This window comes from Streptomyces sp. NPDC104226 (assembly GCF_055584085.1).
This window is the reverse complement of sequence record NZ_JBVJMS010000013.1, coordinates 166840-253836: the sequence shown is the minus strand read 5'-3', so window position 1 is coordinate 253836 and position 86997 is coordinate 166840. Positions and strand designations below refer to the sequence as shown.

71 protein-coding genes (1 of these 71 only partly in view) are annotated in these 86997 nt (G+C 73.2%); 44 read left to right on the top strand and 27 right to left on the bottom strand.

Annotation, left to right across the window (positions count from 1 at the left end):
• Positions 1-625: 625 nt before the first annotated feature.
• Both ACZ60J_RS34495 and ACZ60J_RS34490 read right to left on the bottom strand, forming a co-directional pair.
• A complete protein-coding gene (locus ACZ60J_RS34495) occupies positions 626-1822 on the bottom strand; it encodes a serine/threonine-protein kinase (protein ID WP_469688066.1) in 1197 nt (398 codons plus the stop codon).
• Between the two features lie 412 nt (positions 1823-2234).
• On the bottom strand, positions 2235-2636 hold the full coding sequence (locus tag ACZ60J_RS34490; protein WP_469688064.1) for a barstar family protein: 402 nt from the start codon (positions 2634-2636) through the stop codon (positions 2235-2237).
• 235 nt (positions 2637-2871) lie between these two features.
• Between ACZ60J_RS34490 and ACZ60J_RS34485 the strand changes: the two genes are divergently transcribed.
• A complete protein-coding gene (locus ACZ60J_RS34485; RefSeq protein WP_469688062.1) occupies positions 2872-3069 on the top strand; it encodes a hypothetical protein in 198 nt (65 codons plus the stop codon).
• Positions 3070-3536: 467 nt separating this feature from the next.
• Here ACZ60J_RS34485 and ACZ60J_RS34480 read toward each other — a convergent pair whose 3' ends face one another.
• The gene (locus ACZ60J_RS34480; RefSeq protein WP_469688060.1) at positions 3537-3956 is read right to left on the bottom strand and encodes a hypothetical protein; all 420 of its coding nucleotides are present in this window, start codon (positions 3954-3956) and stop codon (positions 3537-3539) included.
• Positions 3957-4319: 363 nt separating this feature from the next.
• Here ACZ60J_RS34480 and ACZ60J_RS34475 point away from each other — a divergent pair, with 363 nt between their 5' ends.
• The 26 genes from ACZ60J_RS34475 (at position 4320) to ACZ60J_RS34350 (ending at position 32866) form a co-directional block, all read left to right on the top strand.
• A complete protein-coding gene (locus tag ACZ60J_RS34475; protein WP_469688058.1) occupies positions 4320-4910 on the top strand; it encodes a flavodoxin family protein in 591 nt (196 codons plus the stop codon).
• 40 nt (positions 4911-4950) lie between these two features.
• Positions 4951-6120, top strand: coding sequence for a 3-deoxy-7-phosphoheptulonate synthase (locus ACZ60J_RS34470; protein WP_469688084.1), 1170 nt, complete (start codon positions 4951-4953; stop codon positions 6118-6120).
• 93 nt (positions 6121-6213) lie between these two features.
• Positions 6214-7017 carry a 2,3-dihydro-2,3-dihydroxybenzoate dehydrogenase gene (locus ACZ60J_RS34465; RefSeq protein WP_469688056.1) on the top strand — a complete coding sequence of 268 codons (804 nt, stop codon included), beginning with the start codon at positions 6214-6216 and terminating at the stop codon, positions 7015-7017.
• Positions 7018-7047: 30 nt separating this feature from the next.
• The gene (locus ACZ60J_RS34460; RefSeq protein ID WP_469688054.1) at positions 7048-7671 is read left to right on the top strand and encodes an isochorismatase family protein; all 624 of its coding nucleotides are present in this window, start codon (positions 7048-7050) and stop codon (positions 7669-7671) included.
• On the top strand, positions 7668-9587 hold the full coding sequence (locus ACZ60J_RS34455; protein ID WP_469688052.1) for an anthranilate synthase family protein: 1920 nt from the start codon (positions 7668-7670) through the stop codon (positions 9585-9587). Before ACZ60J_RS34460 ends, ACZ60J_RS34455 begins: the two co-directional genes overlap by 4 nt.
• Positions 9584-9919, top strand: a complete 336-nt coding sequence (locus ACZ60J_RS34450; RefSeq protein WP_469688050.1) for a hypothetical protein — start codon at positions 9584-9586, stop codon at positions 9917-9919. Before ACZ60J_RS34455 ends, ACZ60J_RS34450 begins: the two co-directional genes overlap by 4 nt.
• Before the next feature lie 28 nt (positions 9920-9947).
• A complete protein-coding gene (locus ACZ60J_RS34445; protein WP_469688048.1) occupies positions 9948-10901 on the top strand; it encodes an aspartyl/asparaginyl beta-hydroxylase domain-containing protein in 954 nt (317 codons plus the stop codon).
• A gap of 545 nt (positions 10902-11446) precedes the next feature.
• Positions 11447-12550, top strand: coding sequence for a thiamine pyrophosphate-dependent enzyme (locus ACZ60J_RS34440; RefSeq protein ID WP_469688082.1), 1104 nt, complete (start codon positions 11447-11449; stop codon positions 12548-12550).
• A gap of 2 nt (positions 12551-12552) precedes the next feature.
• Positions 12553-13596, top strand: coding sequence for an alpha-ketoacid dehydrogenase subunit beta (locus ACZ60J_RS34435; RefSeq protein ID WP_469688046.1), 1044 nt, complete (start codon positions 12553-12555; stop codon positions 13594-13596).
• A complete protein-coding gene (locus ACZ60J_RS34430) occupies positions 13593-15425 on the top strand; it encodes a dihydrolipoamide acetyltransferase family protein (RefSeq protein ID WP_469688045.1) in 1833 nt (610 codons plus the stop codon). Before ACZ60J_RS34435 ends, ACZ60J_RS34430 begins: the two co-directional genes overlap by 4 nt.
• On the top strand, positions 15422-16009 hold the full coding sequence (locus tag ACZ60J_RS34425; RefSeq protein WP_469688043.1) for a TetR/AcrR family transcriptional regulator: 588 nt from the start codon (positions 15422-15424) through the stop codon (positions 16007-16009). The genes ACZ60J_RS34430 and ACZ60J_RS34425 overlap by 4 nt, the downstream gene beginning before the upstream one ends.
• A 10-nt stretch (positions 16010-16019) precedes the next feature.
• Positions 16020-16352, top strand: coding sequence for a chorismate mutase (locus ACZ60J_RS34420; RefSeq protein WP_469688041.1), 333 nt, complete (start codon positions 16020-16022; stop codon positions 16350-16352).
• Between the two features lie 160 nt (positions 16353-16512).
• Positions 16513-17004 (top strand): transketolase-like TK C-terminal-containing protein, encoded by a 492-nt coding sequence (locus ACZ60J_RS34415; protein ID WP_469688040.1) that lies wholly within the window; start codon positions 16513-16515, stop codon positions 17002-17004.
• A complete protein-coding gene (aroA, locus tag ACZ60J_RS34410; protein ID WP_469688038.1) occupies positions 17001-18290 on the top strand; it encodes a 3-phosphoshikimate 1-carboxyvinyltransferase in 1290 nt (429 codons plus the stop codon). Before ACZ60J_RS34415 ends, aroA begins: the two co-directional genes overlap by 4 nt.
• Positions 18291-18299: 9 nt before the next feature.
• Positions 18300-19484 (top strand): chorismate synthase, encoded by a 1185-nt coding sequence (gene aroC, locus ACZ60J_RS34405; RefSeq protein ID WP_469688080.1) that lies wholly within the window; start codon positions 18300-18302, stop codon positions 19482-19484.
• Complete coding sequence (locus tag ACZ60J_RS34400; protein WP_469688036.1) at positions 19481-20026, top strand: shikimate kinase; 546 nt, start codon at positions 19481-19483, stop codon at positions 20024-20026. Before aroC ends, ACZ60J_RS34400 begins: the two co-directional genes overlap by 4 nt.
• Positions 20027-20431: 405 nt before the next feature.
• On the top strand, positions 20432-22057 hold the full coding sequence (aroB, locus tag ACZ60J_RS34395) for a 3-dehydroquinate synthase (protein ID WP_469688034.1): 1626 nt from the start codon (positions 20432-20434) through the stop codon (positions 22055-22057).
• Positions 22051-23067, top strand: a complete 1017-nt coding sequence (locus ACZ60J_RS34390) for a 3-oxoacyl-ACP synthase III family protein (RefSeq protein ID WP_469688033.1) — start codon at positions 22051-22053, stop codon at positions 23065-23067. Before aroB ends, ACZ60J_RS34390 begins: the two co-directional genes overlap by 7 nt.
• Positions 23068-23096: 29 nt before the next feature.
• Positions 23097-23927, top strand: a complete 831-nt coding sequence (locus tag ACZ60J_RS34385) for an arylamine N-acetyltransferase family protein (protein WP_469688031.1) — start codon at positions 23097-23099, stop codon at positions 23925-23927.
• Positions 23928-24028: 101 nt separating this feature from the next.
• On the top strand, positions 24029-25147 hold the full coding sequence (locus tag ACZ60J_RS34380) for a phenazine antibiotic biosynthesis protein (RefSeq protein ID WP_469688029.1): 1119 nt from the start codon (positions 24029-24031) through the stop codon (positions 25145-25147).
• 86 nt (positions 25148-25233) lie between these two features.
• A complete protein-coding gene (locus ACZ60J_RS34375; protein WP_469688078.1) occupies positions 25234-26628 on the top strand; it encodes an aldehyde dehydrogenase family protein in 1395 nt (464 codons plus the stop codon).
• Between the two features lie 147 nt (positions 26629-26775).
• Positions 26776-28029, top strand: a complete 1254-nt coding sequence (locus ACZ60J_RS34370; RefSeq protein ID WP_469688027.1) for an MFS transporter — start codon at positions 26776-26778, stop codon at positions 28027-28029.
• A 37-nt stretch (positions 28030-28066) separates the two neighbouring features.
• Positions 28067-28909: an arylamine N-acetyltransferase family protein gene (locus tag ACZ60J_RS34365; protein ID WP_469688025.1), complete on the top strand. Its 843-nt coding sequence runs from the start codon at positions 28067-28069 to the stop codon at positions 28907-28909.
• Positions 28910-29061: 152 nt separating this feature from the next.
• The gene (locus tag ACZ60J_RS34360; protein ID WP_469688023.1) at positions 29062-30645 is read left to right on the top strand and encodes a class I adenylate-forming enzyme family protein; all 1584 of its coding nucleotides are present in this window, start codon (positions 29062-29064) and stop codon (positions 30643-30645) included.
• The gene (locus ACZ60J_RS34355; protein ID WP_469688021.1) at positions 30642-32240 is read left to right on the top strand and encodes an FAD-dependent oxidoreductase; all 1599 of its coding nucleotides are present in this window, start codon (positions 30642-30644) and stop codon (positions 32238-32240) included. Before ACZ60J_RS34360 ends, ACZ60J_RS34355 begins: the two co-directional genes overlap by 4 nt.
• A complete protein-coding gene (locus ACZ60J_RS34350; protein WP_469688019.1) occupies positions 32240-32866 on the top strand; it encodes a flavodoxin family protein in 627 nt (208 codons plus the stop codon). Before ACZ60J_RS34355 ends, ACZ60J_RS34350 begins: the two co-directional genes overlap by 1 nt.
• Before the next feature lie 91 nt (positions 32867-32957).
• Here ACZ60J_RS34350 and ACZ60J_RS34345 read toward each other — a convergent pair whose 3' ends face one another.
• From ACZ60J_RS34345 to ACZ60J_RS34300, 10 genes are all read right to left on the bottom strand, one after another.
• Positions 32958-34169 carry an NAD(P)/FAD-dependent oxidoreductase gene (locus tag ACZ60J_RS34345; protein WP_469688017.1) on the bottom strand — a complete coding sequence of 404 codons (1212 nt, stop codon included), beginning with the start codon at positions 34167-34169 and terminating at the stop codon, positions 32958-32960.
• Positions 34166-35554: an FAD-dependent oxidoreductase gene (locus tag ACZ60J_RS34340; RefSeq protein WP_469688015.1), complete on the bottom strand. Its 1389-nt coding sequence runs from the start codon at positions 35552-35554 to the stop codon at positions 34166-34168. The genes ACZ60J_RS34345 and ACZ60J_RS34340 overlap by 4 nt, the downstream gene beginning before the upstream one ends.
• The gene (locus ACZ60J_RS34335; protein WP_469688013.1) at positions 35551-37677 is read right to left on the bottom strand and encodes a molybdopterin oxidoreductase family protein; all 2127 of its coding nucleotides are present in this window, start codon (positions 37675-37677) and stop codon (positions 35551-35553) included. The genes ACZ60J_RS34340 and ACZ60J_RS34335 overlap by 4 nt, the downstream gene beginning before the upstream one ends.
• Positions 37670-39043, bottom strand: coding sequence for an MFS transporter (locus tag ACZ60J_RS34330; protein WP_469688012.1), 1374 nt, complete (start codon positions 39041-39043; stop codon positions 37670-37672). Before ACZ60J_RS34330 ends, ACZ60J_RS34335 begins: the two co-directional genes overlap by 8 nt.
• The gene (locus tag ACZ60J_RS34325; RefSeq protein WP_469688010.1) at positions 39040-40515 is read right to left on the bottom strand and encodes a nitrosuccinate lyase; all 1476 of its coding nucleotides are present in this window, start codon (positions 40513-40515) and stop codon (positions 39040-39042) included. The genes ACZ60J_RS34330 and ACZ60J_RS34325 overlap by 4 nt, the downstream gene beginning before the upstream one ends.
• Positions 40512-42503 carry an FAD/NAD(P)-binding protein gene (locus ACZ60J_RS34320; RefSeq protein ID WP_469688009.1) on the bottom strand — a complete coding sequence of 664 codons (1992 nt, stop codon included), beginning with the start codon at positions 42501-42503 and terminating at the stop codon, positions 40512-40514. The genes ACZ60J_RS34325 and ACZ60J_RS34320 overlap by 4 nt, the downstream gene beginning before the upstream one ends.
• On the bottom strand, positions 42500-43714 hold the full coding sequence (locus tag ACZ60J_RS34315; RefSeq protein WP_469688007.1) for an FAD-dependent oxidoreductase: 1215 nt from the start codon (positions 43712-43714) through the stop codon (positions 42500-42502). Before ACZ60J_RS34315 ends, ACZ60J_RS34320 begins: the two co-directional genes overlap by 4 nt.
• Before the next feature lie 19 nt (positions 43715-43733).
• Entirely contained in the window at positions 43734-45311 is a 1578-nt protein-coding gene (locus tag ACZ60J_RS34310) for a class I adenylate-forming enzyme family protein (protein WP_469688005.1), read from the bottom strand.
• Between the two features lie 85 nt (positions 45312-45396).
• A complete protein-coding gene (locus ACZ60J_RS34305) occupies positions 45397-45942 on the bottom strand; it encodes an SRPBCC family protein (protein ID WP_469688004.1) in 546 nt (181 codons plus the stop codon).
• Between the two features lie 77 nt (positions 45943-46019).
• A complete protein-coding gene (locus ACZ60J_RS34300; protein WP_469688002.1) occupies positions 46020-46469 on the bottom strand; it encodes a GNAT family N-acetyltransferase in 450 nt (149 codons plus the stop codon).
• A 101-nt stretch (positions 46470-46570) separates the two neighbouring features.
• Between ACZ60J_RS34300 and ACZ60J_RS34295 the strand changes: the two genes are divergently transcribed.
• On the top strand, positions 46571-47557 hold the full coding sequence (locus ACZ60J_RS34295; protein WP_469688000.1) for an NADPH:quinone reductase: 987 nt from the start codon (positions 46571-46573) through the stop codon (positions 47555-47557).
• A gap of 95 nt (positions 47558-47652) precedes the next feature.
• On the opposite strand, the gene ACZ60J_RS34290 is transcribed toward ACZ60J_RS34295, so the two are convergent.
• The gene (locus ACZ60J_RS34290; RefSeq protein WP_469687999.1) at positions 47653-48471 is read right to left on the bottom strand and encodes a 50S ribosomal protein L11 methyltransferase; all 819 of its coding nucleotides are present in this window, start codon (positions 48469-48471) and stop codon (positions 47653-47655) included.
• A gap of 205 nt (positions 48472-48676) precedes the next feature.
• On the bottom strand, positions 48677-50050 hold the full coding sequence (locus ACZ60J_RS34285; RefSeq protein WP_469687997.1) for an IS701 family transposase: 1374 nt from the start codon (positions 50048-50050) through the stop codon (positions 48677-48679).
• Between the two features lie 294 nt (positions 50051-50344).
• On the opposite strand from ACZ60J_RS34285, the gene ACZ60J_RS34280 reads away from it, so the two are divergent.
• The 5 genes from ACZ60J_RS34280 (at position 50345) to trpC (ending at position 56712) form a co-directional block, all read left to right on the top strand.
• Positions 50345-51403 carry an arylamine N-acetyltransferase family protein gene (locus ACZ60J_RS34280; protein ID WP_469687995.1) on the top strand — a complete coding sequence of 353 codons (1059 nt, stop codon included), beginning with the start codon at positions 50345-50347 and terminating at the stop codon, positions 51401-51403.
• Positions 51404-51540: 137 nt separating this feature from the next.
• Complete coding sequence (locus ACZ60J_RS34275) at positions 51541-53049, top strand: FAD-dependent oxidoreductase (RefSeq protein WP_469687993.1); 1509 nt, start codon at positions 51541-51543, stop codon at positions 53047-53049.
• Positions 53046-54533 carry a pyridoxal phosphate-dependent decarboxylase family protein gene (locus ACZ60J_RS34270; RefSeq protein ID WP_469687991.1) on the top strand — a complete coding sequence of 496 codons (1488 nt, stop codon included), beginning with the start codon at positions 53046-53048 and terminating at the stop codon, positions 54531-54533. The genes ACZ60J_RS34275 and ACZ60J_RS34270 overlap by 4 nt, the downstream gene beginning before the upstream one ends.
• On the top strand, positions 54533-55900 hold the full coding sequence (locus ACZ60J_RS34265; protein WP_469687989.1) for a cytochrome P450: 1368 nt from the start codon (positions 54533-54535) through the stop codon (positions 55898-55900). The genes ACZ60J_RS34270 and ACZ60J_RS34265 overlap by 1 nt, the downstream gene beginning before the upstream one ends.
• Positions 55897-56712 (top strand): indole-3-glycerol phosphate synthase TrpC, encoded by an 816-nt coding sequence (trpC, locus tag ACZ60J_RS34260; protein ID WP_469687987.1) that lies wholly within the window; start codon positions 55897-55899, stop codon positions 56710-56712. Before ACZ60J_RS34265 ends, trpC begins: the two co-directional genes overlap by 4 nt.
• Positions 56713-56777: 65 nt before the next feature.
• Here the strand turns inward: trpC and trpD are convergent, their stop codons facing one another.
• Entirely contained in the window at positions 56778-57836 is a 1059-nt protein-coding gene (gene trpD / locus ACZ60J_RS34255) for an anthranilate phosphoribosyltransferase (RefSeq protein ID WP_469687985.1), read from the bottom strand.
• Between the two features lie 196 nt (positions 57837-58032).
• On the opposite strand from trpD, the gene pdxR reads away from it, so the two are divergent.
• Positions 58033-59424, top strand: coding sequence for a MocR-like pyridoxine biosynthesis transcription factor PdxR (gene pdxR, locus ACZ60J_RS34250; RefSeq protein ID WP_469687983.1), 1392 nt, complete (start codon positions 58033-58035; stop codon positions 59422-59424).
• 62 nt (positions 59425-59486) lie between these two features.
• Here pdxR and ACZ60J_RS34245 read toward each other — a convergent pair whose 3' ends face one another.
• Positions 59487-60884 (bottom strand): anthranilate synthase component I family protein, encoded by a 1398-nt coding sequence (locus tag ACZ60J_RS34245; protein ID WP_469687981.1) that lies wholly within the window; start codon positions 60882-60884, stop codon positions 59487-59489.
• Positions 60885-61153: 269 nt separating this feature from the next.
• Here ACZ60J_RS34245 and ACZ60J_RS34240 point away from each other — a divergent pair, with 269 nt between their 5' ends.
• From ACZ60J_RS34240 to wrbA, 3 genes are all read left to right on the top strand, one after another.
• On the top strand, positions 61154-62542 hold the full coding sequence (locus tag ACZ60J_RS34240) for a class II 3-deoxy-7-phosphoheptulonate synthase (protein ID WP_469687980.1): 1389 nt from the start codon (positions 61154-61156) through the stop codon (positions 62540-62542).
• A complete protein-coding gene (locus ACZ60J_RS34235) occupies positions 62539-63663 on the top strand; it encodes a DUF6081 family protein (RefSeq protein ID WP_469687978.1) in 1125 nt (374 codons plus the stop codon). The genes ACZ60J_RS34240 and ACZ60J_RS34235 overlap by 4 nt, the downstream gene beginning before the upstream one ends.
• 177 nt (positions 63664-63840) lie before the next feature.
• Positions 63841-64461, top strand: coding sequence for an NAD(P)H:quinone oxidoreductase (gene wrbA / locus ACZ60J_RS34230; RefSeq protein WP_469687976.1), 621 nt, complete (start codon positions 63841-63843; stop codon positions 64459-64461).
• Between the two features lie 390 nt (positions 64462-64851).
• Here the strand turns inward: wrbA and ACZ60J_RS34225 are convergent, their stop codons facing one another.
• The gene (locus ACZ60J_RS34225) at positions 64852-65337 is read right to left on the bottom strand and encodes a cupin domain-containing protein (protein ID WP_469687974.1); all 486 of its coding nucleotides are present in this window, start codon (positions 65335-65337) and stop codon (positions 64852-64854) included.
• A 139-nt stretch (positions 65338-65476) separates the two neighbouring features.
• Entirely contained in the window at positions 65477-66739 is a 1263-nt protein-coding gene (locus ACZ60J_RS34220) for an MFS transporter (RefSeq protein WP_469687973.1), read from the bottom strand.
• 409 nt (positions 66740-67148) lie between these two features.
• On the opposite strand from ACZ60J_RS34220, the gene ACZ60J_RS34215 reads away from it, so the two are divergent.
• Positions 67149-67991, top strand: coding sequence for an arylamine N-acetyltransferase family protein (locus ACZ60J_RS34215; RefSeq protein WP_469687971.1), 843 nt, complete (start codon positions 67149-67151; stop codon positions 67989-67991).
• A gap of 114 nt (positions 67992-68105) precedes the next feature.
• Here the strand turns inward: ACZ60J_RS34215 and tkt are convergent, their stop codons facing one another.
• Entirely contained in the window at positions 68106-70223 is a 2118-nt protein-coding gene (gene tkt, locus ACZ60J_RS34210; RefSeq protein WP_469687970.1) for a transketolase, read from the bottom strand.
• A gap of 245 nt (positions 70224-70468) precedes the next feature.
• Between tkt and ACZ60J_RS34205 the strand changes: the two genes are divergently transcribed.
• Positions 70469-71437, top strand: a complete 969-nt coding sequence (locus tag ACZ60J_RS34205) for a transaldolase family protein (protein WP_469687968.1) — start codon at positions 70469-70471, stop codon at positions 71435-71437.
• Between the two features lie 37 nt (positions 71438-71474).
• Here ACZ60J_RS34205 and ACZ60J_RS34200 read toward each other — a convergent pair whose 3' ends face one another.
• Positions 71475-73436, bottom strand: a complete 1962-nt coding sequence (locus ACZ60J_RS34200; RefSeq protein ID WP_469687966.1) for a helix-turn-helix domain-containing protein — start codon at positions 73434-73436, stop codon at positions 71475-71477.
• Positions 73437-74167: 731 nt separating this feature from the next.
• On the opposite strand from ACZ60J_RS34200, the gene ACZ60J_RS34195 reads away from it, so the two are divergent.
• A complete protein-coding gene (locus tag ACZ60J_RS34195) occupies positions 74168-74797 on the top strand; it encodes a ScbR family autoregulator-binding transcription factor (protein WP_469687964.1) in 630 nt (209 codons plus the stop codon).
• 632 nt (positions 74798-75429) lie between these two features.
• Positions 75430-76971: a hypothetical protein gene (locus ACZ60J_RS34190; RefSeq protein WP_469687962.1), complete on the top strand. Its 1542-nt coding sequence runs from the start codon at positions 75430-75432 to the stop codon at positions 76969-76971.
• Between the two features lie 46 nt (positions 76972-77017).
• On the opposite strand, the gene ACZ60J_RS34185 is transcribed toward ACZ60J_RS34190, so the two are convergent.
• Together ACZ60J_RS34185 and ACZ60J_RS34180 are read right to left on the bottom strand one after the other, a co-directional pair.
• Positions 77018-78247, bottom strand: a complete 1230-nt coding sequence (locus ACZ60J_RS34185; protein WP_469687961.1) for a cytochrome P450 family protein — start codon at positions 78245-78247, stop codon at positions 77018-77020.
• 124 nt (positions 78248-78371) lie between these two features.
• Positions 78372-79079, bottom strand: a complete 708-nt coding sequence (locus ACZ60J_RS34180) for a ScbR family autoregulator-binding transcription factor (protein ID WP_469687959.1) — start codon at positions 79077-79079, stop codon at positions 78372-78374.
• 265 nt (positions 79080-79344) lie between these two features.
• Between ACZ60J_RS34180 and ACZ60J_RS34175 the strand changes: the two genes are divergently transcribed.
• Positions 79345-81267 carry an acyl-CoA dehydrogenase family protein gene (locus tag ACZ60J_RS34175; RefSeq protein ID WP_469687957.1) on the top strand — a complete coding sequence of 641 codons (1923 nt, stop codon included), beginning with the start codon at positions 79345-79347 and terminating at the stop codon, positions 81265-81267.
• 60 nt (positions 81268-81327) lie between these two features.
• Here the strand turns inward: ACZ60J_RS34175 and ACZ60J_RS34170 are convergent, their stop codons facing one another.
• Both ACZ60J_RS34170 and ACZ60J_RS34165 read right to left on the bottom strand, forming a co-directional pair.
• The gene (locus ACZ60J_RS34170; RefSeq protein ID WP_469687956.1) at positions 81328-81636 is read right to left on the bottom strand and encodes a hypothetical protein; all 309 of its coding nucleotides are present in this window, start codon (positions 81634-81636) and stop codon (positions 81328-81330) included.
• Between the two features lie 68 nt (positions 81637-81704).
• The gene (locus tag ACZ60J_RS34165; RefSeq protein WP_469687954.1) at positions 81705-82916 is read right to left on the bottom strand and encodes an NAD(P)/FAD-dependent oxidoreductase; all 1212 of its coding nucleotides are present in this window, start codon (positions 82914-82916) and stop codon (positions 81705-81707) included.
• A gap of 465 nt (positions 82917-83381) precedes the next feature.
• On the opposite strand from ACZ60J_RS34165, the gene ACZ60J_RS34160 reads away from it, so the two are divergent.
• Positions 83382-83834 (top strand): DUF2871 domain-containing protein, encoded by a 453-nt coding sequence (locus tag ACZ60J_RS34160; RefSeq protein WP_469687952.1) that lies wholly within the window; start codon positions 83382-83384, stop codon positions 83832-83834.
• Between the two features lie 33 nt (positions 83835-83867).
• On the opposite strand, the gene ACZ60J_RS34155 is transcribed toward ACZ60J_RS34160, so the two are convergent.
• On the bottom strand, positions 83868-84449 hold the full coding sequence (locus ACZ60J_RS34155; protein WP_469687950.1) for a TetR/AcrR family transcriptional regulator: 582 nt from the start codon (positions 84447-84449) through the stop codon (positions 83868-83870).
• 163 nt (positions 84450-84612) lie between these two features.
• Here ACZ60J_RS34155 and ACZ60J_RS34150 point away from each other — a divergent pair, with 163 nt between their 5' ends.
• On the top strand, positions 84613-86295 hold the full coding sequence (locus ACZ60J_RS34150; RefSeq protein ID WP_469687949.1) for a condensation domain-containing protein: 1683 nt from the start codon (positions 84613-84615) through the stop codon (positions 86293-86295).
• A 624-nt stretch (positions 86296-86919) separates the two neighbouring features.
• Here the strand turns inward: ACZ60J_RS34150 and ACZ60J_RS34145 are convergent.
• Positions 86920-86997, bottom strand: the 3' end of a protein-coding gene (locus ACZ60J_RS34145; protein WP_469687947.1) for a glycosyltransferase. Its footprint extends 1095 nt past the window's final position; the window shows 78 of its 1173 coding nt (coding positions 1096-1173); its start codon lies beyond the right edge, outside the window; it ends in the stop codon at positions 86920-86922.

Here is an 86997-nt window from a genome sequence, read left to right as displayed (position 1 = left end):
CCCGCGGAGCGGGTGCCTAAGCGCTGCGCGCTTAGGAGAGGGACCCCCTCGCTGCGCTTGGGGGAGCTCCGCTTCGCGGAGCTAGGGCCCGCTCCCTTCGGGAGCGGGTACCTGAGCGCTACGCGCTCAGGACCGATCGGCCTCGCTACGCTCGGCCGGGCCCTTCGGGCCCAGCTCTCCGCTTCGCTCCGAGCTATAGCGGGCCCTTCGGGCCGGGGTCCTGCGCTTCGCTCCGGACCGTCCGGGGGCCTCGCTTCGCTCGGTCTCCAAACGGTTCACTCCGTGAACCTGGGTGACCCCGTTTCACGGGGTTCAGGCCTTCAACCCGTTGGGTGGGTCCGCTTCGCTCCCCCACCAGGGTCCTTCCGGCTCCGCCTCCAGGATCAGCCCGCTCCGCGGGCAGCTTGCAGCAGAGGGGCTGCTGCCGAGGTTCCTCGTATAGGCGGCAGCGGGCCTGTGAACAAGGCAGGCCCGTGGCAGCCATCTGTCCTCGTGCTAGGCGCCTGACGGCAAGCAGCTTGATCACCTCATGACGGCCATGATCACTAATGCTGGGCCCACAAACAGGGACAGCCCACCCGTCCTCGTTGACGCCCACCCGGTGCCACCGCCGCACTCATTCACACTAGAGGACGGTGAAGTCGGCCCATTGTGAGGCGCCGGCAACGGCCAGCAGCATGAGGGCACCACCGCCGTACCTCGCGAGTCCGAAGGCGGCCCGCTTCGGGATGATCGAGTCGCTCAGGGCTAAGAAACCGATCCAGTTGCAGCCCAAGACGAAGACAGACAACATGCCGATAGTGGGGAATCCGACCGTGGGATCGGCCAGGTCGGCGGCGTTCGGGAAGAACCCGAAGCCCACGGCCAGGGCGATGCTCATGCCGATGCAGACCACCCCGAAGACCGCGGCAACCACCCGCTGCGCCTGTGACGACTGGGACCCCGGCGGTTGCGGCGGATCAGCGGTGAAGAGGGGTTCGGTAACCGCAGTGGGCATCGGCACACGGGTGCGGAGCATACCCAGGGCGGCCTCGGCCGTGGGTCGGTTGGCCGGATCCTTCGCCAACAGCCTCATGACGAGCTGGGCCAGCGGTCCCGGGTGCGGCAAAGGTGCGGGATCATGGGCCAGGACCGCTCGCAGGGAGGCCGAGACGCTCGCCCGTTTGAAGGGAGAAAAGCCCTCCACCGCCTGATAGAGGGTGACACCGAGCGAGAAGAGGTCGCTCGCAGGTCCGCCCTCCTCGCCTTCAGCCCGTTCCGGGGCGATGTACTCCATCGAGCCTATGACCAACCCTGTGCCGGTCAGCTTCGTATCGCTGTCGCGGACCGCGATGCCGAAGTCGGCGAGCAGGACGCGTCCGTCACCGGCCAGGAGGATATTTGCCGGCTTCACGTCCCGGTGCACGATCCCCATCGCATGCGCCGCCCGCAGGGCTTCCAGTACGGCTTCCGCGATGCGTTCGGCGCGCTCCACGGATATCAGGCCCTCAGCCCGTATCGCCTGTTCCAGGGAACGTCCAGAGACCAGCTCCATGACCATCCACGGAATACCTTCCTCCACCACCACATCGTGGACCGCCACCACGTTCGGGTGCGTGCGTAACTGGGCGGCGTGCCGTGACTCACGCTCCGCGCGCATCAGCCGCTCAGCCCGTTCCACGGGCGTTCCGGCCTGCGCCAGCGAGACCACCTTCAACGCCACGTCCACGCGGAGGTTCTCGTCCCGAGCCTTCCACACCTCACCGAAACCGCCGGATCCCAGCTCGCTCACCAGCCGGTAGCGCCCCGCGATGACCCGTCCCTCGTAACCCTCGCCAGCCATGCGCCCCCCAGTGACTCGACCGCGAAACCCAGACTGGCACACGGCGCCTTCCCAGACCATCACTCCAGGATCGGCCGGACCGTCGTTGTCCGGCCGGGAAGACAGGTACCGACCCAGACCGTCCCCCGGAGCGAGTTCCTGAACGGCCTCGCTGCGCTCGGCCGGGGCCCTTCGGGCATGGCGCTCCGCTTCGCTCCGAGCGAGATGGCCGGCCTTCGGCCGGGGTCCTGCGCTTCGCTTCGGACCTGCTCCGGGTCCGCTTCGCTCCCCCGGAGCTGACCCCGTTTCACGGGGTCCGGGCCTACGGCCCGTTGGAGTGTCCGCTTCGCTCCCACCCCAAGTCCCTCCGGCTTCGCCTCCAGGACCAGGGACCGCTCCGCGGACCCCGCTGGCAGCAGCGAAGGGCAGCTGGTCAGTCGTTGCCGGCAAGCAGGACACGCAGCTCCGTCGGCCTGCCCATCGTCGCCTTCTCGTCTCCCAGCACCATCACCACGTCCTGAAGAATGTCCAGCACCGTCTGCACGCCCCCGTAGGGCTGCTTCGTCCAATGCTCTCCCCGCAGTGCGATCGCCACACGGGCCTCCTTCAGCTGGAAGATGCCTTCCCATAGCGAATCCTCGAAGGCATCCCAGCTCTGACCACGCGCCGGCGGCTCCGTCGGCAGCACCCTGGCGAGGGACTGGATGAGCTCGGCCTGCTCCACCACGTCACCGGTGTCCACGCTGAAGACCCGTACCCCGGAATCGGCCCAACCGCTCAGGAGCGACTCCACATCGGTGGCCCTGACCTGATAGATCCCGGCCTCAAACTCCACGAACACTCCCTCTTACCCAATCGGCCAATCGGCCAATCGGCCAGCGAAACCGCACGGCACTCATCCAACCCCGCTTCACGGGGTACGAGCCTTCGGTTTGTCATAGATCCGGGGAGGTTCGCGAAGGCATCGAACGTATGCCACGCGTGCGGCTGGCACCCACACCACTTCTTGACCCGACCGACCTACGGGAGGCGCCGTACACGCAGTCTTCCAGACCCGCGATCATGTAGCCATGCGCAACGAGAAGCACGACGAGCCACTATCGAACGACGAGATAGAACTCTTCATCCAATACCTCCATCGATACGCCATCCACGACCTCGATCAATGGCTCGCCCTACAAGTAGGGCCCGAGGAGTTCCCTATCTACGTCACCCTCAGCCGAAAACCAGAACCCGGCGTAGACCCGTCGTTCTACCGACGCCCCTGACTGCCAGGCAACACAGACGCCCTGTCGTTCCAACCTGGCCTGAGTTAAGGATCCCGAGGCTTTCCCTCAGCCTCTCCGTCCACTACCAGGGCCAAAACCATCGCCGCAGGCCAGCAGCAGGAACCTCGAGGGGTGCCGTGTGCTGATCCAGGAGCCTGACTGCCATGTCGTGGTTGTAGGAGACCGCCAACTCCCGCGGAGTCTCACCGTCAGGTGTTGCAGTGGGGTCGGCCCCGTAGGCCAGGAGGATCGCGGTGAGCGCCGAATCGAGCGGCTCACCGGACTGGAGAGCCCCGTCCCCTTCCACATCGATCGCGTGAAGCAGGAGCGTCATCCCGCAACAAACCTCTTCCGGATCCACCCCCGCGTCAAGGAGACGAGTCAGCTCCGCGTGATCACCCGACTCCACCGCCTGATGCGCAGGAGTCCACGGATTCTCAACAAACTCAGTCACTCAGACTCCCGGCTCAAGGTGCGAAGTACCAGCAGTACAAGGACTGGCCCAGATCCTCTGCTGTACGAGCCAGGCCAGCTACCTCTGTGAGGACCTCAACCGCCATCTCTGCCGGCGCCCCGTCCTTCGCCTCGGCAAGCTCGACCCACCGGGTCGCAACCTCGGCAAGCCGGCCCCTACTCGCCGCCGCCAACGCCGAACACAGTCTCCCTGGGACCTCGAACACCATAAAACCGCCACACGTCATCGGCACCACAACACGCGAGTCCGAGGCCACACCCCCGAGGAGGAGAATCTCCCAGTCCTCCACCGCCTCATCGGGAAAGAAATCCGCACACCCGAACGCCGGAAACCCATGACCCCGACGCCTCGGCCCCACGACAGCGGAAGCCCCGTCATCCGCAGCCACAAAGAACTCAACAACACGCAACATGCCCCGATCATGCCAGCCTCAACAGGCTGCTTCATTCTGGAGTCCGGATCGACTCTGGAACGCAGGCTCCCATGCGGACCTCAGGACTCCCCGTCGCAAGAACTGTCGGGGGTCAGCGGAGCTGCGCGGTATTCGGCGAGTGAGCACCGTCGTCGGGGTGTTCAGGGGAGCTGCGTAGACGTCAGGTCAGGGGGCTGGTGGTTGCGCAGGTCCGGTGGCAGGCGGCTTGTGGGGGGTGGGGCGAGGTGACGCACTGGGTGGGGTACTTGACGGATCGGTGTGGAGGGCATTGGACGGGGTTCGCGGTTTGGACACGATCGGGAGGACTTCATCGTTCGTGGATTTTGTTGAGGAGCTCTTGGGATGACCTCTGTCGCCGTCGTCTACTACTCGGCCACCGGTACGGTGCGTCGTCTGGCGGAAGAGGCGGCTTCCGCGGCGCTCGAGGCGGGGGCGGAGGTGCGGCTGCGGGCCGTGCCGGGGACGCCCGAGGGCGGGCGGGCGCCGGGGACTCCTGATGCCACGGCCGAGGACCTGGCCTGGGCCGACGGGATCCTCCTCGGCAGTCCTTGTCATTGGGGGGTTCCGGCCGCGCCTCTGATGGAGTTCGTGAACGGTACCCCCGACCTGTCGCACGACGGGGTCTTCGTGCACAAGGCGGCTTCCGCCTTCGTCGCCGGGTCCTCGCGCAACGGCGGGCTGGAGCACACCATCCAGTCGCTGCACGGCGTGTTCTGCCACTGGGGGGCGGCCGTGATCCCGATGGGCTCCGCGCACCCCGTGCTGTACCTGCCCGGCAACGGCAACCCCTACGGCACCCACGCCGCCTCCGGCGAGCGGCCCGGGAGCGTCGGCGAGGACAGCCTCGCCGCCGTGCGGTTCCAGGCGGCCCGTACCACCTGGTTCGCCGGAGCCCTCGCCGATGCGGCCTCCCGGATCCCCCGGGGAGTCTGACGTGAACGACACCACCAACGACACCACCAGGGAGAAACCCGTGGAGAACGCACTGCTCGACATCGGACTCAAGCCGGCTCGGCAGCAGCCCGACTGGGACGACGCGGCCCAGGTCGCGCGCGTGCGCCGGGAGCTGGCCGGCCGGCCGCCGCTGGTCCGTGCCGAGGACGTGCGCACCCTGCGCGCGGCCCTCGCCCAGGTCGCCCGCGGCGAGGCGCTGATCATCCAGTCCGGTGACTGCGCCGAGGACCCGGACGAGAGCACCGCGCGCGACGTGCACCGCAAGACGGCCGTCCTGGACCTGCTGGCGGGCGCGCTGAAGATGATCAGCCACAAGCCGGTGGTGCGCGTCGGGCGCATCGCGGGACAGTTCGCCAAGCCGCGCTCGAACGCGACGGAGACCGTCGACGGGGTCGAGCTGCCCGTGTACCGCGGGCACCTGGTCAACGCCCCGGAGGCGGACGAGGACTCGCGCCGGCCGGACCCGCTGCGGATGCTGACCGGTTACATGGCCGCCAGCGAGATCACCCGGCACCTGGGCTGGTCGGGCGCCCCGGAGCCGGCCCTGGAGCCCTCCGTGTGGACGAGCCACGAGGCGCTGCTGCTCGACTACGAGCTGCCGCAGCTGCGCGAGGACGGCGACGGCGGGACCTACCTCGCCTCGACGCACTTCCCGTGGATCGGCGAGCGGACCCGCCAGAGCGACGGCGCCCACGTCGCGCTGCTGGCCGAGGTCTCCAACCCGGTCGCCTGCAAGGTGGGGCCGTCCATGAGCGTGGAGGAGCTGCTGACGCTGTGCCGCACCCTCGACCCGGACCGCGAGCCCGGGCGGCTCACCCTGATCGCCCGGATGGGCGCCGAGGCCGTCGTGGACAAGCTGCCGCCGCTGGTGGACGCCGTACGGGCGGCCGGGCACCCGGTGATCTGGCTGACGGACCCGATGCACGGGAACACCGTGCCCACGCCCGAGGGCCACAAGACGCGCTTCGTGGCGACGCTGGAACGCGAGGTGCAGGCATTCCAGTTCGCCGTGGAGGCGGCCGGCGGCGTCGCGGGCGGACTGCACCTGGAGACCACTCCCGAGCACGTCACCGAATGCGTTTCGGAGGGGTACGAGGTGTGCGGCGCGGGCGCCGCGTCCACCACGCTCTGCGACCCGCGGCTCAATCCTTCGCAGGCCATCGGCGTCGTCACGGCCTGGCAGAAGTGACGCCCGGAGCCTGACAGCGCGGGCGCCGCGGCAACGGCCCTGCCGGGCCGGGACGTTCCCGGACGGCGGGAGCGATATCAATGGAGGGGCAGGATGCAGGACAAGGTCGCCGTCGTCACCGGCGCGGCAGGAGGCATCGGGCGCAGCGTCGTCCGCCGCCTGGCCCGGTCCGGGGCGCTCGTCGCCGCGGTGGACCGGGATCCGGAACACCTGAGCGTGAGCGTCAAGGAGCTCAACGAGGAACTCTACGAGGAGCTCGGACCACCGCCGGGCGACACCCTGCGGGTGACGGCGTACCCCGCCGACGTGACCTCGAGCCGGACCATCGACGAGGTCGTGGAACGCGTCGAGGAGGAGCTCGGTCCCATCGAGTACCTCGTCAACTCGGCCGGCGTGCTGCGGCTGGGCAGGGTCGTCGACTTCGAGGACGAGGACTGGCAGACCACCTTCCGGGTCAACGTGGACGGGGTCTTCCACCTGTCCCGTGCCGTGACCCGGCGCATGCTGCAGCGCAACCAGGGGTCGCTGGTCACGGTGGCCTCCAACGCGGCGGCGACGCCGCGCGCCGACATGGCCGCGTACGCCGCTTCCAAGGCGGCGGCGGCCATGTTCACGAAGTCGCTGGGCCTGGAGGTCGCCCGGCACGGGATCCGCTGCAACATCGTGGCCCCCGGCTCCACCGACACCCCGATGCTGCGGTCCATGTGGCCCGACGAGTCGGCATCGCGGGGCACCCTCGAGGGCAACCCCGAGACCTTCCGCAACGGCATCCCGCTGGGCCGCATCGCCCAGCCCGACAACATCGCCGACGCCGTTGCCTTCCTCCTGTCCGACGAGGCGGAGCAGATCACGCTGCACGTCCTCACCGTCGACGGCGGCGCCTCGCTCGGCGCCTGATCCGAGTCCGTACAGCCCTGAGAGGACGTCATGTCCGGGATCCCGACCATCACCTCCTATGCGTTGCCGACCACGGGTGACCTGCCCGAGAACACCGCCGACTGGTCGGTGGACCCGGACCGCGCCGTGCTGCTGATCCACGACATGCAGCGGTACTTCCTCAACCCGCTGCCCAGTCCGCTGCGCGAGCACGTCGTGGGCAACGCCGTGGAGGTGCGCGAGTGGTGTGCCGCCCGCGGCGTGCCGACGTACTACACGGCGCAGCCGGGAGGCATGTCCGACCAGGACCGCGGTCTGCTGCGCGACTTCTGGGGCCCCGGCATGCGCACCGACCCGGCCGACCGGGATGTCGTGGAGCCGATCGCTCCGCGCCCGGGCGACCAGGTGCTCACCAAATGGCGCTACAGCGCCTTCTTCCGTACCGACCTGCTCGACCGGATGCATGCGCAGGGCCGCGACCAGCTCATCATCGTCGGGGTCTACGCGCACGTGGGCGTACTGGCGAGCGCGCTGGACGCGTTCACCCACGACATCCAGCCCTTCCTCGTCGCCGACGCCATAGCCGACTTCTCCGAGGAGGAGCACTGGATGGCCCTGGGGTACGCGGCCCAGCGCTGCGCCGCGGTCACCACCGCCAAGGAGATCACCACATGACCGAAGTGCACGACTTCGCCGCCGGCCTGCTCGCCCGCCTCACGGGCGAGGACCCGCCGGCCTTCGCCCTGCTGCACCGCCCCGAAGCGGGCGGCCCCGACCGGCTGGAGGTGCTCACCGGCGAGGTGGTGGAGTCCGACAGCCTGGCCGGCATCCCGCTGGCCGAGGACGGTTCCGGGTCCGGCCCGGGCCACGAGGTCCTGACCCTCATCCCCTACCGGCAGCTCGCCGAGCGGGGTTTCCAGGCGCCCGACGACGGTGCCCCGCTGCTGTCGCTGCGCGTCACGGAGCAGGTGGACGTACCGCTGTCCACGGCGCTGAAGCTGCTGCCCGACCTGCCGCTGGAGGTGTCGGAGGGAGATTTCGACGTCAGCGACGAGGTGTACGCCGACACCGTGCGCCGGATCATCACGGACGAGATCGGGCGCGGCGAGGGCGCGAACTTCGTCATCCGCCGCTCGTTCGTGGCCGACATCTCCGACTACTCGACGCGCAGCGCGCTCTCCTTCTACCGCAAGCTGCTGCGTGCCGAGTCCGGGGCGTACTGGACCTTCATCGTCCACACGGGCGGGCGCACCCTGGTCGGCGCCAGCCCCGAGCGCCATGTGAGCCTCAGCGGCGGAACAGCCGTCATGAACCCCATCAGCGGCACCTACCGCTACCCGCCGCAGGGCCCCGCCCTGCCCGGGCTGCTCGACTTCCTCGCCGACCGCAAGGAGGCCGACGAGCTGTACATGGTGGTCGACGAGGAACTGAAGATGATGGCCCGCATCTGCGACGCGGGCGGGGTCATCACGGGGCCGCACCTGAAGGAGATGGCCCGCCTCGCGCACACCGAGTACTACATCTCGGGCCGCACCACCCGCGACCCGCGGGAGATCCTGCACGAGACGCTGTTCGCCCCGACCGTCACCGGCAGCCCGCTGGAGAGCGCGGCACGCGTCATCAACCGGTACGAGCCGCAGGGCCGCGGCTACTACAGCGGTGTGCTCGCGCTGATCGGCCGCGACGCCGGCGGCGAGCGGACCATGGACTCGGCGATCCTCATCCGCACCGCCGAGATCGACCCGGCCGGCCAGGTCCGGATCGGTGTCGGCGCCACGCTCGTGCGGCACTCCGACCCGGAGGGGGAGGTGGCCGAGACCCGCGCCAAGGCGGCCTCGCTGCTGGGCGCGCTCAAGGACCGCGGCAGCCGGAGCTTCGCGGAGCACCCGCAGATCCGGGCCGCGCTGGAGAGCCGCAACGTCGGCGTGGCGCGGTTCTGGTTCGACGACGCCGAGGCCCGGCTGCGCGACGGGCACGACCCGGTGCTGTCGGGCCGGCGGATCCTCGTCGTCGACGCCGAGGACACCTTCACCTCGATGATCGAGCAGCAGCTGCGGTCGCTGGGGATGCTGGTGACCGTACGCCGCTTCGACGAGCCCTACGACGTGGCCGAGTACGACCTCGTCGTGATGGGTCCGGGGCCGGGCGACCCGCGGGAGGCCGGGCACCCGAAGATCGCGCATCTGCGGGGCACCGTACGGCGGCTGCTCGACGAGAAGCGGCCGTTCTTCGCGGTGTGCCTGAGCCACCAGGTGCTCAGCACGCTGCTGGGTCTGGAGCTGGCCCGCCGCGACACGCCCAACCAGGGGGTGCAGAGGCCCGTGCAGCTCTTCGGGCAGCCCGAACTGGTGGGCTTCTACAACACGTTCGCGGCGCGCTCGGCCGAGGACAAGGTGGAGGTCGAGGACGTCGGCATCGTCGAGATCAGCCGCGACCCCGAGACGGACGAGGTGCACGCGCTGCGCGGTGCGCACTTCGCCTCGGTGCAGTTCCACGCCGAGTCGGTGCTCACCCGCAACGGGCCGGCCGTCGTGGGCGGCCTCATCCGGGAACTGCTCGTCGCGCAGGCGGCGGCCGAGGGCACGCTGTGAAGGCCGTCCTCGCGTGGTGGGACCTGGACGGGACCGGGCAGACCGCCGAGTCCCTGCGGGGGTTCCTGCAGGACGAGGCCGTGGCGCGCTGGTCGGCGTATCCCGGGCTGGTCCTCAAGGTGTGGCTCAGCGATCCCGGGCGCAACCGGTGGGGCGCCCTGCAGCTGTGGGAGTCCGCGGAGGCCGCCGGGCAGCCGCTGTCGACGCGGGCGGCCGAGCTGATCGGCAAGATGCCCGACGAGCGGCACGTGCTGGACGTCGAGGCCACGGCTCAGGGTGTGGCGGGCCTCGCCGGGGGTTTGTTTGCGGCGGGCGCGGAGCCGGTGCTGTGAGCTTGCCGTTCGGTGCTGTGAGCCTGCCGTGCTGACCGCTTCGGCGCCGGCCGCCCCTTTCGGGGTGGACGGGCCGGAGGCCGCCGCCGTCGTCGGGATGCCGACGGCGGCGGCGCCGCTCTCGGTCTCCTTCAACGCGGGCTGGCTCGCCGCCGAACTCCAGCAGGTCCGGCCGCCCGCCGACGACTGGCGCTCGCTGGTGCTGCGCACCCCGGGCGGCGCGGGCGGGGACCGGACCGACGCCCCGGTGCTGGACCGCTTCCCGCACGTCCGCTACATCCTCAACGCCGTGCCCGCGCCGGTGCTCGGTGCCCGGTTCGTCTGCCGGGCACCCGGGTCCGGGGCGGTGGGCCGGGTCGAGGCCGCGCACGGCCCCCGCTGGGGCACCGCGCGGCTGCACGTCCCCGTGCACGCCAACAACGACACGCTCCTGCTCCTCGACGGCGAGGTGCACCGGTGGTGGCCGGGCGACCTGTGGTTCGGCGATTTCAGCCGGACCCACCAGGTGCGCAACCACGGCCGGACGCACTGTGTGCACCTCGCTCTGGACGTGCTGCTCACCGAGCGGCTGACGCGGCTCTTCCCGGTGGCCTGGCGGCCGTGGTTCCAGCACGGTGACGTGCTGCTCAACCGGCCCGTCCGGCCGCAGGACCCGGCGCGGTCACCGGCGGTGGCGCTCGCCTTCGAGCTGCCGTCGTCCTTCCTCGTACGCCACGACCCGGCGCCGCTGCTGGAGCGCGGGCGGGGACTGCCGGCCGAGCTGGCCGTGGACCCGGCCGCCGGCCGGGCCGAACTGCGGCTGGGCGAGGGGCGGCGGACGCTTCCGCTGGTGCACCTCGGTGGCGAGGAGTTCCGTCTCGCGGGGCGCAGCGAGGAGCGCACGCTGCGGATCCGGCGGGAGGGCGACCGGCACACGGTCGTGCTGCACGCACGGTCCGGGCGTACGACGGCCCACCGCGCCGTGCGGGCCTCAGGGGCCTGAGCCGGGGCGGCCGTACCGGCTGCCCGCGGTGCCCCGTGTGGGGTGCGGCCGGGTGTGGCCGGGGGTGTGGCCGGGGCACCGCGTCGGCGGCCGACGGGGTGGCCGGCCGACCTCCCCCCGAGGTGTTCCCGACTGACAGGGTCGAAAGGTCAGTTGAGGAACAAGGGGGAGACGTGAGCACCATCGAGCACACCCGGTCGCCCGGGACCGGGGCGGCGAAGGTGAAGCAGAGCTCCGCCCTGCGCACCCGCCGGAGCAGGTCGCGGGCGGCGGCGCAGGCGGCCGCGCAGGTGGCGGCGCAGGCGGCTGCGGCTGCGGCCCCCGCTCCGGTGTCGGCGGCATCGACGTCGCCTTCGGCTGCGGCTGCGGCTGCGGCTGCGGCTGCGACGTCGGCGTCGGCTGCGGCTGCGGCTTCGGCTCCGGTGTCGGCGTCCACGTCGGCGTCGGTGTCGGTGTCGGTCCCAGCTCCGGTGTCGGCGTCGGCGGCATCGACGTCGGCTGCGGCTTCGGCTTCGGCTTCGGCTTCGGCGTCGGCATCGGTGGCCCTGGCCGACGCGGGTGCTTCGGTGCGTCATCCGCTGCTGCCGTCCGAGCGGCCCGTGCGCTTCGTCGAGGCCGACGGGAGGCGTACCGAAGGGCCGTGGGAGGGACCCGCGTTCCCCGAGCCGGGGCTGTTGCTGCGCGCGTACCGGGCGATGGTGGAAGGCCGCCGCTTCGACCAGCAGGCGACGGCGCTGGCCAAGCAGGGCCAGCTCGCGGTCTATCCCTCCTCGCACGGCCAGGAGGCCTGCCAGATCGCGGCCGCGCTCGCGCTCGCCGAGGGGGACTGGCTCTTCCCGACGTACCGCGACTGCGTCGCCGTGCAGGCGCGCGGCGTCGACTGGGTCGAGACCCTGACCCTGATGCGCGGCGACTGGCACTGCGGGTACGACCCCGTCGCCCACCGCACCGCCCCGCAGGCCACCCCGCTGGCCACCCAGGGGCCGCACGCGGTCGGGGTCGCGCACGCGGCCCGGCTGCGCGGCGAGGACACCGTCGCGCTCGTGATGATCGGCGACGGCGCCACCAGCGAGGGCGACTTCCACGAGGCGTTGAACTTCGCGGCCGTCTTCCGCTCCCCCGTGGTCTTCCTGATCCAGAACAACGGCTTCGCGATCTCCGTCCCGTTGGAGAAGCAGTCCGTCGCGCCCTCGCTCGCCTACAAGGGCATCGGCTACGGCATCCCCTCCGAGCAGGTCGACGGCAACGACGCCGCCGCGCTGCTCTCGGTGCTCGGTGTCGCGGTCGGGCGGGCGCGCGCCGGCGGCGGGCCGACTCTGATCGAGGCCCACACCTACCGGATGGACCCGCACTCCAGTGCCGACGACCCGTCCCGCTACCGGGACGCGGCCGTGACCGAGAGCTGGGTGGCGCGGGATCCGCTGGCGCGGCTGGAAACCTACCTGCGGGCCGAGGGGCTGCTGTCCGAGGAGGACATCGCGGCCACCAGGGCGGCGGCCGACGAGCGCGCGGCCGATCTGCGCGCCCGGCTCCCGCAGTCGGCGCCGCCGGCCCCCGACGCCCTCTTCGACCACATCCGTACCGGCGGCTCGTCCCAACTGGCCGATCAGGCGGCGCTGCTGGCCGCCGAGACGGCGCTGGAGGGATGACCATGCCGACAGTCGTGACACGTGCGGCGGGGACAGCCGCCGGTACCGGGGTGGGGCCCGCTCCGGGCGCGCGGACCACGATGGCCCAGGCGCTCAACCGCGCGCTGGCCGACGCGATGGCCGCCGACCCGTCGGTGGTGGTGCTCGGCGAGGACGTGGGCCCGCTGGGCGGGGTCTTCCGCATCACGGACAGGCTCCAGGACGCCTTCGGTGAGGACCGCTGTTTCGACACCCCGCTGGCGGAGTCCGGGATCATCGGCATGGCCATCGGGATGGCGATGAACGGGTTCCGGCCGGTGGCGGAGATGCAGTTCGACGCGTTCGCGCTGCCCGCCTTCGAGCAGGTCGTGGGACACGTCGCGAAGATGCGCAACCGGACGCGCGGCGTGCTGAACCTGCCGATGGTCATCCGCATTCCGTACGCGGGCGGCATCGGCGGCGTCGAACACCACAGCGACTCCTCCGAGTCGTACTACGCGCACACCGCCGGCCTGACGGTGGTGGCGCCGGCGACGGCGGCCGATGCGTACTCGCTGCTGCGCGAGGCGATCGAGTACCCGGACCCGGTGGTCTTCCTGGAGCCCAAGCGCCTGTACTGGGCCAAGGAGCCGCTGGAGCTGCCGGTGCGCACCGAGCCGATCGGCCGGGCCGTGGTCCGGCGGTCCGGCACGGACGTGACGCTCGTGGCGTACGGGCCCTCGGTGCCGGTGGCGCTGGCCGCTGCCGCGGCGGCCGAGAAGGAGGGCCGCTCGCTGGAGGTGGTCGACGTGCGGTCGCTCGTGCCCTTCGACGAGGAGACGGTCGCGGCTTCCGTACGGCGCACCGGGCGGGCCGTGGTGATCGCGGAGGCCTCGGGCTTCGCGAGCGTCGCGTCGGAGATCAGTGCTCGCATCGCGGAGCGGTGCTTCCACTCTTTGCACGCGCCGGTCCGCCGGGTCACCGGCTTCGACATCCCGTATCCGCCGCCGAAGCTGGAGCGGCACCACCTGCCCGGTGTGGACCGGGTCCTCGACACCGTCGACGCTCTTCAATGGGAGAACGCATGAGCACGGCCGTGCAGAGCACGGAGCACCTCGACTTCCTCCTCCCTGACTTGGGCGAGGGGCTGACCGAGGCCGAGATCGTCCGCTGGCTGGTGGCCGAGGGCGAGCAGGTGGCGGTGGACCAGCCCGTGGTGGAGGTCGAGACTGCCAAGGCGGTGGTGGAGGTGCCCTGCCCGTACTCCGGGACGGTGGCCGTCCTGCACGCGCCCGAGGGGGGCAGCCTCGAGGTGGGGCAGCCGCTGCTGACGGTGCGGGGGGCCGGGGCGGCCCGGGTGACGGGGGCGGTTCCGGGTCCCGTGCCGGTTCCCGTGCCGGTTCCCGTGCCGGGGTCTGTGCCGGGGCCGGTGCCGGTGGCTTCGGTGGCCGGGGCCGGTGCCGGTGCCGGGGCCGGTGCGGCGGACGAGGGGTCGGGCAAGGTACTGGTGGGGTACGGGACCCAGCCCATCGGGGCGACGCGCCGCCGACGAGCGGGCGCGGCGGCCGGCGTGGGCGCCGTTGCGGGCAGCGCGGGCGCAGGCAGCACGGGCACCGTGGCCAGTGCGGGCACAGGCGGCGCAAGCGCCATAGGTGCCGCGGGCGCCATGGATGCCGCGGGCGTGGGCGCCGCGGGCGCCGCGGGCGGCGTGGAAGCTTCGCGGGTTGTTTCGCCTGTTGTACGGGCCTTGGCCGCGGCCAACGGGGTGGTGCTCGGGGAGGTGTCCGGCACCGGGCCGGGCGGGGTCATCACCCGTCATGACGTCAACGCCGCCATCGCCGACCGGGGGTTGCGCCGGGCCGCCGCCGCACGGAAGGCCCCCGAGGCCCTGACCGCCGTCCCGGCCGCCCTCGGCAGCCCTGCGGACGGCCTGGACGCTTCCGGTGGACCGGTGGGTGGCGCAGGCGTTTCCGGTGGACCGGCGGGCGCCGCGGGCGCTTCCGGTCGTCCGGCAGACGGTGCGGACGGTTTCGGTGGACCGGCGAACGGCGCGGGCGCCTCCGGTGGACCGGCCGCCGGGGTGAGCACTTCCGGTGGACTGGACGGCGGTGTGGAGGGTTTCGGTCGTCCGGCGGACGCCGCCGCGGGCGCCTCCGGTGGACAAGCGGGCGGTGCGGGCGCTTCCGGCAGGCCGGTCGGCGCCACGGGCGGTTTCGGTGGAGTGGTCCGCGGTGTGGGGGAGTTTGGTGGGGGGGAGGTGCGGACGCCGTTGCGGGGGGTGCGGGGGGCTATTGCTCGTAAGCTCGGATTGGCTGCCGCCGTTCCCACTGCCACCGTTTGGGTGGATGTGGACGCGACCCGGCTGTTGGAGTTCAAGCGGAGTCTGGACGGCATCGGGCTGCTGCCGTTGCTGGCCCGGTTCACGGTCGCCGGCCTGCGCAAGTTCCCCGAACTCAACTCCACGGTCCGCGGCGAGGAGATCATCGGCCACCCCTCGGTCCACCTCGGCATCGCCGCGCAGACCGATGCGGGGCTGCTCGTGCCCGTGATCCGGGACGCCGACCGACGCACCGCCCGCGGGCTGCACGAGGAGGCCGCCTCGCTCGTGGAACGCGCCCGCTCCGGCGGGCTGCCGCCCGCGCTGCTGACCGGGGGCACCTTCACCCTCAACAACTACGGGGTCTTCGGTGTGGACGGGAGCTCCATGCTGCTGAACGCGCCCGAGGCCGGCATCCTCGGCATCGGCCGCATCATGGAGCGCCCCTGGGCCGTCGACGGCCGGATCGAGCTGCGGAGCATCACCCAGCTCTCCCTCGTCTTCGACCACCGGGTCTGCGACGGCGGCGCCGCCGGCGGGTTCCTCCGCTTCGTCGCCGACTGCGTGGAGCACCCGCAGCGCGCGTTCGCGGACCTGTGACCAGCCCCGGAGCGGTGGCCTCCCGCGAGAGCCACAGCCTGGCGACGGTGCTCGCCGAGGCCGCCCTGCTGTTCAACGAGAAGGGCTTCGCCGCCACCGGCATGGGTCTGCTCGCCGACCGCCTCGGCATCCGCAAGTCCAGCCTCTACCACCACATCCAGAGCAAGGAGGAGCTGCTGGACCTGGCCGTCGGCCGGGCCCACCGGCTGCTCCTGGACGCCCTGGACGACAGCGCCCGGACCGGGCCGGACGACACCGCGTTCGGCCGTCTGGAAGCGTTCGTCCGCTCCGTGCCCGACCGGCCGGACGACGAACTCCCGTACCTCCAGCTGCTGCTGGGTCCGGACGGCCGGTCCCCCCGGGGCCCTCGTACGGACATCGAGAGCCGCGTGGCCGATCTGCTGCGCGACGCCGGCCGCGAGGGCACCGTACGGCAGGACCTGCCGGCGGACCTGTGCGCCGGGCTGCTCCTCGACACCCTCGGCTCCGCCGTGGCCCGGCGGACCGCGTCCGTACCCGTCGACGTACTCGTCGCCGTGGCCCTCGACGGGCTGCGCACGCACCGCACACCGACCTTCTTCTAGGGAGCCCCCCATGTCCGTGGACACGATCACGATGACCAGCACGATCCTCACCTCGCCCGTCAGCACCGGGGTCCGCCCCGACGCCGGCAACGCGGCCAAGGCCGTGGAGACCGTCCTCGCCAACCGGCGGGGCATCGACGAGACCGACCGCGCGCTGATCCAGCTGATCAAGGAGCGGACCCGGCTGTCCGGCAACGTGCAGCGGGCCCGGATGGGCGCGGGCGGCCCCCGCGTCGTCAACTACCGCGAGGAGCAGATCATCGGCACCTACGAGCGGGAGCTCGGCACCGCCGGCGAGGAGCTGGCCCGCATCTTCCTCGAGCTCGGCCGGGGCGCCCAGTAGCGCTGCCCGCGGAGTTCGGCGGGGCGCCCGGGCCCGCACCTGACGGACCGGGCCGCGACCTGACGAGCCGCAGCGGACCGCGTTGGAGGGGGCGCCGCCCCTCGCCCACGATGGCACGGCGGGGCGCCCCGTACCGGACCCGGCAAGGAGCCGTACCACCATGACCGAGGAATCACGCGGGGGTTACGTCCTCGCGGACGCGTCGAACGGCGCGCCCCTGACGGTTCTGGTGGCCGCCGGCGGGGAGACCGCCGTGGCCCTGGAGGCCCGCGAGATCCTGGAGCGCGACGGCATCGGCACCCGCGTGGTGGCGATGCCGCGCCCCGAGCGCTTCCGTGCACAGGACCACGCCTATCGGGTGGCGGTCCTCGCCCCGCAGGCCCGTACCAGGATCTCCGTCGAGGCCGGATCCGCCCTCGGCTGGTACGCGATGCTCGGCGGAGCCGGAGCCGGTGAGGGTGTGCGCATGGACCACTTCGGTCAGGGCGGGCCCTTCCGGACCCTGTACGCCCAGGCCGGGCTGACCGCCGCACGCATCGCGGCCGCCGCCCGGGCCGGACTCTCCCGCACGCGGCCGCGCGCGCACCCCGCGCCCGAACCGGATCCCGTCCGCAGCGCTCCGACCGCCCCCGTCGACCAGGAGTCACCTTGACGACGCCGTCCCACCCCGACACCGCTCTGTCCGCCCGGATCCCGGGCTCCAAGAGCCTGACCAACCGCGCCCTGCTGCTGGCCGCCGCCGCCCGCGGCACCTCGGGCCTGTGGGCGCCGCTGGTCAGCGACGACACCGTTGCCTTCCGGCGGGCCCTCGGCTCGCTGGGCGTCACCACCACCTCGACGCCCGCCGACGAGAGGTGGGACATCGCCGGCAACGGGGGCGGCCCCCTCGGCACCGGCCGGATCTGGTGCGCCGACGCGGGCACCGCCGGCCGCTTCCTGCCGCCCTTCGCCGCCACCGGGCGCGGGTCCTTCGTCTTCGACGGCTCCGCCCAGCTGCGCGCACGCCCGCTCGGGCCCCTCACCCGTACCCTCTCCGAGCTGGGCGCCGGCGTCACCGCCGGACCCGACGGCGGGCTGCCGCTCACGGTGGCCGCGAACGGCCTCTCCGGCGGGCGCGTGGAGCTGGACTCCGGGCTCAGCAGCCAGTACCTGAGCGGCCTGCTGATGGCGGGACCGCTGATGGACGGCCCGCTGACGGTGGACGTGCCCCGGCTCGTGAGCCGCCCGTACCTGGACATGACCTTCGCCCTGATGCGCCACTTCGGCGCGGACGTGGAGGAGGACGCCACCTCCATCACCGTCCGGCCCGGCGGTTACACCGCCGCCGACCTGGTGATCGAGCCCGACGCCTCCACCGCTTCGTACTTCTTCGCCGCGGCGGCCGTCACCGGCCGGACGGTGACCGTGCCCGGGCTGGGCAGCGGCAGCCTGCAGGGGGACCTGCGGTTCGCCGAGGTGCTCGCGCTCACCGGCGCCGACGTCGAGATCGGTGCGCACGCCACGACCGTCACCGGCCGGCCCGGCGGCGGGCTCACGGGCGGGTTCAGCGTGGACATGGGCGAGATCTCCGACACCTTCATGACCCTCGCGGCCGTCGCGCCGCTGGCCGACGGCCCGGTGACGATCACGGGCATCGCCCACGCCCGCCTGAAGGAGTCCGACCGCATCTCGGCGGTCGCCGCGAACCTGCGGGCCTGCTCGATCCGCGTCGACGAGGCCGAGGACCGGATCACGATCCATCCCGGCACCCCGCGCGCCGCCGTCGTCGACTGCCACCGCGACCACCGGATCGCCATGTCCTTCGCCGTGCTCGGCCTGGGCAGTTCGGTGCCGCTGGAGCTGGACGACCCGGCCTGCGTGGCCAAGACCTTCCCCGCGTTCCACACGGAGCTGAACCGGCTCTTTCCCGAGTACGCGATTCCCGACAAGGAGCAGTGAGCAAAAGTGCTGAGCAGGTTGCGCTGGCTGACCGCCGGTGAGTCCCACGGACCCGCGCTGGTCGCCACCCTGGAGGGGCTGCCGGCCGGGGTCCCGGTCACCACCGCACTGGTCGCGGACGACCTGGCCCGGCGCCGGCTCGGCCACGGCCGCGGTGCCCGGATGAAGTTCGAGCAGGACGAGATCACCTTCCTCGGTGGGGTCCGGCACGGTCGCTCGATGGGTTCGCCCGTCGCCGTCATGATCGGCAACTCCGAGTGGCCCAAGTGGGAGACGGTCATGTCGGCCGACCCCGTGGACCCCGCGGAGCTCCGGGAGACCGGCCGGGGGGCGCCGCTGACGCGCCCGCGGCCCGGTCACGCCGACCTCGCGGGCATGCAGAAGTACGGCTTCTCCGAGGCCCGGCCGATCCTGGAGCGCGCCAGCGCCCGGGAGACCGCCGCCCGCGTCGCGCTCGGCGCGGTGGCCCGCTCCTTCATCAAGGAGGTGGCCGGCATCGAGATCGTCTCGCACGTGGTGGAGCTGGCCGCGGCCAAGGCCCCGTACGGCGTCTACCCGACGGCGGCCGACGTGGAGAAGCTGGACGCGGATCCGGTGCGCTGCCTGGACGCGGACGCGTCGAAGGCGATGGTCGCGGAGATCGACCAGGCCCACAAGGACGGTGACACCCTCGGCGGCGTCGTGGAGGTCCTCGCCTACGGGGTGCCCGTCGGGCTCGGGTCGCACGTGCACTGGGACCGGCGCCTCGACGCGCGTCTCGCGGCGGCGCTGATGGGCATCCAGGCCATCAAGGGCGTCGAGGTCGGCGACGGCTTCGAGCTGGCCCGGGTGCCCGGCTCCAAGGCGCACGACGAGATCGTCGGGACGGACGCGGGCATCCGGCGCACCTCCGGGCGCTCCGGCGGCACCGAGGGCGGGCTCACCACCGGCGAGCTGCTGCGCGTACGGGCCGCGATGAAGCCCATCGCCACGGTGCCGCGTGCGCTGGCCACGGTCGACGTGGCCTCCGGCGAGGCGACGGTGGCGCACCACCAGCGCTCCGACGTGTGCGCGGTGCCGGCCGCGGGGATCGTCGCCGAGGCGATGGTCGCGCTGGTGCTGGCCGACGCCCTCGTCGAGAAGTTCGGCGGCGACTCGGTCGACGAGACCCGCCGCAACGTCCGGTCGTACCTCGACCACCTGCACATCCGATGACCGGCGGGGGACCCCGGATCGTCCTGGTGGGCCCGATGGGCGTCGGCAAGTCCACGGTGGGCGCGCTGCTCGCCGGACGGCTCGGCGTTCCCTGCCGGGACACGGACGAGCTGGTGGCCACCGCCGCGGGATGCTCCGTCCCGGACGTCTTCGCCATGGCGGGCGAGGCCCGCTTCCGCGAACTGGAGCACCGGGCCGTGGCCCGCGCTGCCGCCGAGGACGGCACCGTGCTGGCCCTCGGGGGCGGGGCGGTGCTGCACCCCGCGACCCGGAGGCTGCTGGCCACCCTGCCGGTCGCCTTCCTGGACGTGGAGCCCCGCGAGGCGATGCGCAGGGTCGGGTCGGGCGCCCGCGCCCGGCCGCTGCTCGCCGCCGACTCGGACCCGCGGCGCCGGTGGCGCGAACTGCGGGAGCAGCGGCGCCCGTTGTACGAGTCCGTCGCCCGCGTGGTGGTCCGCACCGACGGGCGTACCCGGGCGGAGGTCGCCCAGGCGGTGCTCGACGCGCTGGAGCCCCAGCTCCACGGGGCCGCCGTCCGCTGACGCGGGGCGGCTCCCCTGTCGCCGCACGGGCCGGCTGGTGGTTCCGCGTACCCCGCACGGTGCGGGGGCTTCGCGCCGCGGGGATCCCGCGCGGCGGGGGACCGACCGGAGCGGAACCGGGCGCCGCTGGGAGCGAGCGCCGCTGGGAGCCGGGCACCGCTAAGGCCCAGCTCCGCCGGCGGTCAGGAACCGCTGGGGCCGGGCACAACTGGTGGCCGGGCGGAGGTGGGGCGAGCGCCACTGAGGGTCGAGGACCACTGGGGCGGGGACCACTGGGCCCGAGCACCGCTGGGGACGGGCTCCGCTGGGGACGGCGGTGGTGGGGGTGTAGGGGATCGAGAGATGGATGAGGCGGGCCGTTTGGGGCGGTGCCGGGAGTATGCCGAGCGAGAGACTGGACTGACGATGACGAAGCAGGCGGTCACCCGGGTGCGGGTGACGGGTGACCAGGACCGCGAGTCGTACGAGGTGGTGATCGGCCGGGACCTGGGGACCGGCCCCGGCGAGGCCGCGGACCTGGCCGCGCTGGTCGGTGGACGGGCCCGGCGGGTCGCCGTACTGCACCCTCCCGCGGTGGCCGGGCGGGCCGCGACCGTCCTCGCGCGGCTGTCGGGGCTCGGCTACGAGACCCTGGCCCTCCCGCTGCCGGAGGGCGAGGCGGCCAAGACGGCCGAGGTGGCCGCGGACTGCTGGCAGCGGCTCGGCCTGGCCGGCTTCACCCGGAGCGACGTGGTCATCGGCGTCGGCGGCGGGGCCACCACCGACCTCGCGGGGTTCGTCGCCGCCTCCTGGCTGCGCGGCGTGCGCTGGATCGCGGTCCCCACCACGCTCCTCGGCATGGTGGACGCGGCCGTCGGCGGCAAGACCGGCATCAACACCGCCGAGGGCAAGAACCTCGTCGGCGCGTTCCACCCGCCGGCCGCGGTGCTGTGCGATCTGGCGGCGCTGGACACGCTGCCGGAGGCGGACCTCGTCAGCGGGCTCGCCGAGATCGTCAAGGCCGGTTTCATCGCCGACCCGGTCATCCTCGACCTGGTCGAGGGCCGTCCGCGGGGGGCCCTGACCGCGGGCGGTTCCGACGGCCCGTACCTCGCCGAGCTGGTCGAGCGGGCGGTCCGGGTGAAGGCGGAGGCCGTCTCCGCCGACCTCAGGGAGGCCGGGCCCCGCGAGTTCCTCAACTACGGGCACACGCTCGCGCACGCCATCGAGAAGAACGAGCGGTTCACCTGGCGGCACGGCGAGGCGGTCTCCGTCGGCCTGGTCTTCGCCGCCGAACTGGCCCGCTCCACGGGCCGCCTGGACGACGCCACGGCCGACCGGCACCGCCGCGTCCTCACCGCCGCGGGGCTTCCGTCCGCCTACCCGGGGGCCGATCGCGCCGCGCTGCTGGAGACCATGCGGATCGACAAGAAGAGCCGCGGCGACCGGCTGCGCTTCATCGTCCTGGACGCCCTGGGCTCCCCCGCCGTGCTGGAGGACCCGGATCCGGCCGCCTTGGACGCCGCCTTCACGGCGGTGGAAGCGGCGCCCGAGGCTGGCCCGGCCCCGGCCCCTGAGGGTTCCGCCCCGGCCGTCCCGGTCGCCCCGGCCGTCCCGGTCCTGGTGCTCAACGGCCCCAACCTGGGGCGTCTGGGCCGCCGCGAACCGGGCGTCTACGGCAGCGCCTCGTACGCCGAACTCGCCGAGGACTGCCGCCGGACCGGCCGGGAACTGGGCCTGGCGGTCGACGTGCGCCAGAGCGAGGACGAGGGCGAGATCGTGCGCTGGCTGCACGAGGCGGCCGACGGAGAGGTCCCCGTCGTCCTCAACCCCGCCGCGTTCACCCACTACTCGTACGCGCTGCGCGACGCCGCCGCCCAGCGCACCGCGCCGCTGATCGAGGTGCACCTGTCCAACCCGCACGCCCGCGAGGAGTTCCGGCACCGCTCGGTGATCTCCCCGGTCGCCGACGGCACCATCGCCGGACTGGGCCTCGGCTCCTACCGGCTCGCCCTGCGGGCCGTCGCCGCGGCCGTGGTGTCCCCGTGCTGACCACCGCCGCGGATCCGGCGACCCGGGTGCTGGGCGTGCTCGGCACCGGCTCGGCCGTCCCGGACCGGGTGGTCCCCAACGCCGAGGCGGGCGCCCCGGCCGGGGTCGACGACGCCTGGATCCACGCGAAGACCGCCATCCGGGAGCGCCGCCGGGCGGCGCCGGACGAAGCCACCGGGGACCTGGCCGTACGGGCGGCCAGGGCGGCCCTCGCGGACGCCGGGATCGGCGCGGACGACCTCTCCCTCATCGTCCTCGGCACCTCCACGCCGGACACTCCGCAGCCCGCGACCGCCTGCTTCGTCGCCGACGCGCTGGGCGTGGGCCGCGGCACCGCCGCCTTCGACGTGAACGCCGTGTGCAGCGGCTTCAGTTACGCACTGACCACGGCCGAGGGCCTGCTGCGCGCGGCCGGCGCGGACGGGCACGCGCTCGTCATCGGCGCCGACGTCTACTCCCGGATCCTCGACCCCGCCGACCGGCGCACCGCCGTCCTGTTCGGCGACGGCGCGGGCGCCGTGGTGCTCGGCCCGGCCCGTGCGGGCCGGGGCGAGCTGCTCGCCTCCCGGCTGGCCGCCTTCGGCGCCGCCCGGGGCCTGGTGGGCGTGGCCGCGGGCGGCAGCCGGCGGCCGGCCTCCGCGCGGACGCTGGCCGCCGGACTGCACCACTTCACGATGGACGGGCGCGGCGTACGGGACTTCGTCGCCGCCGAGGTGGCCCCGGCCGTGCGCCGGTTCCTCGCCGACTGCGGAACGCCCCCGGAGGCGGTCGCGCACTTCGTGCCGCACCAGGGCAACGGCCGCATGCTCGAACAGCTCGCGGCGCAGGTCGGCATCCCGTTCTCCCGCACCCGCGGCTCCTTCACCCGGTACGGGAACACCGGAGCCGCTTCCGTACCGCTGACCCTCGACCTGACCGCCCGGTCCGGCACCCTCAACGCCGGGGACCTCGTGCTGCTCGCCGCGTTCGGCGGCGGGATGACCATGGGGCTCACCCTGCTGCGGTGGTAGCCGTACCGGCGGAGGAAGCGACGACTGCCATGAACTCCGAGACGCTCGATCCGCGCCTGGTGGCCGACTACCTGTCCCGGATCGGGGCCGTGCGCCCCGCCCGGGCCGACGCCAGGGCCCTGCGCCACCTCCAGGAACGGCACGTGCTGAGCGTGCCGTTCGAGAACCTGCACTACTACGCGGGCAAGCCGATCAGCCTGGACGTCTCCATCGTCCACAAGATCGTCCACGACCGGCGCGGCGGCGGCTGCTACGAGCTGAACCCGTCCTTCGGGCTGCTGCTCCTCGCCCTCGGCTTCGAGGTCGAGCTGCTGCCCGCCCGGGTCTGGATCAACGACGAGCTCGGCGTCCCGCTGGGCCACGTCGTGCTCCGGGTCCGCGACGCCGACGGCGGCTCCTGGCTCGTCGACGTCGGCTTCGGCCGCAACAGCCGCCACCCGCTGGCGCTGGACCCGGCGGCGGCCGGCGCCGACCAGGTGGATCCGCACGGCGTGTACCGGGTCGACATCCTGCCCGACGGGGGCCGCGAGCTGTCGCTCGGCGGCAAGGCGCAGTACCGGATCGAGCCGCGTTCGGTCGTGCCGGGCGATCTGCGCGCCACCCTCTGGTGGTACCGGACCAGCTCCGAATCGCCCTTCCTGCAGAGCCAGCTGTGCTCGCTGCCGACCGCCGACGGGCGGGTCACGCTGATCGGCCGGACGCTGCTGCGCCAGCGCGGCGGCCACCGCTCCACGGAGGAACTGCCCGACGACGCGCGGGTGATCGAGGTGTACCGCGAGCACTTCGGCATCGAGCTGGACGAGGTTCCCCCGGACCTCGACGTGGACGCCGCCGGAGCGGTCCGCCTGCACGCGTCCTGATCAGTCGGCCGCCTCCCCCACTCCCCCCTGCTCCGCCCCATCCCCTGGTCCGCTCCTCCCGGACAGGCGACAGAACCCGAACCGACCCCAGGAGTGCCGTCGTGCCCGCCGCCCCCCTCGCAGACCCGTCCGCCGATCCCGAGGAGTTCCTGCGCGAGACCCTGCGCTGGCACTTCTCCCCCGAGACCGGATCCCCGTTCTGGCTGGACCGGGCCCCGCGGCTCGGCTTCGATCCCCTCACCGACATCCGGGACTTCGCGGACCTCACCCGCTTCCCGAACCTCGCGGGCGAGCTGCGCGACGTCCGCGCGCAGGACCTCGTCCCGCGCGGCTACGGCGAGCGTCCGGACGTCGTCGGCGTGTACGAGAGCGGCGGCACCACCGGCGCGCCCAAGCGGATCGTGCTGCTGCGCGACTGGGTGGACCGGCTGGTCGAGTGGAGCAGCGCCCAGCTCGACGCCCACGGTGTGCCGCACGGGGTGAACTGGCTCTCCGTGGTCCCCACCGGCCCCCACATGGTCGGCGACATCGTCCGGCGCCAGACCGCGCACCGGGGCGGTCTCGCCTTCTGCGTCGACCTCGACCCCCGCTGGGTCAAGCAGCTCATCGGCCGCGGCCGCGCCGGCGAGGCGGGCGACTACGCCGCGCACATCGTCGAGCAGGTCCGGCACGTGCTGCGCAGCCAGGACGTCGGCGTCCTGATGTGCACCCCGCCGGTCCTGGAGCGGATCGCGGCCGACGCCGAACTGGCGGGCCTGGTGCGCGAGAAGGTACGGGCGATCAACTGGGTCGGCACCCAGATGGACGCCGACACCCGCCACCTGTACCGCACCGAGGTGTTCCCCGACGCGGTCCTCTACAGCGGGTACGGCAGCACCATGGTCCTCGGCAGCGCGAGCGAGCGCCCGGGGCTCGGCCCGGACGACCCGTGCGCCTACGACCCGTTCTCCCCGTACATGACGCTGTCCGTGGTGGAGCCCCCGGAGCCGGGCGATCCCGGGGCCCGCAGGCCGGTGGCGTACGGGGAGCGCGGCCAGGTGGTCACGCACCACCTCAGCCGGAGCTTCTTCCTGCCGAACAACCTGGAGCGGGACCTGGCGACCCGGATCCGGCCGCTGCCGCCGCGGACCGGGCGGGTCGGGCAGACCGGGGACTCGGTGGCCGACATCGCACCGGTGCGGGAGTTCGACGACGAGAAGGTCATCGAGGGGGTCTACTGATGGCCGCGCAGCTGCTCCACGACCGGACCGCCGCCGGGACCACCGCCGCCTCCTCCGCGACGGCGACCGACGACCTGCCCGGGGAACTGCCCGCGGAACTGCCCGAGATCGACGCGCTGGGACCCGGCGGGACCTTCCGGGCCCGCAACCGCATCACCCTCACCGACGTCTCCGGCCGGCCGGCCGCCACCCTCGGGCTGGTGCCGCGGCTGTACGTGCAGCGCACCATGGCCGCGCTGCGCGAGGCACCGGTCCCGCCGCCCGCGACCCGCCTCGCGATGCTGGCCGAGGCCGGGCGGATCTTCGCCGAGGACACCGTCGGCGGCCTCGGTCCGGCGGCGTACGCGCACACCGTCGCCCGGGTCAGCGGACTGCCCCTCGGGGTCGTGCGGACGGCCGCGGACGCCGTCGCGCGGGCCGGGCGCGAAGCCGGGTACGTCCTCGACCAGGCACGGCCGGCCGGAGCCGTCGACAGCTGGCGCGATCCGCGCACCCTGGGCGGCAGCGCGGTGTGGACACGGCGCGGCTCGGTCTTCGCCGTGCACGCCGCGGGCAACCACCCCGGCCCGCACTCGCTGTGGCAGGAGGCGCTCGCCCTCGGCTACAAGGTGGCCGTACGGCCCTCGCGGCGCGAGCCCTTCACCCCGTACCGGCTCGTGTCGGCGCTGCGTGCGGCCGGCTTCGGCCCCGACCAGGTGGCCTTCCTGCCCACCGCCCACGACGTGGCGGACACGGTCCTCGACGGGGCCGATCTGGGGCTGGTCTACGGCGGCGACGAGGTCGTCGCGAAGTACCGCGGGTCCCGGGTGCTGCCGCAGGGGCCCGGGCGCTCGAAGATCCTGGTCACCGCGGGCCCGGACGGCGACTGGCGGGAGCACCTGGACACGATCGTGGACTCGGTCGCCCACCAGGGCGGGGTGGCCTGCGTCAACGCCACCACCGTGCTGGTGGAGGGCGATCCCGGACCGCTCGCCGAGGCGCTGGCCGAGCGGCTGGCCGCGCTGGCGGACCTGCCGCCTGAGGACGGCCGGGCGGTGCTCCCGGTGCGGCCGGTGGACGAGGCCCGCGCCCTGGAGGCGTACCTCGCCGGCCGTGCGGCCGGGGCCGGTGCACGCGCCCTGCTGGGCGGCGCGGGGACCGGGATCGTGTCCGAACTGGGCGACGGCAGTGCGGTGCTGCGTCCGGCCGTGCACCTGCTGGAGCGCGCCGACGATCCGCGCGCCGCGCTGGAGCTGCCGTTCCCCTGCGTCTGGGTGGCGCCCTGGCGGCGTTCGGACGGCGTGGCCCCGCTGCGCGGCAGTCTGGTCGTCTCCGTGCTCGGCGACCTCCCCGCCACCCTGATCGGCGAGCTCCTCGCCGAGCCGACCGTCTCCAACGTCCACACCGGCCGCCGGCCCACGTACTGGATGCGGCCGGGCGTACCGCACGACGGTTTCCTGGCCGAGTTCCTGATGCGGACGAAGACGGTCGCCCACGGCTGAGAGCGCCACGGCACCAGTTCCGGTCACGGCACTAGATGACGGATCCGGCCATGCACTTGACGGAGTCGGCCGGCGGCGATGGCAGGGCCGTACGGGCGGCAACAGGATGCTTGCGACCCAGGTAGGCCCCCCGACGGAGGAAGTTCCATGACCGCCCATCCCGCACCCGCCGTGCCCCGAAGGGGGCGGGCCGAATCCGCACAGGCGCCCTTCGGCCCCACTGTCGCGGTCATGGCCCTCATCGGTCTGGTCCTCGGCAGCCAGGCCTACGTCACCATCCCGCTGATGCCGCAGATCGCCGAGTCCTGGCACGTGGAGAAGTCCGCGGCGGCCTGGGCCACCTCGGCCTTCGCCATCGCCTACGCCTGCGGCTCGCTGCTCGCGGGCCCGCTCGCCGACCGGTTGGGGCGCCGCACCGCGACCTGGACCAGCCTGGCGGTGCTCGCCGTCGCCACGGCCGCGGTGCCGCTGGCCGGCGGACAGACGGGCGGCCTGGCCCTGCGCGCCGCCCAGGGCATCGCGGCCGGCGTGTTCGCCCCGGTGGTCTACGCCTACTTCGGCGAGCGGCTGCCCGCCCAGCGGGTGGCGCTCGCGCTGACCGTCGTCTCCTGCGCGCTCGGCGGCACCCTGGTCGGCGGACAGCTCGCCGCCCAGGTGCTGGAGTCGCAGCTCGGCTGGTCGGCCGTCTTCTGGGTCTCCGCCCCGCTGCTCGCCCTCGGCGCCCTGGCCGCCCGTACGGTGATGGTCGCCGACGCCCCCCGCACCGCGAAGGGCGCCGGCTTCGCGCTGGGCAACGTGGTCGGCTCCCCCCGGTTGCTGCCGCTGTTCCTCACCGGGCTCGTCGTGCTGGGCGGGGTCACCGCCATCTACACCGGTGTCCAGCTGTACGGCCCGAAGTCGTTGAGCGACCCCGACGCCCTGTTCGCCCTGCGCGCCTCGGCGCTGCCCTCGCTGGTGATCGCCGTCATCGCCGCCCCCGCGCTCGCCAGGATCGCCCCCGCCCGCCGGGCCGGCGGAGCCCTGGCCCTCGCCGGGCTCGGCATGGTCGGCGCGGCGCTGGCCGGGGACAGCGCCCTGGTCCTCGGCATCGCGCTCTTCGCCGCGATGACCGGTGTCGCCACCGCCGGTCCCGCGCTGGTCCAGGCCGTCGGCGGCGCCGCCGGAGCCGACCGGGCCACCGCCATCGCCGTCTACAGCTTCCTGCTCAACCTCGGCGCCGGTATCGGAGCCCAGGTCCCGCAGGCCACCGACGTGTTCACGCACCTCGCCCTGTGGCTCGCCGTCGCCTTCGCCGCGGGCATCGCGCTGGTCGCGCTCTCCGCCAGGGCCGAGGCCGCGCGGGCCGCCGCCGGGCGGCCGGCCGCGGCGGACGCCGCGCGCGTCCCCGCCCAGGCCGGCTGACATCCGTACGTACGAAGAAGGACGAGAGGTCATCACCATGAACGCCCTGCCGCCCGCTCCTGCCGACGGCTGGAACTCCGAGGCCCTGGAGCTCGACGCCTACCTGGAGCGCATCGGGTACGACGGCCAGGTCTCCGCCGACTTCGAGACCCTGCGCCGGCTGCACCGCGCCCATGTCGGCACCATCTCCTGGGAGATCGTCGACCTGGCCGTCGGCCACCGCATCAACCTCGACCTGCCCAGCCTGCAGAAGAAGATCGTCGACGGCGGCCGCGGCGGCTGCTGCCTGGAGAGCAACCTGCTCTTCGCCGCCGCCCTCGACCGGATCGGTCTGAAGGCCACCCGGCACCTGGCGCGGGTGCGCCGCGGCAGCGACGCGATCCGCTACCGCTCGCACGCGGTCGTCATCGTCGAGACGGAGGGCCGCCGCTACCTGGCCGACGTCGGCTTCGGCGACGAGGGCCCGCTCGAACCCGTCCCGCTGGAGGACGGCACCGAGGTCACGGTCGGCGACTGGACCTGGCGCCTGGACCAGGAGGGCGAGGAGTGGGTGCTGCGCAGCCTGCACCACGACGGCTGGTTCGACGTGTACAGCTTCCGCGAGGAGCAGCACTACTGGATCGACTTCGAGGTGTCGAACGTCTACACCAGCACCAACCCGGCGTCCCCGTTCATCGGCAAGCTGGTCGCCCAGCGCGGCGGCGAGACCGTCCGGCACACGCTGCGCCACCGCACCCTGATCACGGACTACGCCGACGGCCGCCGCGTGACCGCGGAGCCGAGCGCGGAGGAGACGATCACGGCGCTCAAGGACACCTTCCGGATCACCCTGACCCCGGACGACGAACGCGTACTGCGCGAGCAGGTCCTGACCCGCTAGACGTCCGGTTCCGAGCCGGGCGGGCCGCCCTTCCCCCGAGGGGCCCGCCCGGCGCCCCGCCGTTTCCCCGCTCTGCCCGTCCCCTCCCCCCACCCCCCCTCCCCCCACGCCCCGTTCCACCCACACCCGTACGTCCCGCCGAGGAGAGACTGATGCTGCGGAACCCCGCCCGAACACGCGGGCTCTACATAGGGACCGTTCCCGAGCAGGCCGCCGCCGCCCGTCCCCACACCACGATCCTGCTGGACCACGGCCTGGACGTGCTGCCCGGTGTCTCGGGCTACCTGACGGTCGGCGAACTGGCCGACCACGTCGACGACATGGCCGCCCGGCTGTACGCCGCGGGTGTCCGCGCGGGCGACCAGCTGGCGATCTACAAGAACAACAACTTCGACATCTACATCCTGGCCAGCGCGGGCGCCCGCATCGGCGCCGTGCCGGTCATGCTCTCGCCGGCGCTCGACGGGGAGAGCGCCTACGCCCTGCTCGACCGCCTCGACCGGCCGTTCCTGCTGACCGACGACACCAAGCTCGACGGCCCGCTCGACGGCGCCGACCTCGGCGCGGTCACCCGTACGGTCATCTCCGCGGGCACCGAGGCCCGCGACGGGGCCGTTTCCCTGCACGACCTGGCCGGCTCCCCGCGCCGCGAGCCGGTGATGCTCCCCGCCGACCAGCCCGCGCTGATGACGCACACCTCCGGCACCACCGGGCTGCCGAAGCTGGTGGTCCACTCGCACCGCACCCTGTTCGGGCGCTACCGCCCGCAGCGCCGCCTGGGCAAGCTGCTGAAGACCGGGGACACCGCGGCCATCCACCTCTCGTACGTCCACTCCCGGATGTACCTGGGCATGGCCGTGCTGCTCAGCCGCGGACTGCACGTGGCCGTCGTCAACGACACGGAGCCGGAGAAGATCGCCACGCTGTTCGGCCGGATCCGCCCGGCGTTCGTCGAGACCCACCCGAACTCCTTCATGGAGTGGGAGGACCTCGTGGACGACCCGCGCCGGCCGTTCTCCAACGTCTCCTGCTTCAGCAGCACCTTCGACGCCATCCACCCCGGCACGATGGACCGGCTGCTCAAGGCGTCGCAGCGCAGCAACCCGGTCTTCTTCCAGATCTACGGGCAGAGCGAGTGCGGGCCGCTGACCGGCCGCCACTACACCCGCAAGAACGCGCACAAGGCCGACGGCCGCTGCCTCGGCTACCCCATGCCGGGCATCACCCGGTACCGCCTGGTGCCCCGGGGCGGGCACACGCCGTCCCGGGAGAACCCCGGCTACATCGAGGTGAGCACCCCCGGCCGGGCCGTCGGCTACTACGGCGAGCCCGAGCGCTTCGCCCAGCAGGCCTTCGGCCCGTGGTGGCGCGGCGGGGACGTGGGCTTCCGCACCAAGGTCGGCTGCCTGCACCTGCTCGACCGCGAGGTCGACGTGATCCCCGGCATCCACTCCACCCTCGAGGTCGAGGACGCGGTGCTGCAGCGGCTGGAGGAGCTGGCCGAGCTGGTCCTCGTACCGGGAGCGGACGGCGAGGCCGTGCCGGTGGTGTGCACCCGGCACGGCGAACCGCTCGACCCGGCCCGCTGGCGGAGCGCGGTCGCCGGGCTGCCGGCGATGGCCGACCCCGTCCAGATCCCCCTGGCCGAACTGCCCCGTACGGCCACCATGAAGGTCCAGCGGATCAAGCTGGCCGCGATCCTGCGCGAGCAGGGGGAGGCGGTGACCGCGTCATGAGCGGCCACATCCAGAACATAGGCACCTCCGACTACGACGTGCTGATCGTGGGCGCCGGTCCCACCGGGCTGATGGCCGCGGTCGAACTGCTGCGCCGCGGCATCGGCGTCCGCGTCATCGACCAGGCCGAGGAGCCGCTGCAGAAGCCGAAGGCGCTGGCCCTGTGGCCGCGTGCGCTGGACATCCTGGAGGACATCGGCGCGGGCCCCGGCATCCGCGAGTCCTCCGTGCAGATCAACGCCCTGAGCTACTACTCGGAGCGCCGGCACCTGGCCACCTTCGACTTCCCCGAGGACCTCGCGCCGCGTCACCTGCCGCAGCCCGAGACCGAGCGGATCCTCACGGAGCGGCTGCACGCGCTCGGCGGCAAGATCGAGCGTGGGGTGCGCCTGCTCGACATCGAGAGGATCGACTACTCCGGCGACATCCACGCCACCGACGGGGTCACGGCGGTCCTCGAACACGGCGACGGCCTCATCGAGCGCACCCTCGTGCCCTTCCTGATCGGCGCCGACGGCGCGGGCAGCAAGGTCCGCGGCGAGCTCGGCTCCTCCTTCACGGGCAGCACGTACGAGATGGAGTTCGCCCTCGTCGACGCCCGCATCGAGGGCACGCTCCCCGCCGACCAGGTGCTGTACTTCCAGAACCCGAACGGCACCCTCGTCATCGTCCCGCAGCCCGACGGCGTCTACCGCTTCCTGTCGGTCATGCCGCCGAGCGGCGAGCGCGTCGACGTGAGGATGATGCAGCAGATCCTCTACGACCGCGGCCCGCGCGGCGTCCGGATCACCGACCCGGTGTGGGAGACGGTCTTCCGCGTCCACGCCCGGCACGCCAGCGACTTCCAGCGCGGCCGGATCTTCCTGATGGGCGACGCGGCCCACGTGCACAGCCCGGCCGGCGGGCAGGGCATGAACAACGGCCTCCAGGACGCCCACAACCTGGCCTGGAAGCTCGCCGCCGTCATCAAGGGGCACTCCCCCGCCTCGCTGCTCGACACCTACGGGCCGGAGCGCTCCGCGGCCACCCAGCGGATCGTGCGCGACACCGACCTGCAGACCCGCGCCTGGATGTTCAACGGCCGGGTCCAGGTCCGGGCCCGCGACGCCGCGTTCCGGGTGCTGGACCGCACCGGGCTCGTCTCGCACTTCTACGCACCCGTCATGGCGGGGCGCCGGCTCGCGTACGACACCGTCCGCGACACCCAGCGGCCGTCGCGCAAGGCCGGCTGCGGCATGCACGAGAAGTTCCCCGGCGGCCTCAAGGTCGGCGCCGTCTTCCCGCGCAAGCTGGCCCTCACCCACCGGATCTCCGGCCCGGCGGCGGACCCCGACCTCTGGACGCTGGCGGTGCTGGCGCCGTCGAGCGGCGGTACCGACTGGCAGACCGAGATCGGGCACATCCTGGACCGCTGGCCGCAGGTGCGGGTGGAGCGGCTGCGCCGCCGCAACGCGCTGCGCGTGACCGGCTGCTGGCGCCCCGGGTACTACCTGGTGCGCCCGGACGGCCACATCGCGGCGCACGGCCACGACCGCGACCTGAACCGCCTGGAGGCCGAACTGGCCGCGGCCCTCACCCCGATCGGAACCCCCTGATGACGCAGCAGCTCGAACACCCCGCCGGCACGGACGGCGGGGCCGCGGCCGCGTACTCGCCGCTCGTGGTGGTGGCCTTCCACTCGGGGCGCGGCCACGCCGCGGCCCTGGCCGTCGCCGCGCGCGACGGCGCGGGCGAGGTGGGCGGGCGGGCCGTGCTCGTGGACATCGAGTCGGTCAGCGACGCCCAGTGGGAGCTGCTGGACGCGGCCGACGCCATCGTGTTCGGCTCCCCGACCTACATGGGGAGCGCCTCCTCGGTGTTCCACGCCTTCGCGGAGGCCAGTTCCAAGCGCTGGGCGACGCAGGCCTGGAAGGACAAGGTGGCCACCGGCTTCACCGTGGCCGGCTCGATGAACGGCGACAAGCTGCACACGCTCCAGTACTTCTCCATCCTGGCCGCCCAGCACGGCATGCACTGGGTCAACCTGGACATCGCGCCGGGCTGGAACTCCTCCACCGGCTCGGAGCACGACCTGAACCGGCTCGGCATCAACCTGGGCGCCGGCGCGCAGGCCAACACCGACCAGGGGGTGGAGGGCGTCACCAAGGCCGACCTGGAGACCATCCGCCACCTGGGCCGCCGGGTGGCGCGGGTGGCGGCCCTGGTCGCCGCCGACCGCTGAGCGGTCGCCCGCAGGCCCGTACGGGCAGCGGCAAGGCCCCGGCCCGGACCCCCACACGGGGGTCCGGGCCGGGGCCTTCGGCCGTCCGCGGTCAGCCGGCGGGGGCGGACAGGAGCCGGTCGGCGGAGGCCGGGAGGGGCTTGCCGAGGAGGCCGCGCAGGGTCGCGTACGGGGCGGTGTCCCCGGACAGGGCGGCGCCGAGCAGGGTGTTCGCGTCCGGGCTGAGGGTGAGCCGGGCGTAGCTGTCCGTGCGGTGGTCGTGGCGTACGAACTCCAGCGCTCCCGGTTCCCGGCCGTGGACGTCCCCGAAGCCGGCGACCGCCACCCCGAGCACCTTGAGCCGGACCGCGAGGTCCGCGCCCGTGAAGGCCGCGTCCGGGTCGCCGGTCAGCTGGGCGGCGACCGCTTCGGCCATCCGCCGGCCCGGGGCCAGCAGTCCGTAGGCCCGGCCCTCGACGGCCGCGCAGTCGCCGACCGCCCAGATCGCCGGGTCCCGCGTGCGGCAGCGGGCGTCGACCAGGATCCCGCCGCGCTCGCCCTGCTCCAGCCCGGCCGCGGCGGCGAGTTCGTCGCGCGGCCGGACCCCCGCGGCGAAGACCACCAGGCCGGCGGGGAGCACCTCGTCGGCGGCCAGGGTGACCGAGCCGACGCGGCCGTCCGGGCCGGGGTCCACGGACTGGAGTCCCGCCCCGCAGCGCAGCTCGATGCCGAGCAGCTCGATGCGGCGGCCCAGGGCGGCTCCGGCGCCGGCGTCGAGCTGGAGGGCCATCGGCCAGGGAGCCATCTCGACGACGGTGGTGCGCAGCCCGAGGGCGTGCAGGGCGCTGGCCGCCTCCAGCCCCAGTACGCCGCCGCCCACGACCACGGCCGGGGCGCCGGGCCGGGCGGCGGCGCGGATGGCCTCCACGTCCTCGAGCGTGCGGTAGACGAAGCAGCCGGGCAGGTCGTGCCCCGGGACGGGCGGCACGAAGGGGCGGGCGCCGGTGGCCAGGACCAGCGCGTCGTACGGCACCCGCGTGCCGTCGGCGCAGTGCACCGTGCGGCGGTCGCGGTCGAGGGCGGTGGCGGTGGTGCCCAGGCGGAGGTCGGCGCCGGCGAGCGGCCCCTGCGGCAGGGTGAGTTCCTCGGCGGGGCGGCCGTGGGCGTACGTCGAGAGGGCGACCCGGTCGTACGCGGGCCGCCCTTCCTCTCCGAGCACGGTGACACGCCAGGCGCCGGTGCCGTCACGGTCCCCGGCGCGCAGTTCGGCCACCAGGTGGTGGCCGGTCATGCCGTGTCCCACGACGACCAGGTTCCGGGTCATGTACGTCTCTCCTCGGGGCTGTGCTGTGGGTTCTCCCGGGTCGCCAGTGCACCGCACAGGGCCCGGACGTCGTCGCCGCAGCCGCCGCAGCCGGTGGTGGCCCGGGTGGCGCGGGCCAGCGCGGGCAGGTCCCGGCAGCCGGAGTGCCAGGCGTCCGTCAGGGCGCCCCGGGTGACGTTGTTGCAGTGGCACAGGACGGCGTCCCGCGGGTCTCCGGCCGCCGGGAGCACCGCCGGGGTGCCGAGCAGCAGGGGCAGCAGGTCGCGCGGCGCGGGCGCGGAGCGCTCGTACAACCGGGTCACGGCCGCGGCGGCGAAGGGCAGGCCGACGAGCACGGCTCCGGCCACCAGGCCGTCGCGCAGGGCGATTTCGGCATAGCGGTGGCCGGCCGGGTCGGACAGTACGACGGTCTCGTCGACGCCGGGAGCCGCGGCCGGGCCGGCGCCCTCGCCGAGGCACAGGACCTCGGCCTCCGGGGCGCGCAGCCGCAGCCGGCGCGGGCCCGGTACGGCCGCGGGGGTCTCGGCGCACGAGCCGACGGCGGTGATCCGCGGATCCGAGGTCCGCCCGTGCGCGTCGGTCAGCACCCCGGTGCGCACCGCGAGTCCGGCCGCCCTGGCCAGGGCGGTCTCGGGCAGGGTCCCGGTGCACGGCAGCAGGGCGTCCGCCAGGAGCACCTCCCCGTCGTCGAGGGTGAGTTTGCCGCGGTCGTACGACTCCACCGTGCGGCCGGTCCGCAGTTCGACGCCCGCTTCCGCGAGGCGTGCGGCCAGCGCCCGGCCGGGGCGTTCGCCGAGGTACCGGTCGAGCGGCCGGGGCCCGCGGTGGACGACGGTGACCTCGGCGCGGCCGGCCCTGCGCAGTGCGAAGGCCGTCTCCACGGCGAGCGGTCCGCCGCCGAGCACGACGGCGGCGCCGGGCGGGACCAGGGCCCCGTCGGCGGCGGTGCGCAGCACGCGGAGGCCGTCCCGGAGTCCGGCCGGGCCGGGCAGCCGGGGTGCGGAGCCGGTGGCCAGCACGAGGTGGTCGTACCGGATCCGGGTGCCGTCGGCGCACCGCACCTCCCGCTGCGCGCGGTCGACGGCGACGGCCGCGACTCCGGTGTGCTCGGTGGCGGGGGCGGGCAGCGGGGGCAGCCGCAGGGCGGCCGGGCGCAGTTCGCCCGCCAGCACCGACGGGAGCAGCGCGCGCGGACCGGGCGGGCCGGCTCCGGCGTCCAGCAGGGTCACGGGGCCGGTGTGGCCTTCGGCGAGGAGCCGTTCGGCGTGCGCCCGCCCGGACCGGCCGTTGCCGATGATCACCACGCGGGAGGACGCGGCCGTGTCGTGCGGGCCGTTCGCGTCGTTCAGGTCCTGCGCGCCGGTCGGCCCCTTCACGCCCGTCACGCGGTCCCCGTCTCTCCGGCCGGCCCGGCCGCGCTCGTGCAGGCCTCCAGCCGGACGGCGCACACCTTGAACTCCGGCATCCGCGAGACCGGGTCGAGCGCCGGGTTCGTCAGCAGGTTGGCGCTCTGCTCCCCCGGGAAGTGGAACGGCAGGAACACCGTGTCGGGGCGCATGGAGCCCTCGTAGCGGACGACCGCCCGGGTGCTGCCGCGCCGGGAGGTGACCCGGGCGTGCGCGCCGTCGGCCAGTCCGGCCCGCTCGGCGGTGTCCGGGTGGATCTCCACGAAGCACTCCGCTCCGGAGGAGGAGACCAGCGCGGGTACCCGCCGGGTCTGTGCGCCCGACTGGTACTGCGCGAGGACCCGGCCGGTGGTGGCGAGCAACGGGTACGCGGGCGAGGGGGGTTCGGCGGACTCGCGGTGTCCGACGGGGGCGAACGCCGCCCGTCCGTCGGGGTGTGCGAACCGGTCGAGGAACAGCCGGGGCGTCCCGTCCGAGCCCTCCGGGCAGGGCCAGTGCAGGGCCTCGCCCGCGTCCAGCCGGGCGTAGTCGATCCCCGAGTAGTCGGCGCGTCCGCCGCGCGTGGCGGCGCGCAGTTCCTCGAAGACCGCCCGCGGCTGTGCGGCGAACCGGCCGGGCGCGCAGCCGAGCCGTTCGGCGAGGCCCGCCAGCACCTCCAGGTCGGTGCGTACGCCCGGTGGCGGGGTCAGGGCCCGCCGGCGGCGCAGCACCCGCCCCTCCAGGTTCGTCATGGTGCCCTCCTCCTCGGCCCACTGGGCCACGGGCAGGACCACGTCGGCGGTGCGGGCCGTCTCCGAGGGCACGAAGTCGGCGACGACCAGCAGGTCCAGGGCCGCCAGCCGCTCGCGGACACGGCCCGCGTCGGGCGCCGACACCACCGGGTTCGCGCCGAAGACGAGCAGGGCGCGGATGTCCTCGCCGAGGGCGTCCAGCATCTCGACGGCGCTGCGGCCGGGTCCGGGCAGGTCCTGGGGGCGCACGCCCCACACTCCGGCCAGGTGGGCGCGGGCCGCGGGGTCGGTGATGCTGCGGTAGCCGGGCAGCTGGTCGGCCTTCTGGCCCATCTCGCGGCCGCCCTGGCCGTTGCCCTGGCCGGTGAGGCAGCCGTATCCGCTGCCGGGGCGCCCGGGCAGGCCGAGGGCGAGCGCGAGGTTGATGAACGCCGAGACCGTGTCGGTGCCGGTGCTGTGCTGTTCGGCTCCGCGGCCGGTGAGCACGTAGGCCCGGCCGGCGCCCGCGAGCATCCTCACGGCTTCGCGCAGCTGGCCGGCGGGGACGCCGGTGACCCGCTCGGTGTGTTCCGGCCACCACGGCACGGCGCGGCTCCACGCGGCGTCGAAGCCGCGGGTGCGCCGTTCCACGTAGGCGCGGTCCACCAGCCCCTCGGCGACCGCGGCGTGCAGCAGGCCGAGGGCGAGGGCGAGGTCCGTGCCGGGTGCGGGTTGCAGGTGCAGGGCGGCCTGCCGGGCGGTACGGGTGCGCCGCGGGTCGATGACGATCAGCGCGGGCCGTTCCAGGTGCCGCATCAACGGGGGCATGGTCTCGGCGGGGTTGGCTCCGGCGAGCAGCACCACGTCGGCCCCGGCCAGGTCGGTGACCGGGAACGGCAGCCCGCGGTCGATGCCGAAGGCGGTGTTGCCCGCGGCGGCGGCCGAGGACATGCAGAAGCGGCCGTTGTAGTCGATCTGGCTGGTGCCGAGCGCGACCCGGGCGAACTTGCCGAGCTGGTAGGCCTTCTCGTTGGTCAGCGAGCCGCCGCCGAAGACCCCGACCGCGTCGGGTCCGTACCGCTCGCGGGTGGCGAGCAGTCCGGTGGCGACCACGTCGAGGGCCTCGTCCCAGCTCGCGGTCCTGCCGTGGACGAGCGGGGTGCGCAGCCGGTCCGGTACGCCGAGCAGTTCGGGCGCGGTCCACCCCTTCTGGCAGAGTCCGCCCCGGTTGACGGGGAAGTCGGGGTCGGGGCGGACCTCCACCGCGTGCGGGCCGGCGGGGGCCAGCAGGGTGCCGCACTGGAGGGCGCAGTACGGGCAGTGCGTCGCGGACTCGGGCCCGTCGGGCCCGTCGCGCCGGTCGTCCGCGGCGCCGGCCGTGGGTTCAGACACCGGCGGTGCTCCGGGCCTGCTGCGCGGGCCGGACGGCCTCGCTTCCGGGGCGCTGCGGACGTCGGCGCAGGTACACGCCCCACACCAGCAGCATGCACAGCCCGTAGTAGGCGAGGAACACCGCGAAGGCGGCCGTTCCCGAGCCCCAGCTGCCGTAGGCGGTGCGGAAGGCGAGGTTGATGCAGACCCCGCCCAGGGCGCCGACGGCGCCGGCGATGCCGATCACCGAGCCCGAGAGGCGGCGGGAGCGGGCGAAGGCGGTGGCCGCGTCGTGGCCGGCGGCGACCGCGCGCTCCGCCTCGGCCGCGTGGACGGCGGGGATCATCTTGTAGGTCGAGCCGTTGCCGAGGCCGCTGAGCACGAACAGCACCGTGAAGGAGCCGATGAACAGCGGGAACGAGCCGTGCAGCGAGGCCACGAGGAGCACCGCGGTGCCCGCCGCCATCGCGAGGAAGTTCCACAGGGTGATCCTGGCGCCGCCGTACCGGTCGGCGAGCCGGCCGCCGAGGGGCCGGGCCAGCGAGCCGAGCAGCGGCCCGAGGAAGGTGGCGGAGGCCGCCTGGAGCGGGGTCGAGCCGAACTCGCTCTGCAGCACCAGCCCGAAGGCGAACCCGTAGCCGATGAACGAGCCGAAGGTGCCGACGTAGAGGGCGGAGATCCACCAGGTGTCGGGGCGGACGAGGGCCTCGCGCAGGCTCCGGCGCTCGTGCCGTACGACGGCCAGGTTGTCCATCTTCACCGCGGCGAGGATCGCCGCGAGGGCGATCAGCGGCAGGTAGACGGCGGCGACGTACGAAGGGTGGGTGTCCCCGGCGACGGCGATGACGAGCACGCCGAGCAGCTGGACGACGGCCACGCCCAGGTTGCCGCCGCCCGCGTTCAGGCCGAGGGCCCAGCCCTGGTGGCGCAGCGGGAAGAAGGCGGTGATGTTCGTCATCGAGGAGGCGAAGTTGCCTCCGCCGACCCCGGCGAGCGCGCCGATCACCACGAACACCCACAGCGGGGTGCCGGGTCGCTGGACGAACCAGGCGGCGAGCCCGCAGGGCACGAGCAGCACCGCGGAGGCGAAGACCGTCCAGTTGCGGCCGCCGAAGCGGGCCACGGCGCTGCTGTACGGGAGCCGCAGCACGGCGCCCACCAGCGTCGGGGTGATCACCAGCAGGAACTTCTCGGACTTGGTGAAGTCGAAGCCGATCCCCGGGTTCATGAACAGGACGAGCACCGACCACATGCTCCACACGGAGAAGCCGATGTGCTCGCTGAGCACCGACAGCCACAGGTTGCGGCGTGCGACGCGGCGGCCGGTCCGCTCCCAGAACTCCTCGTCCTCCGGACGCCAGTCGGTGATCCAGCGTTTGCCGGTCATCGGGTGTTGTCTCCTTCTCGTACGGGTGCCGGCACACGGTCGTGCACGGGGGCCGGCGCGCGCTCTTGTACGGGGGCCAGTGCGCGGTCGACGAGGTCCCCGGCCGCGCCGGTGTAGCCGGCCGGGTCGCACAGGGCGGCGAGGCGGTCCGGACCGATCCGGCCGGCGAGTTCGGGGGCCTCGGCCAGGACCGCGGCCAGTGGCCGTCCGGTGGCCCCGGCCGTCCGGGAGGCCCCGGTGAGCAGGTGTTTGGCGGCCGTCTTGCCGAGCGCGGGCGTCAGCTGCGCCGCGATCCGTTCGGAGACCACCTGGCTGCCGGTCAGCCCGAGGTTGGCGGTCATCCGGGCGGGGTCGGCGGTGAGGCCCTCGGCGAGTTCGGCGGCGGTGTGGGCCGCCCCGCCGGCCAGCCGCAGCGCTTCGCGCAGCAGCAGCCATTCGGCGTGCCAGGCCCCGGCGGACCGCTCGTCCTCGCTGAGCAGGCACTGGGTGAGGCCGGCGGCGATCACCGGCACCTGGAGGGCCGCGCTGCGCAGCAGGGTGGCGAGCACCGGGTTGCGCTTGTGCGGCATGGCGGAGGATCCGCCCCGTCCGGCCGGACCGGGCTCGGCGACCTCGCCGGTCTCGGTGCGCGCCAGGGACTGCACGTCGAGGGCGATCTTGCCGAGCGCGCCCGCGGTGAAGGCGAGCGCGGCGGCCAGGTCGGCGATCGGGGTGCGCAGGGTGTGCCAGGGCAGGACGGGTGCGGCGAGTCCGGTCTCGGCGGCGAACGCGGCGACCAGCTCGTCGAGGTACCGCGGCCGGTCGAGTCCGGCCGCGCCGGCGTCGAGTTCGGCGTACTCCAGGTACCCGGCGAGGGTGCCGGCCGCGCCTCCGAGGGAGACCGGGAGCCCGCCGTCGAGGACGGCGGTGATCCTGGTGCGGGCGTCGAGGACCAACTGCCGCCAGCCGGCCGCCTTGAGCCCGAAGGTGGTGGGGACGGCCTGCATGGCGAGGGTGCGGCCGGCGAGCACGGTGTCGCGGTGGCGCAGGGCCAGCGCGCCGAGCGCTTCGGCAGTGCGGTCCAGGTCGGCCCGTACGATCCGCAGGGCCCGGGAGGCGACGAGCATGGCGCCGGTGTCGAAGATGTCCTGGCTGGTCGATCCGCGGTGGACGTACTCGGCGGCCGACGGGTCGTGCGCGGCGACCTCCCGGGTGAGCGCGGCGACCAGGCCGACCACCGGGTTGGCGGTCTCGCGGGCCGCCAGCGCCAGGGCCCGCAGGTCGAAGTCGCCGGTGAGCGCCGTCCGCGTGATGGTTCCGGCGACGTCCTGCGGCACGGTCCCGAGGCGGGCCTGGGCCCGTGCCAGGGCCGCCTCGGCTTCGAGCATGGCGCGCAGCCAGGCCCGGTCGTCGACGGCGGCCTCCACGGGGGTGCCGGCCCGCACCGGGGAGAGCAGCCCCTCGTCCGAGGGGGCTGCGGCCCGGACCGTCACACAATCACCCCGGCGAGGTCTTCGTCGGTGACCACGGGGCGCACCCCGTACGGGACCCGGGCGAGCCGCGGGAGCGAGAGCACGGCGCCCGCGATGGCGTCGGAGTCGGCGAGGGTGACGGAGTCGACGCCCGGGCGGATCCCGGCGGCGGTGACCCAGTGCACGGACTCGGTGGGCACGCCGTAGGCGAAGCGGCGCGGGTGGGCCTGGCCGCGGCCGTCGACGAGGCGGTAGGGGCGCTCGGTGACGGCCAGCCCGCCGGTCTCGTACGTGGTTCCGTTGCTGCCGGCGATGCGGTACGGGGCGGCCTGGTCGGTGTTGAGCAGGTGCTGGAGCAGCGGGTCGGCCGTGCGCCGGACGTCGGGCTCGGGCAGCCGGGCCTCGATGAGGGCGGTGGCGCGGATCTGCTCGCCCGGGATCTGGGAGGACTCGGCGACGAACTGCCGGCCGGCCGGGTCGAGCCGGACCTGGGTGCCGGGGCCGGTGATGGTGAGGACACCTGCCTCGATGAGGGCGGTCATCTCCTCGATGCGGGAGGCCGGCGGGCCGATGGAGAGGAAGGCGTTGAGGGGCGTGTACCAGCCTTCGAGGTCGTCGCGGTGCGAGTTGCCCTCCAGGCCGCCGTGGTCGACGGCGAGGCGGATCTCGTTGCGCAGGTCGCGCATCACGTCGAGGGCGGCCTTGAGCGGGCCGCTGACGTTGCCCTCGCGGGCGGCGACGACGTCGGCGGCGAGGTACTCGCGCAGCCAGGTCCCGAACTCGGCGCGGGAGGCGAACGCGCGGTCGCCGTACGGGCGCGACAGCCGGTCCCAGTCCCACAGGTCGGCGCCCTCGATGCCGAACTCGCGCAGCAGGGCGGCGGGGTCCTCCTGGGCGGGGACGGCGAGGTAGCGGCCGGTGAACTCCTCGCGGCGGGCGGCGTCCTCGCCGCGCGCCGCCAGCAGGGTGGCGTAGTAGACCGACTCCACCTCGCGGGAGATGGCGGGCCACAGGTCCTCGGAGAAGCTGATCTCGTCGCCCGCGTCGGCGCGTTCGCGCAGGCCGGCGATGAAGGAGGCGGTCAGCAGGCGGGGGAAGTGGCGTCCGTCGGTGCCCTTCTCGTTCTCGCCGCGGGCGTGGTAGGGGACGCCGCGCCGGGAGAAGGCGTACATCTTGGGCTCGCGGCCCGAGGCCCGGTAGAGGAGGGTGCCGTCCTCGCGGCGCTCGTAGGAGCCGCCGCGGCCGGAGGTGAACAGCGACATGTGGTCGAAGAAGTTCAGGCCGAGGCCGCGCAGCAGGACGGGCTGTCCGGCACCGATCGTGCTCAGGTCCACGTCCGCCGGGTTGCCCGGGGTGATGTAGGTGAGGTGGTGGATGCGGGCGAGGCTGGCCGTGCGCTCCTCGCGGACGGACAGGCGGGCCGCGACGTGGCCGAGCGCGAGGACGATGCCGTCGAGGTCGTCGAGGCGGGTGCCGTCGTCCAGGCGGACGCCCTGCGGTCCGCCGGGGACGCCGTGGGTGTCGGCGACGGCGACGGCGCGGGCGCGGTGCACGAAGACGGTCACGTGCATCGGGGCGTTGGAGACCAGGCGCTCGAAGGAGTCGCGCAGGTACTCGCCGTAGAAGCCGCGCGAGGGGTAGGTGTTGGCGCCGAGGCGGCGGGCCTCGGCGATGGTCTCCGCGCTGTACTCGCCGTCGTCGGCGAGCAGGGCGAGGGACCGGGCCCACTCGTAGAGGCTCGGGCCGGGCTCGATGGGGCCCTCGATCTGCGAGCTGGCGTCGGTGTAGACGGTGATCTGCGAGGCGACGGTGTTCATGAGCAGGTGGCGGGACTGCTCGGTGCGCCAGACGGCCCCGGCGCCCGGGGCGGCGGGGTCGACGACGTGCACGGCCACGGCGCCGTGGCGCGGGGTGTGCCGCTCGCGGGCGAGGAGGCGTTCGAGGACCGAGAGGCCCCGCGGGCCGGCGCCCACTACGCAGAGTTCGACGTAGGTCTTGTCCGTGGTCACGGGGTGAATCCGTTCTCGAGGCTGGAAAGGGACTGGGTCAGCGGGTCGCGGACCCCGTGCATCCAGGCGACGTGGTCACGCAGGTCGGTCTCCGACAGGCCGGCGAGCAGCGTGTTGCGGACCGAGGCGGCGGCGCCGGCCGGATGCCACAGGGCGGTGCTCCGGCGGGCGGTGAGCTGGATGCGGGCGGTGCGCTCGCGGCGCAGCGCGGTGTACTTCTCGAAGCGGACGGCGAACTCGGTCCCGTCGCAGTCGAGCAGGGCTCCGAGGGTGACCGCGTCCTCCAGGGCCTGGCAGGCGCCCTGGGCGGCGTAGTGCAGCATCGGGTGGGCGGCGTCGCCGAGCAGGACGACGCGGCCGTCGGTCCAGGTGTCGACCGGGTCGCGGTCCACGAGCATCCACGACTTCCAGTCGTGTCCCGCCCGCATCAGGCGCAGGGCGGTCTCGCCCAGTCCGGCGAACTCGCGCAGCACCGTGTCCTCGTCGACGGGGACGCCCGCGAAGGCCTCGGTGCCGCCGTCGTCCTTGCTGGCGGCGAGGTTGAGGTAGGTGCCGCCGGCGATCGGGTAGTGCACGAGGTGGCAGTGCGGTCCCGCCCACCAGGCGACCGCCCGGGGCATCCGCAGCTCCTCCGGGACCTCGTCCATCGGGATGATGGCCCGGTAGACGCTGATCCCGGAGATGCGGGGGGCGCCGTCGCCGACGAGCTGGGCCCGGATCGCCGAGTTGATCCCGTCGGCGCCGATCACGGCGTCGGCGAGGATGCTTTCGCCGGAGTCCAGGACCACGCCGGCCCGGCCCGGGTCCTGGGTGTAGCCGGTGACGGTGCAGCCGCTGCGCAGCCGGATCCGGCCGTCGGCCAGGGCGCGGTCCAGCAGGATGCGGTGGAGTTCGGCGCGGTGCACGACGGCGTAGGGGTTGCCGAAGGCCGTGCGGTACTCCTCGGTGAGCGGCAGGCTGGTGACGTGCCGGCCGGACACGCCGTCCATGAACCGCAGTTCGTCCATGCGGACGGTGATCTCGCGTGCGGCCTCGCCGACGCCGAGCCGGTCCAGGGCGTGCAGCCCGTTGGGGGCGAGCTGGATGCCGGCACCGATCTCGGCGAACTCCGGGGCGCGTTCGAGGACGAGTACCTCGTGTCCGCGCTCGCTGACGCTGAGGGCGGTGGCGAGTCCGCCGATGCCGCCTCCGACGATGACGATCTGTGACATCTGGTGGTCTCCGCCCCCGTTACGCGACCGGGGTGAGCCGGTCGGCGACGAGCCGGACCAGTTCCAGTCGCTTGATCTTGCTCGTGGCGGTCTGGGGGAGTTCCTCCAGCCGCATGTGGACGGGCCCGGCCATGGGCGCGAGGTCCGCCACGGCCCGGTCCCAGCGGACCGGGTCCACGGGCACGTCGTCCCTGGTGCACACGACCGGGGTCGCCCGGCCGTCCGGGCCGGGGATGATGATGACCTCGGTGAGCTCGTCGAGGCGGCCGAAGAGGGCGTCCTCGACGGCGAGGGTGCTGCCGAAGCCCTCGATGAGGTCGACCTCGCGGTCGAGCAGGTGCACGCAGCCCCACTTCGTGCGGTAGCCGACGTCGCCCATGCGCCACCAGCCGCCCGCCGAGACCTGGGTCTCGTACCGCTCCTGCTCGCCGAGGTAGGTGACGATCCGGCCGTCGCTGCGGACCTCGATGAAGCCCGGGTTGTCGGGGCCGGGTTCCTGGCCGTTGCGGCTGACGACGCGGACCTCGGTCATTCCGGGGAAGGGGATGCCCACGCAGCGCCCGTCCTCGTTCTCCCCGCGGCGGCGCGAGAAGGCCCGGACGACCGCGGGGCCGACCTCGCTCTGGCCGTAGAGCTGGCCGAAGAGGGCTCCCTTGCGCCGGGTGGCCGCCAGCAGCGTACGGACGGTGCGCGGGTGGATCGCGTCGAAGGTGCTGCTGAAGAGCTTGACGTTGGACAGCGGTCCGCGCGGGTCGTCGGCCAGTTCCTCCCACTCCATGAAGGAGTTGGGGTGGGCTTCCAGTACGCCCGGGCGCAGCGCGGCGAAGAGGTCTCCGACGTGCTTGGGGTCGGAGTCGCGCAGCACCACGATGGGGAATCCGCGCAGCAGGGAGATCGCGAGGGCGGTGAACAGCCTGGAGTGCACGAAGGACACGTGCAGGGCGATCGTCTCGCGTCCCGGCAGGACCGGGCGCACGGCCGCGGCCTGCGGGACGTAGCGGGCCTGGAGGCTGCGGCCGGTGTGCACGGCCAGCTTCGGCGTGCCGGTGGTGCCGGAGGTGTGGGTGATCAGCGCCGGGTGGTCGGCGGGCATGGTGACCGGGGGGATGCGCCGTACGCCGGCCAGTCCGGCCAGTGCGGTGGCCCGCTCGTGCGTGCCGGAGGTCAGCAGCACCCGCTCGGCGAGGTCGAAGACGTCCTCGGGGAGCTGCCCGTCGAGCTTGGCCCGGTCGGTGACCAGGAAGGGGCGCTCGGTGCGGCGGACCAGTTCGGCGGCGGTCTCGCCGTCGAGCTGCGGGGAGAGCAGCACGGGCACCGCGCCCACCCGGGCGGCGGCGCAGGCCAGCAGGGTGATGTCGAACCCGTCCGACTTGTAGACGACGACGCGGGTACCGGGGCGGACGCCGGCGGCCCACAGGCGGGACGCGAGGTCGTCCACGGCGTCGGCGACCTCGGCGATCGTCGCGCGCCGGCCCAGCTGGGGGGCGGCGTCGAGATCGTGGTCGAGGATCAGGACGTTCGAGGGGTGGCGGGACGCGGCTCGTTCGAGCAGGGTGCCCAGGCGGATTCCGCGGTTTCCGATGCGCTGCAAAAACATTAGCCAAGCTCTCGTCGTCGTGGGGGGCCGGGTGGGGGCCGGGCATCCGGCCGGCCGGGGTGTACGGGTGGTTCCGGCGGGCGGCTCAGCGCTCTTCGATGACGTCCTTGATCCGGTCCAGGGTGACGGCGAGGTCGCCTTCGACCTTCGCGCCCCATTCGGAGAAGAAGTTCTCCCGCTCGGCGTCGGTCATCTCCGAGGTGATGCCCCGGATCCCCTCGGTGGCGGTGGCCATCCGGAAGTGGTGGGTGAGCTTCGTGCCCTGTCCGTCGGCCTCTACGGCGAAGCCCCAGACGGACTGCTGGCGGGCGCCGGAGCTGTCGCGCATGGCCCACTGGAAGGCCTTGCCGGGCTCGGCGGCGACCACCTCGGCCTCGGTGAACCAGGTGCCGCGCACGACGGGGGCCCAGGCCACGACGTCCTCGGAGCGGAGGTTCTCGCCGCGGAAGACGGAGCCGACGGTGCGGGGCTCGCCCGAGGTCCATTCACCGCCGACGCATTCCGGGCTCCACTGCCCGCTGCGGCCGAGGTCGCTGACGACCTCGTACACGTCGGCCGGCGCCGCGTCCACGTGGAGGGAGGCGCTGAGTTCGAAGAGGGCGGTCTGTGCGGTCTGTACGGTCTGCGACATGGCGGGAAGCTTCGCCGCGTGCGCCGGGGCCGGTCAAAGGCCTGCCGGGGGGTCCGTCAGGTGGCCGGGACACTCCGTCAGGTCGTCTCCGGCGCGGTGAGGTCCAGGGTGAAGTGGAGGGCCGCGACCTCCATCCGCCGGCGGTGGTAGAAGCGGTGCGCCCTGTGGTTGGTGACGCCCGAGTCGAGTTCGATCCGTACGCAGCCGGCCGCGCGGGCCCGGCGCTCCAGTTCCGCCCACAGTGCTCCCCCCGCCCCGGCGCTGCGCCGCCCGGGGTCGGTGACGAGGTCGTCCACGAAGAACACCCGGCCCCGGCTGGTGGCCAGCACCCGGTGCGCGGCCGCCGCCACGCAGTCGCCCTCGGCGGCGAACGCCGCGGTGAACACCAGGCCCTGCTCGCGGGCCTCGCCCACGAAGGCGGCGAAGGCGGCGTCCGACAGGGCGGGCCGCAGGGCCCGGTACAGGGGCCGGAGGTGGCCCTCCAGCAGGGCGGACGAAGGGGGGACGTCGGTGAATTCCAGGTGCATGACGCCACGCTACGAGGGCTACTCCCGTGCGTGCGCGAGGAGTTGACGGACTCTCCGGAGGGGGCGTGCCAGCCGCCCGGGCCCGCCGCACAATCCGTGGCATGCAAGCTGCCTTCATCGAAGAACTCGGTACGCCGGACGCCATCCAGTACGGCGAGCTGCCCGCTCCGCGCCCGGGTCCCAGCGATGTGCTGGTGCGGGTGACGGCGACCACCGTGAACCCGGTGGACACCTTCGTCCGCTCCGGCCTCTACCGGACGACGGCCCCGTTCCCCTTCGTGATCAGCCGCGATGTCGTCGGCACCGTCGTGGAGAGCGGGCCCGGCGCCGTGGGCTTCCGCCCGGGCGACACGGTCTGGAGCAACAGCCTGGGCCACGCGGGCCGTCAGGGCCCGGCCGCCGAGCTGGCCGTGGTGCCCGCGGAGCGGCTCTACCGGCTGCCCGCGGGCGTGGACCCGTACGAGGCCGTCGCCGTGGTGCACCCGGCCGCCACCGCCTACCTCGCGCTGTTCACCCACGGCGGGCTGCGGACCGGCGAGACGGTCCTGGTCGGCGGCGCCGCCGGGAACGTCGGCGCCGCCCTGGTGACGATGGCCGTGGAGGCCGGTGCCCGGGTCATCGCGACGGCCCGCCCCAAGGACTTCGAGTACGTCCGCTCCCTCGGCGCCGACGCGGTGGCCGACTACGGGGACCCGGAGCTCGCCTACGTCCTGGCGGGCCTCGCCCCGGACGGCGTCGACGTCCACGTCGACACCTCCGGCGCCAACGACCTGACCACGGCCGTCGCGGGGCTGGCCCGGCGCGGCCGGATCGTGCTGCTCGCGGGTGCCCGTACGACACCGGTCCTGCCCGCCGGCGCCCTCTACATGAAGGACGGCTCGCTGCGCGGGTTCGTGATCTCCGGCGCCACCTCCGCCGAACTGGCCGAGGCCGCCGGGGCGATCAACCGGCTGCTCGCGGCGGGCCGGCTGCGGCCCCGGTCGCTGGACAAGCTGCCGCTGAGCGCGGCCGCCGAGGTGCACCGCCGGATCGAGAACGGCGAACTGCGCGGGCGCCGGGCGCTGCTGCTGCCGGGCCTGGACGGCTGAGCGGGGCGGCTGCGGTGCCGGATTTCGCGCGAGCGCCGGGTGACGGCCCGTCCGGATCACCCGGGGCGCCCGGCCGGTTCCGGGTGCGTCGGGGGTCAGCGGGCCCAGAGGGCGGCGACCCGGTACGCGGACCGCGGGGCCGGCGCGGTGTGCCGCGGGGCCGGCAGGGTCACGCGCGGGCCGGCGGGCAGCGGGGCGGCGGGCGCCCCGGCGACGGTGATCTCGAACAGCATGTGTTCCACGATGCCGGTGTCCTCGCGGACCCGCCGGCTGCGCAGCACGCGCAGCTCGCGTCCGCACGCGTCGGCCAGGTCCCACAGGCCGGGGACGTCGCCGCGGTCGCTGAAGTGCAGCAGTGCGGCCCCGCCCGGCTCGGTCCGCAGCGGGGCCTCGCGCAGGTAGCGCCCGTGGGCCGCGTAGCGGGGATCGGTGCGGGAGTCCTCCCGGTCCCGGCCGTCGCGGTAGCCGGCGGGGGCGAGCGCGAAGGTGGAACGCCAGTAGACGGTGGTGAAGCGCTCCTCGGGCCGCAGCCCGGAGAACAGGTCTCCTTCGACGGCCCGCACCCGGTCCGCCACCTCGTGCCGGGCGGCGTTGAGCGCGGTGTTGCGCACCGCCCGCGGGTTGATGTCCGAGGCCACGACCCGGTCGCAGCCGGCGAGGGCGGCGCAGACCCCGACGACGCCCGTGCCGCTGCCGATCTCCAGGAACGAGCCGGTGTACGGGGCCGTCAGGGCGTCGTCGTAGCCGAGCAGCCGCAGCGCCACATCGGCGGCGCGGGAGTCGGGCGTCGTGGACACGTCCGGCAGCAGGTCCCATTCCTCGTCGCGCAGCGTGAAGGTGTGCGGGCGGACGGCCTGTTCCGGTGAGTGCCGGCTGCGTTCCGGCGAGCGCCGGTGGTCGGTGACGAGTGCCATGGAAGGTCTCCCGGGAGTGTCTGGGCTTGTCGTGCGGACGGGCTCCGCGGTCGTCCCCGTCGGTGCCCCTGACAGACTCCGGCCTCGGCGGGTGCGTCCGGAAGGTGAACCGGTGACACATCTGGGCGCCGCGGCAGTGGCCGGGCCACCGGTGGCCCGGGCGGGCCGCCGCCGGTCGGCAGACGGCCGGTCAGCAGACAGCCGGTCAGCAGACGGCGGGGGAGGCGTAGGCCGGGGCGTAGCCGCCGGCTTCCGCCTTCTGTCCCGCGAGGGCGCGTGCGGCGTGGGCGACCGAGGCCAGCGTGACGTGCCGGTACCAGCCGGGCAGGGAGCGCCCGGCGAAATCGCGCAGGCCGACCTCCTGGCCGCTGTACTGGGAGGCCAGTTCGACCCGGCGGGCCTGCTTGGTGAGCCGCAGCAGGGGGCCGACGCGGTGCCGTACGAGGTCGGTGACCCACATCCGGCTCGGCAGCCGGCGCGGGTCGGTCCACTCGCCGACCAGCATGACGTGCCGGCGCCGGGCGGGGGACGGGTCCGGCATCATCACGCGGACGGCGACGGCGAGCGTGGTCCGGGTCACGGACGGGCGCACCGGGTCGGGCCATTCCACGGGCGTCCGCAGCCCCTTGACCGCGTGCAGGATGTCCCGCGCGTGCAGGGGACCGGCACCGTGCCCGGGCAGCGCCGGGTCGGTGACGAGGAGCGGGGTGGACGGGCTGGTGTGCGCGATGACCGGGATCCGGGCCTCGGCGAAACGGTTCATCGTGGAGCGGGTGCCGATGTGGCGGATGTCGAGCACCACGGGCCGGGCCGTCATCCCGCTGCGCCGGACGCTGTCGATGACGGCGGTCGCCGCGCACTCCTCGTACGAGGAGTGCTGGGGGGCGGCCCCGGCCGGGCGGCGGGACGGGACGGCCGTGGGTCCGGCGGTGTGCACGGCGCCCAGCGCGCTCTTGGTGCCCCCCGCGGCGTCCGCGTCGGGCAGCAGCAGCCGCCAGCCCACCGGGGTGACCAGGTCCGCGGAGGCGAACCAGGTGCCGAAGGCCTGCTGGCCGCGGAACATCTGCCCCTGGTGCGGGTCGAACCGGTGGGCCACACCGACCGAGTGCTCGCCGCCCTTGGGGATCGCCATCGGCTGCGCGACCCACGCGGTCAGCGGCGACGAGGCCTCCAGGTAGCCGGAGAGGGCCGCCCGGATGGGCTCCCAGTCCCAGCTGGAGCTGGAGACGAAGTGGTGCAGGCTCTGTTCCGCGGCCGGTCCGCCGACCTGGCCGGCGATGTTGCGGATCGACTTGCGGCCCTCGGTGGCCAGCAGCCCCTGGACGTACTGCCGGCCCTTCTCCCGCTGGTCCTTGCGGCGCAGCGAGGCGAATACCGTGGAGCACAGGTCCTCGGCGATCTCGCCGACCGGATCGCGGTGCAGCCGGATCGGTGCGCCGCCGGCAGGTGCGCCGGGCCTCGTCCCCGTACCGGTACCGGTCCTCGTCCCGGTACCGGGCCTGGTCCCCGTACCGGGCCCCGTGCCCGCCCCCGTGAGGGTGGTTTCCTTTCGGGCGATGGTGCTCATGAAGGTGTTCACGACTTGCCCCCCTTGCTTCGTCGGATGCCCTTCAACCGTCCGGTGCGGGCCCCCGTCGGGGGGAGGTGCGCCCGTCACCTGGTTGCGCCCGGCCGCGGTGGGCCTGACACCACGCGGCCGCCGGCGGGGGCTGTGCGGGGCGGACGGCGGGTCCGGCGGCGCACGGGGGTGGTGGGGCACCCACCACCCCCGCGGAGCGGGGCCCGGCACGGGAGGTGATGGATTCGGCGAGGATCTGACGTTCTCGGGTCCGGGCATCCGGCGGGAGGGGGGCCGGTATGCACGATGAGCACCATGATGAAGAACGACGACGCCATGGCCTGGCAGGGCCGCCGACTCGATCTGGACGCGTACCTCCGGCGCATCGGCTACGACGGAGAGCTCTCCCCGACGCTCGACGTGCTGCGTGCCCTGACCCGGGCGCACATCACCTCGATCCCCTTCGAGGTCATCGACGTCGTACTGGGCCGGCCCATCTCCCTCGACGTCGAGGACGTGCAGGACAAGCTGGTCCAGCGGCGTCGCGGCGGCTACTGCTTCGAGCACAACCTGCTGCTCGCCGCCGCCCTGGAGCGGATCGGCTTCGGGGTCACGGGGCTGGCCTCCCGCGTGCGGGTGGGGGCCGACGGCATCCGCCCCGCCACGCACGCGCTGCTGCGGGTGGAGACGGCCGAGACCGCCGACACCGGCAAGGTGTGGCTGTGCGACCCGGGCTTCGGCCGCAACCCGCTGGAACCCCTGGAACTGGCGGACGGCGCCCGGTCCACGGGTGACGGCTGGGGCTTCGGGCTGCGCCGCGAGACCACCGCGCTGGGCGCCTCGCTGTACGCGCTGCGCACCAGCGGCCCCGACGGCTGGTTCGACCTGCACGCCTTCTCGCTCGACCAGCGCCACCCGCAGGACTGGCTGGTGTCCAACCACTTCCTGTCCACGCACCCGCGCTCGCCGTTCGCGTGCCGGCTGGTCGCGCAGAAGATGAACGAGCGGGAGCACCTGTTCCTGGACTGCACGGTGCTGACCACCGTGCTGCCCGACGGCACCGCGACCGAGCGCCGGCTGGCGCCCAAGGACATCCCGGCGCTGCTGGAGGAGAGCTTCGGGGTGGAGCTGCCGCGTTCCGACCACGCGCAGCTGATCAGCCGGGTGACGATCGCCCGCAAGGTCGAGGCGGTCTACCCGGCCACGCTGCCGCAGCCGCCGTCGAGCCTGCCGCGCGTACAGCCGCTGCGGAAGCCGCAGGTGTCCGTCGCGGTCACGGCGCCCGGCGGGGACGGGCCGGCGGCGGGCGGCCCGGCGGCGGAGCAGGGGTTCGGCCACCACCCCGTGCGCAGAATGCCCGTTTCCGTGGGCTGACCCCGGTGGTCCCGCCACCGTCGAGGTGACACATCGGACGCCCGGCCGTTGTCCGGCCGGAAACCAAGGACAGAGGATCACCGAGTGTGACAAGCGGCTCAAGCGCCGCCCTGTACACAGAATCCGGAGGACTTTCCTTGAGAGCGATCCTTATCGGCGGAGGCCCTGTCAGCTGCCTCGTCGCACGCCAGCTGCGCAAGATGTCCATAGAGGTGGACATCTACGAACGCGGCCCCGATCCACGGCTCCCGCGCACGGGGCGCGGCCACTCCTTCAACCTCACCCTCACCCTGCGCGGGCTCTCCACGCTCGACCCGGAACTGCGGGAGGTGCTGTACGAGCACGGCGTCCCGTGCCCGCGCCGGGTCGTGCACCACGACGACGGCTCCCTCACCAGCCAGCCGTACGGAACGGCGCCCGAGCACCACCTGCTGTCGATTCCGCGCCACCAGCTGCACTGCACGCTGCTGAGCGAGGCGGAATCGGCCGGTGCCCGCGTGTTCTTCGAGCACGAGGCCATCAAGGTCGACGCCCTCGAAGCCCGTGCCACCTTCGTGGACAAGGCCGACGGCAGCCTGAACGAGGCCGCGGGCGACCTCCTGCTGGGCGTGGACGGCGCCAACAGCATCGTCCGGCACGAGATGACCAAGGCCGGCGCGCGGCTGGAGGTGCAGCAGGAGTTCATCAAGCACGGCTACATCGAGCTGCACATGCCGCCCGGCGGCGAGGGCGAGCACGCCCTGCGCTCGATGACCGAGGGTGACGACCGGCACGGTCTGCACCTGTGGCCCCGTGGCCAGTTCGTGCTCATCGCCCAGCCCAACCGGGACGGCTCGTACACCACCACGCTGTTCATGCCGCTGGAGCCGGGCGAGGACGGCCAGCCGGGCCTGAACCAGCTCACCACCAACGCGGCGGTCCGGGCCTTCTTCTACCGGTACTTCCCGGACGCGCTGCCGCTGCTGCCGGACCTCACCGGAGACTTCTTCAGCGCCCAGGCGGCCTCACTGAAGATCGTCCGCTGCAGCCCGTTCCACTACGGACGCACCGTGCTCCTCGGCGACGCCGCGCACACGATGGTCCCGTTCTACGGACAGGGCATCAACTGCAGCTTCGAGGACGTGGCCACCTTCACCGAGCTCCTGGAGCGCGCGCTGCGGCGGCACGAGCCGGCCACGGCGGTCCAGCTGACGCTGGCCGCCTACACCGCGGCCCGCAAGTCGCCCGGCGACGCGATCATCGCGCTGTCCCGCGCCAACCTGGAGGAGCTGAGCTCCCAGACCGGCGAGCGCGAGTACCACACGCAGCGCCGCATCGAACGCGAGCTGCACGAGCGGTTCCCGGACCACTTCGTGCCGCTGTACCAGCGCGTGGCCTTCACCACCATCCCGTACGACGTGTCGCTGGAGCTCTACGAGCGCGACCAGTCGGCGCTGACCTCGCTGCTGGAGCGGTTCGACCCGGAGACCGAGGCGGAGAAGATCCACCAGGCCTTCGAGGAGCGCCTGCGCGAGACCAAGGGGCTCTCGGCGACGGCGAAGGCCGTGGCCAGGGCCACCGGCACCACCGGCGGCAAGGCCCGCGGCGGCGCACGGACCGGCACGGACGTCGAGGCGGCCGCCGCCGGAACCGGAGGCAAGAAGTGACCGCACCCGGCAAGGGGCTGGACCTCAACCTGTCCGCGGAGGCCATGGGCGAGCTGATCGACGCGGTCTCCGAGCGCGTCCTCGGTTTCCACCGGGACCTGGCCGAAGGCGTCCACCCCGCCTCGTACGTCAACGACTCCCTGGAGACCGAGTCGTACGAGGCCGGCCGCAAGGTCTGCCTCGAACTGCGGGAGGACGAGGTGCCCCGCCAGGGCACCGCCGTCGGCCCGCTGCTGGACGAGCTCTTCGGCCCGGCCACCGCGAACGGCACCATGCACCCGCACCCCGGGTTCATGGCGCACGTCCCCTCCGGCGGCCTGTTCCAGGGCGCCGTCGGCGACTTCATCGCCCGCTCGGTCAACCGCTTCGCCGGGGTGTGGATCGCCGCCCCCGGCTTCCAGCAGATCGAGCGCAACGTCATCCGCTGGTACTGCCGGATGCTCGGCTACGGCGAGGGCTCCTTCGGGTACCTGACCACCGGCGGCTCCCTCGCCAACCTGATGGGTCTGGTCTGCGCCCGCCGCGCGGCGGAGGCCACCACGGGCGAGCCGGTCGTCTACGTCTCCTCCGAGGGCCACTTCTCCGTCGCCAAGGCGGCCGGCATCGCCGGCATCCCGGGCTCGCGGATCCGCTCGGTCCCGGTCCGCGACGACCTGTCGATGGACCTGGGCGCGCTCCGGGAGGCCATCGCGGCCGACCGGGCCGCCGGCCTGGTCCCCGCGGCCGTGGTCGGTACCGCCGGCACCACCAACTCCGGTGCCGTGGACGACATGGCGGCCCTCGCCGTGATCGCCCGGGAGGAAGGCGCCTGGTTCCACGCCGACGCCTGCTTCGGCGGCTTCTTCAACATCACCGCGCGCGGCGCGGCGGCGCTGAAGGGCATCGAGGAGGCCGACTCCATCGCGGTCGACGCGCACAAGTCCCTCTTCCTTCCGCACGGCAGCTCCGCGCTCCTGGTCAAGGACCGCCGGACCCTGGGGCGCACCTTCGAGATCCCCGGCGCCTCCTACCTGCCGGGCCTCGTCGACGAGGAGGAGATCGGGGACTTCTGCGCCTACGGTCCCGAGCTCTCCCGGGAGATCCGCGGGCTCACCGCCTGGCTGCCCCTGAAGATGCACGGCCTGGAGGCCTTCGAGGCCTGCATGGACGAGAAGCTCGACCTGGTCGAGTACCTGGCGGCCGAGCTGCCCCGCATCGACGGGCTGGAAGTGGTCGCCGACCACGGGATCCACCTGCCGGTGCTCAACTTCAAGCTGACCGCCCCCGGCCTGGGCCGGGCGGAACTGGACCGGCTGAACGCCAAGCTGTGCGAGCTCGTCTGCTCCCACGGCAACGTCTATCTGACCACCACCGAGCTGCCGCGCCACGGCATGGTCGTCCGGGTCTGCATCCTGCACCCCCGGACCGGCAAGGCGGTCGTCGAGCAGCTGCTGGAGGACATCGCCTGGTCCGTCCGGCAGCTGCGCTCACCCGAGGAGATCTGATGCCGGCCACCGACCACCCCACTGGGCCCGCGGCGGGGGCGAGCGGCGCACCACCCGCCCCCGCCGGCAGCCCCGAGAGCATCGTCGCCCGCTTCGACGCCGATCCGTTCGGCTATCTGGAGGAGCTGGAACGCACCCACGGCAGCATCTTCCGACTGCCGCTCGGGAACCTGGGCAACGAGGGCTTCGACCACATCCCGGCCAACGGCCAGTGGGTGTTCCTCTCCCGCCCCCACCAGGTCAAGGCCATGTACGAGGCCCCCGAGACGGTGGCCAGCGGGGCGCAGGCCAACAAGCTGTTCTTCGGGACGAACGAGGCCTCCGTCGGCTACATCGACGGCCGGTCCCACCGGTGCCGGCGCGGCCGGCTGCACCCCGCCTTCGGCGGCGGGCAGGACTACTCGCCGCTCGTCCTGTCCACCCTGGACCGCGTCATCGCGGACTGGCCCCGCGAACGGGCCTTCCCGCTCTTCGACGAGCTCCAGAACCTCACCTCCCAGGTGATCACCGACGTGGTCTGCGGCAACATGGACCAGCAGGAGCAGGACGAGCTGCGCGCCATGCTCCTGCGCACCGAGAACGCGAAGTACACGCGTGAGGAGGTGCTCGACGCGGACGCCTCGCTGCGCGCCTTCGTCGCCAAGCGGATCGACGGCTACATCGAGCGCGCCGACCGGGCGGGCAAGGACGACTTCCTCACCACCCTGCTGCGCCTCGGCGCCGAGCAGGACGAGGAACTCACCCACGACACCGTGCGCGACGAGGTGTTCAGCCTGCTCTACACGGGGTTCTCGACCACCGCGAACACCCTGTCCTGGGCCTTCCTGCGGCTGCTCGCCGACGACCGCGTGCGCGAGACGCTCACCGCCGAGCTGCGCGCGGTCCACGCGGACGGCCGCCCGCTGACCCGGGACTCCCTGAACGAGTCCCCGTACCTGGAGGCCGTCCTCAAGGAGGTGCTGCGGCTGCACCCGGTCACCCCGCTCAACGGGGTCCGGCTGCTCAAGCAGGACATGGAGATCGACGGGTACCTCGTCCCCGCCGGAACGATCCTGGTCCACTGCGCCCACCTGCTCCAGCGCTCGCCCGAGGTGTGGCCCGACCCGCTGGAGTTCCGCCCGGAGCGGTTCCTCGGCGAGTCCCACGAGGCCTACGCGTGGGGCGCGTTCGGCGGCGGCAGCCGCATGTGCGTGGGGCGCGGGTTCTCGCTCGGCGAGATGAAGGCGATCTTGACCCGGGTGCTCACCACGCACACCCTGGAGCGCGCCGAGGGCCTCGCGGACCTGCCGCCGGCCCGGATGCAGGGGTTCTTCATGGCCCCGCAGGACCACGCGCTGGTCGTCCTGCGGGCACAGGAGCCGGCATGAGCGCCGCCGGTGGGCCGAGCGTGCTCGACAGCATCATCGAAGGGGTCCGCGCCGACCTCGTGGAGCGCCGGATGCGGGTGCCGCTCGGCGACCTGAAGAGCCGGGTCACCACGGCCTGCCCGCCCGTCGACGTGGTGGCCGCCCTGCGCCGCCCCTCGGGCGTGCAGGTCATCGCGGAGGTCAAGCGGGCGAGCCCCTCCAAGGGTCCGCTCGCCGTCATCCCGGATCCCGCCTCGCTCGCCGCGCAGTACGAGGCGGGTGGCGCGGCGGTGGTCAGCGTGCTCACCGAGCAGCGGCGCTTCCGCGGCTCGCTGGAGGACCTGGCCGCCGTGCGCGCGGGTGTCGGGATCCCGGTGCTCCGCAAGGAGTTCATCGTGACCGAGTACCAGCTGTGGGAGGCCCGGGCCTACGGGGCCGACCTCGCGCTGCTGATCGTGGCGGCCCTGTCCCAGGAGGAGCTGGTGTCCCTGGTGACGCTCTGCGAGCACATCGGGCTGACCCCGCTCGTGGAGGTCCACGACGAGCAGGAGGTGGCCCGCGCGGTCGCCGCCGGGGCGCGGATCATCGGGGTCAACTGCCGGGACCTGCGCACCCTGGAGGTGGACCGCAGGACGTTCGCCAAGGTCGCCGGGTCGATCCCGGACGACGTGGTGAGGATCGCCGAGTCCGGGGTGCGCGACGCCGCGGACGTGGCGGCGTACGCGAACGAGGGCGCGGACGCCGTCCTCGTCGGCGAGGCCCTCGTGACGGGCGGCGACCCGCGCCGCCGCGTCGCGGAGTTCATCGCCGCCGGATCCCGCACCGGGGGCTGAGCGATGGGGTGGGGGCGGGCCGTCCGCGTGGCCGACGCGAACGGCCCGTCCCCGTCGTCGCGCGCTCAGCCGGCGGCCGCCTCCGTGGCGGGGCCCAGCTTCGCGCTGAGCGCCGCCCAGCGCCGGAGCACCTCGGCGGCGGCGCCGGAGTCGATGGCCGCGCGGGCCTGTTCCACGCCGTCCGCGAGCCGCTCGGTCACCGGCCGCGCCGAGGGCTCCAGCGCGGCGAGCCCGGCCGCCGCCGAAAGCACGACGGCGTCCCGGATAGGGCCCGGGGCCCCGGCGAACACCTCGCGCGCCACCCGGGCGTTGTGGGCGGCGTCCCCGCCGAGCAGTGCGTCGCGCGGGGCGAAGGGGATGCCGATGTCCCGCGGGTCGAAGGCCTCCTCGCGCACCGCCGCGTCCGTCACCGTCCAGATCCGGGAGGTGGTGGACACCGACAGTTCGTCCAGCCCGTCGTCGCCGCGGAAGACCAGCGCGGACGCGTCCCGGCGGGCCAGTACCCCGGCCACCAGCGGAGCCATGCGGGCGTCGGCTACTCCGATCGCGTGGGCCCGTACACCGGCCGGGTTCGTCAGCGGTCCGAGGACGTTGAACACGGTGCGCACGCCCAGTTCGCGGCGGGGGACCGAGGCGTGCTTCATCGCCGGGTGGAACCGGGGGGCGAAGCAGAAGGTGATGCCGGCCTCCTCGGCCAGTGCCGCCACGTCGGCGGGGGCCAGGTCCAGGCTCACGCCCAGCTGTTCCAGGACGTCGGCCGAGCCGGAGGAAGAGGAGGACGAGCGGTTGCCGTGCTTGACCACGCACGCCCCGGCGCCGGCCGCGACGACCGCCGACATGGTGGAGACGTTCACGCTGTTCGAGCCGTCGCCGCCGGTTCCGACGATGTCCACCGACCGGGCGGGCACCTCGATCCGGACGGCGTGGCGCAGCATCGCGCGCGTGAAGCCGTCGATCTCGCCGACCGTCTCGCCCTTGGCGCGCAGGGCCACGAGCAGACCGGCGATCTGGGCGGGCCCGGCATCGCCGCGCATCACCCGGTCCATCGCCCAGTCGGTGTCGTCCGAAGTCAGATCCTCCCCTGCGAGCAAAGCGTTCAGCAATGCGGGCCACGTTCGTGCCACGGAAAACCTCCCGTTGATGAGGCCACCAGTCTGGTGCGGTTCGGCGAATACCGGCCAGACCACTCTCCGGGCACGCATCAGGTCCAATCGATGAATCACCGACCGCGAATTGACAGGCAAGGAAGAGGAGGTATCCGAGGTGTGGCAGTTTTCTCGGTCCATTTCACGCGATTCCGGGGGAAGTCTCACCTCGCAATTGCAGAACATCGTGAAGGACGAGATCACCTCCGGAGCGCTCCACCCGGGCACCCCCATGCCCTCGACCCGCCGGCTCGCGCAGGATCTCGCGGTCTCCCGCAGCGTGGTCGTGGAGGCGTACGGGCAGCTCATCGCCGAGGGCTACCTGGAGGCCGTCCGGGGGTCGGGGACCCGGGTCGCCCGGCACCTCGCCCCGCGCACCCTGCGCCCCGTGCCGGTCCGCGAGCCGCATCCGGCGCCCGGCCCTCCCGTACGGATCGACCTGCGCACCACCGGTGCGGCCGGGACCCCGCCGTTCCCGCACCGCGAGTGGCTGACGTCCTACCAGCGCGCGCTGCACGACGTACGGCCCGGGCAGCTGGACCATCCGCCGCTCGCCGGGGTGGGCAGGCTGCGCGAGGAACTGGCCCGCTACCTCGGCCGGGTGCGCGGGGTGCGCACGGCGCCCGAGCAGATCATGGTGGTCTCCGGCCTCACCCAGGGCATCGGGCTGCTCTGTTCGGTGCTGCCGCGCCTCGGCGTGCCCGAGATCGCCGTCGAGGACCCCTGTGACCAGCGGATGCGGGCCTTCGTCCAGGAGGCCGGGATGCGGGCGCATCCGGTGCCGGTGGACGGCGAGGGCATCGACGTGGACCGGCTCGCCCGGTCCGGGGTGCGGGCGGTGCTGGTCACCCCCGCCCACCAGTTCCCCACCGGCGCGGTGCTCAGTGCGCAGCGCCGCGAGGCGCTGATCCGCTGGGCCCAGGACGTGGACGGCTGGATCGTGGAGCACGACTCCGACGGCGACCTCTGGTTCGACCGCGGCCAGCGCCCGCTGTCCCTGCAACGCGCCTTCCCCGAGCGGGTGGTGCACGCCGGCACGGTCAGCAAGGCGCTCGCCCCCGGCCTGCGGCTGGGCTGGCTGGTGCTGCCGCCCCCGCTGTTCGCGGCCGTCGAACGGGTGCGGGCCGGCCGCGATCTGGGCACCGACGTGCTGACCCAGCTGGCCTTCGCCGATCTGGTGTCCAGCGGCTCCCTGGACCGGCACCTGCGCGGGCTGCACGGCCGCTACCGGACCCGCCGGGAGGGCCTGGCCGACGCCCTGCGGCGCCATGTGCCCGAGGCCTCGATGTCACCGGCGGCGGCCGGACTGCACCTGTACCTGCGGCTGCCCCGGTCCACCGACGAGACGGCGCTGGTGGCCGGGGCACTGCGGCGCGGGGTCCTGCTGTACGGCGGCCGGCAGTTCCACGCCGAACCGCACCGGGCCCGTCCCGCGCTGGTGGTGGGCTACGCGGCCCAGTCCCGCACCGGGCTGCGCCAGGCGGCGGTGGTTCTGGGATCCGTCCACGCGGGTCTGCCGGGGGTCCGGCGCGCGATCGACCTCCGCGACCAGAAGCAGCTCGCGTGAGCCCGGGCGGGCGGGGCGGGCGGGTCTGTCGGGGCTGTCGGGGCTGTCGGGGCTGTCGGGGTTCAGGGACCGAGCAGTTCCTCGCCGGTGAGCGCCCAGTACGCCGGCGACATCTTGGCCAGGGACTCCCGCCACTCCCCCGCCGGTTCGGAGCCGGCGACGATCCCCGCCGAGCTCTGGGTGGAGTACACCTCCCCGTCGTGCTCGATCGTACGGATGCACAGCGCGAGTTCGCTGAAGCCGCCCACGTCGAGCAGCCCGACGGCGCCCGCGTACGTGCCGCGCGGCTCGTCCTCCAGCGTCCCGATGAGCTCCATGGCGCGCTCGCGCGGCACCCCGGTCACCGTGCCGGCCGGGAAGGTGGCGCGCAGTGCGCTCCACACGTCGGCGTCCGGGCGGAGCATGCCGCTGACCGTGGAGACCATGTGGAACACGTGCGAGAAGGCCTCGACGGCCATCAGCATGTCCACCGGGGGTTCCCCGGCCACGGTGACGCTCGCCAGGTCCCGCCGGGCGAGTTCGACGAGCATCAGGTGCTCGGCCCGCTCCTTGGGGTCGGCGGTCAGGGCCGCCACCCGGCGCACGTCGGCCTCCGGGGCTCCGCTGCGCCGTGCCGTCCCCGCGATGGAGCGCAGCGTGAGGGTGCCGTCCTCGATGCGGAAGAGCAGCTCCGGGCTGGCCCCGATCAGGCTTCCTCCGGCGTGCGGGAGCAGGTACATGTGCGGGGACGGGTTGCGTGCCCGCAGCCGCCGGTAGACCTGTACGGGCGTGAGCGAGCTCCGTACGTCGATCCGGTGGCCCACCTGGATCTGGCTCACGTCGCCGGCCCGGATGTGCTCCAGGCAGCGCTCCACCAGCGCCTGGAAGGCGGCGCGCTCCATGGAGTCCCGTACGCCGTGGGGCTCGGGCACGGGCTCCTCCCGTACGGCCTCGGCCGGGGCCGGGGAGGTGAGGTCCGGTTCCGGGGCCGGGGGCCAGCCCTCGGCGGACGCCTCGCGCAGGACGGGGCCGGGGCCGTGGGCGCCGTAGCGCGCGACCGTGCGGAACAGCGTCATCGTGATGTCGGCCTTCGTGGGCTCCACGGCCGCGCGCAGCCCGCGGATGTGCCGGGCCGCCCCGTAGCCGAGGACGGTGACGAAGCCGAAGTCGAAGCCGGTGGAGCCTTCCGCGCCGTCCACGGCGAACAGGGACTGCACCGCGCGCAGCAGCCGCCGCACCTGCCCGGGATCTCCCCGCCAGGGCCCGCCGGGGGCGTCCTCGCGCAGCCCGGCACCGGCCGCCGCGGACCGCGCCTCCTGCGCGAGCTGCGGTATCCCGTCGATCTCGACCCGGTCCGGGTAGACCCGCAGCCGGAGCAGCCGCCCCCAGCCCACCGTGGCCGTGTCGCGGCCCTCCCCGGCGCCGGCCGGGTGCTCGAAGAGGAAGGCCTCTTCGGGGCCGAGGCACGCAGCGACGCGCACGTAGAGGTCCAGGGGGGACAGATCCCCGGGTACGTGCGGAGCCGGAAGCGTTTGCGTACTGATTTTGACTCTTACGGTTGGCATCCAGTTCCTCACTCGCCTCGACCCGTAAAGGGACGTCGGCAGCAAACCATCAGGTTGCCGGGCACGGCCAGACCAATTGGCGATTCAGGATGCGGACCACTTCCGAATTCCTTGACCCGTTCCGGCCGTTCACTATTGAGTGATGGCAAAAATAAGACCCCCTACCGAATCCAGACGAGGCGAACATGACCGGAAATTCGAGTTCCACTTCGGGTATCGATTCCTGGCGCACGCGCCCCGCGGCCCAGCAGCCCGTGTGGCCCGATGCCGAAGAACTGCGACGGGTCACGGACGGGCTGCGGGTGGCTCCCCCGCTCGTCTTCGCCGCCGAGTGCGACAGGCTGCGCGACCAGCTCGGCGCCGTCGCCCGCGGCGAGGCCTTCCTCCTCCAGGGCGGCGACTGCGCCGAGACCTTCGCCGGCAACACCGCCCAGGCCATCGAGGGCAAGCTGCGCACCCTGCTGCAGATGGCCGTCGTCCTCACCCACGGCTCCTCCCTGCCGGTGGTCAAGGTCGGCCGGCTCGCGGGCCAGTACGCCAAGCCCCGCTCCAGCGGTACCGAGGTGCTCGACGGCATCGAACTGCCCTCCTACCGCGGTGACGCGGTCAACGGCCTCGGTTTCACCGAGGCCGAGCGCCGCCCCGACGCGAACCGGCTGCGCCGCGTGTACGAGGCGTCCGCGGCCACCTTGAACCTGGTCCGCGCCTTCACCCACGGCGGCGGCGCCGACCTCACCCAGGTCCACCGCTGGAACCAGGGCTTCCTGGACACCACCCCCGCCGTCGGCTGCTACGAGCAGGTCGCCAGCGAGATCGACCGCGCCCTCGCCTTCATGCGGGCCTGCGGTGTCGATCCGGCGGCCCTGCACGCCACCGAGCTGTACGCCAGCCACGAGGGCCTGCTCCTGGACTACGAGGAGGCACTCACCCGTGTCGACCCCGACAGCGGCGCCGCGTACGCCACCAGCGGCCACCTCGTGTGGATCGGCGAGCGCACCCGCGACCTGGACGGCGCGCACGTCGAGTACTTCTCGCGCATCGCCAACCCGATCGCCGTCAAGCTCGGCCCGACCGCGACGCCCGAGACGGCGCTGCGCCTCGCCGAGCGCCTGAACCCGGACCAGATCCCGGGCCGGCTCACCTTCGTGGTGCGCATGGGCGCCGGCAAGGTCCGCGACCTGCTCCCCGACCTGGTCGGCAAGGTGACCGCCGAGGGGCTGGCCGTGCCGTGGGTGTGCGACCCCATGCACGGGAACACCTTCACCGCGTCCTCCGGCCACAAGACCCGCCACTTCGACGACGTGCTCGACGAGGTGCGCGGCTTCTTCGAGGTCCACCGCGAGCTGGGCACCCACCCCGGCGGCCTGCACATGGAGCTCACCGGCGACGACGTCACCGAATGCCTGGGCGGCGCCCACAACCTGGCCGCCGAAGAGCTGGGCCTGCGCTACGAGACGGCCTGCGACCCGCGCCTGAACCACAGCCAGTCGCTCGACCTGGCCTTCTCGGTCTCCGAGATGCTCCGCGGCCAGAAGGCGGCGGTCCCGCACGCCCCGGGAGGTCTCGGCTCGTGAAGCACGACACGGACCGCGACACGAACCGCGGCGCGCGCCGTGGTGCGGCGCGCACCCCGCGGCGCGCCCGCGCCCTGTCCGCGGCCGCCCTGGCGCTGGCCCTGTCCGCATCGCTCGCCCCGGCGGCCGGCGCGGCCCCGGGTGCCGCGGACAGCGGCGCCGCGGCCGGCTGGTCGGTCACCTGGGACGACTTCCGCAAGGGCTTCGACACCACCGGCGCCGACGCCCGATGGCAGCTGACCCCCACCGGTGACCTGCCGGGCGGCGACGGCGTCCCCAGCACCTCCCCGTACGGCGGCCTCCGGGTCGACGCCTCGGGCACGAACCCGGCCACCGGGGCCCCGGCCTTCACCTACACCACCGAGCCGGAGCCGGCCGGTGCGGGCGCCTACGACCACCTCAAGTGGTACGCGATGGCCAACCACACCTCCACGGCGGGCGTGACCGGCTTCGACACCGTGCCCGGCCAGGTGCTGACGTGCGAGGCGAACGGCTACGCCGCGCGCACCTTCGGGACCGCGGACCACCCCTTCGGCACGGACGTCGCCGACGCGCAGAGCGACCTGCGCCTCGCCGCGGGCACCATGTCGATGTACGACCTCGAATCGGGCCTGGTCTTCGACTTCTTCGTGACCAACCGGAAGATCTACGCCTTCTACGAGCGGCTGCCCGCTCCCGGCGCCTCGTACGCGTCGTTCTCGTACGCGGTCCCGGTCGCCGACCGCACGCCCGGCCAGAAGAACAGGCTGTCGGTGTCCTACGACCGCACGGCCGGCGCCACCGTCTGGAAGATCGACGGACGCCAGGTCTTCAAGGTCACCGACCCGGGCCGCCGGCTCGCCGACCGCAGCCGGATGGTCCTCGACCACGGCGGTACCGAGGAATCCGTGACCCCGCGTCAGCTCTCGTGCGGGCTCGGGCTGTTCAACCTCCTCGACGCCGAGGGCGAGAACGACCGCGGCCTGGTGAAGGTGTCCTCCGAAACCGCCTACGACCCCGACCTCGGCGCGCCGCACGCGCAGCGCTACCTCGACGAGTCCTCGCTCCCGCAGAACCGCCTGTGGGGCGCGGGCGCCCGCATCGAGGTGGGCCGCGTCTCCGTCTCCTCGCTGCCCCGGTAGCCGGGCGGCCCGGGCACCCCCGCCCGGGCCGCCGGGCGGCGGGCCCGCGTACCCGTCATCAACCGGTGCACGCGGGACTTGACGGACTGTCCGCCCCGCCCTGGCCGCGTCCGCGCAGATCCGGAATCGTCCGTTGCCAGGCCCCCACCTCGAAACCGTTTAGGGAGTACCACGGCCATGACCAATGTCGCCGTCATCTACTACTCGTCCACCGGCAACGTGCACCAGCTTGCCGAGGCAGCCGCCACCGCCGCCCAGAAGGCCGGCGGCGAGGTGCGACTGCGCCGGGTCGCCGAGATCGCCCCGCAGGCCGTCATCGACGCGACCCCGGACTGGGCCCGCCACGCCGAGGAGACCAAGGACATCGAGATCGCCTCGCTCGCGGACCTCGAGTGGGCCGACGTCGTCCTCTTCGGCACCCCGACCCGTTTCGGCCAGTGCGCCTCGCAGCTGAAGCAGTTCATCGACACCACCGGTGGCCTGTGGTTCCAGGGCAAGACCGTCAACAAGGTCTGCTCCTCCTTCACCTCCACGTCCTCGACGCACGGTGGCCAGGAGAGCACGATCCTCGCCCTGAACAACACCTTCTACCACTGGGGCGCGATCATCGTTCCGCCCGGCTTCGCCGACCCGGTGCAGTTCGCCCCGTCGAACGGCAACCCGTACGGCGCGAGCAGCGTCTCGGCGAACGCCGCCTCGAACGTGAACGAGGAGAACCTCTCCGCCGTCGAGTTCCAGGCGCGCCGCGCCGTCGAGATCGCGACCGCGCTCAAGGCCGGCTGGGCCGCCGCGGTCTGACCGGCATCGTGAGGGGGCGGGGAGGCGCTGACGCGTCCCCGCCCCCTCCGCATCGCCCGAGCGGTTCCCGCACCCGCACACGGATACGGCCGGGGGCCCCGTACCGTGTGCGGGCCGCGGCGGACGGCACGACGAAGCTCCGGTGGTCCGGGGCGACCTGCGCAGGTCGCCCCGGACCACCGGAGCTTCGTCGTGTGCCGCGCGCTCCACCGGCAACGGAGAGCTGCGGGGTGGGGGGTGGGGTGCGGGGGGTGCGGGGGGAAAGAGGAGAGCGGCCACCCGCGGCCGTGGTCTTTTCAGTGCGGTGACCACGACCGGCGGGCAGCCGCCCGTCACCCTGTTCCGGAGGGCGCCCGACCCCATTGTCGGGCGCCCGGGAAACGGGGCTTCCTAGCGGATGACGTCGAACTCGAGGGCGACCTGGGCGGCCGTCTTGGAGTCGATCTCGAACTGCTCGGCCGGCGGACGGGGCACCCCGTCGGCGGCCGAGATGCCCAGCTTCTTGAAGTAGCCCTCGGTACCGCCCGGCGTGTACCAGGCCAGCATCTTGACCGGCGTGTCACCGAGGACGCTGTAGGTGTGCGCCTTGCCCTTCGGCAGGAACACGAAGGATCCCGGCCCGGCCACCTCGACGCGGCCTTCCCAGCGGAGCTCCATGCTGCCTTCGATGAGGTAGAACGCCTCGTCCTCACCGTGGTGGGTGTGCGGCGGGGCGCCGGAACCCGGGTAGAGGATCACTTCGAGAAGACCGAACGCACCGCCGGTGTCGTTCTTCAGCGCCTTGAAGGTGTAGTGGTCCCGGAATACCCACCGGGTGTCACCATCGCCCGCGGCAACGTGTATGAGTTCTGGACCCTGCTGTTCCTGAGTCGTCACTGTTCTCTCCTTAATCGGAATTTCTCTTTACATGGCCTGCGCAGTGCCCGCGCTCGTGAAAAGAGCGGGCCCCGCAGGGATCTCTGGCCAACAGCCGTCACCTCCTCTCCTTCCTTGCCGCCGCACTGCGCGGAAAGCGTCAGCCGGTCGCGTGGCGGCGTGCGGACCGGGAGGCGAGCCCGACGAGCCCGACACCGGCGACCAGGACGGCCGTCAGCAGCAGGGCCAGGCCCGACAGGTTGCCCAGCGCCTGGGGGAGCTGGGCGCCCAGGCCGACGCCGAGGTTGAGGATGAAGCTGTAGACGGCGGTCGCGGTGGCCCGGGCGGGACCCGCACTGGTGCCGATCGCCTGTACGAGGGCCGGGCTGACGGTGGAGATCGCCAGCACGAAGAGGAAGAGGGAGATGCCGAGCCCGATGACGGTGTCGCCGAACAGCGCGGCTCCCAGCATCCCGACGGCGCCGGCGGAGAATCCGAGCACGGTACGGGTGAGTGCGGAGATCCGTCCCATGACCGGTGCGAGCAGGACGGCACCGACCATCGCGGGCAGGGCGCTCGCGCGCAGGGCCAGCATGGTGTCGTGGTTGCCGACGACTTCCTCCGGGCCGTAGAGCTGCACGCCGGTGTAGATCGCGGTGAGGCTGCCGAGGACGGCGAGGGAGGCCACGAAGAGCGGCAGGATCGCGGGGTCGCGCAGGACACCGAGGGTCCCGCCCCCCTTGGCCGCGGGGGACGACGGGTCCTTGGCCAGGTCGGGCAGCATGACCCGCCAGGCGGCCGCGGCCACGAGGGCCAGCAGCGGGGTCACCACCCAGAACACCGAGCGCCAGCCGAAGGCCGATCCCAGGACCTGGCCGAGGACCTGACCGACGATCAGTGCCACGCCCAGGGCGCAGGACACCACGGTGAGGGCCAGTGCGAGCTTGCGCGCCGGAACCCGTTCGCTCAGGTAGATGTAGACGACCGGCGTGAACACACCGGCCATCGCGCCCTGCAGGGCGCGCAGCAGGGAGCCGCTCACCAGGTCGGAGGAGAACGGCACGATGGCGGTCACCACGGCCATGACGGCGATGCTCCCCACCACCACGCCGCGTCGGCCGTACCGGTTCGCGAGGGAGCCGCTCGCCAGCGAAGCGCACGCGTAGGCGATGGAGAACGCGGTCGTCGCCCACGTGGCCGACCCCTGCGGCACGTCCCACGCGCCGGCGATCTCCGACATCAGCGGGATCGCCACGTACCCCTGGCTGACGACGACGACGGCGGCGAGGCCCATCACCAGCAAGGTCGCACCGAAGGGGAACTGTTCGGCACGCTCCTCATCGGTCAGGGTGTCCGCCGGCGCCCCGTTCGGGGCGGTGGGTACCGCGGCTGTTTTCCTTTCCGAAGCCGATACGTCCGACATCAGAAAACACCTCCATGATGCGGCCTGGGCTGTGAACCGTTCCCGGGCACTTTTTTCGTCGGTGATCTGCTCGAACTAACGGGCGGCAGACCGCCTGCCAACTTCGCAAATGCTGCTGATCCCGCTCATGCACGGTCAACCGGGTCCGGTCAAATACGTCAGGTTCACATCAGGTCCGGAAAAGCCCTTTCCGGCAATGGTTCACGGGTCGGCACCTCGGCTTTATGCGGATCCCCGGCCGCCTACCTGACGGAATCCGGGAGCCGGGCTTGTCCTTTCGCGCCGCCCCCGCAGGACCCCGGGGCGGACTTGACGGATTGGGCACGGGCGGCTGGGGATTCGGGCGGCACGCGCCGCACCCTCGAAGGGTCTCCCCGTCGCCACCCCGCCAGATTCGAGAGGCCTGACGATGAACAACGACGCGATGCCCTCACCGCCCGGTACGGACAACGGGTGGGGGGCCGAACTCCTGGATCTGGACGCGTACCTGGCGCGCATCGGCTACGACGGCCCCCGCACCGCCACCGCCGCGACGCTCCGCCGGCTCCACCTCGCCCATCTGGCCGCGATCTCCTTCGAGAACGTCGCCATAGCGCTCGGCGGACCCGTCGACATCGGTATCGAGGCCGTCCAGGAGAAGATCGTGGCCGGCGGCCACGGCGGTTACTGCTACGAGAACAACCTGCTGTTCGCCGCGGCACTGGAACGCCTCGGCTTCCCCGTGTCCCGACTGCTGGCGCGGGTACGCCGGGGCAACGCCCCCATCCGCTGGCGTTCGCACACCGTGCTGCTCGTGGAGGCCGACGGCGAAGTCTGGCTGGCGGACGTCGGCTTCGGCGACGAGGGGCCGCTGGAACCGGTGCTCTTCGAGGACGGTGCGCAGCTGACGGCCGGCGACTGGACCTGGCGCCTCGACCAGGAGGGGGCCGACTGGATCCTGCGCAGCATGCACGCGGACGGCTGGTTCGACGTGTACGCCCTGCGTCTGGAGCGGCAGCACCCGATCGACTTCCAGGTGGCCAACTACTACTCCTCCACCCACCCCCGCTCCCCGTTCGTCACCAACCTGGTCGCCCAGCGGCCCGAGGCGGCGGTGCGCTACAGCCTGGTGAACCGGGTCCTGGTGACCCAGTACCCGGACGGGCGCTCCGAGAGCGTCGAGCTGAGCGGTGACGACGTGGTGCGGACGCTGCGCGACACCTTCCTCGTGAACCTCACCGCCGACGAGGCGAAGCTGCTGCGCGACCTCTAGGGATCTCGCGGCGCGGTTCTCCACGGACCGCTGGAGGCCTCCACCCCCTGTCACGTCCTCGGGGTGGAGGCCTCCGGTGCGTCCGCCGGGAACCGCGGCGCGGTTCCCGGGTCCTCAGGACCGGCCCGCGGCCCGGATCACGGAGGCGCGCGCGGCAGCCGCGACGTGCTCGGCCGTCAGACCGTACTGCTCGTACAGCCTCTGGTAGGGGGCGCTGGCGCCGAACCCGTCCAGGCCCACCGCGTGTCCGGCGTCGCCGAGCAGCGCGTGCCAGCCCGGCGTGGAGCCGGCCTCCACCGAGACCCTGGCCCGCAGCCGCGGCGGCAGCACGCCGTCCCGGTACTCCTGGCTCTGCTCGGCGAACCACTCCAGGCAGGGCATGGACACCACGCGGGTGGGGATGCCCTCGCCCTGCAGGATGCGGCGGGCGTCCAGGGCGATGTGCACCTCGCTGCCCGTGGCGACGAGGACGGCTTCGGGGCGGCCGCCCTCGGCTTCCGCCAGGACGTAGCCGCCGTACGCGGCGCCCTCGGCGGGCTCGATGTCCGATCCGGTCGAGCGGTCCAGAACGGGGAGGTTCTGCCGGGACAGGCACAGGCCGGCCGGGCGGTCGTCGTTCTCCAGGATGGTGCGCCAGGCGACGGCGGTCTCGTTCGCATCGGCCGGCCGGACCACGTCCAGACCCGGGATGAGGCGCAGGGACCAGAGGTGCTCGACGGGCTGGTGGGTGGGTCCGTCCTCGCCGAGGCCTATGGAGTCGTGGGTCCAGACGTAGGTGACGGGCAACTTCATCATGGCCGCGAGGCGGACCGCGGGGCGCATGTAGTCGGAGAAGACCAGGAAGGTGCCGCCGTAAGGGCGGGTTCCACCGTGCAGGGCGATGCCGTTGAGGATCGCGCCCATGGCGTGCTCACGGATCCCGAAGTGCAGGGTCCGCCCGTACCGGTGGCCGGAGTACGCCTCCGTCGCCAACTCCTCGGGGATGAAGGACGGTTCACCCTTCATCGTGGTGAGGTTCGACTCCGCGAGGTCGGCAGAACCGCCCCACAGCTCCGGCAGCACGGAAGCCAGCGCGTTCAGCACTTCGCCGGAGGCCTTGCGGGTGGCGACCTGGCCGCCCGCGGGGAAGGCGGGAAGGGCCTCCTGCCAGCCCTCGGGAAGGGTGCGCGCCGAGATCCGGTCGAACTCGGCGGCCCGCTCGGGGGAGCCGGCCCGCCAGTCCCGCTCGCGCTTGTCCCACTCCGTCCGCTCCTGGCGCGCCCGGTCGCCGACCTGGCGGGCGTGGGCGAGGACCTCGGCGGGGACCTGGAAGGAGAGCGAGGGGTCAAGCCCCATCGCGGCCTTCGTGGCGGCGGCCTCGTCCGCGCCCAGCGCGGCACCGTGGATCTTCCCGGTGTTCTGCTTGCCGGGCGAGGGCCAGCCGATGACGGTCCGCAGGGTGACGAGGGAGGGCCGGTCGCTCTCCTCGCGGGCGGCGCGCAGTGCGGCGTAGAGCGCGGGAACGTCCTCCTCGTAGGAGCCGGTCGCGGTCCAGTCGACCTCCTGGACGTGCCAGCCGTACGCCCGGTAGCGCGCCGCCACGTCTTCGGAGTGCGCGATCTGCCGGTCGTCCTCGATGGAGATGCGGTTCTCGTCGTAGAGGACGACGAGGTTGCCGAGCTTCTGGTGCCCGGCCAGCGAGCTGGCCTCGTGCGCCACGCCCTCCTCCAGGTCGCCCTCGGAGGCGATCGCCCACACCGTGTGGTCGAAGGGGCTCTCCCCCGCCTGCGCCTCCGGGTCGAACAGGCCGCGCTCGCGGCGGGCGGCCATGGCCATGCCCACGGCGTTGGCGAGGCCCTGGCCGAGGGGGCCCGTGGTGGTCTCCACGCCCGGCGTGTGTCCGTACTCGGGGTGCGCGGGGGTCAGACTGCCCTCGGTGCGCAGCCCCTTGAGGTCGTCGAGGGTGAGCCCGTAACCCGACAGGTACAGCTGCGTGTAGAGCGTCAGGCTGGCGTGGCCGCAGGACAGCACGAACCGGTCGCGCCCCGCCCAGCCCGGATCCTGCGGATCGTGCCGCAACAGCCGCTGGAACAGCAGGTACGCGGCCGGCGCCAGACTCATGGCCGTACCGGGGTGACCGTGCCCGGCCGCCTCGACGGCGTCCACGGCCAGGGCGCGGGCGACGTCCACTGCGCGCCGGTCCGTTTCGCTCCATTCGAAGCGTACGGTCTCACTCTTCGCTGGGGTCCTCACGGATCTGCTCAGGGCTCCTTGGCTGCTGGTGTGCGTGAGCGCGTGGGAAGGGCCGCTCACCCGGCCACCCTGCAATGACGGGAGCGGAGGTGCCCAGGACGCCCGGAGCACTTCGTCAAGTGACCCGGACCGGCCCGCGTACCGGTCGCGTACGGGCTGCGTACGCCCGACGTACGGCCCGCGGACCTGACAGGGCCACGGGGCCCGGGTAGTGGCCGACGGTCCGGCCGGTCTAAGTTCGGACCATGTTGAGCCCACCGGCTATCGAGCTGCTGAGACAGTTGACGTCCGAGGGCGTGTCACCCTGGCTGGCCGCGGACGGCACGGACGACCTCCTCGAACCGCTGTCGCGCTCCGCCCGTGCCGGATCCCTCCAGGGCGTGGTGACACCGGCTCTCGCCCCGGCCGCCGTCCGCCGGGCGTGCGACGCCCTGTGGGACACCTTCCTCACCAGCGAGAACCGGTACGGGCGGGTGTCCGTGCCGGTGGACCCCCGGTTCGCCCACGACGCGACGGCCCTGGTGGACGCGGCCCGCCGCGTGTACGCCGACGTGGGGCGGCCGAACCTGCTCGTGCGCATCCCGGCGACCCGGGCCGGCCTCGTCGCGCTCCAGGAGTGCCTGGCCCGGGGCATCAGCGTGGACGTGGACCTGGTCTTCTCGGCGGAGCGCTACGACGACGTCCTGGTCGCCTACCTCTCCGGGACGGAACGGGCCCTCGCGGCCGGGCTGGACCTCCAGGAGGTCACCGCCGCCGTCTCGGTGCCCGTGGGCGTGCTCGACGCGGAGGTCAACACCCGGCTGGCGGCGCTGGCGGATCCCGCGGCGCCCGGTCCCCGGGTCCGTGACACGGCGGCCGTCGCCGTCGCCCGGGCGATGTACCGGGTGCGGGAGCGCCGGCTCGACAGCGAGTGGTGGCGGGTGCTCCGCGCGGCCGGCGCCATGCCTCCGGCGCTGGTGTGGACCACGGTCGGCCCCCGGCACATCAGTGCGCTCATCGGCTGGAACACCGCCCAGGCCGTCACCCTGGAGGCGCTGGAGACCGCCGCGCTGCAAGAGGTGCTGTACGGGGACACGCTGCTGGCCGCGCACGAGGAGGAACGCCGTGCGCTGGACGTCCTCGAAGGGCTCGGCATCCGCATGCCCGAGGTCGCGCGGGCGCTGGAGGCGGCGCAGCTGAGCTCGCTCCAGCAGTCCTGGGCGCTCGGGTCCTGATCCCCGCGCCTCCCCCGGGCCACCGGGCGCCCGGTCCTCAGCCGGGGGTCCGGCCCGCCCGGTCGTGCCGTCCCCGCATCAGGGCCCGTCGGGTGCTCAGCATCTGGAGGGCCAGCTGCACTTCCAGCGCCTGGCGGGGCTCAAGCCAGCCGGGTCCGAGGAGTTCGCTGATGCGCTCCAGGCGGCGGGAGACGGTGTTGGGGTGGACGTGGAGGGATTCCGCCGCGCGGGTCGGGCTGCCGGCCGAGGCGAAGTAGGCCTCCAGGGTGCGGACCAGTTCGGTGCGCTGCAGGGCGTCGTAGTCCAGTACGGGTCCGATGGTGTTGTTGATGAAGTCTCCAGTGTCGGGGTTGTCGGTGAGCAGCAGTCCCAGGAAGCCCAGTTCACGGGGCGAGGCCGTACCGCCGGACCCGCCCAGCGCCGTCAGGGCGTCCAGGCAGCAGCGGGCCTCCTCGTAGGTGCGGCCGACGGCGGACAGCTCCGTGACCGGTCCCGCCGTGCCCACGGTCACCGGGTGGCCGAGTGCCGCGGAGAGTTCCTCCGACACGGCCCGCCCGGCGGCCGCCGGGTCGTTCCCGGGCAGCATCAGGACGACGCAGCCGTCGTCGACGCTCCGCAGACCGCTGTACTGGTGCGCGTACGAGGACGCCCAGATGGCCGCCCGGCCCGGGGAGCCGCCTTCGGGGCGGGCGACCACGACGACGTGGGAGCCGTCCAGGTCGACGCCGAGGCGCCGGGCGCGTTCGGACAGCTTGGCGCCCTGTGCCTGCCCGCCCTTGAGCAGGTCGTTGAACAGCTCCTCGCGGAGCTGGCCCTCGGCCGTGGTGACGTTGCGCTGCATCATCATCAGGATGGCGGTGACCTCGGCCACCAGGGTGAGGAGCTGGGTCCGGCGGGTCTCGTCGGACGCCTCCCGCTCCTGTGCCCGGTCGTACGGGAACAGCAGGAGCGTGCCGAGCATCTCCTGGCCCGCACCGGCCGGGGCGGTCCAGATGCCGCTCGCGGAGCGGACGGCCCGGCGCTCGGTGTGGGCGTCCAGGCAGGCCGCGCGCACCTCGCTCTCCTCCGGCTCGGGAAGGTCCGGCGGGGAGTTGAGGTTGCGGCCGGCCTGGTCGCGGATCAGCAGGGTGCCGCCCAGCAGTTCGGAGGCCTCGGCGGCCAGGGTGTGCAGGCTTCCGCCCGCCAGCACCAGTTCGATCAGGCGGCTGCGGGTGTCGCGGAGGCGCTCGGCCGCGGCGGCGGACTCCACGGCGCGGGAGGTGCTCAGTTCCAGCACCGCGGCCTCGTCCCTGACCCGGTCCAGCAGCCGGGCCTTCCCGATGGCCACCGTCGCGAGGTCGGCGAGCGAGCTCATCAGCGAGATCTCGTCCGGGTCGAAGTGCCGGATGCGCCGGGCCGCGACGTACAGGGTTCCCAGGTGGGAGGCTCCCTGGCGGAGCGGGATCGCCATCAGGGCGTGGAGGCCCTCGGTGCGCACCACGTCGTCGATCACCTCGGAGTGGGTGAAGGAGTCGTCCCGGAGGTAGTCGGCCGTCCAGAAGGGGGCGGACCGGTCCCGGGCCTGCCGGCCGACTCCGCCGGTCATCGTGGCGAATCCGGCGGTGATCGCCGAGGTGTGGCCCTCCGCGGCGAGGACGCGGGAGTGGTTCTCGTCGGTGCCGTGGAAGGTGACCCAGGACATGTCGAGTCCCAGGAGCAGCCGGGCCCGCCGGGTGACGACCTTGAGCAGTGTGTCCAGGTCGTGCGGGAGGGTCAGGTCGCGGGCGGTGTCGAGCAGCGCGTTCAGGCCCGCTTCGCGTTGCTGCCGGCGGGCGAAGAGGCCGCGGATGCTCAGCGAGAGGTCCCTGGCCCGGATCAGACGGGCGAGGTCCTCCTCGCCCGTGTCGGCGGTGCGGGCGGCGCGCACGATGCGCTCGAACTCGTCGGTGGGCGCTTCCCGTGCGAGGAGTTCCAGCATCTCGGCCACGCTCGCGTCGGGTCGTCCCTTGTCCGGCGTCACTTTCGCTCCCCCTCGCCCGCGGTTCTGATGCGTACCGGCCCCGCTGTTTCCACACTGCTGTGCCGCGTCACACTGCTGCGCCGCATCCTGATCGTGCTCCCCCGTTGGAAATCGCCTGGTGCTCTGCTCCCACCGCACGAGCTGCTCACGGGGGTTGCCGGTGCCGGGGTGGGCCGTCGCGACGGGAACGCGCCATGTGGGGCTCCAGGTCGGTGGCGGAACGCCGGCTCATCTTTCCCCCCTGGCCAGTCGGCTTGAGCGTCTCTCCAGCATCGCGAATATATAAACCGCCTCTCCGGTTTGTCAAAGCCTCAGCCGGCCCCGGAAGCACCCGAAGCCCCCCGAGCGCGGCAGGAGCGGGATCAACCGGCGGCCAAATACCCCTACAGAAGGGACATTTGATGCTCTCATGATCGGCCGCACCGGCCGCCATGGGGCCTCCGAGGGGCCGCATGGCGGCCGCAAGAGGCACCTCCGCCTGCCCGTAAGGGCCCAAATCGACCTCAAAAACCGCGACAGCGGTTTGTTCATATTGCCCTTTCGTGCCTCCCGAGCGCCCCTCGGATTCAGCCATCAGCCCCTGCCGCCGGTCGCGACCGGCTTTCTGCTGGCGCAGACTGGGCTCATCCCCTTGCCCCGAAGGGTTCGAGCCGGATTCTCGCCTGCCAGCCAAAACCAAACCAGCAAGCTGGTTTAATAGCGGCCCCGAGGATCTGACACAGGAGCGATCGGTGACCAAACAGGAACGGGCCACGCACACTCGCCACGAGCTGATGCGGTCGGCGGCCATGGTGCTCGACCAGCACGGCTACGCCGAGGCGACCCTGGCCACCATCAGTGAAGGCGCGGGCGTGAGCCGGGGGGCCCTGCACTTCCACTTCGAGAACAAGGCCGCGGTCGGCGCGGCCGTGGAGCTCGCCGCCGCGCTGACGCTGCGCGCGGTGGTCCGCGAGGTGCCCGTGGGCCGCGGATCCGCGCTCCAGTCGCTGACCGACGCCTCCCACGCGCTCGCGCGCACGCTCCGCAGCGACGTCATCGCGCGGGCCGGCTTCCGGCTCAGCCGCGAGGCCACGTACGCCAGCACGCTGGACCTGCCCGGGGAATGGCACGGCTACGTGGGGCGGATGGCCGCGGAGGCGGCCGCCGAGGGCGCCCTGCGGCCCGACGTGTCCCAGCGTCTGGTCACCACCACCGTGATCGCGGCGACCACCGGCTTCGAGACGCTCGGCCGCAGCGACCCCGAGTGGATGTCGCGGTACGCGCTCACGGAGTTCTGGCAGCTGATGCTGCCCCGCGTCGCGCACGAGACCGTGCTGCCCGATCTCGACCCGGCGGGCAGGGAGCCGGCCCTCCACTCCTGATCTTGACAAACAGTCCGCGCGGTTTGTTAGTGTCCCCTCTGTGCACGTCGTCGGCAGTGCCACTCGACTGACGCTCCGTCTTTCGCTGCTGCCGCCGACGCCACCCGAGGAGAACCGTGGACGCCCTTCACCGTGCGGCCTGCCGCACCGGGCCCGCGCCGGCGTACCTGCGGGTGCGCCACCGCGCAGCCCCGAGCACCACCGGGCCGGCATCCGGCTGCCCCTGACGCGGCTTCACCCCCGCGCCGAGTCCATCGGCGGACGTCCGTCCGCACACCCACGGATCGCTCCGGATCCCGGAACCCCCGGCATCCGTGCATCCACGCATCCGTGCACCATGCGCCCTTGCGCATCCGCCCCCAGAGGGCCGGGCCCCCTGCGGAAGTAGCGAGCTTCCGCAGGAGACCAACCACGGCAGAGGTCTCAGAAGCCCCTCGTGGAAACCGGCAGAGCGCACTCCCGCCGAGGGCGGGGACGCAGGCGTGCCGGTCAGTTGTCCGAAGAGATCACCCAATGAAATCTCGGAGACGTCATCAATGATGCGCGACACCGCTCCCACTTTCCACCCTGGCCGAAAAGTTCCCCGGAACGCTTTCCCCTCGGATCCGGACATCACGGCCCCCGTTCCCCCGGTGCGACGGCAGCGCGTGAAGGTCCCCTGGCGGCTGGTGAGCTCGCCGTTCTACTCGGACGCCGCGCTGAGCGTGTACATGAAGATAAAGGCACTGGGACAGCGGCTGGAAGGCTGCACGGCCGGTATCCGGACCCTCTCCTCGTACCTGCGCATGTCGAAATCGACCATCGAGCGCGCCATCGCGCGGCTGCGCCTTCCCGCCCCTGACGGCGTGGTGGAACTCCCGTACAGCGAAAGGCGCTCGCTGCCCGGCGGCAGGGGCACGACGGCCCGTCGCAGGGTGCGTCCGATGTCCCGTGACGAGGCGTTCGTCTGGCTGCCCGTGGCGGCGTGCGAGCAGCTCACCCCCCGGATGCTGCGTGCCTACGCCGTCATCGCGTACGGCGTGGCCCTTTCCGTACCGCTGTCCGAGCGGGAACTCGCGAACTTCCTCCGCCACCATTCCGGGGGCAGTGCCGGAATGCCCATCACGGTCGAGGCGGCGGGCCGGATCGTCGACGCCCTGGAGGAATCGGGATGGGTGTCCGTCGACCGCCGCGCGGGATTCCAGGGACGCCATCTCCTGACCGCGCACGGCGTCCCTTCGTCCTCCGATCCTGGTGACGGACCGGGTCCCGGAGTTGATGAACCATCGCTCGCGAATAAGGAAGACAGAAGGACTGACCGACCCGAGAACAAACAATTCCAGCCATCCGCCGTAGGCGAAGGAACCGTAGGAAAGACGCGATCGCGTCGCGCGCTCCGCGCGGGCGGAGAACATTCCCCCACTCCCCCGGTGGAGGAGCGCACGGCGCGCCCGGACGGGCGTCCGCGCGGCGGTGCGCAGCTGACGTTCAGCCCCCGTGTGCACGCCATACTGGAGCCGGTACGGGGACTGCTGGGCGGGTGCTCCCCGTACGTGCAGCGGCTGATCGCCCGGGAGGTGGGCCGCCAGCTGCGCGAGGGCACCGAGGACGAACGGCTGCGCGCCCGCCTGACGGAGCGTCTGGCGGGCACGACGGTCTCGGAGATCCGTGACGGGGGGCGCTGGATCCTGGGCGCCGCGCTGCCCCGCTGGGGCTGTGGGCTGTTCCACTGCGAGTCGGGCCGGCTGTGGCCCACGGGCGCGCGGTGCGCGATCTGCCAGGAGCTCGGGGCCGAGGTCCGCGCGCTGCGCCGGGCGTTCCCGGACGGGCTGCCCGGCCACCTCCCAGGACCCGGGGCCGGAGTGGCACCGCGGCCCGCGACCGTGACGGTTCCCGGTCCGCGCACGGGGGAGCCGGCGGGCTCAGGGTACGGGGGCGGGGCCGGGGAGCCGGCGGACGGGGTACGGATCCCGGTGGCCGGCGTACGGGTTCCCGGCGACGCGGTACGGGCTCCCTGGGACGCGGCATGGACCCCCGGAGACGCGGTACGGACCCTCGAAGACGCGGTACGGACCCCCGGGGACGCCTGCACCGGCCCCCGGGACGCAGCGGCGTCGGCGGATCACCTGGCGGTCGCCCCGAACCACGCCTACGCCGCCGCCCGCGCGGCACTGGCGCGGCGGACGGCGGCGTGAGGGCGCGGGCACGGAGGGGTCCCGCATGGTGTGCGCTCCGGCCGGCTCAGGCCGGGCGCAGCACCACGGGGAGGCTCGCGAAGCCGTTCAGCAGGAAGGTGGGCAGCGGCTGCAGTTCCTCGGGCGGGCAGCCGAGTGCCATGTCCGGGTAGCGCTCGAAGAGCCCGGCGAGCGCGGTGGTTGCTTCCAGCACGGCGAGCGGGGCACCCAGGCAGCGGTGGACGCCGTGGCCGAAGCCGAGGCTGTCGCGGTCGGTGCGCAGCACGTCGAACACCGCGGCGTCCGCACCGTAGCGCTGCGGATCGCGGCCGCCGCCGGCGAAGGAGACGAGGACGGGATCGCCCCGGAGGATCTTGACTCCGTCGAGGTCGATGTCGTCCACCGCGAAGCGCATCGGCGAATAGCTCGCGGGGCTGTGGACGCGCATGGTCTCGGCGACCACGTCCTCCCAGCTCGCGCGGCCCTCGCGGACGTGGGCCAGCTGCTCGGGGTGCGACAGCAGCGCGCCCAGGGCGTTGGTGACCAGCGCGGACGTGGTGTCCTGGCCCGCCGCGATCAGCAGGAAGAGCGTGCCGAGCAGTTCGGGTTCGGTCAGCCGCTCGCCGTTGTCCCGGGCCTCGATCAGCGAGGAGGTCAGGTCGTCGCCCGGTTCCGCACGGCGGGCCGCCACGTGCGCGGCCAGCAGCCCGAAGGCCGTCGTGCGGGCCGATTCCATTTCCTGGGCCGAAACCGTGGTGCTGAACACGGTGCGCAGCGCGGACGACAGCGCGTCCCGGTCGGGACCGCGCTCGACTCCGAACAGCTCGCATATCACCTGCAGGGGCAGGAGTTCGGCGAACGCCGGGCGCAGGTCGACGGAGTCGCCCGCCGGTACGCGGTCCAGTCCGTCGAGCAGTTCGGAGGCGATCTCCTCGACCCGGGGCCGTAGCGCCGCGGACCGCCGTGCCGTGAACGCAGCGGCGACCAGGCGGCGCAGCCGGGAGTGGTCCGGTCCGTAGGCGAACAGCATGTTCTCGTTGGCCACCCAGGGGTAGAGCGGCCACTCGGGCGTGATCCGCCCCTCGATGAAATCGGGCCAGTGCTGCCGGGCGTCCTTGGACACCCGGGGGTCGAGCAGCAGGCGCTCGACGTGCTCCTGGCCCACCACGGCCCAGGCGCGCACCCCTTCGGGGAGCTCCACCTCGACCGCCGGGCCCTGCTCGCGGAGCATCGCCACCTCACCGGCTATGTCCCGTCCCGCGACGTCCAGCGCGTACGGGCAAGCGGCCATGTCCATCTTCGTGCTCCGTTCGGTAGTTCCTTGCGTTTTACGTGCCCCACCACACCCACGCACACCGAGGAGAACGACGCGCCCCCTCCCCCCGCTCCCGCGGTCCGTTTCCGGACCGCGGGCCCTTCGGTCAGCCTTCCGCTGCCCCGCCGGCTTCCGCGCGTGCCAGGGCCTCCGCCTTCTCGTCGCGCAGCCTGACGGCCGCCTCGTACACGCGCTCCGCCCGGTCGGGGCCGAAGTCGATGCGCACCAGGACCCCGGGCATGGCGATCGCGGTGAGCAGGGTCCGCATCAGGTCCGTGGTCCGCTCGACCATGTCCGCGTGCCCCGTCATCGTCTTCGAGAGCACCTGGACGCCGGTGAAGGTCCCGGTGAACAGTTTGGCGGTGGACTCCAGGTCGGTGTGCGGCAGGAGTTCCCCGTTCTCCTGCGCACGCGTGAGCAGCTCCATGTTGTGGGTGTTCCACGCCCGCATGGGGATGCTGCGGTCCAGGCCGTCGATCGGGGACCCCTGGTCCACGGTGAGCCGTACGCTGCCCCGCACCAGGGGATCCCCCTTGCACAGCAGGTAGGCCAGGACCTGTGCCCGGTCCACGTTCTGCTGGAGGAACAGCTCCGTCTCCGGCACCTCCGGCAGGGCTTCGACCTGAGCGGCCAGGACGGCCTGGGCCAGCTCTTCCTTCGCGGTGAAGTGGAAGTAGAGCGCGCCCTTGGTCACCCCGGACCTCTTGAGCACCTCGGCGATCGTCGCGGCCTCGTAGCCCACTTCGTCGAACAGCTCCGCTGCCGCGACCAGGATCTTCTGTCGCGTACGAATGGCTCGTTCCTGCCGTGCCATACACCCTCCGGTGCCCCTCTAGGCAAGGGCGAACCGGACGGCTCACCCCCACCTGTTCCTGACAGTGCGTGACGTTTGCGGCACTGACCGATATCACTGCTGGTCAGCGAAGCAACGATCCGGTCGCCCTAGTCTATAGCGTCACACTTCCAGAACAAAACCACCGAGCCGGTTTTCTCGCCAAGATCTCTTGAAAACAAAACCGTTTAGTCCGTATGTTTGGCACAGCACGGCCTGTACCACGGTTCTTAACGGGGGAAGACTGATGTTTGCACCGACGCTCGAGCACCCGGAAACCCATCGAAACAGCAAGGACGCCACGCCCTGCCGCCGGACGCCCCGAATCGGCATCCTGCCTGTTCAGCCCAGCGGATCCGCCCAGAAGTCCGGCGCCCCGTCGATCTGCCAGGAACTGACCCACCTGCTCTTCGACCGCGCGGACCGGCAGAGCGTGCACGGGCGCTGGAGGGAGCTGCTCAGCAGCGAGCCCTTCGCCTACGTACCGGGGCTGAACCCGGAAGAACGGACCGCGCAGTCCTATGACCGCCTGCGCCTGGTCAACAGCACCGTCGAGGATCCGGCCGCGCTGGTCTACGACCCGCGGCTCCTGGCCGGCCTGCACGAATGGGCGGGCTTCGTGGACGGGGGCCTGTGCACCCTGGCGAGCATCCACTACAACCTCTTCATGGGCAGCCTGCTCGACCACGACACCTACGGCCGGGAGCTGTCCGCCTTCACCTCGATGCGGCGCACCGGCACCTTCCTGTGCACCGAGCTGGCGCACGGCAACGACGTCGCGGCCCTGCAGACCACCGCCGTGTTCGACCGCGTGACCGACGGCTTCATCCTCAACACGCCCCACCCGGGCGCGCAGAAGTTCATGCCCAACACCAGCCTCATCGGCGGCCCGAAGACCGCCGTGGTGGCGGCCCGGCTGCTGATCGAGGGCCAGGACCACGGCATCTTCCTGTTCCTGACCCCGCTGAGCGACCGGAACGGGCACCTGCCCGGGGTCACCGTCCGCCGGTTGCCGGAGCGCACGGGCACCCCGGTCGACCACTCCCTCACCTCCTTCGACCACGTCTGGCTGCCGCGCGAGGCCATGCTGGAGGGCGACCACGGCCGGCTGGACGCGTCCGGCACCCTGCACAGCACCCTGGGCAACCGGCGCAAGCGCTTCCTGCGCTCCGTCGACCGCGTCACCATGGGCAAGCTCTGCATGAGCGCCGGCACCCTGGGGATGGCACGCAGCGCGCTGACCATCGCGGTGCGCTACGCGCACCACCGGCACATCGCCGGTCCGAAGGCCGGCCAGCGCATCCCGCTGGCCGCCCACCGCAGCCACCACAGCCGGCTCCTGCATTCCCTCGCGGACTCCTACGCCATGACGTTCCTGCACCGGTCGGTGCTCGACCGCTTCGTCGCGCACGAGGAGTCGGAGCGGGAGGACGTGGAGCGGATGGTCGCCGTCGCCAAGGGCTGGATCACCTGGAAGGCCCGGGAGATCGCGACCGAGTCCCGCGAACGGTGCGGCGCACAGGGCCTGTTCCCCGTGAACCGGATCTCGGAGCTGCCCGGGAACATAGAGGGCGGGATCACCGCGGAGGGCGACAACCTGGTGATCTGGGTGAAGGCCGCCGCCGAGATGGTCTTCGGCCACCGCGTGAACCCCGCAGGAGAGGACGCCCCGCCGCCGGCCGAACGCGCCCTGACGGACCTGTGCTTCCTGCGCGACCTGCTCGTCTCGGTCGAGCGGACGTGGCAGGCACGCGCCCGCACCGCCCTGCGCCAGGGCCCCTCCGGCGATCCGGTCGGCCGCTGGAACGAGTCCTCCGGCGCCGCGCTCGAAATGGTCTCCGCCCACGCGGTACGGCTGGCCGCCGACGCCTTCCTGGCGGAGGTGGAGCGGGCCGCCGACCCCGCGGTCCGGGAGCTGCTCGCCAACCTGTGCCGGCTGTTCCTGCTCCAGCACCTGCGCCGGCACACCGGCGACCTGCTCGCCGAGGAGCAGCTCACGGTGCAGCACGTGCGCGGGCTGCACGAGACGGTCGAGTCCCTCCTCGCGGAGCTGGCCCCGCACCTGATGACGCTGGCCGACGCCTTCGACGTACCGGAGGCGTTCCTCGCGGAGGTCCCCCTGGCGAACGAGGACTACCTCGCCCCCTACGGGGAGAACTCCGCCTTCTGACCCGACTCCGGCAGGCCACGGGCCGCGCGTCGCCACCGCGATGCGTGGCCCACGGCCGGATCACATGTCGCTGTCGATGCCGGTCACCGCCGGCGGGCCGAGCGGGGCGTCGGACTCCGAGAGTCCTGCCTCCTCCAGTGCCGCCGTGACGATCCGCAGCGCGTCGAGTTCCGCCTCGAACTTGTCCGGGGCCTCGACCTCGAGGCGCACGGAGAACGTACGGTCGTCGTTCAGGGTGAGGAGGCTCAGCCCCTCGCTCTCGCTGACTTCCGTGTGCCGCGATGCCAGCTTCCCTTCGACGGCGCGGCGCACGGGGCCGGTGACTTCCGACACGAACGTACCCGGGACCGTAATGACAAAGCTGGTCACGGCAACTCCTCACACAGGGCGGAACTCCAGTACCGTCCGGATGCCCCCGATCTTCACGGTCAACCCGGTCAGGCGATGCGGGCGGGGGCGGCGGGAGCGCCGTCCCGGTGGGCCTGCACCGCGCGGCGGCGGGCCTCGGCTCCCGACGTGAGGTGCATGCCGTACGAACCGGGCTTGGCCGCCTCGGCGGCCAGGTGCTTGGGGATGAACGTGCAGACCAGCTCCTTGAGCTTCGCGCCCGGGCGGCCGCTGACGTTGAACCACACCGCCACGTCCGACCGGTCGGCGAACTGGAAGATGCCCGCGTTCCGGCCCAGGCTGATGCACTGGGCGGCGAAGTGCTGGTTGAGGGTCGCGGGCTGCTCGTCCGCGATCCGGCTGAGGACCGTGTCGGCGGCGCGGGCGCCCATCGGGATCGCGGCCTGGCAGCTCATCCGCAGGGGTACGCCCGAGGGGGCCGCCGAGTCTCCGGCCGCGACGATGCGGGCGTCGTCGACGCTGGTCAGGGTCTCGTCCGTGAGGAGGCGGCCCAGCGCGTCGGTGGTCAGGCCGCTGCGGACGGCCAGGTCCGGCACGGCGAAGCCGACGGTCCAGACGGTGAGCGAGGAGGCCAGTTCGCGGCCGTCGGCCAGGTGGACGGCGTCCTCGGTCACCGCCGTCACCTTGGTGCCGGGGCCGTCGACGACGGTGACGCCGAGGCGGGCCAGCCGGCCGGCGACCGTGCGGCGGCCGCGGGCGTGCAGGTACGGGCCCAGGACCCCGCCGCACACCAGGGTCACCGCCCGGCCCTGCTCGGCCAGTTCGGCGGCGGTCTCGATGCCCGTCGGGCCGGCCCCGACCACCGTCACCGCGGCCGTCGAGGGGGCCGCGTCCAGGGCCGGGCGCAGCCGTTGTGCGTCTTCCAGGGTGGCGATCGGGTAGGCGTACCGGGCCGCTCCGGGCACGGTGGGGTCGGCGGCGGCGCTGCCCACCGCGTAGACCAGGTAGTCGTAGGCGAGGGTGGCGCCCGAGGTCAGGGCCAGGGTGCGGGCGCCCGCGTCGATCCGGTCCACCGTGTCGACGACCAGGCGGACGCCCTCGGCCAGGACGTCGCGGTAGGCGATGACCGCCGCGTCCGAACCGCCGACCAGCTGGTGCAGCCGGACCCGGTGGACGAAGTCCGTACGCGGATTGACCAGGGTCACCGTCACGTCGCCGCGCCGGGTCAGGCGGTTCGCGGCCATGACGCCCGCGTATCCGCCGCCGATGACGACCACTTCGGTGTTCCCGTACGCGTTCATGATGTGCCTCCGTCGCCTCGAATGGGGTTCCGGGCACAAGACACCGGCGCCCCTCCCCGTGTGACAGGCCCGCCGCTGTGACCTGCGTCACGGGCGGGCCCTGTTTCCCGCCACCGCTGGAGAAGAATTCGCCAGACCGTGGTCGCCGGGCTCCGGGCGGTCCTGTGGGGACGGGTGTCACCCAGGGGTGCGTACGTGCTCAACGCGCCTTCTGCGCAGGCGTCCTGGAGGTGTGCCGGAGGGGATGCTCCGTCGCAGGTCAGTGAGTGGACGCCGAGTGCGCCGGCTGTCGGCTGCGGGCCGCCGCGGCGGCGGGACGGTCTCTCGGGCGGGGCTACAGGGGCCGTGGAATCTCGCTCGAAGCGGGCTCGAGCGATGCTCCCGGTCCCGCCGAACGGGCTGGGCGAGGTGCTTCAATGGCCACCGTCAGGGGCGCTATCGGATCAGCAGGGAGCGGGCACGGGGATGCGGAAGTCGTACGTCGCAGCGCACATCTACATGATCGTCGGAGTCGTCTCCGGGTTGTACTACCGCGAGATGACCAAGATCAATGACTTCGAGGGCGACACCCAGCTCTCGGTCCTCCACACGCACCTGCTCGCGCTCGGCATGCTGGTCTTCCTCATAGTCCTCGGCCTCGACAAGGTGTTCGGGCTGTCCGGGGACAAGCAGTTCACGCGCTTCTTCTGGTTCTACAACACCGGTCTGACCATCACCTGCCTCAGCATGCTGTACCGGGGCACCCAGACCGTGCTCGGCAACGAGGTTCCCGAACTGTTCTCACTGGTGGGCGGGTTGGGGCACATCATCCTCACCGTGGGGCTCATCCTGCTGTTCGTCCTGCTCGGCAAGCGGGTCAAGGAGCACGAGGGTGCGCCGCGGGCCGAGCGGACCGAGTCGGTGGACAGCTCCGTCTGACGGTCGCCTACGGTGCGCCGGCCGCCGGCCCGGTCAGGATGTCGGGCCGGTCAGGATGTCGGCCAGGGCGGCCAGGCGCTCGCGGGTGAGGTCGGGGCGCAGGCGGCGGCCCCAGGTGAGGGTGGCCAGACCGTGCCAGGCGCTCCACAGGACCTCGGCGACGAGGTCGGGGTCGCGGTCGGCCGCCACCGGCTCGACGGCCTGCCTGATCTCGGCGAAGGCCGCCAGGAGGGGCTGGGGCGTACCGGCTTCCGAGTGCTCCAGGCCCACGCCGAGCGTGAGCATGGCCTCGTAGAGGACCGGGCCGCGGGCGGCGAAGTCGGCGTAGGCGCGGGCGACCGCGTCCAGGGCCGCGTGCGGGTCCCGCGAGGAGAGCCGGGCCGCGTGCAGGGCCGCGGTCAGCTCGGTGAAGCCTTCGAGCGCCACCGCGTTGACGATGGCGTCCTTGTTCTTGAAGTGCTGGTAGAGCACGGGCTGGCTGTACTCGATGCGCTCGGCCAGCCGCCGCGTGGTGACGAAGTCCCAGCCCTCCGCCTCGGCCATCTCGCGCGCCGTGGTGAGGATCAACTGGCGGCGCTGGGCCTGCTCTCGGACGCGGCGCTCTCGGAGGGTCATGCCGACTACGGTAGCACTGTCGGTGACATTCTAGTTGTCAGTGATAGGGTTTCTGTCTTTGGACGGGGTTCTTTTTCGGCCGGGTTCCACAGGCGTCGTCTAGTGGACTTCTAGGCGCGGTCGGCAGCATGCGGGGCAAGACCGCCCACGGAGAGGCCACCCCATGCAGACCCCGACTCCCCTGGAGCAGTTGCTCGACTTGGCGGCGGACCTGCTGGGCCACGACCGGCGGACCCTGCCGGCCAGGGCCTCGGGTTCGCCCTTCATGACCCTCGGCGGTGGGCTCGGCCAGGCCATGCGGCTGCAGGCCCTGGCCGGCGAACGGCTGGAACTCTCGCTGGATCTGCCGCAGTTGCTGGGCCCCGTCCCCCTGGCGGACGTACTCGCGCGGGCCGTTGCCGTTCCGCGGAGTGCTGCCGTTCCGCAGGGCACTGCCGTTCCGCGCGGCGGCGCGGCCGACGCGGCGGGCTCCGGTCCGCGCGAGCTGCTGCCCGGGCAGCTGGCGGCCCTCACCGCGCAGCAGTACACCGGCGCCGCCGCGGTGCACCGGATGCTCAGCGCCGAGCTCACCGGGCCGCTCGACCTGGGGGCGCTGCGTGCGGCCCTGGACGCCCTGGGCGCACGCCACGAGGGGCTGCGGACCGCGTTCGGGCCCTCACCGCGCGGCCCCGTACGGCGTGTTCTCGACGCGTACGCGTACGCACTGCCGCTCGTCGTGATGGCGAAGGTAGCCGCCGGCCCGGGCGAGGACCCGGTGGCCGCGGCGCACGCGCGGCTGGTGGTGGACGTGGAGCGGCTGGCCGGGCATCCGGAACGGCCGCCGCTCGCCTTCGCCCTGACGCGGCTGGCGGCGGACCGGCACCTGCTGACCTTCCTCTACCACGAGGCCGCGGTGGACTGCTGGTCCGTCTCGCTGGTCTGGCGGGAGCTGCTCGCCGACTACGGCCGCGCCGTGGGGAGCCGGCCGCTCGACCGGAGCGGCCGCTGCGGTTCCGACGCGGTCGCGCGGCGGGCCGAGGGGCTCGACCGGTCCGGTGCGCTGCGCGCGCTGGCGGCCCAGCGGGTCGAGCGGCTGCGCGATTTCCCCGCCGTGGTGGACCTGACCGGATCGGGCCGGAGGCCGGCGGTGTTCGACTACCGCGGCGACCGGGTGCTGTTCGGCCTCGGTACGGCCCTGCGCGAGGCGGTCGACGCCACGGCCGCACGGGCCGGGGTACCGCACGCGGTCCTCCTGCTCTCGGCGTGGGCGCTGACCGCGGGCCGGCGCTCCGGACACGAACGGCTGCTGGTGGGCACCGAGATGCCGCGGCGCCCGACGGCCGAGCTGATGGGCACGGTCGCACCGTGCTCGGCGACGGTGCCGGTGTGCTGCGAGCTGGAGGGCGGGGTCGACTACTTCCTGCGGGGCGTCGCCTGCGCGTTCGGCGAGGCGCTCGGTTACGCGGACCTCGACTCGGCGGCGCTGGCGCGCGAGCTGGGCGTGCCCGGGGACCGGTCCCGGCCCTCGCTGACACAGGTGGCCTTCGCGGCCTGCGACGAGCTGCTGCCCGAGACCCTGGAGGCGGGGCCGCTCTCCTCGCGCTTCCACCACGGACACCTGGGCGGCGCCACCGCGGACGCCACGCTGCGCGTGCTGCGGTGGGGAGGGGATCCGCTGCTGAGCCTGGAGTTCGCCTCCGGCGTGTTCACCCGGGCCGAGGCTGCGGAGCTCGCGGGCGAACTGCGGGGGTGTGTGGAGGCGCTGACGGAGGCCGACGGGCTGGAGCCCGTCGAGGACCTGCCGGGCGCCGCCGACGGTGCGGCCGCGGCCGGAGCTGCCCGTGCTGCGGCGATACCGCCGGGCTGACGGGCGCGCGGACGGGCCGGAGCCCGTCGAGGACCTGCCGGGTACCGCCGACGGCGCGGCCGGACCTGCCCGGCCTTCGGCGATACCGCTAGTGCCGTGGCCGGAAGGGTGTGCCGGGTCGCGGTGTCCGGTGCGGTGGATCGCAAGGCGGAGGACCGCGGCTCGTACGGGACGTACGGCCGCGGTCCGACAACGCGGCGAGGTGCCGGGCGCCGCGACCCGGCGAACCTTTCCGGTCACGGCACTAGGCCGTCTCTTTCGGATCTTGTCGGCCGAGTCCGCGGTGTCTGGTGCCGTGCCTGGGCGTGCTGTCGGGGCGCTCGCGTACGGGGCGTACGTGGTCGCCTCGGCAGTGCGGCCAGGCGCGGTGCCGGGCGTCGCGGGCCCGGCAAGATCCGAAAGAGACGGCCCAGGCGACCGGCCACGGTACATCCGGTGCGCACGTGACCGGGGGAAGGTCCGTGCGCACCGGATGCCGTGGGCCCGGACGACGGGGGATGGACGTCCGGGAGTTCGGTGTCACCGGCGCTCCGTTGCTCCGGTGGTACTGCGGGGCCGGGTGCTCCGGGCGGCGGGCCCCGGGCCCGGAGCCGGGCCGGGGGCCGCCGGCCCGGGACGCTCCGGTCAGGCGGTGAAGTCGGTGAGGCGGGCGGCGACTTCCTCCGGGGCCGGCATCGCGGCGATCTCCGCCGCGACCTTGCG

Excerpts from the sequence above, each read along its gene's own strand:
- ACZ60J_RS34495 (WP_469688066.1), bottom strand. The coding sequence starts at position 1,822 with ATGGCTGGCGAGGGTTACGAGGGACGGGTCATCGCGGGGCGCTACCGG.
- ACZ60J_RS34485 (WP_469688062.1), top strand. The coding sequence starts at position 2,872 with ATGCGCAACGAGAAGCACGACGAGCCACTATCGAACGACGAGATAGAA.
- ACZ60J_RS34480 (WP_469688060.1), bottom strand. The coding sequence starts at position 3,956 with ATGTTGCGTGTTGTTGAGTTCTTTGTGGCTGCGGATGACGGGGCTTCC.
- ACZ60J_RS34475 (WP_469688058.1), top strand. The coding sequence starts at position 4,320 with ATGACCTCTGTCGCCGTCGTCTACTACTCGGCCACCGGTACGGTGCGT.
- ACZ60J_RS34465 (WP_469688056.1), top strand. The coding sequence starts at position 6,214 with ATGCAGGACAAGGTCGCCGTCGTCACCGGCGCGGCAGGAGGCATCGGG.
- ACZ60J_RS34460 (WP_469688054.1), top strand. The coding sequence starts at position 7,048 with ATGTCCGGGATCCCGACCATCACCTCCTATGCGTTGCCGACCACGGGT.
- ACZ60J_RS34455 (WP_469688052.1), top strand. The coding sequence starts at position 7,668 with ATGACCGAAGTGCACGACTTCGCCGCCGGCCTGCTCGCCCGCCTCACG.
- ACZ60J_RS34435 (WP_469688046.1), top strand. The coding sequence starts at position 12,553 with ATGCCGACAGTCGTGACACGTGCGGCGGGGACAGCCGCCGGTACCGGG.
- ACZ60J_RS34430 (WP_469688045.1), top strand. The coding sequence starts at position 13,593 with ATGAGCACGGCCGTGCAGAGCACGGAGCACCTCGACTTCCTCCTCCCT.
- ACZ60J_RS34420 (WP_469688041.1), top strand. The coding sequence starts at position 16,020 with ATGTCCGTGGACACGATCACGATGACCAGCACGATCCTCACCTCGCCC.
- ACZ60J_RS34415 (WP_469688040.1), top strand. The coding sequence starts at position 16,513 with ATGACCGAGGAATCACGCGGGGGTTACGTCCTCGCGGACGCGTCGAAC.
- ACZ60J_RS34400 (WP_469688036.1), top strand. The coding sequence starts at position 19,481 with ATGACCGGCGGGGGACCCCGGATCGTCCTGGTGGGCCCGATGGGCGTC.
- aroB (WP_469688034.1), top strand. The coding sequence starts at position 20,432 with ATGACGAAGCAGGCGGTCACCCGGGTGCGGGTGACGGGTGACCAGGAC.
- ACZ60J_RS34385 (WP_469688031.1), top strand. The coding sequence starts at position 23,097 with ATGAACTCCGAGACGCTCGATCCGCGCCTGGTGGCCGACTACCTGTCC.
- ACZ60J_RS34370 (WP_469688027.1), top strand. The coding sequence starts at position 26,776 with ATGACCGCCCATCCCGCACCCGCCGTGCCCCGAAGGGGGCGGGCCGAA.
- ACZ60J_RS34365 (WP_469688025.1), top strand. The coding sequence starts at position 28,067 with ATGAACGCCCTGCCGCCCGCTCCTGCCGACGGCTGGAACTCCGAGGCC.
- ACZ60J_RS34360 (WP_469688023.1), top strand. The coding sequence starts at position 29,062 with ATGCTGCGGAACCCCGCCCGAACACGCGGGCTCTACATAGGGACCGTT.
- ACZ60J_RS34355 (WP_469688021.1), top strand. The coding sequence starts at position 30,642 with ATGAGCGGCCACATCCAGAACATAGGCACCTCCGACTACGACGTGCTG.
- ACZ60J_RS34350 (WP_469688019.1), top strand. The coding sequence starts at position 32,240 with ATGACGCAGCAGCTCGAACACCCCGCCGGCACGGACGGCGGGGCCGCG.
- ACZ60J_RS34345 (WP_469688017.1), bottom strand. The coding sequence starts at position 34,169 with ATGACCCGGAACCTGGTCGTCGTGGGACACGGCATGACCGGCCACCAC.
- ACZ60J_RS34330 (WP_469688012.1), bottom strand. The coding sequence starts at position 39,043 with ATGACCGGCAAACGCTGGATCACCGACTGGCGTCCGGAGGACGAGGAG.
- ACZ60J_RS34315 (WP_469688007.1), bottom strand. The coding sequence starts at position 43,714 with ATGTCACAGATCGTCATCGTCGGAGGCGGCATCGGCGGACTCGCCACC.
- ACZ60J_RS34310 (WP_469688005.1), bottom strand. The coding sequence starts at position 45,311 with ATGTTTTTGCAGCGCATCGGAAACCGCGGAATCCGCCTGGGCACCCTG.
- ACZ60J_RS34305 (WP_469688004.1), bottom strand. The coding sequence starts at position 45,942 with ATGTCGCAGACCGTACAGACCGCACAGACCGCCCTCTTCGAACTCAGC.
- ACZ60J_RS34300 (WP_469688002.1), bottom strand. The coding sequence starts at position 46,469 with ATGCACCTGGAATTCACCGACGTCCCCCCTTCGTCCGCCCTGCTGGAG.
- ACZ60J_RS34295 (WP_469688000.1), top strand. The coding sequence starts at position 46,571 with ATGCAAGCTGCCTTCATCGAAGAACTCGGTACGCCGGACGCCATCCAG.
- ACZ60J_RS34290 (WP_469687999.1), bottom strand. The coding sequence starts at position 48,471 with ATGGCACTCGTCACCGACCACCGGCGCTCGCCGGAACGCAGCCGGCAC.
- ACZ60J_RS34280 (WP_469687995.1), top strand. The coding sequence starts at position 50,345 with ATGATGAAGAACGACGACGCCATGGCCTGGCAGGGCCGCCGACTCGAT.
- ACZ60J_RS34265 (WP_469687989.1), top strand. The coding sequence starts at position 54,533 with ATGCCGGCCACCGACCACCCCACTGGGCCCGCGGCGGGGGCGAGCGGC.
- trpC (WP_469687987.1), top strand. The coding sequence starts at position 55,897 with ATGAGCGCCGCCGGTGGGCCGAGCGTGCTCGACAGCATCATCGAAGGG.
- ACZ60J_RS34240 (WP_469687980.1), top strand. The coding sequence starts at position 61,154 with ATGACCGGAAATTCGAGTTCCACTTCGGGTATCGATTCCTGGCGCACG.
- wrbA (WP_469687976.1), top strand. The coding sequence starts at position 63,841 with ATGACCAATGTCGCCGTCATCTACTACTCGTCCACCGGCAACGTGCAC.
- ACZ60J_RS34220 (WP_469687973.1), bottom strand. The coding sequence starts at position 66,739 with ATGTCGGACGTATCGGCTTCGGAAAGGAAAACAGCCGCGGTACCCACC.
- ACZ60J_RS34215 (WP_469687971.1), top strand. The coding sequence starts at position 67,149 with ATGAACAACGACGCGATGCCCTCACCGCCCGGTACGGACAACGGGTGG.
- ACZ60J_RS34205 (WP_469687968.1), top strand. The coding sequence starts at position 70,469 with ATGTTGAGCCCACCGGCTATCGAGCTGCTGAGACAGTTGACGTCCGAG.
- ACZ60J_RS34185 (WP_469687961.1), bottom strand. The coding sequence starts at position 78,247 with ATGGACATGGCCGCTTGCCCGTACGCGCTGGACGTCGCGGGACGGGAC.
- ACZ60J_RS34180 (WP_469687959.1), bottom strand. The coding sequence starts at position 79,079 with ATGGCACGGCAGGAACGAGCCATTCGTACGCGACAGAAGATCCTGGTC.
- ACZ60J_RS34175 (WP_469687957.1), top strand. The coding sequence starts at position 79,345 with ATGTTTGCACCGACGCTCGAGCACCCGGAAACCCATCGAAACAGCAAG.
- ACZ60J_RS34165 (WP_469687954.1), bottom strand. The coding sequence starts at position 82,916 with ATGAACGCGTACGGGAACACCGAAGTGGTCGTCATCGGCGGCGGATAC.
- ACZ60J_RS34160 (WP_469687952.1), top strand. The coding sequence starts at position 83,382 with ATGCGGAAGTCGTACGTCGCAGCGCACATCTACATGATCGTCGGAGTC.
- ACZ60J_RS34155 (WP_469687950.1), bottom strand. The coding sequence starts at position 84,449 with ATGACCCTCCGAGAGCGCCGCGTCCGAGAGCAGGCCCAGCGCCGCCAG.
- ACZ60J_RS34150 (WP_469687949.1), top strand. The coding sequence starts at position 84,613 with ATGCAGACCCCGACTCCCCTGGAGCAGTTGCTCGACTTGGCGGCGGAC.